The sequence below is a fragment of the Cupriavidus sp. SS-3 genome (assembly GCF_035818815.1).
Lineage (GTDB): Bacteria > Pseudomonadota > Gammaproteobacteria > Burkholderiales > Burkholderiaceae > Cupriavidus > Cupriavidus taiwanensis_C.
Window position 1 is genome coordinate 338,017 of sequence record NZ_JAYLVT010000001.1, and the last position, 110,892, is coordinate 448,908.

The 110,892-nt window shown below is 69.9% G+C and carries 111 protein-coding genes (2 of these 111 cut by a window edge); 48 read left to right on the forward strand and 63 right to left on the reverse strand.

Going from position 1 to position 110,892, the window contains the following annotated elements:
- On the forward strand, positions 1-144 hold the 3' portion of the coding sequence (locus U9J39_RS01480; RefSeq protein WP_115681941.1) for a DUF938 domain-containing protein. 474 nt of this gene lie to the left of the window's left edge; 144 of the gene's 618 nt are visible here — the last part of the coding sequence; the start codon falls outside the window, past its left edge; the stop codon is at positions 142-144.
- Positions 145-184: 40 nt separating this feature from the next.
- On the opposite strand, the gene U9J39_RS01485 is transcribed toward U9J39_RS01480, so the two are convergent.
- Positions 185-949, reverse strand: coding sequence for a sulfite exporter TauE/SafE family protein (locus tag U9J39_RS01485; RefSeq protein ID WP_326346356.1), 765 nt, complete (start codon positions 947-949; stop codon positions 185-187).
- Between the two features lie 187 nt (positions 950-1,136).
- On the opposite strand from U9J39_RS01485, the gene cysK reads away from it, so the two are divergent.
- Positions 1,137-2,054 carry a cysteine synthase A gene (gene cysK / locus U9J39_RS01490; protein WP_326346357.1) on the forward strand — a complete coding sequence of 306 codons (918 nt, stop codon included), beginning with the start codon at positions 1,137-1,139 and terminating at the stop codon, positions 2,052-2,054.
- 83 nt (positions 2,055-2,137) lie between these two features.
- On the opposite strand, the gene U9J39_RS01495 is transcribed toward cysK, so the two are convergent.
- From U9J39_RS01495 to fliF, 10 genes are all read right to left on the reverse strand, one after another.
- Entirely contained in the window at positions 2,138-2,626 is a 489-nt protein-coding gene (locus U9J39_RS01495; RefSeq protein WP_111516584.1) for a GFA family protein, read from the reverse strand.
- Positions 2,627-2,710: 84 nt separating this feature from the next.
- Complete coding sequence (gene alkB, locus U9J39_RS01500; protein ID WP_326346358.1) at positions 2,711-3,373, reverse strand: DNA oxidative demethylase AlkB; 663 nt, start codon at positions 3,371-3,373, stop codon at positions 2,711-2,713.
- A 32-nt stretch (positions 3,374-3,405) separates the two neighbouring features.
- Positions 3,406-3,822, reverse strand: coding sequence for a type II toxin-antitoxin system HicB family antitoxin (locus U9J39_RS01505; RefSeq protein WP_326346359.1), 417 nt, complete (start codon positions 3,820-3,822; stop codon positions 3,406-3,408).
- A gap of 43 nt (positions 3,823-3,865) precedes the next feature.
- Positions 3,866-4,042, reverse strand: coding sequence for a type II toxin-antitoxin system HicA family toxin (locus tag U9J39_RS01510; RefSeq protein ID WP_326346360.1), 177 nt, complete (start codon positions 4,040-4,042; stop codon positions 3,866-3,868).
- Between the two features lie 193 nt (positions 4,043-4,235).
- Positions 4,236-5,675 carry a flagellar hook-length control protein FliK gene (locus U9J39_RS01515; protein ID WP_326346361.1) on the reverse strand — a complete coding sequence of 480 codons (1,440 nt, stop codon included), beginning with the start codon at positions 5,673-5,675 and terminating at the stop codon, positions 4,236-4,238.
- Positions 5,676-5,725: 50 nt separating this feature from the next.
- Positions 5,726-6,184, reverse strand: a complete 459-nt coding sequence (gene fliJ / locus U9J39_RS01520) for a flagellar export protein FliJ (RefSeq protein ID WP_115681934.1) — start codon at positions 6,182-6,184, stop codon at positions 5,726-5,728.
- Positions 6,150-7,628 carry a flagellar protein export ATPase FliI gene (fliI, locus tag U9J39_RS01525; protein WP_116313903.1) on the reverse strand — a complete coding sequence of 493 codons (1,479 nt, stop codon included), beginning with the start codon at positions 7,626-7,628 and terminating at the stop codon, positions 6,150-6,152. The genes fliJ and fliI overlap by 35 nt, the downstream gene beginning before the upstream one ends.
- Positions 7,621-8,433: a flagellar assembly protein FliH gene (gene fliH / locus U9J39_RS01530; protein WP_116313904.1), complete on the reverse strand. Its 813-nt coding sequence runs from the start codon at positions 8,431-8,433 to the stop codon at positions 7,621-7,623. Before fliH ends, fliI begins: the two co-directional genes overlap by 8 nt.
- The gene (gene fliG / locus U9J39_RS01535) at positions 8,420-9,430 is read right to left on the reverse strand and encodes a flagellar motor switch protein FliG (protein WP_062803757.1); all 1,011 of its coding nucleotides are present in this window, start codon (positions 9,428-9,430) and stop codon (positions 8,420-8,422) included. Before fliG ends, fliH begins: the two co-directional genes overlap by 14 nt.
- Positions 9,417-11,138 carry a flagellar basal-body MS-ring/collar protein FliF gene (fliF, locus tag U9J39_RS01540; RefSeq protein WP_116313905.1) on the reverse strand — a complete coding sequence of 574 codons (1,722 nt, stop codon included), beginning with the start codon at positions 11,136-11,138 and terminating at the stop codon, positions 9,417-9,419. The genes fliG and fliF overlap by 14 nt, the downstream gene beginning before the upstream one ends.
- A gap of 435 nt (positions 11,139-11,573) precedes the next feature.
- Here fliF and fliE point away from each other — a divergent pair, with 435 nt between their 5' ends.
- Positions 11,574-11,897: a flagellar hook-basal body complex protein FliE gene (gene fliE / locus U9J39_RS01545; RefSeq protein ID WP_092314531.1), complete on the forward strand. Its 324-nt coding sequence runs from the start codon at positions 11,574-11,576 to the stop codon at positions 11,895-11,897.
- 75 nt (positions 11,898-11,972) lie between these two features.
- On the opposite strand, the gene U9J39_RS01550 is transcribed toward fliE, so the two are convergent.
- The 9 genes from U9J39_RS01550 to U9J39_RS01590 all read right to left on the reverse strand — a co-directional run bounded on the left by U9J39_RS01550 (position 11,973) and on the right by U9J39_RS01590 (position 20,078).
- Positions 11,973-12,266, reverse strand: coding sequence for an EscU/YscU/HrcU family type III secretion system export apparatus switch protein (locus U9J39_RS01550; protein WP_326346362.1), 294 nt, complete (start codon positions 12,264-12,266; stop codon positions 11,973-11,975).
- A complete protein-coding gene (locus U9J39_RS01555) occupies positions 12,263-13,582 on the reverse strand; it encodes a flagellar hook-length control protein FliK (protein WP_326346363.1) in 1,320 nt (439 codons plus the stop codon). The genes U9J39_RS01550 and U9J39_RS01555 overlap by 4 nt, the downstream gene beginning before the upstream one ends.
- Positions 13,583-13,655: 73 nt before the next feature.
- Positions 13,656-14,021 carry a flagellar protein FliT gene (locus U9J39_RS01560; RefSeq protein WP_326346364.1) on the reverse strand — a complete coding sequence of 122 codons (366 nt, stop codon included), beginning with the start codon at positions 14,019-14,021 and terminating at the stop codon, positions 13,656-13,658.
- Position 14,022: 1 nt separating this feature from the next.
- Positions 14,023-14,448, reverse strand: coding sequence for a flagellar export chaperone FliS (fliS, locus tag U9J39_RS01565; RefSeq protein ID WP_326346365.1), 426 nt, complete (start codon positions 14,446-14,448; stop codon positions 14,023-14,025).
- 34 nt (positions 14,449-14,482) lie between these two features.
- Positions 14,483-15,889 (reverse strand): flagellar filament capping protein FliD, encoded by a 1,407-nt coding sequence (gene fliD / locus U9J39_RS01570; protein WP_326346366.1) that lies wholly within the window; start codon positions 15,887-15,889, stop codon positions 14,483-14,485.
- 33 nt (positions 15,890-15,922) lie between these two features.
- The gene (locus U9J39_RS01575) at positions 15,923-16,282 is read right to left on the reverse strand and encodes a flagellar protein FlaG (RefSeq protein ID WP_326346367.1); all 360 of its coding nucleotides are present in this window, start codon (positions 16,280-16,282) and stop codon (positions 15,923-15,925) included.
- 136 nt (positions 16,283-16,418) lie between these two features.
- Positions 16,419-17,729, reverse strand: a complete 1,311-nt coding sequence (locus tag U9J39_RS01580) for a FliC/FljB family flagellin (RefSeq protein ID WP_326346368.1) — start codon at positions 17,727-17,729, stop codon at positions 16,419-16,421.
- Positions 17,730-17,954: 225 nt separating this feature from the next.
- Positions 17,955-18,281, reverse strand: a complete 327-nt coding sequence (locus U9J39_RS01585; protein WP_115714040.1) for an RNA chaperone Hfq — start codon at positions 18,279-18,281, stop codon at positions 17,955-17,957.
- A gap of 840 nt (positions 18,282-19,121) precedes the next feature.
- Positions 19,122-20,078 carry an oxygenase MpaB family protein gene (locus tag U9J39_RS01590; protein ID WP_115714039.1) on the reverse strand — a complete coding sequence of 319 codons (957 nt, stop codon included), beginning with the start codon at positions 20,076-20,078 and terminating at the stop codon, positions 19,122-19,124.
- A 272-nt stretch (positions 20,079-20,350) separates the two neighbouring features.
- Here U9J39_RS01590 and U9J39_RS01595 point away from each other — a divergent pair, with 272 nt between their 5' ends.
- Both U9J39_RS01595 and U9J39_RS01600 read left to right on the forward strand, forming a co-directional pair.
- Entirely contained in the window at positions 20,351-20,575 is a 225-nt protein-coding gene (locus U9J39_RS01595) for a hypothetical protein (RefSeq protein WP_197717968.1), read from the forward strand.
- Between the two features lie 245 nt (positions 20,576-20,820).
- A complete protein-coding gene (locus U9J39_RS01600; RefSeq protein WP_240987768.1) occupies positions 20,821-21,339 on the forward strand; it encodes a BON domain-containing protein in 519 nt (172 codons plus the stop codon).
- Positions 21,340-21,455: 116 nt separating this feature from the next.
- Here the strand turns inward: U9J39_RS01600 and ku are convergent, their stop codons facing one another.
- The 4 genes from ku to ligD form a co-directional block, all read right to left on the reverse strand.
- The gene (ku, locus tag U9J39_RS01605) at positions 21,456-22,511 is read right to left on the reverse strand and encodes a non-homologous end joining protein Ku (protein ID WP_326346369.1); all 1,056 of its coding nucleotides are present in this window, start codon (positions 22,509-22,511) and stop codon (positions 21,456-21,458) included.
- Between the two features lie 215 nt (positions 22,512-22,726).
- On the reverse strand, positions 22,727-24,763 hold the full coding sequence (locus tag U9J39_RS01610) for a hybrid sensor histidine kinase/response regulator (protein ID WP_115714036.1): 2,037 nt from the start codon (positions 24,761-24,763) through the stop codon (positions 22,727-22,729).
- Positions 24,764-25,093: 330 nt separating this feature from the next.
- A complete protein-coding gene (locus U9J39_RS01615) occupies positions 25,094-25,495 on the reverse strand; it encodes a hypothetical protein (protein WP_115681919.1) in 402 nt (133 codons plus the stop codon).
- Positions 25,496-25,622: 127 nt separating this feature from the next.
- Complete coding sequence (ligD, locus tag U9J39_RS01620) at positions 25,623-28,433, reverse strand: DNA ligase D (protein ID WP_326346370.1); 2,811 nt, start codon at positions 28,431-28,433, stop codon at positions 25,623-25,625.
- 290 nt (positions 28,434-28,723) lie between these two features.
- Here ligD and U9J39_RS01625 point away from each other — a divergent pair, with 290 nt between their 5' ends.
- On the forward strand, positions 28,724-29,728 hold the full coding sequence (locus tag U9J39_RS01625) for an SDR family oxidoreductase (protein WP_115714034.1): 1,005 nt from the start codon (positions 28,724-28,726) through the stop codon (positions 29,726-29,728).
- A gap of 248 nt (positions 29,729-29,976) precedes the next feature.
- The gene (locus U9J39_RS01630) at positions 29,977-31,950 is read left to right on the forward strand and encodes a hybrid sensor histidine kinase/response regulator (RefSeq protein WP_326346527.1); all 1,974 of its coding nucleotides are present in this window, start codon (positions 29,977-29,979) and stop codon (positions 31,948-31,950) included.
- Here U9J39_RS01630 and U9J39_RS01635 read toward each other — a convergent pair.
- Complete coding sequence (locus U9J39_RS01635) at positions 31,935-33,005, reverse strand: sigma-54 interaction domain-containing protein (protein WP_115714032.1); 1,071 nt, start codon at positions 33,003-33,005, stop codon at positions 31,935-31,937. The genes U9J39_RS01630 and U9J39_RS01635 overlap by 16 nt on opposite strands.
- Before the next feature lie 383 nt (positions 33,006-33,388).
- Here U9J39_RS01635 and U9J39_RS01640 point away from each other — a divergent pair, with 383 nt between their 5' ends.
- The 5 genes from U9J39_RS01640 to U9J39_RS01660 all read left to right on the forward strand — a co-directional run bounded on the left by U9J39_RS01640 (position 33,389) and on the right by U9J39_RS01660 (position 38,058).
- Entirely contained in the window at positions 33,389-34,789 is a 1,401-nt protein-coding gene (locus tag U9J39_RS01640; protein WP_018005543.1) for a sigma-54-dependent transcriptional regulator, read from the forward strand.
- 159 nt (positions 34,790-34,948) lie between these two features.
- On the forward strand, positions 34,949-35,866 hold the full coding sequence (locus U9J39_RS01645; protein WP_240987769.1) for a sensor histidine kinase: 918 nt from the start codon (positions 34,949-34,951) through the stop codon (positions 35,864-35,866).
- Between the two features lie 217 nt (positions 35,867-36,083).
- The gene (locus U9J39_RS01650; RefSeq protein ID WP_326346371.1) at positions 36,084-36,839 is read left to right on the forward strand and encodes a hypothetical protein; all 756 of its coding nucleotides are present in this window, start codon (positions 36,084-36,086) and stop codon (positions 36,837-36,839) included.
- Between the two features lie 107 nt (positions 36,840-36,946).
- Positions 36,947-37,537, forward strand: a complete 591-nt coding sequence (locus U9J39_RS01655) for a hypothetical protein (RefSeq protein ID WP_116313913.1) — start codon at positions 36,947-36,949, stop codon at positions 37,535-37,537.
- 59 nt (positions 37,538-37,596) lie between these two features.
- The gene (locus tag U9J39_RS01660; RefSeq protein ID WP_018005539.1) at positions 37,597-38,058 is read left to right on the forward strand and encodes a PRC-barrel domain-containing protein; all 462 of its coding nucleotides are present in this window, start codon (positions 37,597-37,599) and stop codon (positions 38,056-38,058) included.
- A 97-nt stretch (positions 38,059-38,155) separates the two neighbouring features.
- On the opposite strand, the gene U9J39_RS01665 is transcribed toward U9J39_RS01660, so the two are convergent.
- Positions 38,156-38,482 carry a BON domain-containing protein gene (locus tag U9J39_RS01665; protein ID WP_326346372.1) on the reverse strand — a complete coding sequence of 109 codons (327 nt, stop codon included), beginning with the start codon at positions 38,480-38,482 and terminating at the stop codon, positions 38,156-38,158.
- Between the two features lie 23 nt (positions 38,483-38,505).
- Positions 38,506-38,973 (reverse strand): CBS domain-containing protein, encoded by a 468-nt coding sequence (locus U9J39_RS01670; protein ID WP_115714028.1) that lies wholly within the window; start codon positions 38,971-38,973, stop codon positions 38,506-38,508.
- Positions 38,974-39,335: 362 nt separating this feature from the next.
- Between U9J39_RS01670 and U9J39_RS01675 the strand changes: the two genes are divergently transcribed.
- The 4 genes from U9J39_RS01675 (at position 39,336) to U9J39_RS01690 (ending at position 43,113) form a co-directional block, all read left to right on the forward strand.
- A complete protein-coding gene (locus U9J39_RS01675) occupies positions 39,336-39,905 on the forward strand; it encodes a low affinity iron permease family protein (RefSeq protein ID WP_326346373.1) in 570 nt (189 codons plus the stop codon).
- A gap of 147 nt (positions 39,906-40,052) precedes the next feature.
- Positions 40,053-41,171: a DUF3182 family protein gene (locus tag U9J39_RS01680; protein WP_198036088.1), complete on the forward strand. Its 1,119-nt coding sequence runs from the start codon at positions 40,053-40,055 to the stop codon at positions 41,169-41,171.
- The gene (locus U9J39_RS01685) at positions 41,158-42,015 is read left to right on the forward strand and encodes an alpha/beta hydrolase family protein (RefSeq protein WP_326346374.1); all 858 of its coding nucleotides are present in this window, start codon (positions 41,158-41,160) and stop codon (positions 42,013-42,015) included. Before U9J39_RS01680 ends, U9J39_RS01685 begins: the two co-directional genes overlap by 14 nt.
- 12 nt (positions 42,016-42,027) lie before the next feature.
- Positions 42,028-43,113 carry a DNA topoisomerase IB gene (locus U9J39_RS01690; RefSeq protein ID WP_326346375.1) on the forward strand — a complete coding sequence of 362 codons (1,086 nt, stop codon included), beginning with the start codon at positions 42,028-42,030 and terminating at the stop codon, positions 43,111-43,113.
- An 18-nt stretch (positions 43,114-43,131) separates the two neighbouring features.
- Here U9J39_RS01690 and U9J39_RS01695 read toward each other — a convergent pair whose 3' ends face one another.
- Together U9J39_RS01695 and U9J39_RS01700 are read right to left on the reverse strand one after the other, a co-directional pair.
- On the reverse strand, positions 43,132-43,806 hold the full coding sequence (locus U9J39_RS01695) for a ParB-like protein (protein ID WP_198036041.1): 675 nt from the start codon (positions 43,804-43,806) through the stop codon (positions 43,132-43,134).
- Between the two features lie 3 nt (positions 43,807-43,809).
- Positions 43,810-45,021, reverse strand: coding sequence for a BON domain-containing protein (locus tag U9J39_RS01700; RefSeq protein ID WP_115714024.1), 1,212 nt, complete (start codon positions 45,019-45,021; stop codon positions 43,810-43,812).
- Between the two features lie 351 nt (positions 45,022-45,372).
- On the opposite strand from U9J39_RS01700, the gene U9J39_RS01705 reads away from it, so the two are divergent.
- From U9J39_RS01705 to U9J39_RS01715, 3 genes are all read left to right on the forward strand, one after another.
- Positions 45,373-46,230: an SDR family oxidoreductase gene (locus U9J39_RS01705; RefSeq protein WP_115714023.1), complete on the forward strand. Its 858-nt coding sequence runs from the start codon at positions 45,373-45,375 to the stop codon at positions 46,228-46,230.
- A gap of 166 nt (positions 46,231-46,396) precedes the next feature.
- Entirely contained in the window at positions 46,397-46,852 is a 456-nt protein-coding gene (locus U9J39_RS01710; RefSeq protein WP_326346376.1) for a hypothetical protein, read from the forward strand.
- Complete coding sequence (locus U9J39_RS01715) at positions 46,836-47,600, forward strand: ParB-like protein (RefSeq protein WP_115714021.1); 765 nt, start codon at positions 46,836-46,838, stop codon at positions 47,598-47,600. Before U9J39_RS01710 ends, U9J39_RS01715 begins: the two co-directional genes overlap by 17 nt.
- Before the next feature lie 90 nt (positions 47,601-47,690).
- On the opposite strand, the gene U9J39_RS01720 is transcribed toward U9J39_RS01715, so the two are convergent.
- The 4 genes from U9J39_RS01720 to U9J39_RS01735 form a co-directional block, all read right to left on the reverse strand.
- Positions 47,691-47,879 (reverse strand): DUF3008 family protein, encoded by a 189-nt coding sequence (locus U9J39_RS01720; RefSeq protein ID WP_012356890.1) that lies wholly within the window; start codon positions 47,877-47,879, stop codon positions 47,691-47,693.
- Between the two features lie 158 nt (positions 47,880-48,037).
- Positions 48,038-48,196: a DUF3309 family protein gene (locus tag U9J39_RS01725; RefSeq protein ID WP_012356889.1), complete on the reverse strand. Its 159-nt coding sequence runs from the start codon at positions 48,194-48,196 to the stop codon at positions 48,038-48,040.
- A 196-nt stretch (positions 48,197-48,392) separates the two neighbouring features.
- Positions 48,393-49,046, reverse strand: a complete 654-nt coding sequence (locus tag U9J39_RS01730; RefSeq protein ID WP_111516618.1) for a response regulator — start codon at positions 49,044-49,046, stop codon at positions 48,393-48,395.
- Positions 49,043-51,073, reverse strand: coding sequence for a type IV pili methyl-accepting chemotaxis transducer N-terminal domain-containing protein (locus tag U9J39_RS01735; protein WP_326346377.1), 2,031 nt, complete (start codon positions 51,071-51,073; stop codon positions 49,043-49,045). The genes U9J39_RS01730 and U9J39_RS01735 overlap by 4 nt, the downstream gene beginning before the upstream one ends.
- Positions 51,074-51,407: 334 nt before the next feature.
- On the opposite strand from U9J39_RS01735, the gene U9J39_RS01740 reads away from it, so the two are divergent.
- Entirely contained in the window at positions 51,408-52,763 is a 1,356-nt protein-coding gene (locus tag U9J39_RS01740) for a hypothetical protein (protein ID WP_326346378.1), read from the forward strand.
- Between the two features lie 97 nt (positions 52,764-52,860).
- Here U9J39_RS01740 and U9J39_RS01745 read toward each other — a convergent pair whose 3' ends face one another.
- The gene (locus U9J39_RS01745; protein WP_115714018.1) at positions 52,861-54,024 is read right to left on the reverse strand and encodes an NAD(P)H-dependent flavin oxidoreductase; all 1,164 of its coding nucleotides are present in this window, start codon (positions 54,022-54,024) and stop codon (positions 52,861-52,863) included.
- A gap of 273 nt (positions 54,025-54,297) precedes the next feature.
- On the opposite strand from U9J39_RS01745, the gene ubiU reads away from it, so the two are divergent.
- From ubiU to ubiT, 3 genes are all read left to right on the forward strand, one after another.
- Positions 54,298-55,356, forward strand: a complete 1,059-nt coding sequence (gene ubiU, locus U9J39_RS01750; protein ID WP_326346379.1) for a ubiquinone anaerobic biosynthesis protein UbiU — start codon at positions 54,298-54,300, stop codon at positions 55,354-55,356.
- Positions 55,357-55,420: 64 nt separating this feature from the next.
- Positions 55,421-56,353: a U32 family peptidase gene (locus U9J39_RS01755; protein WP_116314733.1), complete on the forward strand. Its 933-nt coding sequence runs from the start codon at positions 55,421-55,423 to the stop codon at positions 56,351-56,353.
- Positions 56,350-56,814 (forward strand): ubiquinone anaerobic biosynthesis accessory factor UbiT, encoded by a 465-nt coding sequence (gene ubiT / locus U9J39_RS01760; protein WP_115714017.1) that lies wholly within the window; start codon positions 56,350-56,352, stop codon positions 56,812-56,814. The genes U9J39_RS01755 and ubiT overlap by 4 nt, the downstream gene beginning before the upstream one ends.
- A 7-nt stretch (positions 56,815-56,821) precedes the next feature.
- Here the strand turns inward: ubiT and U9J39_RS01765 are convergent, their stop codons facing one another.
- From U9J39_RS01765 to norR, 3 genes are all read right to left on the reverse strand, one after another.
- A complete protein-coding gene (locus tag U9J39_RS01765; protein WP_115714016.1) occupies positions 56,822-58,408 on the reverse strand; it encodes a histidine kinase N-terminal 7TM domain-containing protein in 1,587 nt (528 codons plus the stop codon).
- Between the two features lie 197 nt (positions 58,409-58,605).
- Positions 58,606-59,034, reverse strand: coding sequence for a polyhydroxyalkanoate granule-associated phasin (locus U9J39_RS01770; protein WP_326346528.1), 429 nt, complete (start codon positions 59,032-59,034; stop codon positions 58,606-58,608).
- A gap of 146 nt (positions 59,035-59,180) precedes the next feature.
- The gene (gene norR, locus U9J39_RS01775; RefSeq protein WP_442784877.1) at positions 59,181-60,746 is read right to left on the reverse strand and encodes a nitric oxide reductase transcriptional regulator NorR; all 1,566 of its coding nucleotides are present in this window, start codon (positions 60,744-60,746) and stop codon (positions 59,181-59,183) included.
- 152 nt (positions 60,747-60,898) lie between these two features.
- Between norR and ytfE the strand changes: the two genes are divergently transcribed.
- Complete coding sequence (gene ytfE / locus U9J39_RS01780) at positions 60,899-61,621, forward strand: iron-sulfur cluster repair protein YtfE (RefSeq protein ID WP_115714014.1); 723 nt, start codon at positions 60,899-60,901, stop codon at positions 61,619-61,621.
- 34 nt (positions 61,622-61,655) lie between these two features.
- Positions 61,656-63,944, forward strand: a complete 2,289-nt coding sequence (locus U9J39_RS01785) for a nitric-oxide reductase large subunit (protein ID WP_116313921.1) — start codon at positions 61,656-61,658, stop codon at positions 63,942-63,944.
- Between the two features lie 78 nt (positions 63,945-64,022).
- Here U9J39_RS01785 and U9J39_RS01790 read toward each other — a convergent pair whose 3' ends face one another.
- Both U9J39_RS01790 and U9J39_RS01795 read right to left on the reverse strand, forming a co-directional pair.
- Positions 64,023-64,679: a DsbA family oxidoreductase gene (locus U9J39_RS01790; protein ID WP_116313922.1), complete on the reverse strand. Its 657-nt coding sequence runs from the start codon at positions 64,677-64,679 to the stop codon at positions 64,023-64,025.
- Positions 64,680-64,822: 143 nt separating this feature from the next.
- Positions 64,823-65,242 carry a hypothetical protein gene (locus U9J39_RS01795; RefSeq protein WP_172581858.1) on the reverse strand — a complete coding sequence of 140 codons (420 nt, stop codon included), beginning with the start codon at positions 65,240-65,242 and terminating at the stop codon, positions 64,823-64,825.
- Positions 65,243-65,415: 173 nt separating this feature from the next.
- On the opposite strand from U9J39_RS01795, the gene U9J39_RS01800 reads away from it, so the two are divergent.
- Positions 65,416-65,796 (forward strand): c-type cytochrome, encoded by a 381-nt coding sequence (locus U9J39_RS01800; protein WP_115681889.1) that lies wholly within the window; start codon positions 65,416-65,418, stop codon positions 65,794-65,796.
- Between the two features lie 26 nt (positions 65,797-65,822).
- Here the strand turns inward: U9J39_RS01800 and soxR are convergent, their stop codons facing one another.
- Positions 65,823-66,305, reverse strand: coding sequence for a redox-sensitive transcriptional activator SoxR (gene soxR, locus U9J39_RS01805; RefSeq protein ID WP_326346380.1), 483 nt, complete (start codon positions 66,303-66,305; stop codon positions 65,823-65,825).
- A gap of 131 nt (positions 66,306-66,436) precedes the next feature.
- On the opposite strand from soxR, the gene U9J39_RS01810 reads away from it, so the two are divergent.
- Positions 66,437-66,943 carry a RidA family protein gene (locus U9J39_RS01810; RefSeq protein WP_240987772.1) on the forward strand — a complete coding sequence of 169 codons (507 nt, stop codon included), beginning with the start codon at positions 66,437-66,439 and terminating at the stop codon, positions 66,941-66,943.
- Between the two features lie 30 nt (positions 66,944-66,973).
- On the opposite strand, the gene U9J39_RS01815 is transcribed toward U9J39_RS01810, so the two are convergent.
- Together U9J39_RS01815 and U9J39_RS01820 are read right to left on the reverse strand one after the other, a co-directional pair.
- The gene (locus U9J39_RS01815; protein WP_115702201.1) at positions 66,974-67,360 is read right to left on the reverse strand and encodes a nuclear transport factor 2 family protein; all 387 of its coding nucleotides are present in this window, start codon (positions 67,358-67,360) and stop codon (positions 66,974-66,976) included.
- A gap of 102 nt (positions 67,361-67,462) precedes the next feature.
- Positions 67,463-68,368 (reverse strand): LysR family transcriptional regulator, encoded by a 906-nt coding sequence (locus U9J39_RS01820; protein ID WP_115714009.1) that lies wholly within the window; start codon positions 68,366-68,368, stop codon positions 67,463-67,465.
- Between the two features lie 87 nt (positions 68,369-68,455).
- Between U9J39_RS01820 and U9J39_RS01825 the strand changes: the two genes are divergently transcribed.
- The gene (locus U9J39_RS01825; protein ID WP_115714008.1) at positions 68,456-69,253 is read left to right on the forward strand and encodes an NAD(P)H-dependent oxidoreductase; all 798 of its coding nucleotides are present in this window, start codon (positions 68,456-68,458) and stop codon (positions 69,251-69,253) included.
- 6 nt (positions 69,254-69,259) lie between these two features.
- On the opposite strand, the gene U9J39_RS01830 is transcribed toward U9J39_RS01825, so the two are convergent.
- The gene (locus U9J39_RS01830) at positions 69,260-70,243 is read right to left on the reverse strand and encodes a Bug family tripartite tricarboxylate transporter substrate binding protein (RefSeq protein ID WP_115714007.1); all 984 of its coding nucleotides are present in this window, start codon (positions 70,241-70,243) and stop codon (positions 69,260-69,262) included.
- 61 nt (positions 70,244-70,304) lie between these two features.
- The gene (locus tag U9J39_RS01835) at positions 70,305-71,771 is read right to left on the reverse strand and encodes an amidase (protein ID WP_116313924.1); all 1,467 of its coding nucleotides are present in this window, start codon (positions 71,769-71,771) and stop codon (positions 70,305-70,307) included.
- A gap of 117 nt (positions 71,772-71,888) precedes the next feature.
- Between U9J39_RS01835 and U9J39_RS01840 the strand changes: the two genes are divergently transcribed.
- Positions 71,889-72,806, forward strand: coding sequence for a LysR substrate-binding domain-containing protein (locus tag U9J39_RS01840; protein ID WP_116313925.1), 918 nt, complete (start codon positions 71,889-71,891; stop codon positions 72,804-72,806).
- Here the strand turns inward: U9J39_RS01840 and xth are convergent.
- From xth to U9J39_RS01875, 7 genes are all read right to left on the reverse strand, one after another.
- Positions 72,803-73,615 carry an exodeoxyribonuclease III gene (xth, locus tag U9J39_RS01845; protein ID WP_115714002.1) on the reverse strand — a complete coding sequence of 271 codons (813 nt, stop codon included), beginning with the start codon at positions 73,613-73,615 and terminating at the stop codon, positions 72,803-72,805. The two genes, U9J39_RS01840 and xth, sit on opposite strands and share 4 nt — an antisense overlap.
- 62 nt (positions 73,616-73,677) lie before the next feature.
- A complete protein-coding gene (locus tag U9J39_RS01850) occupies positions 73,678-74,754 on the reverse strand; it encodes a BON domain-containing protein (protein WP_326346381.1) in 1,077 nt (358 codons plus the stop codon).
- A 297-nt stretch (positions 74,755-75,051) separates the two neighbouring features.
- The gene (locus tag U9J39_RS01855) at positions 75,052-75,579 is read right to left on the reverse strand and encodes an OB-fold putative lipoprotein (protein ID WP_240987773.1); all 528 of its coding nucleotides are present in this window, start codon (positions 75,577-75,579) and stop codon (positions 75,052-75,054) included.
- A 219-nt stretch (positions 75,580-75,798) separates the two neighbouring features.
- Complete coding sequence (locus tag U9J39_RS01860; RefSeq protein ID WP_326346382.1) at positions 75,799-77,181, reverse strand: hypothetical protein; 1,383 nt, start codon at positions 77,179-77,181, stop codon at positions 75,799-75,801.
- A 9-nt stretch (positions 77,182-77,190) separates the two neighbouring features.
- Positions 77,191-78,012 (reverse strand): hypothetical protein, encoded by an 822-nt coding sequence (locus tag U9J39_RS01865; RefSeq protein WP_240987774.1) that lies wholly within the window; start codon positions 78,010-78,012, stop codon positions 77,191-77,193.
- Between the two features lie 65 nt (positions 78,013-78,077).
- A complete protein-coding gene (locus tag U9J39_RS01870; RefSeq protein ID WP_326346383.1) occupies positions 78,078-78,563 on the reverse strand; it encodes a hypothetical protein in 486 nt (161 codons plus the stop codon).
- Positions 78,547-79,269 (reverse strand): penicillin-binding protein activator LpoB, encoded by a 723-nt coding sequence (locus U9J39_RS01875; RefSeq protein ID WP_240987775.1) that lies wholly within the window; start codon positions 79,267-79,269, stop codon positions 78,547-78,549. Before U9J39_RS01875 ends, U9J39_RS01870 begins: the two co-directional genes overlap by 17 nt.
- Positions 79,270-79,590: 321 nt before the next feature.
- Between U9J39_RS01875 and U9J39_RS01880 the strand changes: the two genes are divergently transcribed.
- Together U9J39_RS01880 and U9J39_RS01885 are read left to right on the forward strand one after the other, a co-directional pair.
- Positions 79,591-80,265: a response regulator transcription factor gene (locus U9J39_RS01880; RefSeq protein WP_326346384.1), complete on the forward strand. Its 675-nt coding sequence runs from the start codon at positions 79,591-79,593 to the stop codon at positions 80,263-80,265.
- 37 nt (positions 80,266-80,302) lie between these two features.
- Positions 80,303-82,150: a sensor histidine kinase gene (locus U9J39_RS01885; RefSeq protein WP_326346385.1), complete on the forward strand. Its 1,848-nt coding sequence runs from the start codon at positions 80,303-80,305 to the stop codon at positions 82,148-82,150.
- A 13-nt stretch (positions 82,151-82,163) separates the two neighbouring features.
- On the opposite strand, the gene U9J39_RS01890 is transcribed toward U9J39_RS01885, so the two are convergent.
- Positions 82,164-83,384, reverse strand: a complete 1,221-nt coding sequence (locus tag U9J39_RS01890; RefSeq protein WP_115713995.1) for an MFS transporter — start codon at positions 83,382-83,384, stop codon at positions 82,164-82,166.
- 106 nt (positions 83,385-83,490) lie between these two features.
- On the opposite strand from U9J39_RS01890, the gene U9J39_RS01895 reads away from it, so the two are divergent.
- The 3 genes from U9J39_RS01895 to U9J39_RS01905 all read left to right on the forward strand — a co-directional run bounded on the left by U9J39_RS01895 (position 83,491) and on the right by U9J39_RS01905 (position 88,028).
- Entirely contained in the window at positions 83,491-84,513 is a 1,023-nt protein-coding gene (locus tag U9J39_RS01895; protein WP_115682336.1) for a LysR family transcriptional regulator, read from the forward strand.
- Between the two features lie 108 nt (positions 84,514-84,621).
- Positions 84,622-85,884 carry a phospholipase D-like domain-containing protein gene (locus U9J39_RS01900; RefSeq protein WP_326346386.1) on the forward strand — a complete coding sequence of 421 codons (1,263 nt, stop codon included), beginning with the start codon at positions 84,622-84,624 and terminating at the stop codon, positions 85,882-85,884.
- Positions 85,885-86,075: 191 nt separating this feature from the next.
- Positions 86,076-88,028: a methyl-accepting chemotaxis protein gene (locus tag U9J39_RS01905; protein WP_326346387.1), complete on the forward strand. Its 1,953-nt coding sequence runs from the start codon at positions 86,076-86,078 to the stop codon at positions 88,026-88,028.
- 16 nt (positions 88,029-88,044) lie between these two features.
- Here U9J39_RS01905 and U9J39_RS01910 read toward each other — a convergent pair whose 3' ends face one another.
- A complete protein-coding gene (locus U9J39_RS01910) occupies positions 88,045-88,254 on the reverse strand; it encodes a DUF2905 domain-containing protein (RefSeq protein WP_115682339.1) in 210 nt (69 codons plus the stop codon).
- 442 nt (positions 88,255-88,696) lie between these two features.
- Between U9J39_RS01910 and U9J39_RS01915 the strand changes: the two genes are divergently transcribed.
- Entirely contained in the window at positions 88,697-90,076 is a 1,380-nt protein-coding gene (locus U9J39_RS01915; protein ID WP_115713991.1) for an MFS transporter, read from the forward strand.
- A 15-nt stretch (positions 90,077-90,091) separates the two neighbouring features.
- Here the strand turns inward: U9J39_RS01915 and U9J39_RS01920 are convergent, their stop codons facing one another.
- Positions 90,092-91,045, reverse strand: coding sequence for a LysR substrate-binding domain-containing protein (locus U9J39_RS01920; protein WP_115713990.1), 954 nt, complete (start codon positions 91,043-91,045; stop codon positions 90,092-90,094).
- A gap of 94 nt (positions 91,046-91,139) precedes the next feature.
- Here U9J39_RS01920 and pcaH point away from each other — a divergent pair, with 94 nt between their 5' ends.
- The 4 genes from pcaH (at position 91,140) to pcaDC (ending at position 95,113) form a co-directional block, all read left to right on the forward strand.
- Complete coding sequence (gene pcaH / locus U9J39_RS01925) at positions 91,140-91,841, forward strand: protocatechuate 3,4-dioxygenase subunit beta (RefSeq protein ID WP_115713989.1); 702 nt, start codon at positions 91,140-91,142, stop codon at positions 91,839-91,841.
- Positions 91,842-91,845: 4 nt separating this feature from the next.
- Positions 91,846-92,427: a protocatechuate 3,4-dioxygenase subunit alpha gene (gene pcaG, locus U9J39_RS01930; protein WP_326346388.1), complete on the forward strand. Its 582-nt coding sequence runs from the start codon at positions 91,846-91,848 to the stop codon at positions 92,425-92,427.
- A gap of 94 nt (positions 92,428-92,521) precedes the next feature.
- The gene (locus U9J39_RS01935) at positions 92,522-93,910 is read left to right on the forward strand and encodes a 3-carboxy-cis,cis-muconate cycloisomerase (protein WP_326346389.1); all 1,389 of its coding nucleotides are present in this window, start codon (positions 92,522-92,524) and stop codon (positions 93,908-93,910) included.
- Positions 93,911-93,937: 27 nt separating this feature from the next.
- Positions 93,938-95,113, forward strand: a complete 1,176-nt coding sequence (pcaDC, locus tag U9J39_RS01940; protein WP_326346390.1) for a bifunctional 3-oxoadipate enol-lactonase/4-carboxymuconolactone decarboxylase PcaDC — start codon at positions 93,938-93,940, stop codon at positions 95,111-95,113.
- A 9-nt stretch (positions 95,114-95,122) separates the two neighbouring features.
- On the opposite strand, the gene U9J39_RS01945 is transcribed toward pcaDC, so the two are convergent.
- Positions 95,123-96,010, reverse strand: a complete 888-nt coding sequence (locus U9J39_RS01945) for a helix-turn-helix domain-containing protein (RefSeq protein WP_326346391.1) — start codon at positions 96,008-96,010, stop codon at positions 95,123-95,125.
- Between the two features lie 126 nt (positions 96,011-96,136).
- On the opposite strand from U9J39_RS01945, the gene pobA reads away from it, so the two are divergent.
- Complete coding sequence (pobA, locus tag U9J39_RS01950; protein WP_326346392.1) at positions 96,137-97,306, forward strand: 4-hydroxybenzoate 3-monooxygenase; 1,170 nt, start codon at positions 96,137-96,139, stop codon at positions 97,304-97,306.
- Positions 97,307-97,399: 93 nt separating this feature from the next.
- Here the strand turns inward: pobA and U9J39_RS01955 are convergent, their stop codons facing one another.
- Positions 97,400-98,320 carry a sterol desaturase family protein gene (locus U9J39_RS01955; RefSeq protein ID WP_115713983.1) on the reverse strand — a complete coding sequence of 307 codons (921 nt, stop codon included), beginning with the start codon at positions 98,318-98,320 and terminating at the stop codon, positions 97,400-97,402.
- A gap of 387 nt (positions 98,321-98,707) precedes the next feature.
- Between U9J39_RS01955 and U9J39_RS01960 the strand changes: the two genes are divergently transcribed.
- From U9J39_RS01960 to U9J39_RS01995, 8 genes are all read left to right on the forward strand, one after another.
- Positions 98,708-99,007: an EF-hand domain-containing protein gene (locus tag U9J39_RS01960; protein WP_326346393.1), complete on the forward strand. Its 300-nt coding sequence runs from the start codon at positions 98,708-98,710 to the stop codon at positions 99,005-99,007.
- A 44-nt stretch (positions 99,008-99,051) separates the two neighbouring features.
- On the forward strand, positions 99,052-99,765 hold the full coding sequence (locus U9J39_RS01965; protein ID WP_326346394.1) for a response regulator: 714 nt from the start codon (positions 99,052-99,054) through the stop codon (positions 99,763-99,765).
- Between the two features lie 14 nt (positions 99,766-99,779).
- Entirely contained in the window at positions 99,780-101,111 is a 1,332-nt protein-coding gene (locus U9J39_RS01970) for an ATP-binding protein (protein WP_326346395.1), read from the forward strand.
- A gap of 31 nt (positions 101,112-101,142) precedes the next feature.
- The gene (locus tag U9J39_RS01975) at positions 101,143-101,283 is read left to right on the forward strand and encodes a hypothetical protein (RefSeq protein ID WP_172581857.1); all 141 of its coding nucleotides are present in this window, start codon (positions 101,143-101,145) and stop codon (positions 101,281-101,283) included.
- Between the two features lie 68 nt (positions 101,284-101,351).
- Entirely contained in the window at positions 101,352-102,116 is a 765-nt protein-coding gene (locus tag U9J39_RS01980) for a DUF4410 domain-containing protein (RefSeq protein ID WP_326346396.1), read from the forward strand.
- Between the two features lie 177 nt (positions 102,117-102,293).
- Positions 102,294-103,280 carry a Bug family tripartite tricarboxylate transporter substrate binding protein gene (locus tag U9J39_RS01985; RefSeq protein WP_326346397.1) on the forward strand — a complete coding sequence of 329 codons (987 nt, stop codon included), beginning with the start codon at positions 102,294-102,296 and terminating at the stop codon, positions 103,278-103,280.
- Complete coding sequence (locus tag U9J39_RS01990) at positions 103,273-104,178, forward strand: PhzF family phenazine biosynthesis protein (RefSeq protein WP_326346398.1); 906 nt, start codon at positions 103,273-103,275, stop codon at positions 104,176-104,178. The genes U9J39_RS01985 and U9J39_RS01990 overlap by 8 nt, the downstream gene beginning before the upstream one ends.
- Positions 104,175-104,642, forward strand: a complete 468-nt coding sequence (locus U9J39_RS01995) for a RidA family protein (protein ID WP_116313944.1) — start codon at positions 104,175-104,177, stop codon at positions 104,640-104,642. Before U9J39_RS01990 ends, U9J39_RS01995 begins: the two co-directional genes overlap by 4 nt.
- 29 nt (positions 104,643-104,671) lie before the next feature.
- On the opposite strand, the gene U9J39_RS02000 is transcribed toward U9J39_RS01995, so the two are convergent.
- From U9J39_RS02000 to ahbB (U9J39_RS02030), 7 genes are all read right to left on the reverse strand, one after another.
- Positions 104,672-105,445 (reverse strand): AraC family transcriptional regulator, encoded by a 774-nt coding sequence (locus U9J39_RS02000; RefSeq protein WP_326346399.1) that lies wholly within the window; start codon positions 105,443-105,445, stop codon positions 104,672-104,674.
- 91 nt (positions 105,446-105,536) lie between these two features.
- Positions 105,537-106,334, reverse strand: a complete 798-nt coding sequence (cobA, locus tag U9J39_RS02005; RefSeq protein WP_326346400.1) for a uroporphyrinogen-III C-methyltransferase — start codon at positions 106,332-106,334, stop codon at positions 105,537-105,539.
- A gap of 33 nt (positions 106,335-106,367) precedes the next feature.
- A complete protein-coding gene (locus U9J39_RS02010) occupies positions 106,368-107,867 on the reverse strand; it encodes a cytochrome D1 domain-containing protein (RefSeq protein ID WP_326346401.1) in 1,500 nt (499 codons plus the stop codon).
- Positions 107,864-109,027, reverse strand: coding sequence for a heme d1 biosynthesis radical SAM protein NirJ (gene nirJ, locus U9J39_RS02015; RefSeq protein WP_326346402.1), 1,164 nt, complete (start codon positions 109,025-109,027; stop codon positions 107,864-107,866). Before nirJ ends, U9J39_RS02010 begins: the two co-directional genes overlap by 4 nt.
- Entirely contained in the window at positions 109,027-109,542 is a 516-nt protein-coding gene (ahbB, locus tag U9J39_RS02020; protein WP_326346530.1) for a siroheme decarboxylase subunit beta, read from the reverse strand. The genes nirJ and ahbB (U9J39_RS02020) overlap by 1 nt, the downstream gene beginning before the upstream one ends.
- The gene (locus tag U9J39_RS02025) at positions 109,542-110,024 is read right to left on the reverse strand and encodes an Lrp/AsnC family transcriptional regulator (protein WP_326346531.1); all 483 of its coding nucleotides are present in this window, start codon (positions 110,022-110,024) and stop codon (positions 109,542-109,544) included. Before U9J39_RS02025 ends, ahbB (U9J39_RS02020) begins: the two co-directional genes overlap by 1 nt.
- A gap of 2 nt (positions 110,025-110,026) precedes the next feature.
- Positions 110,027-110,892, reverse strand: the 3' portion of a protein-coding gene (ahbB, locus tag U9J39_RS02030; protein ID WP_326346403.1) for a siroheme decarboxylase subunit beta. 121 nt of this gene lie beyond the right edge of the window; 866 of the gene's 987 nt are visible here — the last part of the coding sequence; its start codon lies off the right edge, out of view; it ends in the stop codon at positions 110,027-110,029.

The following is a 110,892-nucleotide window of genomic DNA, read 5'->3' on the forward strand; positions in this document are numbered from 1 at the left end:
GACGCGCAGCTGCGCGCCACCGACCCCGACTGGGGCGTGCGCGACATGGAGGCCGTGATCGCGCTGGGCGCGGCGCAGGGCCTGCGCTGCGACGAGCCGGTGCCGATGCCGGCCAACAACTTCTGCCTGGTGCTGCGCAAGTAGCGCGCCGCGCGCGGGGTGCGCGGCTCAGGATTCACCGGATTCAGCCGCGCACCAGCATCACCACCGCGGTGGCGATCAGGCACACGGCAAACAATGCGCGCAGGCGGCGCTCGGGCATCCGGTGCGCCAGCGTCACGCCCCACGAGATGGTCAGCATGCCGCCCAGCGACAGCGGAATGCCGCTGGCCCAGTCGACCTGGCCGGCATGGGCATAGGTGGCCAGCGCCACCACCGCGCCAGGCGTCACCAGCGCCAGCGCCAGGCCTTGCGCGGCGGCCTGGCGCAGCCCGAACAGGCCGACCAGCGCCGGCGCGGCGACCACGCCGCCGCCCACGCTGAAGAAGCCGGAGAACAAGCCGCCGACCACGCCCACGAGTGGGATCCAGCGCGCCGGAACCCGCGCCTGCGGCGCCGTCACCGCGCGCCCCGGCAGCAGCCGCCACAGGAAGTACAGCGCCATGCCGATCATGAACAGCGCGAAGATCCGCCGCAGCAATTGCGCGTCCATCGCGGTGGCCGCGCGCGCCGACAGCCAGGTCGCCAGCACCGCGGACAAGCCCAGCACCACCGCCGTGCGCAGCGCAATGTCGGCACGCTTGCGGTATTGCCAGAAGCCGATCAGCACATTGGGCGCGATCATCACCAGCGCGGTGCCCTGCGCGAGCTGCTGGTCCATGCCGAACAGCAGCCCCAGTGCCGGAATCGCGATCAGCCCGCCACCGATGCCGAACAGCCCGCCCACCGCGCCGAGCAAACCACCGAGTCCGAAGATCAATAGGGAGGACAGCAGCAGGTGGTCGGGCATCGATGCAAGGGAGGCAATGCGGGGGATTTCGGGCCGGATTCCAGAGAAAGCGGGGGGCAAGGCGCGGCGGCCTCAATCATACGCGAGCGCCCCCGCCAGCGCTTTGCACTAGAATCGGCAGGTTATTCGATCCTGCGCTGCACGCGCTTGCCAGGCTCGCTGCATCGCAACCGCCACGGAGAACACGATGAAGGTCCAGAACATCCTGCAGACGATCGGCAATACCCCGCATATCCGCATCAACCGGCTGTTCGGCAATGGCCACGAGGTCTGGATCAAGTCCGAACGCAGCAACCCGGGCGCTTCGATCAAGGACCGCATCGCGCTGGCGATGGTGGAAGACGCCGAACGCCGCGGCGTGCTGAAGCCCGGTGGCACCATCATCGAGCCGACCTCGGGCAACACCGGCATCGGCCTGGCGATGGTGGCCGCGGTCAAGGGCTACAGGCTGGTGCTGGTGATGCCGGACAGCATGTCGGTCGAGCGCCGCCGCCTGATGCTGGCCTATGGCGCCACCTTCGACCTGACCCCGCGCGAGAAGGGCATGAAGGGCGCGATCGCGCGCGCCGAGGAACTGGTCGCCGCCACCCCGGGCGCGTGGATGCCGCAGCAGTTCGAGAACCCGGCCAACGCCGACGTGCATGCGCGCACCACCGCGCAGGAAATCCTGAACGATTTCCCCGAGGGGCTCGACGCGCTGATCACCGGCGTCGGCACCGGCGGCCACCTGACCGGCTGCGCGCGGGTGCTGAAGGACAAATGGCCGCAGCTGAAGGTGTTCGGGGTCGAGCCGGTGGCCTCGCCGGTGATCTCCGGCGGCGCACCGGCGCCGCACCCGATCCAGGGCATCGGCGCGGGCTTTATCCCGAAGAACCTCGACACCGCGCTGCTCGACGGCGTGATCCAGGTCGACGCCGAGCCCGCGCGCGAGATGGCACGCCGCTGCGCGCGCGAGGAAGGCATCCTGGTCGGGATCTCGTCGGGCGCCACGCTGGCCGCGATCGCGCAGAAGCTGCCGGAGCTGCCGGCCAACGCGCGCGTGCTGGGCTTCAACTACGACACCGGCGAGCGCTACCTGACGGTTGAGGGTTTCCTGCCGGCCTGAGAGGGGCAACAGCGTTCATGAGCACCCGGCACGGGCGCTCAGGGCGCTTCGTTGATCTGGAAACAGACGCCGCGCGCTGTCATTCAGCGCGACAGCAGGCCGTGCCGCTTGTGCCAGTCGGCCAGCGACTCCTCTGGCCAGGTGTCGCAGCGGACATGGCCCTTGCCGCGCGGCACGTCGACCCACGGCGCGACGGAGTCCAGCGAGGCTTCCACCACCTCGGGCGGGCGCGGCAGCGGCGTGTCGATGGCCGAGGCATGGGGATAGAGCAGCTCGGGCCAGCGCGGATCCCACAGCCACAGCGCGCTGCCGCACTTCACGCAGAAATGCCGCTGCGCCGGCGAGCGCCGCGCGCGCTTGCCGGGCTCGCGCAGCACCGCGTGATAAACGCCCAGGTGCTTGCGCCCGCGCACGCGCAGCGTGGCGGCATCGCCGCCGATGTTGATGGCATAGCCGCCACCGCCCGCCGTCTTGCGGCAGATCGAGCAATGGCAATGCATGTAAGGGCAGGGCGAATCGGACTCGAGCGAGAAGTGGACTGCGCCGCAATGGCAGGAGCCGTCGAGATGCATGGGAGGGACCTTTGCACGGTGGCGTTCGGGACAGTCCATTGACTGTAGAAAACCCCCGCCAAAGTGCCAAGGCCGGTCAGGCGCCTATCGCGCCTTGCGGAACGTCAGGTTGATGCGCAGCGGCCCCAGCAGCGGATGATCGCCATCGGCCAGCGGCGCCACGCCGTGGAACGCCAGCCGCGACGGCCCGCCCCACACCACCACGTCGCCATGCGCCAGCCGTATCCGCTGCGGCTTGTCGGCACGGCGCATGCCGCCGAACAGGAACACCGCCGGCAGCCCCAGCGACACCGAGACGATGGGCGCGGAGAAATCGCGCTCGTCGCGGTCCTGGTGCAGCGACAAGCGGGTGCCCGGCACATAGCGGTTGATCAGGCAGGCATCCGGCGCAAAACCGGCAAAGCCCGCCTGCGCTGCCGCGCTGGCGGCCAGCTCGCGGAAACTCGCGGGCATGTCGGGCCACGCCTGTCCGCTCAGCGGATCGACCGCGTCGTAGCGATAGCCGCGCGCGTCGGAGACCCAGCCGCACGCGCCGCAGTTGGTCATCGCCACCGACATCTTCAGCCCGCCGGGGGTGACCATGTGCCGCCACGGGGCCAGCGCCACGATGGTTTGCACATCGGCGAGCAGGACTTCCGCATTGGCCCGCGCCGCGCCGCGCAGCACGACGGCGCCGTCGGCGAGGGGCTCGGTGGCGGGGGTGGCGGCGCTGTCTTCGGGCAGGTCGTCGAACAGGTCGAACGTCATGGTTGGGAGGGTGCTGCTGTGGCCTGGCGGGTTCAGGCGACCTTCAGTTCCAGCCGCTTGCCCAGCGCCCGGAACGCGGCCTCGATCGTGTCGATCTTGGTCGCATGATCGAGGTTGACGATGCGCTGGACTTCCTGCTTGCGGGTATGCAGGCGGCGTGCCAGCTCCGCCTGCGTAACCCCCTGCGCGATCATCTCGTTGAGCAGCAGCACCTTTGCCGACATGCTTGCCGGCAGCTCGACCAGATGCTGGCCGCGTGCGGCCTTCGACGGCAGCGGCACCGGGCGGCCATCTTCGAAATAGAACTCCATGGCCGTGGCAAGCGCATCGGCGGCCAGCTCCTGGGCCTGCTCGATCGTGGCGCCGCTGGTCAGGGCTTCCGGAATATCGGGAAACGAGACCGCAAAGCCATCGCCGTCGGGGACGATGTTGGCGGGAAAACGCAGCATATTGAAACTCCTTTGGCGACGAGGGCGGGTAAGTCTTGCAGGCTCACGACAGGCCGAGTTGCTTGAGGATCGCCTTGCGCAGCCCCTCGCCGATTTCATGGCTGGGATGCCGCGGCAAGGTCGACTGCCTGCCATTGAGATACACCCGGACATGCTTTGCGCCTTCGCTGAAGGTAGCGCCTTGTTCGGCGAGCCATCGCCGAAATTCACTTTGCTTCACCCGAAACCTCCTGCCGATCCATGGCGTTCAGGGTAAGCAAAAATGTTTACGTATTCTAGCAGCAATACGTCCAATCTTGTTGCAGCAACGTGTCAGAGCTTCCATGCTTGGCTTCTGCTGACATGACAAGGCCGCCTTTGAGGCGGCCTTGCTCTTTCATGCAGGCGCGGTCGAATCCGCGAGGTGGGGGTCTTCACGCAAACGTATCAATCTCCCCCCGCCCAAGCACTCGCGCAGGCCGTGCCGTAGCACTGGATCCCTGGCCCGGCTCAGCCGACGCCACCGCAGCGCCACCAAGGCCAGCCTGTCCACGCCCCTGCCCCGGCGCCTGCTGTTGTTGCCCGTTGCCATTGCCGGCCTGGCTGGCAAAGCCATCGGCGCCGACCGAGGTGTGGCCCAGCTGGATGCCGTTTTCCGACAGCGCGGTGCGCAGGTGCGGCAACGCGGCTTCGACCGCGGCGCGCACGGCCTGGTGGGGCGAGACGAATTGCGCCTGGGCCTGGTCGTTGACCACGTTGAGCACCACCTTCAGCGGCCCGAGGTCGGGCGGGTTCAGCTGCAGTTCGGCGCTGTGCTGGCCTTGCGTGCCCAGGCGGATCATCTGCTGGCCCAGGGCCTGCGGCCACTGGCTGTCGTACAGCGGGGGAGCGACCACGGGCCGGCTGGCGGCAGCCGCGGCAGCGGCTGGCGCGGGTTGGCCGGCCGGCGTGGCGGCAATGGCCGGGGTGCCATCGGGGCTGGCCGCCGCGGTCTCTCCAGCGCGTGCCGTCGCTTGGGCGGCGGCAAATGGGTTGGCTGCGGGCCGGGAATCCGGCGCACTTGTGCCGGCCGCGAGCGGATCGGCGCGATGCTGGCCCAGACTGCTGTCAGGGCGATGCCCCGCTCCGCCCGCGGAAGCGCCAGCGTCCTGACCCGGCAAGTCCGCTTGACGGACCGCCAATGCGTCGCCCGCAACGGCCGGCGTTGCGCCAGTTTTTGCATCAGTGCCGGCGCTGCCGCCGGACTGCATCGCCGCGCGTTGCGAGGCGATGGTCGCCAGCGTGTCGGCGACCGACGGCTGCGCCGGCGATTCGGCGGTGACCGTCTGCAACGGGTCGGGCGATGGGGTGCCGTCAGCAGGGCCTGCGGTGGTGCCGGTGTCGACCTGGGTTTGCGCGGTGGCGTTCGGCACGGTGTTGCTGAGCGCCGCCTGCAAGGCCGCGGCACTGCCGGGGTCGGTCATGCCGGCGACGGCAGCGCCCGCCGCGCCGGCTGGCGTGGCGGCGGGGTTCGCTGGCGCAGCGGCGGGAAGCATCAGCGCCAATGCTGCGGCTGCGGCGGCGGCTGCATCCGGCGGCGTTGCCTCGGCGGCATCTTCCTTGTCCTGATCCTTTTCGCCGGCAGCGGACTTCTTGCCGTTGGCGGCGGCATGCTGCGGCTTGCCGGCGTCCGCCTGTGCGGCAGCCGGCCGCGCAGCGGACTTGTCGCGCGCGACCGTCTCCCTGGCGGCGGGCGCCGGTGCGGCGGCCTTGTGGCTGTCGCGGGCCTGCGAGAGCGCGTCGCGGAAGCCGCTGGCGGCGGTGTCGGCGCTGGCGCGCCGGGCGCCTTCCACCGCGTTGGCGGCGCTGCTGACAATCTGGCTGATATCGATCATGGGGATTCGCTACGGTGTGGCCTGGCGGGCGGTTGCCGCCCAGGCATCGTTCAGGCTTCGCTCAGGCGGCTGGCGGCGGTGCGTGCCAGGCGGGCGGCGTATTCGTCGTTGGCGCGCTGTTCGCGGCGCGCGGCCACCTGTTCCTGCTTCGCTTCCGCGCGTGCGATCAACGTGTCGAACGAGTTCAGGCGGCGCTTCTGGTGCTGCCAGCGGTTGCGGCCGGCCAGCAGGTCGGCCTCGGCCTTGGCCAGGGCCGCGCCCTGCTGGCGGATGGCCTGGTCGAGCGAATCGAGGAAGCGCGAAAAGTCCTGCCAGCGGCTGGAGGTAATGCCCTGCGCCGCCACCACCTGCATGCGCTCGCGGTATTCCTGGCGGTACTGCGTGAGCTGGTTGAGCTGCACCTCTGCCTGCGTGCGCAAGCCCTGCAGCCGGCCGAGCTCGCGCGCGGCGGCATCGGTATCGGTCTGGGCCAGGTCAGCCAGCGTGTTGAGCGGTGAATGCTTGAGCATGTTCACTCCTGTCGAAGAGGCTGTGCAGCGCGGCGATGGCGTCGGCGTAGCCGGCGCGCTCGTGAATGTCCTGCTGCAGGAAGGCTTCCATGCGCGGATGCAGCTGGATCGCCAGGTCCAGCTCCGGATCGTTGCCCGGCACGTAGGCACCCACGCTGATCAGGTCGCGGTTGCGCTGGTAGCGCGACATCAGCTGCTTGAAGCGGCGCACCGAGCCGAACTGTTCGTGCGGGATCAGCGCGGTCATGGCGCGGCTGATCGAGGCCTCGACGTCGATGGCCGGATAGTGGCCGGCTTCGGCCAGGCTGCGCGACAGCACGATATGGCCATCCAGGATGGCGCGCGCCGAATCCGCGATCGGGTCCTGCTGGTCGTCGCCCTCGGTCAGCACGGTGTAGAACGCGGTGATCGAGCCACCGCCCTCGGGGCCGTTGCCGGTGCGCTCCACCAGCGTCGGCAGCTTGGCGAAGACCGACGGCGGATAACCCTTGGTGGCGGGCGGCTCGCCGATCGCCAGCGCAATCTCGCGCTGGGCCATGGCGTAGCGCGTCAGCGAATCCATGATCAGCAGCACGTGCTGGCCCTGGTCGCGGAAATACTCGGCCAGCCGCGTCGCGTAGGCGGCGCCCTGCATGCGCAGCAGCGGCGAGCAGTCGGCCGGCGCGGCCACCACCACCGAGCGGCGCCGGCCCTCCGGCCCCAGGATGTTCTCGATGAACTCCTTCACCTCGCGGCCGCGTTCGCCGATCAGGCCGACCACGATCACGTCGGCGCTGGTGTAGCGCGCCATCATGCCCAGCAGCACGCTCTTGCCCACGCCTGAGCCGGCGAACAGGCCCATGCGCTGGCCGCGGCCGACGGTCAGCATGCCGTTGATGGCGCGCACGCCGGTGTCGAGCACGGTTTCGATCGGGGCCCGCATCAGCGGGTTGATCTGCTCGCCGGCGAGCGGCACTTCCATCGCCGCGGCGAGCGGGCCGAGTCCGTCCAGCGGGCGGCCCGCCGCATCCAGCACGCGGCCCAGCAGGCCCGCGCCGACCGGCAGGCGCTTGGAGCCCGGCTCGCGCGGCGCGCTGGTGCCGGCCGGTTGCGGCGACGGCTCCAGCGGGTAGACGCGCGCGCCCGGCAGCAGCCCGACCACGTCGGACTGCGGCATCAGGTAGAGGCGGTCGGCGCCGAAGCCGACCACTTCGGCCTCCGCGGTGCGCGGGGCGTTGCTGTCGGTGGTGAACTGTCCGGCGGGCAGCTCGATCAGGCAATCGCTGCCCACCGGCAGGCGCAGGCCGACGGCTTCCAGCACCAGGCCCGCGGCGCGCGTCAGGCGGCCGCAGCTGCGCTTGCTGTCGAGCCCGGCGATGCCGGCGGCGGCGCCGTTGAGCGCGCCGATCCAGTGTTGCGCATGGTCGTGCGCGGCGTGGTGGCTGTGCTGCGCGGTCTCAGGCATGCGGCGGCTCCCACGGATCGTCGCGGCCCAGCGCCCGCACCACGCGGGTCCAGCGCGTCGGCAGCGTGGCGTCACGCTCGCCGCTGGCGGCGCTGGCGATGCAGCCGCCGCGCGCCACCGACGCATCGGCGCGTACGCTCCAGCCGGCGGCGGCAAGTTCGCCTTGCAGATGGGTCTCCACCAGCGCCACGTCGTCGGGATGCAGCAGCAGGCTGGGCGATCCGGACAGCGCCGGTTCGCTGGTCAGCAGCTCGCGCACCGCCGGCAGCAGCGCCGCGGGGTCCTGCGCCAGCGTCGTACGCACCAGCTGGCGCGCCACGTCCAGTGCCAGCGACACCAGCGCGTGCGCGACCGCGTCGTCGACATTGCTCAGCGCGCTGCGGAAATTGCCGGCCAGTGCCTGCAGCTGCGCGGCCTCGTTGCGGGCCGCTTCCAGGCCGCGCGCATAGCCTTCGCGATGGCCGTCGCCGTAACCCTGGGTCTGGCCCTGGGTGTAGCCCTGGGCATAGCCTTCCTTGCGCGCGCCCTCGCGCATCGCGTCGAGCGCGGCGAAGTCGATTGGCGGCGGCGCGGGTTCGGCGGGCATCGCGGCCAGGCTCTCGGGCGGCTCGGCATGCCGGGGATCGAGCGAGCCCATCTGCCAGCGCTGCCAGCCGGCGCCGCCGCCGCGCGCGCGGCGCGGCGGCTCGAACGGCGCGAAGCCGCCGGCAGCGGCCGCGCCGTGGCCGCCCGGGGACGGGAGCGGATCGGCGCCCAACCCGCGGCGCCCGGCCCCGCGCTCGGGGTCTGCCTCAGACATAGGCATCGTCGCCTCCGCCGATCTGCACTTCGCCCGCATCCGCCAGGCGCCTTACCACCTGCAGGATGGCCTTCTGCTCGGCCTCGACCTGCGACACGCGCACCGGACCCAGCGCGTCCAGGTCCTCGCGCAGCATCTCGCCGGCGCGGGTGGACATGTTGCGGATGAACTTGTCGCGCAGCTCCTGCGGCGCGCCCTTGAGCGCGACGATGAGCGATTCGGTGGCGATTTCCTTGAGCACGCGCTGGATGCCGCGGTCGTCGACCTCGAGCAGGTTCTCGAACAGGAACATCTCGTCGATGATCTTCTGCGCCAGGTCGCCGTCGTGCAGGCGCACGCCATCGATCACGGCCTCTTCGTGCGCGGTGCTCATCAGGTTGATGATCTCGGCCGCGGTGCGCACGCCGCCCATGCGGCTGCGCTTCAGGCTCTGGCCTGCCAGCAGCTTGGTCAGCACGTCGGTCAGTTCCTGCAGCGCGCCCGGCTGCACGCCGCCGAAGGTGGCAATGCGCAGGATCACGTCGTTGCGCAGGCGGTCGGTGAACAGCCCCAGCACCTCCGACGACTTCTGGCGGTCCAGGTGGATCAGGATGGTGGCGATGATCTGCGGGTGCTCGTCGCGGATCAGCTCGGCGATGGCGGTGGCATCCATCCAGTTCAGCGAGTCGATGCCGCCGCCCGGATCGCGCGACTCCAGGATGTCCTCGATCACCGACTGTGCGCGCTCCTCGCCCAGCGCCTTGTTCAGCACGCTGCGGATAAACGCGCTGGAATCGACGTTCAGCGCCAGGTACTGTTCGGTCTCGGCGCGGAACTCGCCCAGCACCTCTGCCATTTCCTCGCGGGTGACCGAGCTGAGCGTGGCCATGGCCGAGCCCAGCTCCTGCACTTCGCGCTGCGACAGGTGCTTGAACACCTCGGCCGCGGCATCCTCGCCGATCGCCATCATCAGCACCGCGCTCTTCTGCAGGCCGGATTCAGAGATGCCCTTAGCGGTTGTCATTGCTAATCCAGTTCTTGATCACGCTGGCGACCAGGCGGGGGTCGCGCTGGGCGGCGTCGCGCACCAGCGCGAGGTCGCTTTCATACTTCGCGGCAAGCCGCAGGATTTCCGGATTGGCCGGCTCTTCGGGCGGCAGCAGCACCGCCTCGGTCTCGTCCTTGGGCTCCGGCGCCGGCAACGGCGGCGCGGTGTAGCGGCGCAGGATCGGGCGCGCCACCTTGAACCACGCGAACAGCGCCAGCAGTGCCAGCAGCAGGTAGCCGGCCAGGCTCTTGCCCAGTGCAATCATGTCGGGCTGCTTCCACAGCGGCAGTTCGGGCTCGGCCTTCTCGCGCTCGGCGGTGAAGGGGCTGTTGACCACGTTGATGGAGTCGCCGCGATCGGCGGAGAACCCCATCGCTTCCTTGGTCAGGTTCTGGATCTGCGCCAGCAGCGCCGGCGGCAGCGGCTCGGCGACGAGCTTGCCCTTGGCATCGGCCTGCTGGCGGTAGTTGACCACCACCGCCACCGACAACCGGCGCACGCCGCCCGGGGCCTGCTGCACGTGGCGCACCGAGCGGTCCAACTCATAGTTGACGGTGGAATCGCGGCGGTTGCTGCTCGGGCCGCTGGACGCGGCGGCGGTGGCGCCCTGCGCGGCCTGGCCAGCCTGACCCGGCTGTCCGGGCTGGCCCGCGGCCGGTGCACCGGCCTGGCCCGGCGCCTGCCCCGCGCGCGGCGTCTGCGGCGTGGTCACCGGTGCGGCGGCGGCAGCGGGCGGCTGGTTCGACAGCGCGCCGGGCACGCCGCCCGGCGGCGTTGCGCCCTGCTGGGTCGATTCGCTGGTCTGCTGGCTGCGGATCGCGGTGCGGGTCGGGTCCTGGTTGGGCTTGTAGCTCTCGTCGGTGTGCTCGACGATGGAAAAGTCCACGTCGGCGGTCACCTGCGCGCGCACGTTGTCCTTGCCGACGATCGGCGTCAGGATCGCCTCGATGCGCTTCAGGTAGTTCTGCTCCAGCGCCTGCACGTACTTGAGCTGGGTGGCGTCGAGCATGCGCTCGTTGCCGGTGTTCGACAGCAGGTTGCCGTGCTGGTCGACGATCGAGATCGACTTGGGCGTCAGCTCCGGCACGCTCGACGACACCAGGTGGCTGATCGCCGCGACCTGGCCTTCGTCGATGGCGCGCCCCGGATAGAGCTGCAGCACGATCGACGCGGTCGGCTTCTGGCGTTCGCGCACGAACAGCGTCGGCTTGGGGATGGCCAGGTGCACGCGCGCGGACTGCACCGCGGCGATCGACTCGATCGAGCGCGCCAGCTCGCCTTCCAGCCCGCGCTGGTAATTGACCTGTTCGGCAAACTGGCTGATGCCGAACTTCTGGTTGTCCATCAGTTCCATGCCCGCGGTGCCGCTCTTGGGCAGGCCTTGCGAAGCCAGCCGCAGGCGCGTCTCGTGCACCTTCTCGGCCGGCACCATCACGGCGCCGCCGCCTTCGGCGAACTTGTACGGCACGTTCATCTGCTGCAGCGACTGCAGCACCGCGCCGCCGTCGCGCTCGGACAGGTTGCTGTACAGCACCTTGTAGTCCGGGCCGCGCGACCACAGCACGCCCACCGCGATGGCCGCGGCCAGGGCCGCGCCGCCCAGCATCAGCGGCAGCTTCGGGTTGGCCTTGAGGCGCTCCAGCATTTCGGCCGGACGCCCGGGCAGTGCCACTGCCGCGGTCATGCGCGTGCTCCGGATCCGGCGCGGCCAGGCGCGCGACGGCGCCGGCGCTGCGGCTCGCCCTGGTCGTCGGCCCGGCTCGCGGCACGGCTAGCCGTGCGGCTCACATTGCGCTGCAGAGAAAACACGCGTACTCCCGAATGGTGGTTGTCTGTGGATCGGCCGGTCCTTGCGCGAGGCAGGCATGCAGGCAGGGCGCCATGGCCCGCCCTTTTGCGGCACGGTGGCAATGATCGGCCAGACTTGAGCGCGACAATCCGGCGAATAGACCGGGTTTTCCGGCCGATTTCCCTCCATGGGGCGGCGGCCGCGGCGGGTACTCTGCGGAGGCTGAAACTGGCTGCGGGTCCGCCTGACGCGGGCCCGTCGCAGGCCGCAACCGCGCCAGCGGCGCGCCATACGACCAACCGGGCCGGAACGCCGGCCCATGACGACCCCATGACCACTATCTCTTCCATCGAGGGCATGCTGCAGCAACTGCGCGGGATGTCCCAGGTTGCCTCGGGCAACCCCGCCGGCCAGGCCGCGGCGCCGGTTGGCGGCGGCTTCGCCGGCGAGCTGCAGCGCTCGCTCGGCCGCATCAACGCCGCGCAGGAACGCGCCTATGGCCAGGCCGAGGCGTTCGAGCTGGGCAAGCCCGGCGTGGCGCTCAACGACGTGATGATCGACCTGCAGAAGGCCAACGTGTCGTTCCAGACCGGGGTGCAGGTGCGCAACCGGCTGGTGGCGGCTTATCAGGAGATGATGAATATGCCGGTGTAAGGCCAATGCCTTGCCGGGAATGGAAAGCCTCCGGGGCGCGCAAGCGGCCGGGGGCTTTTGCCGTGGGGCCGGCGCTCAGGCCGGGCGCGGCGCGTCGGGATCCAGGCCGGATTCGAGGTGATAGATCCACGCCAGCAGCTCGGCCACTGCGACGTAGAGTTGCGGCGGCACGTGGCTGTCCAGGTCGACCTGCATCAGCAGGTTTACCAGCGTCGGCGAGTCGTGGACGTAGACGCCGGCCTCGCGCGCGCGGGCGATGATGGCTTCGGCGACCACGCCATAGCCCTTGGCGACCACGCGCGGCGCGCGCTCGCTGTGCTGGTACGACAGCGCGATCGCTGCCCCGCGTTCTTGTGCTGCGTCGCTCATTGCGTCCCGCCTTGCGCCAGGCTGTCCTGCGTCTGCACGCTCAGGCGCTGCACCGCGATGCCATGCGCCTCGAGCTGGCTGCGCAGCTGCGGCCGCGCCGCGATGAAGCGCGCCGCCACGTCGGTTTCGGGGGTGGCCACCCGGGCGTCGAGACCGCCAGGGCCTAAGGTCAGCACTGCTTCGACCACGCCCAGGTTAGGCAATTGCAGCCGCAGGCGGCTCGACCACGGCCGCGCGCCTTCGCCATGAGAGGCCGCATCTTCCGCCTCCGCGCGCAGCAGTTCCCATTCCATCGGCACGCCGGGCCAGGCTTCGCCGGCAAAGCGGAACTGCTGCGTGGCGAGCAATTCCAGTTGCTGGCGGACCACGCCTTCGGTGGCGGGATGGATGGCAGGGCCGGCGACCGCCGGCTGCCGGCCGGCATCCGCCGGAGTAGATGGCGTACCGCCATCCGATGCGCGCGCCGGCTGGCTGGCCAGGCTGTCCAGCGCGGCCAGGCGCGCGCCAGCTTCGGCTGTCGATTGGTAGGCCTGCGTGGCCAGCGTTGCCGCCGAGGGGCGCTGCGCGGCCGGTTCGGCGGCGGCGCCGCGGCTGTAGGCGGCCGTGGTCGCGGTGCCTTGCCGTAACGCCTGCTCGGCCGCCGCATGGCTGTGGGCCACGCGCGGATTGCCGGCCGAGGCCAGCGCTTCGGCCAGCACCTGCGAGGCCGGCAGCAGCGGCGGCATGGATGGCCGCGCCGGTTCCGCCCCTGCGCCGCTGCCGGCATAGGCCAGCTGCAGCGGCGGCGTGGCAGCGGCGCCCTGGCCTGCGCCGGGCGTGACAGCGGGCCGCCCCGGCACCGGAACCTGCGCCTGCGGCTCCTGCCGCAGGCTGGCGAGACCACGGGCGCCGGCCACCCACTGCGCCAGATGCGATTCATAGAACAGGCCGCTCTGGCCGACCGCATGGGCCAGCGCCGCGGCGGTGGCCTGCGCCGACGCTGCCGTGGGTGCCGCCGGCAGCAGCGAGGCCGTGCCGCGCACCGGCTGGGCCTCGGCACCGTCCAAGACGGCCAGGATGGCCCGCGCCGCCGCACTCAGCGATTCTTGCGTAGACGCGCCCGGCAGCAGAGCGCCCTGGCCGGCCATGGCATTGGCACCGCTTGCCAGCGCGCTGTGGCGGATGGCCTGGCCGGTGGCGTTCTGGACGTTGGACTCGGTCGCCTCGGCCACCGGCTGCAAGGCCGCGACCTGGTCGACGGCAATGGCGGTGCGCAGGGTCTGGGGGTCGGGGGCCTGACCGGGTGCCAGGCCTGGCGGCAGGTGGATGCCGGTCATACGGGTCGCGTGTATCAGGGACGGCGGGCGGTGCGGCCTGCCGGTGGAAGAGGGGAGCGGCGCCCAGGCCGCCTCAGGTGGTGGCGCCCGACGTGGCCCCTGCCGTCGCACCATAGGCGGCGCTCAGCTCGAACTGCCGGCGCGAGCTGGTCAGCATGTCGCCGAGCCGCTTGAGTTGCGGCAGCGCCAGGTCGCGGATGCGGGCGTCGTAGGTCAGGATGCGGTCCAGCAACTGGTAGCGCCGCATGCGCTCGGCATCGGAGAACGGGGCATCGTGGTCGAGCTGGCGCAGGCGCTCCACCTGGACCAGGTAGGCTTGCTGCAGAGTGGTGACCGTGTCCCAGTCGGCGCCCTGCGCGGCTTCATGCATGCGCGCGGACAGCGCGAGGATGTCCTCGTAGCAGGCCACGATCGGCGAAAACACTGGAGGGAAGGCCATGTCAGTTGTCCTGTAAGGCGGGTTGCCGCTCGGCCCCGGCGGCCGCGTCATCGATCTGCGCCCAGGCCGAGGCCAGGCCTTCCAGCAGCGCGTCGACCTCGCTCAGCAGCGCTGCGTCGCTGCGCAGGTTGGCCAGCATCAGCCGGCGCACCATGTATTCGTACAGCGCTTCGAGGTTGGCAGAGATTTCGCCGCCGGCGTCGTGGTCGAGCACCGCGCGCAGGCCGTTGTCGATGATGTCGATGGCCTTGGAGATGGCATTGCCGCGCTCGGCGATGCTGCCGCCTTCCAGGTGGAACCTGGCCCGCGCGATCGCGGCGCGCGCGCCGTCGTACAGCATGGCGATCAGCTTGTGCGGGCTGGCGCTCATGGCACCGGTCTGGACGCCGACCTGGGCGTAGGCGTTGGCGGATGCGCGGGCGAACATGGCTGGGTTCCTCGTGGCGGTGGGATGTGACGGGTTACTTCTTGATGCTGTTGTTGAGCGCGTTGAACTGCTGCGTCAGGTAGCTGCTGGTGCGGTTCATCTGCGCCACCACCAGGTCCAGCTGTGTGAACTGGGCCTTGTAGCGGTCGATGGTGGCGGTGACGCGGTCCTGTACGCGGTCATAGTCATCCTCCAGGTCCTCCAGCGTCTTGGTGATGCCGTCCTGCGCCACCTTCAGCGCACCATCGGTCTTGCTCAGGCCTTCGATATAGGTGGTGGCGCGCTTGCCGATGCCGCCGTCGCCGGTGGTGCTGGAGAATAGCGACGTGACCCCGCCGAGGTTGTCGTTCAGCGCCTTGCTCAGCTTGGCATCGTCCAGCTTCATCGTGCCGTCCTTGTCGAACGTGATGCCGACGTCGATCAGCGTGATGGTGCCGCCATTGCCGTCGTCCATGGCGCCGCCCAGCATCGAGCGCAGGCCAGACTGGATCGTGCGCAGCGTGCCGTCGCCGGTCAGCGCCGCCGACGTGCCGGCCTTGGTATCGAACGCCGTCAGCGACTTGGCGGTGCTCTGGATGTTGTTGTAGGCAGTGACAAAGGCCTGGACCGCGGCCTTGATTGCCTCGCTGTCACGGGTCACCACCAGCGATGTAGTGCCTGGCTTGACCAGGTTCATGGTCACGCCCTGCGCTGCGTCCACCACGGAATTGCTCTGGCTGACCACGTCGATGCCATTGATCTTGAGCGTCGCGTTGGCCGGCGGAACCTTCTGTTCCATCTTGTTGGCAGCGGGCGCTGCGGCCGGATCGAACGCTACCACGTTGTTCAGGGCAGGGTCGGCAGACGAGACTCGCATGGTGGCTTGCGTTCCGGTCTTGTCCGAGGTCAGCACCAGGCGATAGGGGCTGGCACTGCCGTCATTAACGATGCTGGCGGTCACGCCGATGCCTGCCTTGTTGATGGCATCCCGCATGCCTTCCAGCGAAGAATCCGCGGGGATGGTGACCTTCTTGGTGCTGGTGGCCGCGCCGCCGGTGGCGAGCGCTTCGCCAAAGTCGAAAACGAGCTCGCCTCCACCGATCACCGCCTTCTGGTCTGCAACGTTGCTGCTCACAAGCGATTGGGCCGTGGCCAGCGTGTTGACCGTGATGCTATAGCTGCCCGGTACGGCGTTGGCACCGGTGGAAACGGTCATCACGTCCGTCGTGCCGACGCTGGCCTTTACGGCGCCGAAGGTAGCAGCATCGGAGAGCTTCTTTGCCGCGGCCTGGTAGGCACTCAGCACGCTCTGCACCTGACTGTAGGCCGACAACTTGGTCTGGTAGCTCTTGGCCTGAGCGTTAATGGCGTCAAGCGGTGCCTGCTCGGCCTTCTGCAACTGGTCAAGCAAGTCGCTCAGGTTCAGGTTGGACCCGATGCCAATGGAAGAGATCGTTGCCATGTAATTGTCTCGTCTTCAACTGATGATCAAAGCTCACGCTGCCTGGTTGATGAACAATCCCTGCAGCCTGTCGATGGCGCGGGCGATGCGCAGTACCTCTTCGGTGGGCATCTGCCGGATCAACTCGCCGCTTTCCTTGTCGATCACCTTGGTAATGACACGGTGCGTGGCTTCATCGATCTCAAAGCGCAGGCCGATGGTGGTGGTCTTGAGCGCGTCCACGAGTTCGCCGATCGCGGCGCTTGTTTCCACCCTCTGGGGGACTTCCTCCTGGCTCCTGCCTGCGACCTGATCTTCGCGCTGCGTTGCCTGGCTGGCCATGGTCGCTGTGCTGGCCGGGGCTTCGGCTGGCATCCGGGTGACAATTGCAGTCACGGTCGGGGAAAGGGGCATCGAACGCTCCGTCCGGATTGGTGGGACTCGCTTGCTCTGAGTAACGCTTTGCAGGCAGTCGGACTGCCTGCAAAATGCTCTCGGACAAAAAGGCCGGGCCTTGCGGCCCAGCCTTCTTGGTCTTTCGCCTAGGCGATTAACGCAGCAGCGACAGCACGCCCTGGGTGGTCTGGTTGGCTTGCGCCAGGACCGACGTACCAGCCTGTTGCAGGATGTTCGCGCGGGTCATGTTCGACACTTCCGTTGCGTAGTCCGCGTCCTGGATACGCGAGCGCGACGAGGACAGGTTGGTCACGGTGGTGCCCAGGTTCGAGATGACGGAGTCAAAACGGTTCTGGACGGCACCCAGCGAGCTGCGCAGATCGTCAACTTGCTTCAGTGCGGCGTCGATCTTCTTCAGCGCATTGCCGGTCGGAACGCCGGTGAATTCGGCGGTGGCGGTAGCGCCGCTCAGGTTGATGGTACCGACAGCCACGTTGGCAGTGGGAGTCGCACCGCCGTCAGTGAGCGTACCGACGGGGGCGGCGAAACTCTTACCTTGGACGGTGACGTAGCCGGTGGCGTTCCCATTTGCGTCATTGGCAACGCGGATCAGTTGGTCTTGCAGCGTGACATCGGTGGTGATGCCATTGGCGGAGTCTTGGAATGCAACGTCGGCACCATTGAGCACGACAGCACCCGTGGTACGGTTGACCGAAGCTGCAAAGTAGTCGTCACCAGCCTTTACGACGAACATGCCGCTGTTCGCACCGGCAGCCGTCTTGACTTCGTGGAGCTCCAGATCCGCAGCCGCGAACGCCTTGCCAGTTGCGGTGTTGATCTTGGCAACTTCGCCGGCAGCAAAGCTGACGTTGAGCGAACCCGTGCCAGCCGCAGCGGCAACGGTGGTAACCTTGGGGCCAACATCCAGGGAATTCTTGGCAACCGAAAAGCCGCTCAGACCAAGGGTCGTCTTGTCGATCTGCTTCAGATCGATCGAGATGGTTTCGCCGTCATTGGCGCCAACCTGGACCGACAGTTTGTTGTTGCCGGCCAGAACCTTGACGCCGTTGAAATCCGTTTGTTGCGACGTACGGTCGATTTCCGACAGGCGCTGGTTGATTTCATCCTGAATCGACTTCAGGTCAGACGACGAGTTCGAGCCGGTGGCCGCCTGGACCGACAGTTCACGAATACGTTGCAGGTTATTGTTGATTTCGGTCAGCGCGCCTTCGGTGGTCTGCGCCAGCGAGATGCCGTCGTTGGCATTGCGCTGAGCTTGCGTCAGGCCCCGGATGTTCGAGGTGAAGCGGTTCGCAATCGCTTGACCAGCGGCGTCGTCCTTGGCGCTGTTGATGCGCAGGCCCGACGACAGGCGCTGGATCGCCGTGTTCAGCGACGATTGCGAGGCGTTCATGTTGTTCTGAGTCATCAGAGACAACGAATTGGTGTTAATGACTTGCGCCATGGTACGACTCCTATATGCAAAGTTTTGGGCATTCCGGCTAGTGCCGTAACGTTGGCGGCCTGCTTTGCAGGGCGTAGAGTGCCTCCGTTGCTTGGGTTATCGACCGGGCAAGGCAAAGGTTTAGAGTGATCTCCGCGATAGTTTCGCGGGGTGCCGGCAGGGCGGGGGAGGCGCCGTACCAAGACGGTCGGCAAAGGCGGGAAGGCGTTTGGAAGAGGCGCCGGCCTAGCGGCGCTTGCGCGTGCGCGGAATATAGAGCGGCACGAAATCCGGCGCGGCCGCCGTTTCCGGCGCGACACTTACCACCTCCGGCGCGCCGGCCGGCGTGACCAGGCAGATGGCGCGTTTGTAGACCACGGTGGGCTGGCTGTCGTCTGGCCGCCGGCCGAGCAGCAGCACGAAATCGTCGGCGGCCAGTACCAAGCCGTGCAGCCGGGCGCCGTTGGACAAGTGCACGATCACCGGGGACTGGGTAATGCGGTACGCGGTGAATTGCTGGGACTGCAGTTGCCGTCGGCTGGGTTGCTTGGGCCGGATTTCCTTCTTCTTCACAACGACTCCGGAAGAGCCCGCAAGGGTTCTGGCGGCTGATAACGGTCCGTTGGCCGGCGGCTTGGGGTGCGGCTCGGCCTGGGCGGCGGGGGAAACATCCGCTCTCGGTAACGGCGACCGGACTGGCCGCCTGGATTGCCTCGAGACCCGGCCCGGCATGCAGGCCCCGGATTGTCGTGCAATGGCCGGCGGTTGGCGCTGCCAGAAGAGAAGGGGAATACTTCAGGGGCGAGAGTAACAAAGTTTTACAAGCGTTGACGGACGGCACGCCGCTCGTGGTCTAGAGGCCACGCTCTATTAATTTGTTTGCTTTTGTCCTGCGATTTGAGGTAGCAAGCGGCGCTTATGCGGGCGTGAGACGGCGTGCCCCTGGCCGACAAGCCCAGGCGGGCATTGGGCTGGCAGGAAATTGCCAGCCTCTGCAAGAAGTAACCTGAAAGTGATTTCAGGGCAAAAATGCCAGAAACACGCGAAGGCGCGCGTTCGCGCTAGGGGAATCCCCTGATAGAAGCGGGATTTACACCTCATGTAAGCGCGTTTATATTCGTAACAAGAGCTGTTTGGCTCGAGCAGTCCTGGAAAGCCTACGAGCACCCCGCGCGTGGGCTTCTTTTTTTGCCCGCGTCGTTTGATTCGCGCTCTGCGGCGCTGTGGCCGGACGGTCGAATAACCCGACCGGCCGTTCGGAATGCCGAGCCACATTTAACGCCACTTCACCGGCTCCCGATTCGCTGAAATGCGGGGGAATCTGGCGCTATTTCCGTTTTGCTCTCCAAAATCGTTCGCTGATCGGCCCTGGTCGGCTGCAACGCAAGTCGTTCGCGGGCCTGTCCGGCACCCTCAACCCGTTCGAGCGTCCGCGCCGCGCGCCACGCGCCGCCGGGCCCGGGCCGCCAAGCCGGCGCCAAGCGCCCAGCGCAGTGCCGGTGCCAGCACGTGCATGCCTGCCAGCGCCGCGGAGCGGCGGATCGAAGGCCCGTCCAGGTCCAGCTGGCGGCGTGCCCACGGCGGCAGCAGCGCGATGCCGGCGTCGGTCATGATGCTCACCGCCGGCTGCAGCAGGGGATTGGCCACCGGCATCTTCCTGACCAGACGCACCACTTCGCGGGTACGCTCGCTGGCCATCAGCGCGGGCCGCATGGAGTCGAGATAGGCGTCCACTTCGGCGCGCGAGCGCGGCACCTCGGTCGCGCCAAGCAACTGCGCGATGCTGGCTACCTCGGCGTAATAGCGGTCCTGCTCGGCAGCGCCGAGCGGGCCGACATAGCGCAGGTAGCCCGCCAGGAAGCTAGAGACCTCGGCCACGTGCACCCAGGTCAGCAGCGCGGGGTCTGACGCCGCGTAGGGCCGTCCGTCCGGCGCGATGCCGGACACGCCGGTATGGATGCGCCGCACGCGTTCGATCAGCGCCATCGCGTCGGCGCGGCTGCCATAGGTGGTGCCGGCGATGAACTGCGCGGTGCGGCCCAGGCGCCCCTGCATGTCGGTGCGAAAGCTGGAATGGTCCCATACCCCGGCCAGCGCCAGCGGATGCAGCGTCTGCAGCAGCAGCGCGCTGACGCCGCCGGCCAGCATCGCCGGGAAATCCGCATGCACGCGCCAGCAGACCGCTTCCGGGCCGAACAGGCCGGGGTCGCCGGGCGGGTTGTCATAGTCCAGGCGCAGGCCGGAGTTGCTGCGGGTCAGCGCGCGCACGTGCGCACCTGCCTGCTCCCGCAGTCTCGCGGAGAGCTGATGCAGCGGGCCGCGGCGCTGCGGCGTGGCGCCGCCCGGGGCGGGGTCAGTGACGCTGGACAAGGCTGGAACTGCCTGGAAGGAAAAGATATCGGGTCAGGGCCAGCATACACGCGATGGTGACGCGATGGTGACGGGATGGTGGCAGCATGCGCGCAGCGCGCCGCCGCGCCCGCCACCCGTAAAAAGGGCCGGAGCCCCGTTCAGGGTTCCGGCCTGCCAATCTCCGGCGTATGCCCCTGCGTCAGCACCGCATGTTGCTCACGCACATACCCGGATAGCTGCCTTGTTGTAGCGGCTGGGTGTTACTGCTGGCGTTGTCCGCCTTGTCCGCCTTGTCCACCCTGCTGACCACCCGTCTGCCCGCCCTGGCCGCCTTGCTGGCCGCCGCGCTGGCCGCTTTGCTGGCCAGGCTGCGAGCTGCCGCGGTCCTGCTGCTGCTGTTGGTCCTGCATGCGGTCCTTGTCACCCATCTGCCCGCCGCCTTGTTGTCCAGGTTGCTGCTGGCTGCCGCGTTGACCAGTTTGCGATTGTTCCTGCTGCTTCTGGCCCGATTGTGACTGGCCCGACTGCGATTGACCCGGCTGTTGCTGCTGTCCCATTGCTAGCTCCTTGACGCGGCGAACTGCCGCAGACCTTGCTTCGCAATCGCCATGCCAAGCACGACAGCGCCGCCACGCCGCCTGGGCCGGCGCGATGCGCGCGATGCGCCACGCGTGCGCCGCGGCGCTTTTACAACGCGTGGCCCGTTTTACATAGCATCCGGCGCGGCTGCTGCGGCACCGCCCGGCCCGCCATGGCGGGTATGGAGCTTGCTGAAAAATGCCTTGCCAGTGGCGCCGCGTGCCAGCCCGGCAGCGGCTTGCGCTGGACCGTCAAGGAGAAAGCCATGCGATTTTCCCGAACCACCGCGCGCACCGTGCGCATGGCCTGCGTCGCGGCGCTGGCGGCGGCTGCCGGTAGTGCGCTGGCGCTCGACAAGAGCGGGCTGATCTTCGTTGCGGCCGACGAGGCACCGGTGGCGCCGGTCAACTCGGCACCGGGCATGCCCGGCCGGCCCGACCCGGACACCAGCGCTGTGACCGGGGTCGGCCAGGCCAGGCAAAGCATCGAGGACAGCGCCATCACCACGAAGATCAAGACCCGGCTGCTCGGCACCAAGGACCTCAAGTCCACCGGCATTCAGGTGAAGACGCAACAGGGGGCGGTGGAAGTCAGCGGCACGGTGCCGACCCAGCAACAGCACGACCTGGCGTTGAAAACGATACGCAGCGTCGAGGGGGTGACGTCGGTGAATGACAACTTGAAGGTGTCGACGCGGTGAGGGGGGAGTCTTCTCGGCTGTAAGCGCAGCCGGTGGCATCCCAACGGCCCTCTCCCCCGTCCCGCGCGCGGGACAGGGAAGCACACAAGCAGCACGTTTTAGTCCGCAGAAACGGATCAAGCCGCGCGCTTTCTGCCCGTCGTGCCGGCGCTCTTGCGCGCGGCTGGCGCGTGCGATCCGCTCTTGCCGGCGCGCTTGGTGCCGGCGCTCTTTGAACTCGTACTGCGCGCGCGCTTGGCCGGCGTGGCGCTGGTGCGCTTCGCGGCGGGCTGCTTGCGTGCGGCGGCGTGCCGCGCAGGGGTCTTGCGGCGCGCGGGCTCGGCTTCGGTTTCGGTTTCGGTCTCGGCCTCGTCTTCCTGCCTGCCCTTGCCGCGCTTGCCCAGGCTCTGTCGCAGCAGCGCCACCATGTCGATGACCTTGGCGCCCTGGCGCGGTGCTTCTTCCTCTTCCGCGGGCGGGGTCAACTGGTGGGTCTTGCCGGATTCGATCTTTTGCTCGATGCGCGCCATCAGGTCGTCGCGGTAGGTGTCGCGGTATTGCTCGGGGGCCCAGTCCTCGGTCATGTCTTCGACCAGCTTGGCGGCCATCTCGATCTCGCGCCCGCGCGCGCCGGTGGCCTTGCCGCTGGGCGCCTTGGGCAGGCGCAGTTCCGAGATCGGCAGCACCTCGTCGGCGAAGCGCATGGTGTTCAGCACCAGCGCGTCGTCGTGCACCAGCATCGCCGCCAGGTGCTGGCGCGCGCGCAGCACCACCAGCGCCAGCGCGGCCTTGCCGGTGCGGCGCATGGTTTCGTGCAGCAGCGCATAGCCGCGCTCGCCGCGCTTGTCGGGCTCGAGGTAGTACGGGGTGTCGAAGTAGTACGGCGGAATGCTCTCGGCATCGACAAAGCTGACGATGTCCACGGTCTGCGTGGCCTCGACATTGGCCCGGCGGAAATCTTCGTCGTTGAGCAGCACGTATTCGTCCTTGGCGTACTGGTAGCCCTTGACGATATGCTCCTTGTCGACCGGCTTGCCGGTGCTCTTGTTGATGCGCTGGTAGCCCACCGGGGCCATGTCGCGCACGTCTAGCAGGTCCAGGTCCAGCGATTGGCTGCGCGACGCGGGGCGAAGGACGACGGGGATGTTGACGAGGCCGAAGGCAATGGCGCCTTTCCAGATGATGCGGGACACTTGATCGCTCCTTTGCCACGGGCGCCGGCGCGTTGCGGCGGCGGTGGCGGCATGTCGCCCGGAGGGGGGTCTTCCACGGGTTGGGGCGGGCCGGGCGGCGGCTCCGGCGGCGGGACTTCGGGCTCACGGGGCGGGATGTCGGGATCGGGCGTGGTATGCACGGATAGCTCCTGGTTGAATCCTGGGTGAAGGCTCCGGCCGGCGCGGGCATGGCGCTAGGCGCGCTCCTGGTCGAGCTCATCGAGCAGCCGCGTCAGCGCGTCCAGGTCGGCGGGCTTGACCAGGTGCTGGTCGAATCCCGCGGCCAGCGCGCGGCGGCGGTCCTCGGGCTGGCCGAAGCCGGTCAGCGCGACCAGTTTGGCGCCGCGCAGCTCGGGCAGCGCGCGCAAGCGGCGCACGGTTTCAAAGCCGTCCATGGCCGGCATGCCCAGGTCCAGCAGCACCAGGTCCGGACGCGCGTCGCTGGCGCGCGCCAGCGCGCTGGGGCCGTCGGGCGCGGTCACCACGGTGTGCCCCATGGCCTGCAGCGCCATCGTCATGGCCTCGAGCGCGTCGACGTTGTCGTCCACCACCAGGATGCGGCGCGGCACGCTGCGCCGCGGGCCGGCCTTGCCGGAACCGGGATGCCAGTTCTGCCACGGCTCGACCGGCAGCCTCACGGTGAAGGTGCTGCCCTGGCCGGGGCCGGCGCTGAAGGCGCGGATGGTGCCGCCGTGCAGCTGCACCAGCTTTTGCACCAGTGTCAGGCCGATGCCCGGCCCGTCATGCGGGAAGGCGCTGTGCGGTGCCTCCGTGGGGGCGTCGTTCTCCCTGGCCGGGTCGGGCGGGGCCAGCGGATCGAACAGTTGCCGCTGCAGTGCTGCGGACAGGCCGGTGCCGTTATCGCGCACGCGCACCGTGACTTGCCCGCCGGAGACCGCATCCGGCACGGTCTCCGGCGTGCTCTCGTCGAAGCCGGCTTCGACCGAGATCATGCCGCCGGCGGGGGTGTACGCGGCCGCGTTTTGCAGCAGGTTGCTGAAGATCTGCGTCAGGCGCACCAGGTCGCCGCGTATCGGCAGCGGCTGCTCCGGCAGCGACAGCCGCAGCGTGTGCCGATAGGCGTCGAGCACCGGACGCACGGCTTCCACCGCGGTATTGAGCGCGGTGCGCAGCTCGACCAGGTCTTGCCGCAGCGTGATGCGGCCCTGGTTGAAGCGCGAGATATCGAGCAGCTCGTCGACCAGCCGGGTCAGGTGATGCACCTGCCGGCCGATGATGTCGCGCGCGCGGAACATGTCTTCGCGCGTGGGCGCGAGCTGCTGCAGCAGGTCTGCGGCGCTGCGCAGCGGTGCCAGCGGGTTGCGCAGCTCATGCGCCAGCATCGCCAGGAACTGGTCCTTGCGGCGTTCCTCGTCGCGCAAGGTGCGCCCGGCGCGGTTCTGCAGCGTCACGTCCTGGCAGATCCCGGCAACGCGCAGCGGCTGGCCGACGGCACCGGCCTGCGCGGTGTCGGTGTCGTCGGCGCCGCCACGGCTGCGCATGGGGAAGGCGCGCGCGCGGACTTCGCGCATCTCGCCGCTGGGCAGGGCCACCGCGAATTCGAGGTCCATGCTGCCGTCGCGCAGCATGCTCTCCACGGCGGCTTCCACGTGCGCGCGGTCGGCCGGCGCGACGCGCTGCAGGCACAGGCGCGGGTCGTCCATCAACTGCTCGGCCGAGTGGCCGCAGATGGTCGCCAGCGAGGAACTGGCGAACAGCAGCCGCCGCGTCGACGGATCGAGGATCCACACCACGTCGGCCAGCGATTCGGCGAGCTGGCGGAACATGTCTTCATGCTCGTGCAGGGCGCGCGAGGTGCGGTGGAAGGCGTCTTCGGCGCCGCGCAGGCGCAGCAGCGCCTGGATGCTGGACAGCACTTCCTCGGGTTCGGCGGGCTCGACCAGGTAGCCGTCGGCGCCACAGTTCAGCGCCTCCACGCGCTGCCGCGACTGGGCCAGCCCGGGCGAGGTCAGCAGCACCAGCGTGCGCGCGGTCTGCGGATCTTCTTTCAGCAGGCGGCACACTTCCAGGCCGCTGATATCGGGCAGCCTTGCCGACAGCAGCACCAGCGATGGCGCGTGCTGGCGCACCAGCGACAGCGCCGAATGGCCGGTGACCGCCTCGATCACGGAAAAGCCGCCGCGATGCAGGATGCGGCTCTTGACGTAGCGCGGCCCTTCGCGATCCTCGACGTTCAGGATCAGCGGGGCGCGGTTGGCTTGCGGCTTCATGACTGCACCCTGCGCGGCGCGCCAGTGCGCACCCGCAATGACGGGCAACTCCGCGCGGCCGTGTCGTGTAAAACCGCGCTGGTCTGCGCGCGCCGCGTGTAAGACTTACCACGGTGGCCCGTACTGCCTTTGCAAATCCTGCAATCCCCCATCCCCCAGATCATCGCCGTCCCCTTGTTGATCAACGTGGCCGCGGTGTTTTGCGCGAGCCGTTCCGCTTCGCAGTGGCAAGACGCGTGCCGGCTGGGCAACGTCGCGGACAGCGAGGAGGGCACGGCGCGGCATACCGCCGTCCGGACCGGCGTGACTGACCCGAGAGTGCCGTGCGGGCTAGCGGCGCGCCGCCTCGCCGCTGTGGGCCTCGGCGCTGGGCGAGGTGCCGCCTTGCGGGCCGGTGGAGCGCGGCGCTTCGGCGGCCTTCTGCGGGATCTTGCCCGGCTCGGTCCAGCCCTTGTAATCGGTGCCCTTGCCAAAGCGCGCGGCAATGCGGTCCTGCACCACGGCCAGCGCGTCGGCTTGCTGCTTGGCGGTTTCGGCTTCCTTGGCCTTCTTGGCTTCGGCGGCCTGCTGCTGCTCCGGCGTGGGCGGCGGCAGCTTGGCCTGCACCGGGGCTGCCGCGCAGGACAGCATGGCGCAGGACACCAGCAGCCGGCGCAGGCCGCGGCGGTTGCGCGGGGCCGCGCCGGTGCTGCCGGCGGCGCGCAGGTTCGCGAGAATCTTCAGTGGGGCCATGGTCTGTCTCCGTTGGGTGTTGCCGTCCTGGCGTGATTCGCAACAGGGATATCGCCGGGACACGCTCGTCACCAAGGGGCAAGAAATGTGCCGCCGGCCACGGGCAACGACAGCCCCGGCACAGGGGCTATCCGGCGCGCGCCAGGCGTGCCGCGGCGCGCGTGATGGCCTGCCGGGTGCCGGCGTAGTCCGCCCACGGGTCTGCCGCCTCCAGCGCGTCCAGCCGGGCTTCGACGTTGGCGACGGTCCACTGCGCGGCGCTGGTCAATGTGTCCAGCTCCTCCCACGCCACCGGAATCGATACCCCCAGCCCGGGCCGCGCGCGTGCCGAGAATGCGGCCACCGTGGTCGCGCCCATGCCGTTGCGCAGGTAATCGATGAAAATCTTGCCGACCCGGTTGCGCGCGCCGCTCTTGGCGACGAAGCGCTGCGGCAGCGTCGCGGCCGCATGCAGCACCACGTCGCGCGCGAAATCCTTCAGCTCGTCCCAGCCCGCCCGCGGCGTGACCGGCACCACCACGTGCAGGCCCTTGCCGCCGCTGGTCTTGAGGAAGCTGGCCAGCCCCAGCTCGTCCAGCAGCGCCTTCATCAGCGCGGCCGCTTCCTGCACCTGTGTCCACGGCACGCCTTCGCCGGGGTCGAGGTCGAAGATGATGCGGTTGGGCCGGTCGATGCTGCGCTTGCTCGCGTTCCAGGTATGGAACTCCACCACGTTGAGCTGGGCCGCCGCCACCAGTGCCTCGGCCGAGGCGATCTCCAGCAGGGCGGGATGTCCCGGCCACAGGCCGGGGTCCAGCACGTTGAGGCCGTCCACGCGCAGCGTGTCGCTATGGCGCTGGAAGAACTGCTCGCCACCCACGCCGGATGGCGCGCGCACCATCGCGATCGGGCGTCCGCGCAGGTGCGGCAGCATCAGCGGCGCGGCGCGTTCGTAGTAGCGCACCAGGTCGCCCTTGGTCAGGCCCGAGTCGGCGTCGATCACGCGCTCGGCGTGGCTGATCGAGACCTTGCCGCCCACCGCGGTCTGGCGCTTGGCCGCGCCCGCCTTTGGCCTGGACTCAGGCCTGGCTGCTGGCTTGTCCCGCGTCGTGGCTGCCGCCTTGCCTTTGCCAGCGGGCGCCGCCGGCTGCTCCACCGAGACCGCGCCGGCGGGCTTGTCGGTGCGCAGGCCATGGAACACCGCATGGCGCACGCGGCCTTCGCGGGTCCAGCTGCCGAACGAAACTTCGGCCACCAGCGTGGGCTTGACCCAATGCCCGCGCACGCCGGCCGGCAGCGTGTGGAACGGCGACGCATCGGCACGCAGCGCATCCAGTTGCGCGCGCAGCTCGTCGAGCGTGCGGGTGTCGAAGCCCGTGCCGACATTGCCCGCATAGCGCAACCGTCCGCCGCTGTCGTGCACGCCCAGCAGCAGCGAGCCGATGCCGGTGCGGCTGCCCTTGGGATCGGTGAAGCCCGCCACCACGAATTCCTGGCGCAAGGTGCATTTGAGCTTGATCCACGTATTGCTGCGCGCGCTGACGTAGGCGGAGTCGGCGCGCTTGCCGATCACGCCTTCCAGCTTCATGCGGCACGCCGCGTCCAGCATGTCGCCGGGGCTGGCTTCGAAGTCTTCGCTGAACTGCAGGCGCGGCGAGACGTTGTGCCCGAAGATCCGGCGCAGCAGCGCGCGGCGCTCCACCAGCGCCACCTTGCGCAGGTCATGGCCGGCAAAGTAGGGCAGGTCGAAGACAAAGTACTGGATGGCTTCGGCGCGCGAGGTATCGAAGGCATTCTGCAAGGCCTGGAAATCGGTCTCGCCGTGCTTGCCGAGCACCACGATCTCGCCGTCGAGCCAGCCGTCGGGCAGGCCCAGCGCGCCGACATCGCGCGCCAGCGCGCGCAGCTTGCTGGTCCAGTCATGGCCCTGGCGCGTGAACAGCCGCACGTCCTTGCCGTCGACGCGCGCCAGCAGCCGGTAGCCGTCGAACTTGATCTCGTAGCGCCAGGCCGCGGCGTCGGGCGGCGGTTTCTCGACCAGCGTCGCCAGTTGCGGCGCCAGCGCCAGCGGCAGCGCCGCGCGCGTTGCGCCGGGCGGTGGCTTCAGCGCGCGCATGGCATCGTGCGCGGCCGGTGTAGCCGTTTCGGCCGCGGCTGCCTTGCCGGCGCCGGCGCGCCTGGCCGCGGGCTTGCGCTGGGTGCCGCCCAGCACGCTGTCGGGCAGGGCCTCGACCACGTCGAACTCCGACGCCGGCACCGCGGCGTCGTCGCGTTCCTTGATCAGCAGCCAGGCGTCCTGCTCCTTCTGCCGGCTGCCGTGCATGCGCACCAGGGTCCAGTGCCCGTGCAGCTTTTCGCCGCGCAGCTCGAACTTGAGCTTGCCGCTGCGATAGCCCGCCTCGGGATCGCCCACCGGGACCCAGGTGCCGCGGTCCCAGACGATCACCGTGCCGGCGCCATAGTGCCCGGCGGGAATCACGCCCTCGAAGCCGGCGTAGTCCATCGGATGGTCTTCCACATGGACCGCCATGCGCTTGTCGGCGGGGTCCAGGCTGGGCCCCTTGGGCACGGCCCAGCTCTTCAGCGTGCCGCCCAGCTCCAGACGGAAGTCGTAGTGCAGCCGCCGTGCCGCATGCTTCTGGATCACGAACGACAACGCCGCGGCACGCTTGCGCGCTGCGGCGCGGGCAGCGGCGCCGCTGGGCTCGGGCGTGGCGCCGAAGTCGCGCATGCGGCGGTATTTTTCGAGCGCCGCGGGCGTGACTGGAGCCGGTGCCGCGCCGCGTGCCGCGGGGCGGGCGCTGGCGGCGCGCTTGGTGCCGGGCTTGGTGCCGGGCTTGGTGGCGGGCTTCGCCGAGGTCGTCCTGGCGGGCTTGCTGCCCGTCCTGGCGGCAGGCTTCGCCGCACGCTTGCCAGCGGCGCGCGGTGCGCGCGAGTCCTGCGAAGTGGTCTTGGCCATGGCGGTCGCCGGTTGCGTGGATGCATCCAGCTTAGGCAGCACATGGCCGCGCTGAAATCGGCGCCCGTCCTACATCCTGCACAGAGCAAGCAACCAGGAACGGCGCGGTAGCGGTCATCGCCGCGATGCGCCCCCAGCGCCATGTGGTTCTTACCAGGCGTTGTAAATCTGCCGTGGACGTCATGCCCCGCCGCCGCGGTCACGGCGGGCCCGCGACGGGAACGCTCCTTGCGACTTTCCACCGATACGCCCGGCGCAGGGCCGGGACTCCCCACTGGAGGACGCGGCAGATGAAACCCACCTTGAAGAGAATCAGCTCGCAGGTCATCGTGCTGACCGGCGCCAGCAGCGGCGTTGGGCTGGTCACCGCGCGCAAGGCGGCGCAGCAGGGCGCACGCCTGGTGCTGGTGGCGCGCAGCGAGGGGTCGCTGCACCAGCTGGCGGAAGAATTGCGCGAGCAGGGTACCGAAGTGATCACCGTGGTCGCGGATGTGGGCCGGCACGATGAGATCGGCAAGGTGGCGCATGCCGCGATCGAGCGCTTCGGCGGCTTCGACACCTGGATCAACAACGCCGGCGTGACCATCTTCGGACGCCATTGCGATGTGCCGCTGGAAGACCAGCGGCGGCTGTTCGACACCAACTACTGGGGCACCGTGCATGGCTCGCTGGCGGCCGCGGCACACCTGCGCGAGCATGGCGGCGCCATCATCAACATGGGCAGCGAGGCGGCCGACGGCCCGATGCCGCTGCAGAGCGCCTACTCGGCCTCGCAGCATGCGATCAAGGGCTTCACCGATTCGCTGCGGCTGGAGCTGGAGCAGGAGCAGGCCCCGGTCAGCGTGACGCTGATCAAGCCCGCCGGCCTGGAAACCCCGCTGGCCATGCACGCCAAGAACTTCCTCGACGTCGAGCCGCGCCTGCCGCCGCCGCTGTACGACCCGGCCCTGGCCGCCGACGCGATCCTGTTCGCCGCGGAAAACCCGCGCCGCGAGCTGTTCGTGGGCGCCGCGGCCAAGGCCTTCTCGGCTGCCGCGTACCATGCGCCGCACACCTTCGACCGCTTCATGCGCCGCTTCATGGGCCGCGCCCAGCAGACCCGCCATCCGGCCGGCCCGCTCGAGGACAACGCGCTCTACGGCAGCGGCAGCGGCCTGCAGGAGCGCACCGGCACCCACGCCGCGCTGCATTCCTGCCCGTACACCACCACCGCGCGCTACCCCATGCTGACCACCGCACTGGTGGTCGGGGCCTCGGCCGCGGTCGCGGCGATGGTCCAGCTGCGCCGCCGCTAGCGCCGCTGCGCCGCCCGCCGCCGCAGACGGCATGCGTGCGGCGGCCGCCGTTCTCGGACTCCCCGCAACGCGGCGTGCGTCGCTTGCGCCGCGATATCGGGTGGCGCAAGGGCAGCGAGCGCCTATTATTGACTTGAATGCCCGCGCCTCGCGGGCATTTGGCGCTGTGCCTCTGCGCCGGCCGTGGCTGCACGCTACGCAGGCCAGACCGTCGACAATCCCATCTACCGAATGTGATCATGACCGGGATGCAAGCGGCAACGGAAGTTCGCTCGACCCTCGTGGAATCGTGCGGCGGCTTGGCGCCGGAGGGCGACGCCCTGCATTTGGCGCAACGATATCGCCGCCTGCTTGACGCGGTGGAGGATTGTGCGGTGTTCGAGCTCGACGCGCATGGCGTGATCGTGGCGTGGCCCGAACCGGCACGCCGGCTGTTCGGCTACAGTGCCGCGGAGATCGTAGGCAGTCATGTGTCGCGGCTGCACCGTGCCGAGGACGCCGCCGCGGGCCTGGCGCAGCAATGGCTGGATGCGGCCGCGCGCAGCGGCCAGGCGCGCGACGAAGGCTGGCGCGTGCGCCGCGACGGCAGCCTGCTGCGGGCCAGCTGCGACATGCGCTGCATGGACGCGGCCGACCTGCCCGATGGCGCGGCGGGCACGGGCTTTATCGTGTCGTGCCGCGACACCACCGTGCAGCAGGCCGCCGCCGACCATGCGCGCCTGGCCGCCGACAAGCTGCACCTGCTGGCCGAGAACCTGCCCTGCACCGCGGTCTGCGAACTCTCTCTCGATGGCACCATTCGCAGCTGGAACGCCGGCGCGCACGCGCTTGCCGGCCATACCGCCGAAGAGGCGGCGGGCCGGCCGCTGGCCTGGCTCTATACCCGCCAGGATGCCGCCGCGGGCCGCCCGCAGGCCGCGCTGGAGGCGGCACGGGCCTGCGGCCAATGGGCTGGCGAAGAACGGCTGGCGCGCAAGGACGGCTCGGTAATGCGCTGCGCCACGCGCATGGTGCTGGTGCGCGACGCGGCCGGTTGCCCGGAATGCCTGCTGTGGACCGCGCGCGACCTCAGCGATGCGCTGCGGCTGGAAATGCTCGATGCCGGCAACCGCCGCCTGCAGTCCTTCCTCGCCATCCTCGCCCACGAGCTGCGCAACCCGCTGGCGCCGGTGCGCAATGCCGTCGAAGTGATCGTGCTGACCCCCGACACCGGGCCGCGCGTGCGCCACTGCGCCGAGATCATCGAGCGCCAGCTGCGCCAGGTGGAGCGGCTGGTCAACGACCTGCTCGACGTGGGCCGCGTGACCGCCGGCAAGCTCAAGATGGAGCTGACGCCGACGTCCTATAACGAAGTGGTCGCCACCAGCCTGGAAGCGATCCGTCCCACGCTGGAAGCGTCGGGCCAGCAACTGGTGGTGGCGCTGCCGGAGGTCTCGCCCTTTGTGCGGGCCGATGCCGCGCGGCTCGGGCAGGTGCTGCTGAACCTGCTCAGCAACGCCGCCAAGTACACGCCGCGCGGGGGAACCGTCAGCGTGCAGGTCAGCGTGGAGGCGGAGCGCGTGATCACCGCGGTGTCGGATACCGGCCGCGGGCTGGAACGCGCGGCGCTGGACCGCATCTTCAACCTGTTCACGCAGGAAAGCGATGCCGGCAGCCGCAGCGGGCTGGGCATCGGCCTGGCGCTGGCCAAGGCCATCCTCGAAGCGCATGGCGGCGCGATCCAGGCCGACAGCGCGGGCGCGGGCAAGGGCAGCACCTTCACCGTGATCCTGCCGCGCGCCAGCGCGCGTCCGGCCGAGCCCGCCACGCTGGCGCCGGGCAGGGCGCCGTGCCGGCGCGTGCTGGTGGTCGATGACAATGCCGACTCCGCCGACAGCATGGCCGAACTGCTGACCCTGCTTGGCCACGAGGCCCAGGCGGTGCACAGCGGCCAGCAGGCGGTAGGCGTGGCCGCGGCGTTCCGGCCCGACTGCGTGCTGCTCGATCTGCAGATGCCCGACATGTCCGGCTATGAAGTCCTGGAAGCGCTGCGCGAGGACCTGCGCGGCCGCCCGGTGCGGTTCCTGGCGCTGTCGGGGCGCGGCACCGCCGAGGACCAGCGCCGCAGCCGGCAGGCCGGCTTCGATGCGCACCTGACCAAGCCGCTGTCGATCGAAGCCCTGTCGCGGGCCCTGGCCGAGCCGGTGCCGGCAAGACCCGCGGGGCCTCACAAGGAGCGGTAGGCGTCGAGCCGGTTGTAGAGCGTCTTCAGGCTGATGCCGAGGGCGCGCGCGGCCTGGCGCTTGTCGCCGTCGAAGCGCGCCAGCGTCGCCATGATGATCTCGCGCTGGGTGTCGGCCAGGGTGGTGCCGACGCGCACGTTGACCACGCCGTCGACGGTGGTCGGCCGCGGCGCCTGCGTGGCCAGGTTGGGGTTGCCGATCTCCACCACCTTGTCGGCGAGGATAAAGGCGCGGTAGACCGCGTTCTTCAGCTCGCGCACATTGCCGGGCCAGTCGTAGCGCACCAGGCGGTCCAGCGAGCCTGCCGAGAAGCTCTTGTCGGTGCGCTCCATGGCGTTGTACTCGGCCAGGAAGTGGCGTGCCAGCGGCACGATATCGTCGGGCCGCTCGCGCAGCGGCGGGATATGCAAGGGAAACACCGCCAGCCGGTACAGCAGGTCCTCGCGCAGCTGGCCGCCGCGCACGGCTTCCACCGGGTCGCGGTTGGTGGCCGCGAGGATGCGCACGTCGGTGGCGATCAGCGTATCGCCGCCGACGCGGTGGAAGGTGCGGCCCTCCAGCACCCGCAGCAGCTTGATCTGCATCTCCAGCGGCATCTCGGTGACTTCGTCGAGAAACAGCGTGCCGCCCTGGGCCTGCTCGAAGTAGCCCGCCTTCTGCTCGATGGCGCCGGTAAAGCCGCCCTTTTCATGGCCGAACAGTTCGGATTCGATCAGCGTGGGCTGGATCGCGCCGCAGTTGACGGCAATGAAGGGGCCGTTGCGGCGGGCGCTGCGTTCATGCACCGCGCGCGCCACCACTTCCTTGCCCGAGCCGCTTTCCCCCACGGCCAGCATGGTGACATCGGTGGGCGCCACGCGCTCGATCTGCGCCAGCAGGCGTTGCATTGCGGGCGCGGTGCTTTCCCACAGCAGCGACACCTGCGACGGCACGGCGCGGCGCGGCGCGGGTTCGCTGGCCGGCGCGGTGCCGGCGGCGTGGCCGGCGCCGTGGTTGGCGCCGTGGCTGGAAGAGGCGGCGTTGCTGCGCCGCGAAGTGCTGGCGGTCACTGGCACGGGTTGCTGGCCCGAAATCGGCCGATCGAGGGTTGCAGGTGGCGGGTTGCCGGGAGAAGTTCCTATGCTAGCCTTTGGCGTGGGGGCTTGCCATAGCGGCGCGCACCTGCGCGGCAAGTTCCGACAGCTGTGTCAGACGGACACCGGCAACGACCGTGCCTGCCCAGGCTTAGACTGGCATTACGCAGTGTGGACCCGCCCCCGCGGACCAGAATCCGCAGTCAGGGCCGTGCCCTTCTGTGCCTGCCAAGGCTGCCGTACGCGTCACGCATGAGGCGCGCCGGCGGATTTCCGCTGACCCGGTGCCGGTCGGCGTTGCGGTTGCGGAAGGCAGCGCCCGGGGGTTTGCCTTGAGTTTCCATTAGGTCTCACTGACGGATCGTATGCCCCACATCCTGATTGTCGATGACGACGAAAACGCATGCGCCGCGCTGGCCGAGATCGTAGCCATGGAAGGCTTCACCTCGGCCACCGCCGGCACGCTGCGTGAAGCGCGGCTGCAGATCGGCTGGCGCATGCCGGAAGCCATCGTGGCCGACCTGCGCCTGCCCGACGGCAACGGCATGGAACTGTTCGAGGAGGTCGGCGCTTCCGGCGTCGAGGTGATCCTGACCACCGGCTACGCCAGCGTGGAAAGCGCGGTGGAAGCGCTGCGCGCCGGCGCCACCGATTACCTGGTCAAGCCCATCAACGTCGCGCGCCTGCAGACCGTGCTCAAGCGCCTGGCCACCACCGGCGAGTTGCGCGCCGAGATCCATTCGCTGCGTGGCGAATTGCGCCGCTACGGCCGCTTCGGGCGCCTGATGGGCAGCTCCGAGGTGATGCAGGCGGTCTACGACCAGCTCGCGCGCGTGGCGCCCACCGAGGCTACCGTGCTGCTGATCGGCGAAAGCGGCACCGGCAAGGAGCTGGCCGCGCAGACCGTGCACGAGCTGTCGGCGCGGCGGCGCCAGCCGTTCCTGGCGGTCAACTGCGGCGCGATCTCGCCCACGCTGATCGAAAGCGAGATGTTCGGCCACGAGCGCGGCAGCTTTACCGGGGCAGATCGCCAGCACAAGGGCTATTTCGAGCGCGCCGACGGCGGCACGCTGTTCCTGGACGAAATCACCGAGATGCCCGCCGAGCTGCAGGTCAAGCTGCTGCGGGTGCTCGAGACCGGCACCTTCATGCGGGTCGGCACCAACCGCGAATGCCATGCCGACGTGCGCGTGCTGGCCGCCACCAACCGCAACCCCGAGGAAGCGGTCGCCGACGGCAAGCTGCGCGCCGACCTGTTCCACCGGCTCAATGTCTTCCCGGTGGAGCTGCCGCCGCTGCGCGCGCGCGGCGACGACGTAATCCAGATCGCCAACATGATGCTGGACCAGCTCAATGCCGAACAGGGCGTGCAGCGCCGCTTCGCGCCCAATGTGCTCGACAGCCTGCGCCTGCACGCGTGGCCCGGCAACGTGCGCGAGCTGCGCAACTTCGTGCAGCGCGCCTTCATCATGGCTGACGACGACCTCATCACCGAAGCCCAGGTGCCGCTGCAGGTCGCGGCCACGCAGGCGCCGGGCGCGGCGGTGGTGTCGGTGCCGGTGGGGATGTCGCTGGCCGATGCCGACCGCCAGCTGATCTTCGCCACGCTGGAGCAGTGCGCGGGGGTCAAGAAGCACGCGGCGGAAATCCTCGGCATCAGCCTGAAGACTTTGTACAACCGGCTGGAAGATTATGCCGCCCGTGGCGAATTGCCAGAGTGGTTGCGCGCCTCGCGCAATGACTCGGGTCCGTCCGCAACCGGATGACAGCGTGCGCCATCGCTTGGGACCACGGGGATGGCGGGTGCGCGCGGCGGCCCCGGTGGCGGCATGGGCGCGTGGAGCACGTTTCTTGCTTCCGAGCAGGGCAATGTCTCCGGCCGATCCGGCCTGCCATGTCTACGGGCCGTTGCGGCCGATCCGCACATGACGCAGCTATCTCCGCCGTCCGGCTTGCCGGGCAACTCTGAGCCAGATTCCGCGCAGCCGTCCGACGCGCAGGCGCCGAACGCGCAGGCCGCGGCCGGCAACGGCAGCGTCCAGCCGGTGCGTAGCGTGCGGGAGGTCGGCACGCTGATCGAGCAATCCGCGCATGACCTGCGCTCGTCGCTGAACGCCATCCAGAGCTGGGCCTACGTGCTGGACCGCGCCTTCGATACCACGCCGGCGCCGGCGCAGCGCGCGCTCGACGGCATCCGCTCGGGCATGCAGCAACAGCTGGCGCTGATCGAGGAAATGGAAGAGGGGGTGCGGCTGCTGGCCGACGAGACCCCGCCCCGCTGGCAGCAGCTGGACCTGCGCACGCTGGCGCTGCAGGCAATTGCCGACCGCCGCCATGCGGCCGAGGCGCGCGGCGTGCTGCTGTCGCCGCTGAGCGCGGACGGCTCCGCGATCTGGGCGGAGGCGGCAACCCCCTCGACCGAGCCGGGCGCCGCTCCGGACGCGGCGGATGCCGACGCCTACCGGATCGACGGGGATGCCATGCGGCTGGGGCCGTTGCTGCGGCACCTGCTGGTGCACTGCATCTGGCGCGCCCCCACCGGCGGCGCGGTCAGCATGCACCTGTTCAGCGAGCCCGATTACGTCAAGCTGCGCATCACCGAAAGCCCGCCGCTGGATTCGCAGCGCAGCGCCAGCCGGCTGGCGGCGCTGACCGACTTCTTCGGCCGCCGTCCGCCGCAGGGGGGCGAGCCGCCGTCCCGGCAAAGCAGCGCACTGCTGCTGACGCGGCGCATGGTGGAAATGCACGGCGCCGTGCTGAGCGCGGAGAGCGACGGCTGCGACAGCGACAAGGTCAGCGTCTGCATCGCGGTCCGGTTCCCGCGCCATATGCGCCAGGCCTGAACGCGGCTCCGCCGCCGATATCGATGTAGTTTTTACCCGGCCGGCGCCAACGCTACGCGTACCACTTGCCCGCGGCGCCATCGCGCGGTGGCCGCGCGCCACGGTATGGCTGCGTTCACACGCGCGCCGCAGCGCCTGCCTGCGTGCAAGGCCGCTGACAAATTTCTGGCCCGCCCCTTGCATGGATCAAGCACCCTAAACCAAGGAGGGAACAACCATGCCCAACGCCAGCCGCAAGTCCGCCCAGGCCGAGCAGGTTGCACAGAAGCCGTCCCGGGCGAAGTCCGCGACCGCCACGCGGTCCGCGCAGTCCACCAGGGCCACGCCATCGGCGCGTGCCGGCAGCGCGCCGGCCACCCGCAGCAGCGGCCCGTCCGCGGGCAAGGGCGCAGCCGGCAAGCCGGCCGCGGGCACCCGGCCGCGCGGCAAGGAAGCCAAGACCTACCAGGCCGCCGTCGACGATTCGCTCGAGATGACCTTCCCGGCCAGCGATCCGATCTCGCCCAGCGCTGCCATGCACGCCGAGAAGAAGACGCAGACCGCGCGCGACGACGTCGACTGGAAGCTCAGGGAAGGCAGCCAGGAGCAGCCGGTAGGCGCGAAGCCGGCCGGCCAGCGCAAGGGCGCAGCCGCGGAGCCGGGACGCTCGGCCAAGCCTGCTGCAAAGACGGGGGCGAAGGCGGGCGCGAAGGCGGGTTCGAAGGCGAGCGACATGCCGGGCGCCAAGCCGCCGACCCGGACAGCTGCCAAATCCACGGCCAGGTCCGCAATGACCGGGTCCGCTGCGACCAGGTCGGCGACGGCCAAGCCTGCCGCCAAGTCCGCTGCGAAGCCCGCTAGCAAGCCCGCTACCAAGCCCGCTACCAAGCGCGCAGCCAAGCCTGCCGCAAAGACCGGAGCAGCGGCCGGGGGCAAGGCCGGGGCCAGGACTGCGGCCAAGTCCGCCAAGCCGGGCAAGTCGGCCAAGCGCTGAGGAGCGTGCCTGCCCCCTTTAGTCCACCTTGAGTCCAAGCGCCGCGGCGTGGCTGCCACCAGCACCGCCGCGGTTCCGAACACATCGATGAACGAAAAGGAGCCACCATGTCCGCCATCATCGCTGGCCGCTTCGACAGCTTCGCCACCGCCGAGACCACCGCAAGCCGGCTGCGTGCGCAGGGGTTTGCCGACCAGGACCTGAACCTGTTCTACGTGAACCCGCCCGGGCAGCACGCCGCCTATGCCATCGGCGGCGATCACGCCGCGGACGCCGGCGCGCGCAAGGCGGGCGTGGGCGCCATCAGCGGGGTGCTGATCGGCGCCGCCGTGGGCGCCGCAGTTGGTGCGGCGCTGGTCGCCGCGCTGGGCGCGACGCCACCGCTGTCGATCCTGGTGCTGGTATTCGCGGTCGGGCTGGGTGCCTACCTGGGCTCGCTCGCGGGTGCGCTGGCACTGGCGCGCCATGCCGGGCGCAACCCGCGCACCGGCCAGCCGCCGGTGCGCAATGCCGGGGTCGTGCTGGCCGCGCACCTGACCGGCACAGACACCGCCGCGGCGGACACGGTCGCGACCGTGTTGCGCCAGGGCGGCGCCAAGGATGTCGAGCGCGCCGACGGCGAGTGGGTCGATGGCCGCTGGGCCGACTTCGATCCGCTGGTACCGCCGGTGCCGGCCGACACGCGCGCACGCCGCTAGCGCATCGTGCTACGCATTTCGCCCCAACCCGCTACCCGAGCAGCCAAACGGAGGTATCCATGAATCCAGTCCAACCTGAAACCCCCGGCGCCGAACATCCGCACGGCGCCTCGATCGTCGGCGGCATCGACCGCAATTCCCCGGGACCCGGCCCATTCGTGATGGCGGCCGACACGCTCGAGGGCAACAAGGTGGTTGACCCGGCCGGCGACGATATCGGTACCATCGACCACATCATGATCGACGTGCTCGGCGGCCGCGTCGCCTATGCCGTGCTGGCCATGGGCGGCTTCCTTGGCATTGGCGAAAAGCTGTTCGCGCTGCCGTGGTCCGCGCTGACGCTGGACACGCGGCGCAAGTGCTTCGTGCTCGGCGTCGAGAAGGACCGGCTCAAGGCCGCGCCAGGCTTCGACAAGGACCACTGGCCGACCATGGCCGATTCGCAATGGGCCACCAGCATCCACCAGTACTACGGCATCTCGCCGTACTGGGAAGCCGACCGCTATGACCCTTGGGGTTGATCCCAACTCATCGGGCCGTTAGCCCCTCGTAAACGCCAGGGCGCCGGAGCAAACCTCCGGCGCCTTGTGGTTCAGCCTTGTGGTTCAGCGTTGTCGTTCAGACCTTGTGATTCACCTGCCCGGCCGGCTTGTCGGCCGGGTCGGCGTGCCTGCCGCTGCCGGCGGGCTGTCCCTGCGGCTCGGGCGCGGGCGGCTGCCGCGTCGCCAGCGCGTTATGCACGCCCAGCACGCCGGGACTGACCGCCGCGGCCTTTTCCACGCGCTGCGCGGTGTCTACGTCTTCCACGCAGCCGCGCACGGTCACGCGCCGGTCCGCCACCTCGAGCGTCACGCCGTCAGGAAAGCGGCCATCGAAGGCCGCGGCAATCTGGGCGCGTACGGCCACGCGCAGGGCTTCGTCATCGGCGGAAGGGGTTGCGCTCATCGCGGCTCCTGGTCGATGCGGCTTCAGCGCGCGGGCGCCGAAGGCGTGGAGATCGACGCCAGCGTCTCGCCGGCATCGCGCGTATCGGCACCCTTGCTGGCAAGGTCGCCCAGCGACACGATGCCCACCAGGGCATGGTCGTGATCGAGCACCGGCAGACGCCGCACCTGCGCGGCTTCCATCTTGTGCTGCGCGTCTTCGAGCGATTCGTCTTCGAGGCACCATTGCACTTGCGGCGACATCGCCTCGGCCACGCGCGTGGCCTGCGGCGGCTGGCCGCCGGCGGTGGCGCGCACGGTGATGTCGCGGTCGGTCAGCATGCCGACCAGGCGCCGGCCGTCGCAGACCGGCAGCGAGCCGACATGCAGGTCCGCCATCAGCTGCGCGGCATGCTGGATGGTTTCATCGGGGGTGATATAAGCCGGCTGGCGCGTCATGATGTCGACGACGCGGCGCGGCGCGCGGGGTTGCGTGGCAGGGGACTGGAACATGGCTGGCTCCGTTTGCTTGGGACCGACACCGCGTGCGGATCGGGCCCTGGTCAACAGGGCGGCGTTCCGGCAAACCGGCAGCCACCGGCGCACGGGAGTCGCCGCTTCGTCACGGAATGCGGCGCAAGAAGCGTTCCCGTCGCCCGCGCACGCCCCGCACGCATGAACGCGGTCACGCTGCCGGCAAGATTTATCACCCGATGTAGAAACGAAAGGTGTAGGGCGCGGCAAGTGCTGCGCCCGTTGTAGGACTGCGCCCGCTGCACATTGGCGATGCGCTCCATACAATGAAATCAGCATGCCGCCCAGGCCATCACCAGTCCCGGCGGCCAATCCGGCGACTTATCCGTGGGAGTGCAACGATGCGCAAATCCAGCCCCATCCTGCCCGGCGTTGGCCATCGGCCCGGCGCCGGCAAACGTGCCACCGTGCTGCACCTGTTCGACCGCTTTGCCGGCGGCGCCACGCGCCATGCCGGGTCGCCGACCGCCTTCGTGCTGGCGGTCGGCGTGGTGGTGGCGTGGGCGCTCACCGGCCCAATGTTCGGGTATTCCGAAACCTGGCAGCTGGTCATCAATACCGGCACCACCATCGTCACCTTCCTGATGGTGTTCCTGATCCAGCAGAGCCAGAACAAGGACGCCGTGGCGGTCCACCTGAAGCTCAACGAACTGCTGGCCTCGCACCGCGAGGCCAGCAACATGCTGGTGTCGATCGAAGACCTGGATGAAGACGAACTGCGCCAGCTGGTCAGCTTCTACCGCCAGCTGGCCGAGCTGGCCGACCAGGAAGACGGCATCAAGACCAGCCATTCGCTCGACGAGGCGCGCGAAAACCACGCCGCCAAGCGTCACGCGCGGGCTGCGCGCGAGCATCCGCGCGCCGCGACCGCCGGCGGCACACCCGCAACCCCCGCCTCGGCAGCCTCCTAGCTTGCCGGCCAGCGGCCCCTTGCGCAGGATCCATGCGACCAACCGAAACAGGAGCAGGCCGTGACCGCATCCAGCAACGCAAGCAAGCGAAAACCGGTGCTGCCGGCTGCGGGTCCGGCAGCCGCGCAGCAGAGCAGCCGCCCGGTGATGGCCTACGGCTGCGAGACCCTGGACCGGGCCGACAGCCACCATGGCATGACCCTTGCCAATATTGCCCGCAAGGTGGCCCGGATTGCCGGCCAGCCGTTCGCCGGCGGCTACGCCGGGCCAGCAGCGGGACGGCCCGCGCCGTACCTGGTGCCGGCGCAGACGCTGGTCGGCCACGAACTGGCGGCAAGCCTGGGCGTGCAGGGCGAGGGCGATCTCTTCGGCGGCGTGGTGCCGTATGCGTTCGTCGCCACCAAGGCGATCACGCACGGCCTGGTCGAGCCCGGTGCCGCGGCGCCACGGGGCTGGTCGGAGGCCTTCGTGCGGCGCGTGGTGGGCGCCACGCTGCCGGGCTTTACCGCGTTCAGCCTCGGCGATGCGCGCATCGCGGCGCTGCGGCTGCTGACGCTGGGGCCGGTGCGGCTGAAGGATACCGGCGGTGTCGGCGGGCTGGGCCAGCGCGTGGTCGACGGCGAAGCTGCGCTGGAGGAAGCGCTGGCCGCGCTTGCCCCGGAGCAGGTCGAGCGCGACGGCCTGGTGGTGGAGCGCGACCTGCGCGCGCCGCAGACCTTCAGCGTCGGCAAGGTCGTGCTGGCGGGACTGGAGGCGAGCTATTGCGGCACGCAGGGGCTGACCGAGAACAACCGCGGCCAGAAGGTCTACGGCGGCTCGACCCTGACCGTGGTGCGCGGCGGCTTTGACGCGCTGCTGCAGCATCCGTTCGACGCCCGCATCCTCGCCGCGGTGCGCGCGGCGATGGTGTACCACGAGGCCGCGCTGGCTTGCTATGGCGAAGGCGGCGGCATGGTGCTGTCGCGCTGCAACTACGACGTCGCCTTCGGCGCGCCGGCCGGCGGCGCCAATGACGGGCAGATGCTCGGTGGCGTGCTCGAGCAGTCCTGGCGCGTCGGCGGTGCCACCGGTGCCGAACTGGCAGCGCTGGCGGCGCTGCGCGACGACCCGGGGCGCACGCGCGTGGTGGCGTCGACGCGCGAGGTCTACGGCAACGACGTGCGCGTGCCGGATGACGCCGAGATCTACTACCAGGGCGAAGACCGCCATGTCGGCCCCCTGACCAAATACGCACGACTGGAGCCTGAATCCGATGGCAACGCATGAAGAACTGCTGCAGATCGAAAGCGAAGGCGGCACCATTGCCGGTACCCTGATCAGCCCGGAGACCAAATTGCCGGGTGTGTTGTTCGTGCACGGCTGGGGCGGCAGCCAGCAGCAATACCTGGCGCGCGCGCGCAAGGTGACGGGGCTGGGCTGCGTCTGCCTGACCTTCGACCTGACCGGCCATGCCGGCACGCGCGCGCAATACGAGACCGTCAGCCGCACGCGCAATCTTGCCGACGTGGTGGCGGCCTACGATGTGCTGGTGCGCCAGCCCGAGGTCGACCGCAACGCGATCGCGGTGGTGGGCAGCAGCTATGGCGGCTACCTGGCGGCGCTGCTCAGCAGCCTGCGCCAGGTGCGCTGGCTGGCGTTCCGGGCCCCGGCGCTGTACATGGACACGGGCTGGGACCTGCCCAAGCGCCAGCTGCACCGCGAGCAGGACCTGGTGACCTACCGGCGCAGCATGGTGCCACCCGCCAGCAATCGCGCGCTGCGCGCCTGCACCGCGTTTACCGGCGACGTGCTGGTGATTGAATCCGAGCACGACCAGATCGTGCCCCATGCCGTGGTGATGAGCTATGTCGATTCCTGCATCCATGCCAACTCGCTGACCTACCGCGTGATCAAGGGCGCTGACCATGGCCTGAGCGACGAGGAATTCCAGCGCACCTACAGCAGCATGCTGGTCAACTGGCTGCGTGAAATGGTCACCGTGGCCCGCGCCGGCCCGGTCACCGCCGAGCGCGCGGTGCCACCGGCGCAGCCAAAGCCCGCGCCGCCCGCGCCCGACGCCGGGCTCGAAACCCCGCAGCCCGAGTCGGCCAGCGCGCCGGGCGCCGCCTGAGCTCGCGCGCCCATGGACAGCACGCTGCCCGCCACCGAAGCCTCCGCCGCGCTCGACACGGTGCTGCGCGAAGCGGGGCTGCGCTATGTCGACGACGGCAGCCCGGGCATCACGCGCCGGCGCCACGGCAGCGGCTTCGGTTATACGGGCCCGGACGGCAAGCGCGTGAGCGATGCCGCCACGCTGGCGCGCATCGCGGCACTGGCGATCCCGCCCGCCTATGAGTCGGTGTGGATCTGCCCCGATCCGCGCGGCCACCTGCAGGCCACCGGGCGCGATGCGCGCGGGCGCAAGCAGTACGTCTACCACCCGCAATGGGCCACGCTGCGCGACACCGACAAGTACGCGCGGCTGGCGGCGTTCGGCGCCGCGCTGCCACGCCTGCGCGCGCGCGTGGCGCGCGACCTGCGCCGCAACGGCATGCCGCGCGAAAAGGTGGTGGGCGCGGTGGTGCTGCTGCTCGACGCCACGCTGGTGCGCGTCGGCTCGCCGCGCTACGCGCGCCAGAACCGCACCTACGGCCTGACCACGCTGCGGCGGCGCCACGTGACCGTGCGCGGCAGCCGGCTGCGTTTCCAGTTCACCGGCAAGAGCAGCATCACGCACGACGTCTCGGTCAACGACCCGCGCCTCGCGCGCATCGTGCGCAACTGCGCCGACCTGCCTGGCCAGTGCCTGTTCAAGTACCGTGACAGCGACGGCGAGATCCGCGAAATCGGCTCGGCGGATGTCAACGCCTACCTGCAGGAAGTGACCGGCGGGGACTTTACCGCCAAGGACTTCCGCACCTGGGCCGGCAGCGTGCATGCGCTGGCGATCCTGCGCAAGCTACCGGAAGCGTCCAGCGACACTGCGCGCCGCAAGGCGGTGACCGATGCCATCCGCGAGGTCGCGAACCAGCTGCGCAACACCGTCGCGGTGTGCCGCAAATGCTATGTCCACCCCGACGTCATCGATGCCTACCTGGCCGGCGTGCTGCAGGCGCGCGGCCGCGCGCCCGCCATGACGCGGCTGCGCGCGGACGAGGCGCGGCTGCTGCAATTGCTGGCGGCGGCGCAGTCCCAGCCAGCCAACGGCAAGAAAGGCAATAGCGGTTAATCGTCCGCGGCCCGGCGCTCAGCAACCCAGGGCGCCGATATAGCCAGGCAGGTCCTTGGCCTGGCGCGAGTGCGCCAGTTTGAACGCGCTCGCCACCGCAAAGGCAAAGTGATGCGGCGTGTCGAACGGCCCCGGCACGTGGCGCCGGAAGAAGTCTGCCCAGCGGAAATCTGGGTAGGCGGTCTTGACCTTGCGATAGCCGCCCGCCAGCTGCACGAAGGCCTCCAGGCTGCGGTAGGGGTCGTCGCGCATATCGTGGATGGCCTCGGGAAGTTCGGTCAGGGGCCGCCGGCGGCCATGCTCGTCGTAGGGATGGACCAGGTGATTGGCGACCATGTGGCGCCAGAACGCAGACACGTCCATGTCGCTGAGGTCGGCACGCACGAGGCCGGGCACATGGGTCAGTCCCAGGTCATGCCAGGCGCGCACCCAGTGGTGGTGGTCGACCACATAGAGCATCTGCTCCGGACCGATCACCAGGTGCACGCGGTGCCGGTCCAGGAACGCCGCGCGCGCCTCGGGCGCAATGCGGCGCGTGACGTGGATCTTCTGCGCCACGTGGTAGCCGCCCACCGTGATCTGGGTGGGACGCAGCGCGTCCAGCGGCACCATCAGCTTGCTGTCGGGCGCCAGCTTGCGCGGCGCCCGCCGCGGGGCAGGCGCCGTGTGCGCGGGGGCCTGGCCGGAGGGCAAGGCTCAGCTCTTGTTGAGCGTGCGGTCCGGCGAAGTGCCGCCCGCCGACGCCGTGTCGCTGCTGCCGGTCGAGGTGTCGCCGCCCACCTCGGAGCCTGCCGCCCACGAGCTGCCTTGCTGGCGCTGCACGCGCAGGCGGTTGTCGACCTCGGTGACGCCGAACACCGCATCGGCGATCTCCTCGACCACGTATTTCTCGCGGCGCTCGCTGACGGTGCCGTCCAGCGTCACGACCCCATTAGCTACCTCGACGCTGACTTCGCCGACGTCGATATACGGGTTCATCGCGAGCCGTTCGCACACATCCTCGCGCACGCGCTCGTCAGAGCGCCGGTAGCCCTTGGGGCCGGTGGCGCGGCGGCCGGCATGCTGCCCGCCCTGCGTACCGGAGGCGCTGGCCTGGCCGGCGAACGGCGTGCGGCGGCGGTAGCCGGGGTCGTCCGGGTAGACGCGCTGCCCGCCGCTGAACGACTGGCCGCCACGACCCGAATCGCCAAAGTAGCCGCCGCCGTAGCTGGGCTGTCCGCTCCGCTGGGCGCGGTCGCGTTCGCTGCCTTCCTGCCAGTGCATGGCCCGGCCGCCTTCGCTGCGGCCGCGCTCTGAGCCCCAGCCGCCCTGGCCGCGCTGATTGCGTTCGCTGCGTTCGTCGCGCTCATAGCGCTCGCCGCTGGATTCGCTGCGGCGCCCGCGCGGACCGAAGCGGTCTTCGTCGCGATAGCCGTAGCCCGATTCGCGTTCCTGGCTGCGGTAGCCGCTGTCCTGCTGCGACGGCCGGTAGCCGCCATAGGCGCTGCTATACGGATGGCCGCTGCCGCCGACATCGGCGGCGCCATAGCCGCTCTCGCCCCAGCTGCCGCGGCGCTGGCCGGCGGGCGTGTCCTGCTGATACCACGGGCCGCCGTGGCGCGAGGATTCGCGCTCGCTGCCCATGCTGCGGCCCTGGCCGCGGCTTTCGTTGCGCTGTTCCTGACGGCGCTCGTCGCGATCCTGGTCGCGGCGGCTTTCTTCCCAGCGCTGGCGGCTTTCATAGCCCTGGCCGCCATACTCGCCCCGGCGCGGGCTGCTTTCGCCGCGCCAGTCCTCGCCCCATTCCTGCCCCCAGTCCTCCGAGCCGCGCCCCTCGCTCTCATCGCGCATCCTTTGCTCGGGGCCGCGGTCGCGGCGTTGCGCTTCGGGCCGGCCGCGGCTGCCGCGGTCATTGCGGAAGTTGAACATATCTGCCTCCTGGCGGTGAGGCCCCGCGCGCCGGCACTGCCCGCAGGCATGTGCGGCAGGCGCCGGAAGCCGTTGACGTTTCGGATATGGAGAAGGCCGCAAAATCCGTGCCCCGGCGCGCAGACGAGCCGGCGCAGTGCCGCATACGCGCGCGCTGTAAGGTTTGCCGTGCGATGTAAGGGTTACGGGCAGCACCGCCGGGCCGGCGCTGCCGCGCGTGCCGGCATGCGGGGCCCGCGCCTTGCGCTTTGCGGCATGGAACTTGCGCGCCACCCTGGCATCTTGCATGGCCGCGGCGCGCCGTCACGCCGGCGTCGCATGGCGCGGCCGACCCCGACAGGAGACACTGCCATGTCCACACCCAAGAGCGTCCCGCCCCAGCACCAGTCGCGCCAGCCGGGCCTGGAAGCCCCGATGCGCCCGCAGCCGGACAGCGGCGCGGACGATTATGTCGGCAGCGGCCGGCTCAACGGTCGCGTCGCGCTGGTCACCGGCGGCGACAGCGGCATCGGCCGCGCCATTGCGGTGGCGTTTGCGCGCGAAGGCGCCGATGTCGCCATCGCTTACCTGAACGAACATGCGGACGCACGCGAGACCGTCAACCTGGTCGAGCAGGCCGGCCGCAAATGCCTGGCCATCGCCGGCGACCTCGCCGACTGCGACCACGCCGAGGCGGTCGCGCGGCAGACGCTGCAGCAGTACGGCAAGCTCGACATCCTGGTCAACAATGCCGCCGAGCAGCATCCCAAGGAATCGCTCGAGGAAGTTGATGCCAGCCAGGTCGAGGCCACCTTCCGCACCAACGTGTTTGCGATGTTCCACCTGACGCGCGCGGTGCTGCCCCACCTGAAGGCCGGTGCGTCGATCCTGAACACCACTTCGGTGACCGCCTATCGCGGCAGCAAGCACCTGCTCGACTATTCGGCGACCAAGGGCGCGATCGTGTCGTTCACGCGCTCGCTGGCGCTGCAGGTGGTGGAGCGCGGCATCCGCGTCAACGGCGTGGCTCCGGGCCCGATCTGGACGCCGCTGATTCCGTCCACCTTCAGCCCCGAGGAAGTGGCGCAATTCGGCAAGAAGACACCCATGGGCCGCCCGGGGCAACCGTTCGAGGTCGCCGGGGGCTATGTGTTTCTGGCCTCGGATGCGGCCAGCTATATCACCGGGCAGATCCTGCACATCAATGGCGGCGAGGTCGTGAACGGATGAGCGAGCGGGCTTCCGCCATGCGCGTGCATGTAGTTCGGCGCCGCGTTTGCAAATATTGCATGCAGCGGTCCCTCCGCCTGCCGTGCCGTGCAGATCCTGCGCGGGCGTGGCTCTTGCAATACGGGTGAGATCAGCCTACCGCCATCGGCAATCTCTGGGAGGCATCATGTCATCGATCATCGCGGGACGTTTCGATTCGCTCGCCAGCGCCGAGGATGCCGCGCGCATCCTGTTCGCGCGCGGCTTCTCGGTGTGGGAGGTATCCATCGTGTCAGTGCAGGACCCTGGCAGGGATCAGCAGGACGACGACGACGCCGCGCAGCAGCGGGCCGACAACGTCATGCTGGCCGCGTGCGTCAACAACGGACTGGGTTCGGTGGTCATCGACGTGCTGCGCGAAACCGGCGCCAGCCAGCTCGAGCGCGCGCAGGGCACCTGGGAATGCGGGCAGTGGACCGATTTCGATCCGGCCCGGCACGGAGAGCCGGTGCGCGAGGGCGAGGGCGAATACTGGCCGCGGCCGCTGGCCAGCGACGCCACCGCCGAGGAAAGCACCGGCAACGAAGACCCCGGCAGCGAGCTCGAGCACTTCGTCAACCAGAAACGTGTCGAACACGACTGAACGCCCCGCCGAGCCGGCCCCCGGCGCCGAGCCCCTGTTCGCGCCGGTGGTCGTGCCGCGCTGCCCGCGCGGCAAGGCCGTCGCCGAACTGGCGCGGCTGCGTCCGACGCAGCTGACGCTCGGCTACATCCACGTCCACCACAAGATGGAAGTCACGCAGCGCCACGCCGATCCGGAAAACCGCGAGGTGCTGCAGCGCTTCATGCGCCGGCATCGCATCAAGACCGTGGCGGGGCCGGGCGGAGAGCTTTATATCGTCGACCACCACCACTGGGCGCGCGCGTGGCTGGACCTCGGCTACCAGCTGGCGCCGGTGCGGGTGCTGGCGGATTTCAGCGATCTGGACGGCGCCGCGTTCTGGAAGCGCATGCGCGAACTGGGCCATGTCCATCCCTACGATGAACACGGCAAGCGCCAGGGGCCGAGGGCCTTGCCCTCGACCGTGCGCAGCATGCGCGACGACCCGTACCGCAGCCTGGCCGCCTTTGCCCGCGAAGCGGGCGCGTACCGCAAGCCGGACAGCGCCTACGGCGACTTCTGCTGGGCCGGCTTCCTGCGCAAGCGGGTGGAGCAGGACCTGGACAGCATTGCGGGGTTCGGGCTGGCGCTGGCGGAATCGATCAAGCTTGCACGCAGTCCCCGGGCCAGGCGCCTGCCGGGATATTGCGGCGGACCGCTGGAGGGGAAGACCGGCAAACCGGCGAAGCCGTTGAAGACCGGCAAGGGCAAGAACGGCAGGGCCGGATAGCAACAGGGCGGGCGTGTGCCTGCCCTGTGCTGGTATGCCGCCGCGCCGGCAGCGCGGCCCGGCCTCAGGTGCAAGGCCGTTGCGTACCGGTCAACGTTCCGACTTGTGCTTCGGCATGCCCTTGGTCTTGGTCGAAGCCATCTTGTCGAGTTCCTTCTCGCTCATCGACTTGTACATCGAGCGGGAAGGTCCCTTCAGCGAACCGGCCTTCTTTTCGCCGCGCTTTGCGGAGAGTGCCGCTCCGGCGGCCTGCTGTTGCGCCTTGGATTTTGCTGGCATCTGAGTCTCCTTGCGAAAGGTGAAAAGTTGAAAGGACCGGGCGCACGCTGTCGCGCGTGCCCGCGCTTCGTTATAGGTGCCAGGCGCGGCCGCGACAAGCGCGGCCGGCACGCAACCGGCTTGCGCGCTCCGTGCCGCGGTTCGCTGCCTGCCGGACGCTAGATCCGGCCCAGCACCACCAGCAGCACCACGATCAGGACGATCAGTCCCAGGCCGCCGCTCGGCCAGTAGCCCCAGCCGGAACTGTACGGCCAGGCCGGCAGGGCGCCGATCAGCAGCAGGACGAGGATGATCAGAAGGATGGTGCCGATGCCCATGGCGTGCTCCTTGTTCGTGGATCGGGGAAGCCGCGCGGCTTCCGACTCCGAGGCGGCTCCGCAGAGCCATCCGCTTACCGTTCAGCGTAGAACAAGGGGTGCGGGCATCCCTCCGGGCAGGGACTGATATCGATGTAGGAATCGGACGACGCCCAAGTGCGGGCAAGGCGACCCGCGCGGCCCGCGCGGGCGGTGTTCAGGCCGTGTTCAGCCCGTGTTCCACCGCATAGACCGCTACCTGCACCCGGCTGGCCAGGTTCAGCTTTTTCAGGATGTTCTGCACGTGGATCTTCACCGTGCTTTCGGCCACGCCGAGGTCGCGCGCGATCTCCTTGTTGCTTTCGCCGCGGGCCAGGCCCTGCACGATCTCGCGCTCGCGCGCGGTCAGCCGCGGCGCTTCTTCCTGGCGCGGGGCGGCCACGGGCGCGGGCGCGCGGAACTGGGCCACCAGCTTGGCGGTCATGCTGTCGGAGATCACCGGCTCGCCGGCGGCGGCGCGGCGGATGGCGGCGATCAGCGCCTCGGTCTCGATGTTCTTGATCAGGTAGCCGCGCGCGCCGCCGCGCAGCGCGGCGGCCAGCTCCTCGGCCTCCTCGGACACCGTCAGCACGATCACCGCGGTCTGGGGCAGGTCCTCGACCAGCAGCTGCAGCGCTTCGAGCCCGGACAGGCCCGGCATGTTCAGGTCGAGCAGGATCACGTCGGGGCGGTGCTGCTTGGCGCGCTTGATGCCTTCCACGCCGTCGGCGGCTTCGTCGACGATCTCGAAGTCGGCCTGGCGCTGCAGCAGCGCGCGGATGCCCGAGCGGAACAGGGTGTGGTCGTCGATCAGCAGGATGCGGATGGTCATGGCTGGGTCTCGCTCGGGAGGGGCAGGCGGCTAAGGCTGGTGATGGGGCTGGTGATGGGGCTGGCGCTGCGGTCGCGCCGCGCGGCGCCCTGGCTGCCGACGGGCAGCACCAGTTCGATGCGCACGCCGCTGCCGGGGCTGGCCTGCACGTGCAGCTGTGCCCCCAGCCGCGCGGCGCGCTCGCGCATGATGCTCAGGCCGATATGCGCGTCGGCGCGGGTGGCCAGTTCGTCGGGATCGAAGCCTTCGCCGTCGTCCTGCACCACCAGGCGGAAGTCGCGGCCATGGCTGAGCGCCACCGCCACGTGCGCCGCCATGGCGTGCTTGCGCACGTTGGAAAGCGCCTCCTGCAGGATGAACAGCACCTGCAGCTGCTGCTCGGGCGACAGCGGCCAGGCGCCGCCGCGTTCGTCGATGGCCAGCGTGGCCTCGGTGCGGCATTGCCGGCGAAAGCGCCCGACGGTTTCTTCCACCGCTGGGCGCAGCTCGCCGGTGCCCAGGCGCGAGCGGAAATTGTTGAGCAGCTCGCGCACGTCCTGGTAGCTCTCTTCCACGCCATGGCGCAGCATCGGCACCAGTTCGCGGGTCTCGGCCAGGTCGTCGCGCGCGACCGCGTCGTCCAGCAGCTGGACCTGCAGGTTCAGGTAGTTCAGCCCCTGCGCGATGCTGTCGTGCAGTCCCTGCGCCACCAGGTTGCGCTCTTCCACCACCGCCAGCTGGCGCGCGGTGGCGGACAGGCGCAGGTGTTCCAGCGCCGTGCCCAGGTGCTGCGCCAGCGTCTGCAGCAGTTGCCGGTCCGACGGCGGCAGCTTGCGCGGCGCGCGGAAGTGCAGCGCGAACATGCCGGTGGCGCCGCGCTGGCTTTCGATGCGGAACGCCGCCAGCGACTGGAAGCCGTCGCGGCCGCACGGCGTTTCGTCGGCCGCGCCGGCACGCGCCGCGCCGCGCAGGTCGACGATGGCGATCACGGCCTCGCGCGTGGCATCGCCGCAATGGCAGCCGTTGGCCGAGGCGCAGGAATCGGCCTCGGCCAGCGCCGCCGGCAGGCCCGCGGCGGCCAGCAGGTGCATGCGGCCGTGGCGGCTGTCGAGCACGCGCACGCTGCCGCCATCGGCATCGAACTGGCGCATCACCCGCGCCAGGAAGCCTTGTGCCATGGCTTCGGCGTCGGCTGCCTGGTTGAGGAAGGCGGCCATCTCGTACAGCGTTTCCAGGTCGCGGTTGTGGCGCTCCAGCTCGGCGGTCTTCTGCGCCACGCGCGCTTCGAGGTCGTGGTACAGGCCCTGCAGTTCGCCCGCCATGCGGTTGAAGCCCTCGCTGAGCGTGCCGAACTCGTCGCGGCTTTCCACCGGCAGGCGCAGCGAGAATTCGCGCGCGGCCATGCGCCGCAGACCGTCCTGCAGCCGCAGCACCGGCAGGATGATCCACAGGTAGAGCAGGTAGATCACGGCGACCGTGCCGATGCAGGCCATCAGCGCCAGCGCGGTCTGCGACAGGCGCAGCAGGTCGGTCTTGCGCGCGCTGTCGTGTTCGATCATGACGACCAGGCGGTCGGCCTGCGCGACAAAACCCGGCAGCGCGGCAATGTATGCGGCGGGCGATGCGCCGGCCACGGCCAGCGGTCTTAGCCGCTGTTGCCAGTCATGGGTGACGCGGGTCATCTGCGTATGGATGGCGGGCTCGTCCGGCAGGAACAGCGGCCGCGCCGCGTCGCCTTTCTTCAGCAGCGCCAGGGTGGCGTTGAGCGCCTGCACCTGCGCGGGCAGGTCATTGACGCGGCCCGCGTGCGCCAGCGCCAGCTCGATCGCCACGCGGTTGGCGCGCATGCGCAGGCTGCCGGCATCGTTGATGGCGGCGCCGGCGCCTTCCAGCTTCCAGGACAGCCACAGCGTGCCGGAGATCATGCCCAATACCACCAGCAGCACGGCCAGCGACAGCGAGATGATGCGCGTGGAAAGGCGGTGCCGCAGCGCGGGCAACGCGGATGCCGCCGTGGCGGAGGCGGCAGGAGGATCGGTATCTGACATGGTGGTATCGGGGGCTACCAGGGGTCACGCAAGGAGTCGGAAGTGATTTTCTCCGCGCGACAGGCTGGGCTACCTGCGCCAGATCAAGGAAACCCGGCTTTGGCGCGAATTTGTGCCGGCAGCGGCGCATCGCGTCAGGGCGTGTGGCGCCAGGGCGGTTTCCATCACACCGTGATATGTAAAGCCCGCGCCGGACTTGGCCCCGGTCAAGTCCCTGCACGGCGTTGCGCCCTAGCATCGGGCCTTTTGTCCGGGACTGGAGAGAAGAAGCAATGGCCGTATCCACTTCAATCGGCGCACGCATGCGTCACCGCCGTCACGCCACGGGGCGCGCATGAAAGGCGCGGATCTCGACTACGCGCGCGCGCCGCGGCCTGCGCTGGTGTTCGGGTGCCTGATGCCGGCGCCGTGGCTGGGCGCGGCCGCGGGGCTGCTGCTGGCTGCGGGGCCGGCGACCGGTCTGCCAGATCGCTTCGCGCCGCTGGCGCTGGCGGCGGTGCATGCGCTGGCGCTGGGCATGCTGCTGCCGGTGATGGTCGGGGCGCTGTTCCAGATGATGCCGGTGGTGGCGCGCGTGGACGTTCCCGGTGCCGGGCGGCTGGCGCCGTTGATGGCCGCGACCGGCGCGGCGGTCGCGGCTGCGCTCGGTTTCGGCTTGCTGGGCGGTGAGCCGGCGGCGTTGCGGGTTGCGGCTGCCCTGGGCGCGGTGCTGCTGCTGGCGGGCGCGGCGCTGCTTGCCGCGGGCCGGCGCGTGGCCGCGGTGGACGCCACCACGCGCACGCTGGCCGGCATTGGCGCGCCGCTGATGGTGGCGGTGGTCGCCGGCATCGCGCTGGCGGGCACCTTGGGCGGGCTGTGGCGCGGGCCGGTGGCGCAGGCGCTTGGCCTGCATATGGCGTGGGCACTGGGCGGCTGGCTGGCGGCGCTGGTCAGCGGGGTTGCCGCCACGGTGCTGCCGATGTTCTGGCAGACGCCGCGCGCGCCGGCGGCGCTGGCACGCTGGCTGCCGCTGGGTCATTGGGCGCCGCTGGCGGTGTTCAGCGCCGCGCTGGTGCTGTGGCCACGGGAGCCGGTGCTGGCACGGGCCGCGCTGGTGGTGTGGCTGTCGTTCGTGGCGGTGCTGGGGGCATGCGGGCTCGCCGGCACGCTGCGCGCGCGGCGGTGCCACGATCCGCTGTGGCCGTTGTGGCCGGTGGCATGCGCCAGCATGCTCGGCGCGGCGGTGCTGGGAGCGGCGGCGGTGGTCCTGCCCGCGGCGGCGCTGCCGCTGGCGTGGTGGGCGGGCACGATGGCGCTGGTCGGCGTTGGCGTGCTGCCGGTGACGGCGATGCTGGGCAAGATCGTGCCGTTCCTGGTGTGGCTGCACCTGCGCCGGCTGTTGCCGCCAAGGGCGCGCGTGCCGGCGATGCAGGCGATCATCGCGCCGGGCAGTCAGCGCGGGCAGGCGTGGCTGCTGCTGGCGGCCTACGCGGTGCTGCTGGCGCTGCCGCTGGCGCCGGCGTTGCTGGCCCGCGTCGGCGGGCTGCTGCTGGCGGGGGCCAATGCATGGCTGGGATGGCAATTGCTCGCGGCGCTGCGCTGCATGCGGCGGATGCGCAGGTGTGGAGGGTTGCCGCCGCGTGTTGTGGAGGGGATGGGCGTGCCGCCGGTTTGCTCCCCTCTCCCGCCTGCGGGGGAGGGGCGGGGGTGAGGGCAGGCGGTGGCAATAGCGACAGCCTTTACTTCGTCGATGCTCTCGCCCTCACCCCAACCCTCTCCCGCAAGCGGGAGAGAGAGCACACAAACGGTCAGCCGGCCGCCGGTGTCAGCCCGGCCGGCTTCTCCCCCGTCAGCAGATAGTGCATCAGCTCCGCCACCGGGCGGATGGCCTCGCCGAACGGCAGCGCGCCGCGGCCGCGGAAGAACAGGCCGCGTTCCACGTCGCCGCGTACCGCCTGCGCCAGCTTCAGGTCGATGCAGAACTGGCCGATGCGCGCGATGCCGTCGCGCAGCCCGCAGGCCTGCAGGCAATCGAATCCTTCCAGGCATTCGCGCACGCGGGCGCGGCGCTGCAGGCGCGCTTCGCTCGACAGGTAGCGCTGCAGCCATGGCGTCAGCACCGCGCGCGCGGGCAGGCCGGCCACGCTGGTGAATTCGCGCAGGGTTTCGGGCCGCGCGGTGGCCAGCACTTGCTTGAAGGCCGGATGGGCATCGCATTCCTCGGTCACGGCGAAGGCCGTACCCAGCTGCACCGCGGCGGCGCCTTCGCCCAGCCAGTGACGCACCTTGGCGTGGCTGTCGATGCCGCCCGCCAGGATCAGCGGGATGCTGTCCCAGGCCAGGCCCAGCTGCGCGAACAGTTCGCGGCATTCGCCCAGCACGCGCGAGAACGAGAAGCGGGGCTCGGACAGGTCCTGGATGGTGGCGGCACCCAGGTGGCCGCCGGCGTGCGCCGGGTGTTCGACCACGATGGCGTCGGGCAGCCGGCCCTTCTTCATCCAGCGGCGCAGCACCAGGCCGATGCCGCGCGCCTCGGACAGGATCGGGATCAGCGCCACCCTGGGATGGCCGGCGGTCAGTTCGGGCAGGTCCAGCGGCAGCCCGGCGCCCATGACGATGGCATCGGCGCCGCTTTCGCAGGCTTGCCGCACCAGCGCCGCGTGCGAGCCCACGGCTTTCATCACGTTGACGGCGATCAGGCCGCGGCCCTCGGAGGCGGTGCGCGCGGCGCGGATCTCGCGGTCCAGCGCCTCTAGGTTGGCGGCCTCGATGGCTGGCTTGTCGCGGCTGCCGCGGGTGCGTGCCATCAGGTCGGGGTGGTGGTGGCGCAGGTCGATGCTGGCGATGGTGCCGACGCCGTTCTCGCGCGCGACGGCGCCGGCCAGCCGGTGGGCCGAGATGCCGATGCCCATGCCGCCCTGCACGATCGGCAGCAGGCGACGGCCGCCCAGCTTGAGCCAGGGGTGATTCATAAACGGGTCTCCGGAAGGGGATGGACGCCGGGCCGCACGGCGGCCCCGGCGCGGGGATGACGCGCAAGCGTGGCACAGCGGCACGGGCCCGCGTTTGCCGCAGGTCAAGCGTGGCCGGGTGGCCTGCCATCGGCCTACGCCGACCGGCATAGCCCGTCGCGGCCGGGGTGCCGTTGGCGTGGGTTTGCGCACGGTCAAGCCCCTGCCGCGGGCGCTTGGCTAGCATCGGCCGCTGTCTTCCTTCCCCCGCGCCGCCGCCGGCGCCAGTCCCCGATGACCTGTTCCACCCCCGCCCGATCCGACTCCCCCCCGGCCGCCGCGTGCGCGCCGCGCCGCCCGCAACTGGTTGCGCCCGCCGGCTCGCTGGCGGCGCTGCGCGTGGCCTTGCAGCACGGCGCCGACGCGGTCTACCTGGGCCTGCGCGATGCCACCAACGCGCGCAATTTCGGCGGCCTGAATTTCACCGAGGCCGACATCCGCACCGGCGTGGCCGAAGCCCATGCGCGCGGCGCCGAGGTGCTGTTCGCCATCAACACCTTCGCGCAGATGGGCGCGGTGGCGCAGTGGCACCGCGCCGTCGATGCGGCCGCGGACCTGGGCGCCGATACCGTGATCATGGCCGACGCGGGCCTGATGGGCTATGCCTGCGCGCGCCATCCCGGCTTGCGCCTGCACTTGTCGGTACAGGGCTCGGCCACGCACGCCGATGCCATCGAGCTGATGCGCGAGCGCTTCAATATCCGCCGCGTGGTGCTGCCGCGCGTGCTGTCGCTGGCGCAGATCGGCAAGCTGGCGCGCCAGACCGGCGTCGAGCTGGAGGTGTTCGGCTTCGGCAGCCTGTGCGTGATGGCCGAGGGGCGCTGCCTGCTGTCGTCGTATGCCACCGGCGATTCGCCCAACAACAAGGGGGTGTGCTCGCCCGCGCATGCGGTGCGCTGGACCGAGCAGGACGGCACCATGCAGGCGCGGCTGTCGGGCATCCTGATCGACAGCTACGCGCCCGGCGAGCCGGCCGGCTATCCGACCCTGTGCAAGGGCCGCTTCGAGGTCGAGGGCGAGCGCGGCTACGTGCTGGAGGAGCCCACCAGCCTGAATGCGCTGTCGCTGCTGCCGGCGCTGATCGACATGGGCATTGCCGCGATCAAGATCGAAGGGCGCCAGCGCAGCCCGCGCTATGTCGGCGACGTGGTCGGCGTGCTGCGCGCGGCGATCGACGCCGCCTGCGCCGATCCGGCGCGCTTCGCGCCGCGCCAGGAGTGGCAGGGCACGCTGGGACGCCATGCCGAAGGCGACCAGGTTACGCAGGGCGCCTACGACCGCCCCTGGCGCTGACACCATGTCACCCACCTGCCTGTATCCGGACATGCTGGACATGCCGGCCACGATGGAGCTTTCCATGCCACACACCGCCGCGGCCGCGATGCCGCACGCCGCCGCGATGCCCGGCTTCGGCATCGCCCTCGGTCCGCTGCTGTACTACTGGCCGCGCGAGGCTGTGCTGCAGTTCTATGCGTCGGTCGCCGACGCGCCGGTCGACCGCGTCTACCTGGGCGAAACCGTCTGCACCCGCCGCCATGAAATCCGTCATGCGCAATGGCTGGAGATTGCGCAGATGCTGCGCGATGCCGGCAAGGAAGTGGTGCTGTCCACGCCGGTGCTGGTCGAGTCCGACACCGATATCGCCTGGATGCGGCGCGTGTGCGCGCAGGACGACTACCTGGTCGAGGCCAACGATCCCGGCGCGGTGCGTTGCATGGGCGGGCGGCCCTTCCTCGGCGGCCCGCATCTGAATGCCTACCATGCCGATACGCTGGCGTGGCTCGCCAGCCTGGGCGCGGTGGGCTGTGTCGCGCCGGTGGAAATGGACGGCACCACGCTGGCCGCGCTGGCGGCGGCGCGGCCCGCCGGCATGCAGCTCGAAGCCTTCGTCTGGGGCCGCCTGCCGCTGGCGTTCTCGGCGCGCTGCTTTACCGCGCGCCATCATCGCCTGCGCAAGGACAGCTGCGAATTCCGCTGCATGGACTATCCCGATGGCCTGGTCGCCGCGACCGGCGAAGGGCAGGCGTTCTTCACGCTGAACGGGGTGCAGACGCAGAGCGCCACCTGCCTTGACCTGTGCGCCGAGACGCTGGCGATGGCGCGAATGGGCGTGGGGATGCTGCGCGTCAGCCCGCATTCGTCGGGCACGCTCGCGGTGGTGCAGCAGCTGGCGGCGATCCGCGCCGGGCAACGACCGCCGGCCGCCAGCGGCATCGCGCCGGCCGGTGCCCAGCCATGCAACGGCTACTGGCACGGCCGCGCCGGCATCGCCTGGGAGGCCCCGGCATGAGCGCGCTGCACAAGCTGATGGCGGGCGTGCACCGGCGCCTGCCGGCACGCGCGCGGGCGCTGCCGCTGGTGGCCGCGCTGGAGCTGGCGCGCCGCGCCGGCTGGCTGGAGCCGCCCGCGGCACTGGATGGGCATGCCTTCCTGCTGACGGTGCAGGACCTGGAGCTGGCCGTGCCGTTCCGCTGCGAAGGCGGGCGCTTCCGCGCCGGCAGCACCGACGCCGAGCCCGCGCTGACGCTGCGTGCCTGCGCCGTGGACTACCTGCGCCTGCTGGGCGGCGAGGCCGACACCGACACCCTGTTCTTCCAGCGCCGGCTGGTCATCAGCGGCGACACTGCGCTGGGGCTGGAGGTCAAGTACTGGCTCGATGCGGCGCCGCGGCCGGCGTGGGTCAGCCAGGCCGCGGCGCGGCTGGTGGCGCTGCATGGCGCCACCGCGGGACGGGCCGGCGCCGCATCCTGAGCGCGGCTCAGGCCTCGCCGTCCAGCATGAAGCGGTTGCGCCCGGCGCGCTTGGCGCGATACATCGCGCTGTCGGCGCGGTGCAGCAGCGGCTCCAGCCGCGGCGTTTCGGGCATGGCCCAGACCGCGCCCACGCTGATCGTCACCACCGGCTGCACTGGCGTGCCCTGATGCGCAATGCCCAGGTCGCGCACCGCGGCCACCATGCGGCGCGCCAGCTCGCGGGTTTCGTCGCGGCTCGCGCCGGGCAGCACCGCGGCGAACTCTTCGCCGCCCAGGCGCGCGCAGAACTGCTCGCCGTGCAGCACGCCGCTGAGGGCGCCGGCGATCTGCCGCAGGCAATCGTCGCCGGCCATGTGGCCATGCAGGTCGTTGTATTGCTTGAACTGGTCAACGTCCAGGATCAGCAGCCCCAGCGGCTGGCCGCGCTCGCACGCGCGCGTCACGGCGGCGATCGATTCGCGCTGGAAGTAGCGGCGGTTGCGGATGCCGGTCAGGGCATCGATGTCCAGGTCCGCCTGCACCTGCCACAGCTGCTCTTCGGTCTGGCCCAGCCGCGCGCTCAGCGCCAGCTCGCGCGACTGGAAGCGGCTGATGTCGCGCAGGAACAGCAGGCTGCCCATCTGCCTGCCATCCAGGCGCGCGACGCGTTCGCCGGTCAGCTCGAACGGCGCGCCCGGCGGCACGAAGGGCATGGCAACACTGTCCGCGGCGTGTGCCTCAGCGTTTGCAGGAGAAGGCCGCAGTGCGGTGTCCCAGCCGGCCGGCAGCGGGTCGCCGCGACGCAGCGCCGGCCACAGCTGCGCCGCCGCGGGATTGAATTCGACGATGGTGCCATGGCCGTCGACGATGACGCAGCCTTCGCCGAGCGCATCGAACACGCGCAGCCGCGCGTAGTGGCCGATATCGTCCAGGTGCGTGCGCAGCCCGCAGAACCACACCAGCGCCGCCATCAGCGAAAACGTCGCCGGCGTCAGGTCGCCGCCCAGCGGCCCGGTCCAGCGGTTGAGATAGGCGACATTGGCCACCAGCGGCAGGGCCAGGCCCCCGCCCAGGATGGCGCGCCCGCGGCGCGACAAGGCGCCGTTGGGGACCTCGGCCGTGACCAGGAAATACAGGCTCAGCGCCAGCAGCAGGTACGACCACGCCGCCACCACGGCATAGCCGATGCCATGGTCGAACACTGCGCCGGGCAGCACGCCGGGCGGCATCAGCGTGATGCGCGGCCACACCAGCCCGTGGCGCTCGTTGGTAAAGACCATCACCACCGTGACCACCGCCGCCAGCACCGGCAGCCACAGCCGCGACCAGGGCACCACGTAGCGCGGGCGGCTCAGGTGCACCATCGCCACCAGCCAGCCGATCGGCACCGCGACGATGCCGAGGTACTGGATCTTGGCCCACAGGATGCGCCCCTCCAGGTCGGTCGAGCTGATCTCGAGCAGGCGGCCGCCGCTCCAGGTGGCCGCGCCGGCGGCCAGCACCAGGAAGGCCTGCACGGTCGGATCGTCGCGCCGCGGCCAGGTGGCGATGGCCATGCCGATGCAGGCAACCACGGCGACGGTAAGCAGGAGAACCAGCGAATATGAGGGCATTGAAGGCGGCGCGCGTCTTCGAGACCCGGGCATGGGTGCCGCCGCCCGGCCAGGCGCACGCCGGTTGCATGCGCTCCGCGATCTCGTCAGCCAGCATGATACCGGGCGGCATCGCTGGCTTGGCAGCGGGTGCGCCGATGCAACAGCGGCCGCGCGGCCGCCGCCCGGTCACGCGCCGTGGCGGGATCAGGACCCGCTCAAACCTGCCTCGGGGTTTCCCGCACCAGCCAGAACGGGATGTCGACGACATCCTGCTGCAGGCCCGGCCACTCGAACCCCATGCCCCGCGTCAGCAGGTGGCCCCAGCCGTCGATCCACTTCTGCTGGGCACGGGCATACAGCTCTAGCATGGCCGAGGCGTAATGCAGCGAACCGCCGAGCAGCGGCAGCTCGCTGGCGATCTCGCGCGCGTAGCGGGATTCGGGGTCGGGCTCCATCATCGTGCCCATGGCGTCGAACTGGATGTTCTCGAACAGGTTGCGGGTGAAGTCCAGGTTGAGTTCGGCCATGCGGTGCCAGGTGCCGGCCAGGTCGGCCTGCATGGCCTCGAACTGCGGCAAGCTGGCGTAGACGGTGGGGAAGGGCCAGAACACCGGCGGCCAGAAGATTTGCGTTGCGGTCATCATCACGGGGATTCTCCAGTGGCGGGCCGTGCGCGCAGTGCGCGGCAGTTGCTGCACACGACGATGGCGCCCGGCTTGGGCATCCGGATCAGCTTATGCGGTAATGGCGCGACTTGCCATGCCGCCGCGGCCCCGGAGCCGGGCCGGGTTCACTTGCAACCCAGCCGCCTGGCCAGCTTGTGCAGGTTGCTGGCGTCGATGCCGAGCTGGCGCGCGGCCTGCGCCCAGTTGCCGCCGTGGTCGTGCAGGGCCTGCGCGATGCAGGCACGCTGGGTGTGCTCGACGGCGTCGCGCAGGGTGATGCCCGCGGCCGGCGCCGGCGCGGCGGGCGGGCTGGCCGCGACGGTGCCGGCGTGCGTGGCGGTCGACAACTCCAGGCCGTCGAGGTCGAGCAGTTCCGGCTCCAGCGTCACGATGTCATTGCGGCCCGCGCCGCGGCTGACCGCGCGCAGCGCGGCGCGGCTGATCACGTGTTCCAGCTCGCGCACGTTGCCGGGCCAGCGGTAGTGGCGCAGTGCGTCCTGCGCCCCGCCTGACAGCCGCAGGCTGCGCAGGCCCAGGCGGGCACGGTTCAGCTCCAGGAAGCGCCCCGCCAGCAGCAGCACGTCGTTGCCGCGCTCGCGCAGCGGCGGGATCGGGATCGGGTAGACCGACAGCCGGTGGTACAGGTCGGCGCGGAACGAGCCGTCGCGCACATGCTCGCGCAGGTTGCGGTTGGTGGCGGCGATCACGCGCACGTTGACGCGGCGCGGGCGGTCCGAGCCCAGCCGCTGGATCTCGCCGTTCTGCAGCGTGCGCAGCAGCTTGGCCTGGATCGCCAGCGGCAGTTCGCCCACCTCGTCGAGAAACAGGGTGCCGCCGTCGGCGGCCTCGAAGCGCCCCGGGCGCTCGCCGATGGCGCCGGAGAAGGCGCCGCGCGCATGGCCGAACAGTTCGCTCTCGGCCAGCGACTCGGGCAGCGCGGCGCAGTTGACATGCACCAGCGGCTGCGCGCGCCGGCGCGACTGGCGGTGCAGGCGGTGCGCGAACAGCTCCTTGCCCACGCCGGTCTCGCCCAGCAGCAGCACCGGCAGGTCGGTGTCGGCCACCACTTCCAGTTCATGCAGCAGGTTGGCGATGGCCTCGCTCTGGCCGATGATCTCGGCGCCGATGTCGTGCGGGGCCGCGCCTTCCTCGGCATCGGGCGTGCCGCGCGCGAGCTGCAGCGCGCGGATCTCGCCCTCGAGCCGGGTGGTGCGGATGGCGGCCTCGACGATCACCGTCAGCCGCTGCAATTCGGCCTGGGCCGCGCCGTCGAAGGTGCCGACCGTCAGCGCATCCAGCGTCAGCACGCCCCACGGCTGGCCGTCCACTTCCAGCCGGGTGCCCATGCAGTCATGCACCGGCAGCGGCTCGCCCACATGCTCGTCGATCAGGCCATCGTACGGGTCCGGCAGCATGCTGTCGTGATGGAAGCAGGTCACGCCGCGGCGCGCCAGGATCGCGGCCAGGCGCGGATGCAGGCCCACCGCAAAGCGCCGGCCCAGCGCGTCGCGCACCAGGCCGTCGACGGCCAGCGGGCGGAGGTGGTCTTCCTCCAGCCGCAGCAGCGCCACCGCGCCGCAGCGGAAATGCGTGCGCAACGCGCTGACCAGCCGCTGCAGGCGCACCGCGTGCGGCAGGTCGATGACGAGGTCGGCCAGCAGGTCGGGATACATGGCGGCGGCAGGAATCATGGTGAAAAACACCGTAAAGGGTGGTTTATACCGTGGCAAGTATAAGGTAGTTAATACCCTGTGTTTTCCAAGACGTTGATTACACGGGGTTTTTAACTGGCACGCTGCTCGCGTATGTCTGGCGATCACCACATCCACACGGAGAAACCCCCATGACGTTACAAGACCATTCGCTGGGCCAGCTGGCCCGCCAGATTCCCGGTGCCACCCGCATTTTCCACGACCACGGTCTGGACTTCTGCTGCGGCGGCAAGCACACCCTGCGCGACGCCGCGCAGCAGAAGGGGCTCGATGCCGCCGCCGTGGCCGCCATCGCAGCACAGCTGCAAGCCCTGCAGAACGACGCGGATCCTTCTGCGCAGGACTGGAACAGGGCCGCGCCGCCGGCATTGATCGAGCATATCCTGGTGCGCTTCCACGCCCGCCATCGCGAGCAGTTGCCCGAGCTGATCCGCCTGGCGCGGCGCGTCGAGCAAGTCCACGGCGACCGGCCGGAGTGCCCGCTTGGCCTGGCCGACCACCTGAGCGAGATGCTGGGCGAGCTGGAATCGCACATGCAGAAGGAAGAGCAGGTGCTGTTCCCGATGCTGCTGCGCGGCCTGCATGCCGCCGCGAGCCGCCCGATCGCCGTGATGCGCGCCGAGCACGACGACCACGGCGTGGCCCTGCAGCGGCTGGCCGAGCTGACCGACGACATCACGCTGCCGCGCGCGGCCTGCAATACCTGGCGCGCGCTCTACCTGGGCCTGCGCGCGCTGCGCGAAGACCTGATGGAACACATCCACCTGGAAAACAACGTGCTGTTCGAAACCGCGGCGGCCACCGCTTCCGCCAACCCGCCGGCCAACGGCTGCGGTTGCTCGGCGCACGCCTGAGCCCGCCCGACACCACCCTCAACGACTTCGCATCATGGGTCCCTACCGCAAACTCTGGTTCCTGCTGATCGCCGTGCTGGCGGTCACTTTCTCCCTGCTCGGCTACTATGGCGTCGAGGTGTACCGGCAGGCCCCGCCCATCCCGGCCAAGGTGGTCACGGCCGAGGGCCGCACGCTGTTCAGCGGCGACGACATCCTCGACGGCCAGACCGCATGGCAGTCCGTCGGCGGCATGCAGCTCGGCTCGATCTGGGGCCACGGCGCCTACCAGGCGCCGGACTGGACCGCCGACTGGCTGCACCGCGAACTGACCGCGTGGCTGGAGCTGGCCGCGCGCGACGGCCACGGCCGCTCGTTCGCGCAGCTAGACGCGCCGGCGCAGGCCGCCTTGCGCGAGCAATTGCGCGCCGAGTACCGCGGCAATGCCACCGATGCGGACAGCAACGTGCTGACCGTGTCTAAGCGCCGCGCACAAGCCATCGCCGACACCGCCGCCTACTACGACCAGCTTTTCTCCGACGCGCCGGCGCTGCACACCACGCGCGAGCACTACGCCATGAAGGAGAACACGCTGCCCAGCGCCGAGCGGCGCCAGCAGCTGACGCAGTTCTTCTTCTGGACCGCATGGGTCGCCTCGACCGCGCGCCCCGGGCATGAAGCCACCTACACCAACAACTGGCCGCACGAGCCGCTGATCGGCAACAAGCCGACCAGTGAAAACGTGGTGTGGTCGGTGATCAGCGTGGTGGTGCTGCTGGCCGGCGTGGGCTTCCTGGTGTGGGCGTGGGCCTTCCTGCGCGGCAAGGAAGAGACGCCGCCGCAGGCGCCCGCGCGCGACCCGCTGCTGTCCGTGGCGCTGACCCCGTCGCAACGCGCGCTGGGCAAATACCTGTTCCTGGTGGTGGCGCTGTTCGTGTTCCAGGTGTTCCTGGGCGGCTTCACCGCGCACTACACCGTCGAAGGCCAGAAGTTCTACGGCATCGACGTCTCGCAGTGGTTCCCGTACGCACTGGTGCGCACCTGGCATATCCAGAGCGCGCTGTTCTGGATCGCCACGGGCTTCCTGGCCGCGGGCCTGTTCCTGGCGCCGCTGATCAACGGCGGCAAGGACCCGAAGTTCCAGCGCCTGGGCGTCGATGTCCTGTTCTGGGCGCTGGTGGTCGTGGTAGTGGGCTCGTTCGCCGGCAACTACCTGGCGATCGCGCAGAAGCTGCCGCCGCACCTGAACTTCTGGCTGGGCCACCAGGGCTATGAGTATGTCGACCTGGGCCGGCTGTGGCAGATCGGCAAGTTCGCCGGCATCCTGATCTGGCTGGTGCTGATGATGCGCGGCATCCTGCCGGCGCTGCGCGCGCGCGGCACCGACCGCAACCTGCTGGCGCTGCTGACCTCGTCGGTGGTGGCGATCGGCCTGTTCTATGGCGCGGGCCTGGCCTATGGCGAACGCACCAGCCTGACGGTGATGGAGTACTGGCGCTGGTGGGTGGTGCACCTGTGGGTCGAGGGCTTCTTCGAGGTCTTCGCGACCACGGCGCTGGCCTTCATCTTCTCCACGCTGGGGCTGGTGTCGCGCCCGATGGCCACCGCGGCCAGCCTGGCGTCGGCGTCGCTGTTCATGCTGGGCGGGATTCCCGGGACCTTCCATCACCTGTACTTCGCCGGCACCACCACGCCGGTGATGGCGGTGGGCGCCGCGTTCAGTGCGCTGGAAGTGGTGCCGCTGATCGTGCTGGGCCATGAAGCGTGGGAGAACTGGAGCCTGAAGCGGCGCGCGCCGTGGATGGCCGACCTGAAGTGGCCACTGATGTGCTTTGTCGCGGTGGCGTTCTGGAACATGCTGGGCGCGGGCGTGTTCGGCTTCATGATCAACCCGCCGATCGCGCTGTACTACATCCAGGGCCAGAACACCACGCCAGTCCATGCCCATGCCGCGCTGTTCGGGGTCTATGGCTTCCTGGCGCTCGGTTTCACGCTGCTGGTGCTGCGCTATGTACGGCCGGCTTACCGTCTCAGCCCCACGCTGATGAAGACCGCCTTCTGGGGCCTGAACCTCGGCCTGGTGCTGATGATCGGCACCAGCCTGCTGCCGATCGGCATTATCCAGTTCCTGGCCAGCGTCGAGCATGGCACCTGGTACGCGCGCAGCGAAGCCTTCATGCAGCAGCCCATCCTGCAGACGCTGCGCTGGGTGCGCACCTTCGGCGACGTGGTGTTTATCGTCGGCGCGGTGTCGTTCGCATGGCAGGTGGTGCTGGGGCTGGCCACGCGCAGGCCGCGCGCGGCCGATGCCGTCACCGTGGGGATGAAGCCCGCGGCGCGCTGAACGATTAGTGCGCCGAAAGCAGAGTGGCCCGCCCGGGTTACCGGGCGGGCCACTTGCATTGGCGGGCAAGGCAATAGGCTAGCCTTGCGCCTGCTGCGCTTCGGCTGCAATGTCGCGGATGGCCTGCTCGAAGGCCTCCACCGGCTGGCCGCCGGTCACCAGGTAGCGGTCGTTGAAGATGATCGACGGCACCGACTGGATGCCCATGCGCTGGTATTCCTCGATTTCCGCGCGCACCGCGTCGGCATAGTCGCCGCCCGCCAGCACCTTGCGTGCCGCGGCGGCATCCAGGCCGACGGACTGGGCCGCGTCGACCAGCACGTCATGGTTGCTGGGGTCCTTGCCGTCCGCATGGTAGGCGCGCAGCAGCGCCTGCTTCAGCGGCAGCTGCTTGCCTTCCAGTCCGGCCCAGTGCAGCAGGCGGTGGGCGTCGAAGGTGTTGTAGACATGGGTGCGCGGGCCAAAGGCAAAGCCCACGGCGGCGCCGCGGTCGCGGATCATCGCCTGCGTTTCGGCGATCTGCGCCGGGGTGCGGCCGTACTTGCGGCCGAGATAGTCGACGATGGCTTCGCCCTCGGGGCGCATGCCGGGGTTCAGCTCGAACGGATGCACGACGATCTCGGCGTCGACCGCATCGCCAACGCGCTGCAGCGCCAGTTGCAGCGAAGACAGGCCGATGGCACACCAGGGGCAGGCGATGTCGGAGACGAAGTCGATCTTGAGGGGTTGTGGCATGGCTGCTCCTGGGCATGGCCGGGGCGAGGCCATGGCCCCGGCCCGAATTGGAAATTGCCGACAGGGTAGCGTGACTGGCGAATCCTTGCAGGCGGACGCTTCAGCCGGTGGCCGCGCGCCCGCCCGCCGCGCCATGGCGGGGCTCAGTCCCAGCGGCGTCCGTGGCCGCGGCCGTGGTCGTCGTGGTCGCCATGGCGGTGCCCCCACTCGCGCCCGCGCCATTCGCGGCGGTGGTCGTGGTAGCCGTCGCGGTACCCATCGCGGTAATGGCCGCGGTAGTAGGCGCGACGATAGCCGCGGTCATTGTCGTAGCGCACCGGCACCGGCGCCACCACCACGGGCCGCGGCGCAACCACGACCGGGCGCGGTGCGTAGGCCACGGGAGCGGGCGCATACACTGGCGCCGGCGCATAGACCGGAGCCGGATGGTAGACCGGCGCCGGCTGCGCCACCACCACGCCAGGCACGCCGATGCCGATATCGATATTCACACCGGCGTAAGCACCAGCGCTGGCCACCAGCATTGCACCACCTGCTACCGCCATTGCGATGATTCGTTTCATGGCTGCCTCCCAAGGGGCGTTGGACATGGGCTCACTGTAGGGGCGCGGGCTGTAATATGGGGCGCGCGAAGTGTTGCAAGTGTGACGTGGTGTAACCCCGCGCCTGCGGGGCGCGCGGGCCTTGCCTGTATCATCCCAACCCGTTGTCCAGGCATTTTCCTTCCAAGCTGCTCATGCGCCGTACCGCCGCCACCCTGCTGGCACTGACCGCTTTCACCGCCATTCCCACCGCCGCCATGGCCGCCGCCGATCTCCAGGCCGGCAAGGCGCTGTTTGCCACGCGCTGCGCCTCGTGCCACCACGTCGGGCGCAATGCGCGCGCGGGCTTTGGTCCGCAACTGAACGGAATCTTTGGCCGCACCGCGGGCAGCACGACGGATTTCCAGTATTCGGACGCAATGCGCGCGTCGAAGGTGGTGTGGTCGCATGACACCCTGCGCGCCTTCGTCCGCTCGCCCGGCAAGGTGGTGCCGGGCACGAAGATGCGGTTCTGGGGTTTGGGCGACGATCAGCAGATCACCGATCTGCTGGCCTACCTCGAGACCTTCAAGTAAGCCGGCGCGGCCCTGCCCGCGCAGGCTCACTCCGCAAAATGGGGCCCCGGCCCTTCGCCCGCCAGCGCGTCCTGCGGATTGCGTAATGGACACGCCTTCAGCGACAGGCATCCACAGCCGATGCACCCATCCAGCTGGTCGCGCAATTGCGTGAGCGTGCGAATCCGTTCATCGAGGTCATCGCGCCAGCTGGCGGAGAGCTTGCGCCAGTCCGCCGCCGTGGGTGCGCGGCCGTCGGGCAGCTTTTGCATGGCGTCGGAAATTACCGCCAGCGGCAGCCCCATGCGCTGGGCCACGCGGATCACCGCCAGGCGCCGCAGCACGGCGCGCGCATAGCGGCGCTGGTTGCCGCCGCTGCGGGTGCTGGCGATCAGGCCGCGCGCTTCATAGAAGTGCAGGGCGGACACCGCAATGCCGGTGCGCGCCGAGACTTCACCAACGGAGAGCAGTTCTTCAGAGGGCGCGGGGCGGCGCCGGCGCGGGGAGGGGGGCGGTTGCCTGGAGGCCATGGCAAAGGGAAGTCACCGGAGGAACGCAGGAATGCCCATGCTACCACCATGGCCGCGCTTGACCTTAACCTAACTTGAGGTTTGATACTGGCGGCTCCTCTGTCCGAGACGCCTTCCACAAGCCGATGACAATGACGATGTTTCCCTTCTCGCCTTCATCCCTGCGCTCGCCCGCCATGCCCGCGTTGCCCGCCTTGCCGGTCACGCCGGCGGTGCCCTTCGCGCGCCCCAATGAATCGCTGAGCCTGCTCAACCCCGATGGCCTGTATGACCCGCGGCCCAACGGCTATTCGCACGTGGCCCTGGTCGAAGGCCCGGCACGCATCATCTATGTGTCGGGGCAGGGCGGCGAGGATGCGGCGGGCTGCCTGCCGCTCGATTTTCCGCGCCAGGTGGCGCGCGCCATGCACAACCTGCGCATTGCGCTGCAGGCGGCCGGTGCCGACGTCGGCGACGTGGCCAAGCTTACGGTGCTGGTGGTGGATCATTCGCACGACCGCCTGCGCACCTTCGGCGCGGCGCTGCGCGAGATGTGGGGCGACCGGCCGACGCCGGCCTGCACGCTGATCCCGGTGCCGCGGCTGGCGCTGGACAACATGCTGTTCGAGATCGAAGCGACAGCGGTGTTGCCGGCCTGAGCCGCGGCAGGCCCGGGATGTAGTCCGGACTCAGCGCGCTGCGGCGCTGAAGGTCTTGTTGACGATCTTCCAGACGCCGTCGATCTCGAGCAGCGTCATGTAGTCGGTAAAGGTCACGCCCGGGTATTCCAGCACCACCTTGGCCACGCCGGCGTTGCCGACCACGTCGAACTGCGTGATGAAGCGCTTGCGCTGGGCTTCGTCCGCGGCCGGATGCCCGGGGCAGCGCGCCGTGGCGAATTCCTCGACCGTCAGCGCATGCAGCTTGCCGTCACGGAACGAGACGATGCGTGCGTCGGCGGTGAAGGCCTTGTACATGAACTCGGCCTTGCCGGTGATATGGCCCTGCAGGTAGTCCTCGATCGGCGCGAGCGCGGCCACGTGGCGGGACGTCAGGCCGGTTTCCGAAAACGTCATGATCTCCTCCAAAACTGGGGCGGCAGGGCCTGGCCATGCCGCAACGTTGAAAGCGATGATTGTATTCCAGTTTTGTATGCAAAACAGAGATAAGAAAGACGCTTACACCGATGTGGCGATGTGTTCACGCAGCCAGCGGTGCGCCGGATCGCGATGCACGCGCTCGGGCCACAGCATCGACATCTCGTAGCCCGGCACTTCGACCGGCGGTGCCACAGCGCGCAATGCAGGAGCGCCGCGCACCAGTCGCTCGGGCAGCATCGCCACCAGGTCGGTGCCGGCCAGCGCCGCCGTGACGAACAGGAAGTGCGGTACCGACAGCACCACGCGGCGCTGCATCCCGGCCCGGGCCAGCGCGTCGTCGGTGACGCCATGGAAGCCGCCGCCGTCCGGCGACACGATCACGTGCTCGAGCGCGCAGAACTGCGCCAGCGTGGGCCGCCGCTTCAGGCGCGGATGGCCGGCGCGGCCCACCAGCACATAACGCTCAGTAAACAGCGCGCGCCGGTGCAGCGCCGGTGGCGAGCCTTCGGTGGTGTGGAAGGCCAGGTCGAGTTCGGCACGCTCGGCCTGCCGGGCGATGCGTGTCGGCACCATCTCCACCACGGCCAGCCGCGCGCCGGGCGCGGCCTTGCGCAGCTCTTGCAGCGCCGGCAGCACGATGGTCGATTCGCCATAGTCGGTCGCTGCCACGCGCCAGGTGTGGGTCGACGTGGCGGGATCGAACGGGGTGTCGGCAGAAACAGCCTGCGCCAGTGCGGCCAGCGCTTCGCGCAACGGCTCGCGCAGCGCCTCCGCCCTGGCGGTGGGGCGCATGCCGCGTGGCCCCGGCAACAGCAGCGGATCGCCGAAGTGGTCGCGCAGCCGGGCCAGGTGGACGCTGACCGAAGGCTGCGAAAGATGCAGCCGCTCGGCCGCGCGGGTCACGTTGTGCTCGGACAGCAGCACGTCGAGGGTCAGCAGCAGGTTCAGGTCGAGCCGCCTGAGGCTGGCCGCGGAATTAGTCATGACAATACCTGGAATATCGGATATTCATTTCTAATATACCGGACCACGGCCTATGCTGGCTTCACCAAAACTTGTGAAGCCACCGACATGAAGGTACTGCTGGTCTATGCCCACCCCGAACCGCGCTCGCTCAACGGCGCCATCCGCGACTTTGCGGTGCAGCGCTTGCGCGACGCCGGCCACGAAGTCCAGGTCTCGGACCTGTACGCGATGCAATGGAAGCCGCAGCTCGACGCCTCGGATTCGAAGGTTCCCAAGCCCGACGCGCCGTTCCACCCGTCGCTGGATTCGAAGCATGCGTTCGACAACGGGCTGCAGAGCGATGACATCGCGCGCGAGCAGGACAAGTTGCGCTGGGCCGACGCCGTGATCCTGCAGTTCCCGCTGTGGTGGTTCTCGATGCCGGCCATCCTGAAGGGCTGGGTCGAGCGCGTCTATGCCTATGGCTTTGCCTACGGCGTCGGCGAGCACTCGGACCAGCGCTGGGGCGACCGCTATGGCGAGGGCACGCTCGCCGGCAAGCGCGCGATGCTGATCGTCACCGCCGGCGGCTGGGAATCGCACTACAGCGCACGCGGCATCAACGGCCCGATCGACGACATCCTGTTCCCGATCCACCACGGCATCCTGCACTACCCCGGGTTCGACGTGCTGCCGCCTTACGTGGTTTATCGGACCGGCAAGGTCGATGCGGCGCGCTTTGCACGGATTCGCGAGGAACTGGGCGAGCGGCTGGATGCGCTGGGAACGACCGCGCCGATTCCGTTCCGGCGGCAGAACGGCGGGGACTACCTGATCCCGCAGCTCACGCTGCGCCAAGAGGTGGCGCCGCAAGCCATGGGGTTCGCGGCGCATGTCGATGGCGGGCGCGCCGAGCGCGCGTGAGGCAACTCATTCGGCCCGGATATCCGCCCGCGCCGCTACCGCCCGCATCTCCGGCAATTCCTTCTCCACCCGCGCCTTCACCGCCGCCCCATTGCCATAAGCCGGCGTCAACGCCAGCTCGACCATGCGCGCTTTCGTGGCGGGAGAATTGGCGACGTCGGCCAGTGCCTTTTCCAGCTTCTGCTGCACCGGCGCGGGCAGGCCCGCGGGCGCCATCAGTGCGAACCAGGTGCCCATCTGGAAGCCCGGATAACCGCTTTCGGCGACCGTCGGCACCTGCGGCAGCGCCGGCAGGCGTTGCGGCGACAGCACCGCCACCGGCCGGATCTTGCCGCCCTTGATCAGTGGCAGGGTCGCCACCACGGTATCGACCGCCACCGGCACCTGGCCGCCGGCCAGCGCGGTCAGGCTTGGCGCGCTGCCGTTGAACGGCACGTGGACCATGCGGATGCCGGTGGCGGCCTTGAGCATCTCCGCGCCGAAATGCACCGACGAGCCGGCGCCGAACGAGCCGTAGGAGAACTTGTCCGGGTTGGCCTTGGCCTGTGTCACCAGGTCCTTGAGCGAGGCGATCTGCGTGTCGGGGTTGGCCACCAGCACCAGGCTCATGTCGGCGATCAGGCCCAGCGGGGTGAAGCTCTTGATCGGGTCGTAGCCCAGGTTCTGGCGGATCGCCGGATTCAGCGTCAGCGTGGTGCTGGCCGCCAGCAGCAGCGTGTAGCCGTCGGGCGCGGCCTTGGCCACCTGGGTGGCGCCGATCACGGTGCTGGCGCCGGGCTTGTTCTCGACCACCACCGGCTGGCCGAGTCTTTCGCCGAGGCCGACCGCCAGCAGGCGGCCGAGCACGTCGGTGGCGCCGCCTGCAGCGAACGGCACCACCAGCCGCAGCGGGCGCTCCGGCCACGTTTGCGCGTGGGCGGCGGGCGCGGCGGACAGCGTCGCCAGGGCGGTGGCGCAGGCGAGAAACAGCTTCGGGGGCAATGCAGTCATCGTGGCACTCCAGCGGCAGTTATGGGAATGGGAGGCAAGCGGAATCGATGGGCAGCGGGGCTCAGCCCAGCCAGGGGCTGCGCACGCGCGAGAAGCCGCCGGCCTGGTCGTAGGCATGGCCCAGTTGCAGCACCGCGGCGTCGGCCTGCGCCGGGCCGATGATCTGGATACCGGCGGGCAGCCCCTGCGGGCCGAAGCCGGCGGGCGCGGCCAGCGCCGGCAGCCCGGCCATGGTGGCCGGCACCACCGCCTGCATCCAGCGGTGGTAGGTGTCCATGTCGCGGCCGTCGATGGCGTGCGGCCAGTCCCAGCTGGCGTCGAACGGGAACACCTGCGCGGCCGGCAGCACCAGGTAATCGAAGCGCTCGAACAGCGCGCGCAGCGCCTGGTACCACGCGCTGCGTTCGGCCATGGCCTCGTACAGGCGCGTGCCGGGCAGCGCCAGCCCGCGTTCGATTTCCCAGACCGCCTCGGGCTTTAGCTGTGCGCGCTTGGCGGGGTCGCGGTACAGGGCCGCGTTGGCGCCAGCTACCGAGAAGCTGCGCAAATCGATCCATGCGCGCCACAGGCGTTCCAGGTCGAAGTCGGGCAGCGCCGCGTCGACCACGCAACCGAGCGCACGCAGGTGGGAGAGGGCCTGCACGCAGGTGTCGAGCAGGCCCGCTTCGGTGGGCAGGTGCCCGCCCAGGTCGCCGAGCCAGCCGATGCGCACGCCGGTCCAGTCGCGCTCGGGCGGCAGCGCGAAGCTGCCGGGCGCCTCGGTGCGGCGCGTCAGCGGCAGGCGCGCATCGAAGCCGGCCTGCACCGACAGCAGCAAGGCCAGGTCCGGCACGTTGCGCGCCATTGGTCCGGCCACGCTGAACTGCTGGAAGAACACTTCGTCGCCCGGGCCGTGCGGCACGCAGCCGACCGAGGTGCGCAGCCCATAGACATGGTTGAACGCCGCGGGCGTGCGCAGCGACCCCATCATGTCCGAGCCGTCGGCGACCGGCAGCATGCGCAGCGCCACCGCCACCGCGGCGCCGCCACTGCTGCCGCCGGCGGAGCGGGTGGGGTCGAAGGCATTGCGGGTGGTGCCGTAGACCGGGTTGTAGGTGTGGCCGCCGAGGCCGAATTCCGGCGAGTTGGTGCGCCCGACAAAGATCGCGCCACCGGCACGCATGCGCTCGAAGATCACGGCATCGGCGTCGCTGACCTGGCCGGCGAAAATCGGCGAGCCCTTGGTGGTGACCATGCCAGCGGCCGGGCTGATGTCCTTGGGCGCCTGCGGGAACCCGTGCAGCGGGCCGCGGCTGGTGCCGCGCGCCAGATCGTCGTCCAGCGCGCGAGCCTGCCGGCGCAGCGTGTCGCGGTCCACCATGGCGACGATGGCGTTGACGCGGGGGTTGTGGCGGTCGATCTGGCCGAGGAAGGCATCGAGCACTTCCATGCAGGAGACGTCGCGCGCATGGATGGCGCGCGACAGCGCGACGGCATCGAGGTCGGTGATCGGGTCGGCAGCGGTAGCGGGGGTTTGGGCAGGCGCCATGGCGCGGGGTCTCCGGTGATGTGTGGGGAAAGCATACGAGCGACCCGTGCTTTCCCGCAATCGACGAATTTTTCAAATATCCTTGCGTAAAACGCAAACCGGCCGGAGCCCGCCCCCATGTTGTCGCATCGTCTGCAGGACACCTCGCTGCGCTATTTCCTGGAAGTGGTCCGCAGCGGCTCGCTGACCGAGGCCGCGCAACGGCTCAATGTGACCGTGTCGGCGGTGAGCCGGCAGGTCGCCGCGCTCGAGGCCCTGCTCGGCGTGCCGCTGTTCGATCGCCGCCCGCGCGGCATGGTGGCCAGCGCCGCCGGCGAACTGCTGGCGGCCTACGCACTGCGCGGCGCGCTGGAAGCCGACCGCGTGGTGTCGGAGATCGCCGCGCTGCAGGGCCTGCGCCGCGGCCGGGTGCGGCTGGCCAGTTCCGCCGGGTTTGCGATCGAGTTCCTGCCGCGCATCATCGCCGAGTTCCGCCAGCGCTATCCGGGCCTGCAGTTCCACGTGCGCGTGGCGCCTCCCGCCGATGTCACGGGCATCGTGCTGCACGGCGACGCGGATATCGGCATCACGTACAGCCGCGCCGCCGAGCAGGGCATCCGCATCGCGCACCGGCAGGCCGCGCCGGTGATCGCCATCATGCGTCCCGATCATCCGCTGGCGCGCTTTCGCAGCGTCACGCTGGCGCAGATGCAGCCGTACCCGCTGGCGCTGCCCGAAGGCGACAACACCGTGCGCCAGCTGTTCGACCTGGCTTGCGGCGAGCGCGGCATGGTGTTCGAGCCGGTGCTGGTGACCAACCACTTCGAGACCCTGACCAGCTTCGTGCTGCACGGCGGCGGCCTGTCGATCTCGGGCAGCGTGACCGTGGGCGACCGCTTGCGCCGCGGCGAGCTGCATGCGGCGTCGATCCGCGAACGCGGCATGCGCAGCCGGGCGATCGAACTGCAGACGCTGGCGGGCCGCACGCTGCCCGAGGGCGTGCGTGCCTTCCTGGGCTTTATCCGCGACAAGCTGGTGGCCGAGGCCACGGGCTAGCCCGCGCGCTTGCGCCGCGCCGCCGGGCCCAGCACCACCCACGCCGGCGCATGGTCGCTGGGGTGGTCTTCGCCGCGCACCCAGCGGTCGACGCCGGCGTCGCGCAGCCGCGGCGCCAGTTCGGCGCTCAGCAGCAGGTGGTCGATGCGCAGGCCGGAGTTGGTCTGCCAGTGCCGGCGGAAGTAATCCCAGAAGGTGTAGATCGGCGCGTCGGGATGGTGCTGGCGCAGCGCATCGGTCCAGCCCTGCGCCAGCAGGCGCGCGTAGGCCTCGCGGCTTTCCGGCTGCAGCAGGGCATCCTTGCGCCAGGAGCGCGGGTTGTAGATGTCCTGGTCGGTCGGCACCACGTTGTAGTCACCGGCCAGCACCACCGGGTGGCCGCTGTCGAAGAGTTCCTGCGCATGCGCGATCAGCCGTTCGAACCAGGCGAGCTTGTAGTCGAACTTCGGCCCCGGCTGCGGGTTGCCGTTCGGCAGGTAAAGGCAGCCGATCAGCATGCCTGCGACCGCCGCCTCCAGGTAGCGGCTGTGGCTGTCGTCGGGGTCGCCGGGCAGGCCGCGGCGCACTTCGACCGGCTCCGCGCCGCGCGCCAGGATGGCGACGCCGTTCCAGGACTTCTGGCCGTGCCAGATCGCGCCATAGCCGGCGTCGCGGATCTCGCGCGCCGGAAAGCTCTCGTCGGCGGTCTTCAGTTCCTGCAGGCAGACGATGTCCGGCGCTTCGCGCGCGAGCCAGTCGCACAGCGCCCCCACCCGGCTGCGGATGCCGTTGATGTTGAAGGTGGCGATCTTCAGCGTGGACGCGGGCATGCGGGATGGGCGATGAGGGGATGCAAAAAAAAGCCGGCGGAAGGCTCCGCCGGCTGCTCGCCTTATGCGCGCCAGGTGCTGCCGCTCGGACTGGTGGTGCTGCCGCCGGTGCTGCCGGTGGTGCCGGCCGCACTACCGGCGCTGCTCGTGCTGGCCGCGCTGGCTGCGCTGGTCGCGCTCCTGGCGCCGCCGGACGACTCGCCCGGGCGGTCGCTGTCGCGGCGCACGCGGATGTCGTTGTTGACTTCCTTGACGCCGTAGGTGCCGTCGGCCATGTCCTCGATGTAGTACTTCTGGCCGCGGTCACGCACGCTGCCGGTCAGCGACACCACGCCGTCGTTGACGTCGACGCTGACATCGCTCACGTCGACGCCGCGCGCGTAGCTGAGCCGCTCGCAGATCTGGTCGCGGATGCGTTCGTCGCTGCGCTGGTAGCCGCGCGGGCCGGAGCGGCGTTCGCGCTCGTCGGGCGTGCCGAACAAGTCGCCCACCACTTCACCGATGCGGCGGCCCAGGTTGTAGAGCATGCCGTGCTCGCGGTCGTCGTCGCGATCTTCGTCGGTCTCCCAGCCGCGCCGCTGTGCGTACTGGCGATAGCCCGGACTGTGGCTTTGCACCGTGTAGCGGTGTTCTTCCTCTTCGTCGTCGTCCGGGTCGGTCCAGTAGCGGCGGTCGCTGCGCAGATCGCTGAAGTAGCGCTCGCGGCCCTCGTCGCGTGACGATCCGCGGCCCTCATAGCGTTCGCGCGCCTGATAACGCTCGCGCGGCTCGCGGGCGCGTTCGGCGCTTTGGCGCCATTGCTGTTCCGCGTATTCGTCGTCGCGTTCCCAGGCCTGCGGGTCGCGCCATTCGCCGGCACGTTCCCAGCCGTAGCCGCCGTTCAGGCCGTAGCGCAGGTCGCTGCCGTAGCGCCCCTCGCGGGGATAGTCGGGGTAGCGGCTGGCGCCGTACTGCTCATTGAATTCCCGGGCCGGGCGGGCGGGGCCGCCGTAGCTGGTCTGGCCCGGAGTCATTTGCTGGCGTCGGCGCTGCGCTTGCCAGCGGTCGCGTTCCGATTCCGGCTGCCAGTCATCGTCGTCCCATGCCTGGCGGCGCTCGCGCTGGTCGCGCGCTTCACGCTCATCGTAGTAGTAGCCCATGCTGATTTCCTGACAAGTAAAACGCCATGTGCAGAAACCGGCGCAAAATCGCACCGGCACCGCGGGCGGATATCAGCTTTGGGGCAAGATTCGTACCGTGCGGCCGAATGGCCTCGGAGCCCCGGCAGACGTGAAGCGGGCAGACGGACGTCCGTGCAACGGTTTCAGAGCGTGTAAGGGATGCAGCCTTGGCGGCGGCATGTGGCGTGGCGCGCACGCGGCGGGGCAGGCACAGGGGGCATGGAGCGCGGCGGCCGGTTCATGCCGGCCGCCGGCGCGCGTCCCGCGCGGGGCTGCTTACTTCTTGCTGGTCTTGGTAGATTTCGACTTGGCGCCGGTGGCGGCCTTCGACGGGGCCGCCGTGCTGGCGGCTGCCGTACTTGCCGGCGCCGCTTCGATCTTCGACTTGGCGAAGGCGAAATAGCATTCCTTGTTGCTGCTGTTGTACGACTCGGAATCGCTGGTCGCCAGCACGCCGGTCACGTTGATCTTGTCCCCGGTCTGAAGGTTGCTGATCTTCTTCTGGTTGACCAGCATCGCATCGCGCATCAGCGCCTTGCCGGTGCACTGCGGATTGACCGAATCCTTGAAGTAGACCGCGATGGTGTCGTTGGTGATGCTCAGGCCGTCCACCTTGGTGATGCGCGAGACCGTGCCCGACACCAGGATCGCCTGCGCGTCCCACTTCTTCTTCGCCGTGATTTCGTTCTTCTTCCAGTCGGCCCAGATGTCGCCCAGCGAAGCCGGCTTGGGGTCGGCCAGCATGCGGAAGTCGCCGCTGAGCACGTCGCCGGTGCCGTCGAGCACGCCGTTGATGGAGGACATTGCGCCATCCATTGACTCACAACCGGCCAGCAACCCGGCCAGGACCAGCCCTGCCATCAGTTTTCCCGTCTGCATTTTGCTTCTTCTCCAGGTCCGCCAGCTCTATCGGCTGACGCCGGGGCATTGTATGCGTACATCTTGCAAAATCCAACAGAACTGCCAAAAGCGCCGCAACGGTCGAGAAACTGAGGCCGGCATCCCCCGAACGGGTCTGGAATGTTACGGCTCGAACGGCAGCACCAGCAGCTCGTTGCGCAGCACGGCGTTGGCGCGTTCGCGCCCGGACTCGACCGGTTCGGCCGGCCACGGCGCAGGGTTGGCCACGCCGCCGTGCTCGCCATCGAAGGCGGAATGCTCGCGGCCCCAGGCCAGCGAGCAGTCGCCCTGGCGGCCCTGCAGCAGCGCCGCGCGCGGCTTGCCGCCGGCGGCGAAGCTGAACTGCACCGCCGGCTGGGCCAGCGGGGCGGCCAGCGCCTCGATATAGATGGTCTTGGGCAAGGACGCCCAGTAACGGGTATCGGCCTCGGCATTGGCCGCGCCGGACAGTGCCCCGGCGGCGAGGCTGAGCAGCGAGCCGGCCGCCCCGGCGGCGCCCAGGCCCTGTGCCAGGCTGGCGTTGCCGCTGCTGGCTCCTGACACCGCCGCCTGCGCCAGGCCCGACGACAACGCCCCGGCGGCGTCCGCCAGCGTGGCGGTGTTTTCCTTGAACACCGCCTTGCCGTCCAGGATGCCCTGGATTGGCCGCCCACCACGGGTCAGCGCGACCCGGTCCAGGCTGGCGGCGGTGCCCGCGGCCAGCGGCTTCACCTGCGCGCCGTAGCCGATCCTTGGCGCGCCCGGGGCCGCGCCTTGCGGCAGGAAGCCGAGCAGGCTCCTGGTCTCGCCGAGCGTGACCTTCTCCGGCCCGAGGCCGGCCTCGAACAGGCTCAGGTGCCGCGGCAGCGCGCCACGGGTTTGCGCGTAGAACGGCTCGGCCGCACCGGCCGCACGGGCTGCCAGTTCGGCCGCGCGCGCGGGGTCGCCGGCGCATTGCGAGGCCCATGCCGCCAGCCATGCCATCAGCGCAAAGCTGCCGTGGCCGCCGTCAGGCTGTTCGTATTGCCCGAAGGCGTTCTGGATATCGGCCTGCAGGAAGGCGGCGCGGGCGTTCTGGTAGTCGCCGGCGTGCGCGTAGAGCAGGCCGCGGTAGTAGAACGTCATGGCGCGTTCGTACGGCTCGCCCTTCCAGTCCTTGACGCTCTCGGCGGACCACAGCGAGCGCGCCTGCCGGGCATGGGGGTCGTCGGCATAGACGCGCAGGATGCGTGCCGCGGCCATGTCGAAGGCGCGCTCGGCCAGGCGCGGCCGGCCGGCCTCGATCGCGGCCAGGCCGAGCAGGTCGAGGTTGAGCACCGCATTCCATTCGCCCTCCATGTACAGCGTATGCAGGATGCGCTGGAGCTCGGCGGGCTTGTCGGCGACAAAGCGGTCCGCCTCGGCCGCGAGGCGCTTCTCGTCGCTGCCGAACCAGGCCGCCGCGCCGGACAGTGGCGCGGCCAGCGCCAGCGCCAACAGCGCCGCGCCGGCGCGCCGCCATGCCGCGGCCGTGTCGCGAAACCGCACCGCTGCTCCTTACTGCTGCCGCGCCAGCGGCGCCGCGGTTTCGCGCAGATCGGCCAGTTCCGCTTCGCCCGGCAACTGGTAGCGCACGTGCATGGTGAAGCCGACGGCCTGGCCGGGCTCCAGCACCAGCCGCTGGAAGCTGAACTTCTGCACCTGGTCCAGGCGTTCATGGCGCATCGGCACCGCTTCGTCGGAGCGCGAATAGTTGTCCATGGCCAGCGTCACCAGCGACAGGAACGGCAGTCCGCCCAGCACGCCCTTGACCATGGTCTGGTCGGTGTACTTGTTGGCGCTGCCGAGCTTCACCAGGTCCAGCTCGGCGGGCAGCAGGTCATAGACCGTCAGGTCGCCGCGGAAGGCCTTGTCGCCGCGGTTGAAGGCGAGGAAGTGGATGGTGCGGTTGAACTCGTCCGGGTCCTTGCTGTGCAGGTCCAGCAGGATCTCGCGGCGGATGAAGTCGCCGCGGTGCAGTTCGCCCTTGATGAATTCGATGCGCGGCGCGTCCTTGCGGTTGACCGTGAGCTGCTGGCGCCTGACCTCGGCCTGCGTCACCATGCCGTCTTCATACAGGGTGTAGACCAGCGGGGTCGAGGCCACCACGACCTTGTTGTTGCCCGGCGAAACGGCGACGGTATCGCCCACGTTCAGGCCCGCCAGGTCAGCCTTGCCGGCCACGTCGGCGCGCACCACGGGCGCGCTGTCGCCGCCGGTGCGGGTGGATTTGAGCGCCATCGGCGGCGCGGCGCAGCCGGCGGCCAGGAGGGTGGCAAGGAGGGCGGCCAGCGGCGTGGCGAGCGAAGCAAAGCGTGGCATGAAGTGGGCAACGGTCATGGCTGGGGCATGAAAAAGGCGTTAGAGGATGTCTGTGCTGCTGGCCCGGCGGCGGCCAGGGGCGGTCACGGCCGCGCGGGCCCGGGCAGGACCGGATAGTGCTGTCCCGGCCGGTAGGGCTGCTGCGCGCGCTGGGCGTCGAGGATTTCCAGTGCGGCCGGCACCGAACCGGCCATGACGGCATGCTCGGCGTAGTCGACCTGCGTGCGGGGCGGCAGCACCAGCGTGTGCCAGGCGCTGGGCGGCTCAGCCGCTGTGGCCGGCTGCGTCGCGCGAAAGCGCGTGCGCACCAGCAACGCGACGTCGAATTCGGTGCAGTTGTGCAGGGCGGCGTGGACCGCGCTCAGCCCGCTGGCGTTAGGCGCGGTGCCGGCTTCAGGCACCGCCACCATGGCGGCAAGCTCCGGCGACAGGAACGAGACCGGCAGGGCCGGGCGCGCGCGCTGCTGCTGCCACGGCGTGCAGCCGGTATGGGCGGGCGGCGTGGCGGCGCAGGCGGCCAGCAGCGATGCCGCGGCGAGCGCGCCGCAGCGGCTAGCGATAGACCACATCGTCTGCCGCGGCGCGCTGGAATGCATAGATGTTGCTCCAGACCAGTTCGCCGGTTTCCACCTCGACCAGTTCGAACGAGATCTGCATATAGCGCTGCACCATGCCGGTGGTGGCGCTGCGGCTGTCGAGCGAACCGATCCGGCCCGACAGGCTGTAGTCGGCGCCCAGGCGCGCGCGGGCCAGCCCCAGCGTGCCGGCGTCGGTGGCGCCGCTGCGCTTGGCCTGGCGTTCGCGCTCGACCAGCGCGGTCTGCGTGCTGACAAACTGGATGCGCGCCTGCGCGGCGCGGTTCAGGCTGACGCGCAGCCGGTCCACGATCAGCTGGCGGTCCAGCGGCTGCGCGCTGTCGTTGACGAAGTTGGCGCCGTCCAGGGCAATGCGCGGGCGCTTGCCGTCGCGGCCGGGCGCGAAGCGCGGCTGCGCCAGGATGTCGCGCATCATCTGGTCGGCCATGGCGACGATGTCGTGGCCCTCCAGGCCCACGCCGGACACCGCGCCCTTGCGGCCGGGGTCCAGTTCCATGGCGGACACGCCGGCGGCGTTCGGCGCGGTGGCAAGGCATCCCGCCAGCAGCGCCACCAGCCCGCATGCCGCCATCCCGCCAGCCAGCCGCAGCGCGGCCGTTGGCGGGATGGCGCGCGCGGCTTTCCCCTCTGCTTCCCCGATTTCCCGTGCCGCCGGTGTGCCGGCTGTCTTGTCTGTCACGGTCATGCTCCCCGTATTCCCGTCATGTCTTTGTTGCCCGCGCTGCCGGCCGTCATCCGGACGGGCGGGGCTGTTTTGCCGCGATCATAGGAGCAGCCCCGGCGCGCCGCCTCCCCTGAATATGGGATGGGCAACACCGTGCGGCCGTGCGATGGGTACGGGCGGCGGCGTTTACCCTGAACGGGCCCGCCGGGCCGTCCGCGCGCGGGCGGGATATGTCAGAATCCGCCGTCGTGCCGGCGCAACTTGCCCAACCAGCGCACCGCGCGGCAACACAGAGGGGCAGGGGCTCGCATCGCGGCGTGGCTCGGGAATACAGGCATGGCAAGCACAACAAGAGTCCTCATCGTCGAAGACGACCCCCTGGCGCTGCGCCGGCTGGTGCAGGCCGTCGACCTGCATGCGGCGGATGCCGTGGTGGCGGCCTGCGCCTCCACCGTGGCGGAGGCGCAGGCGTGGCTGGCGCAGCACCAGCCCGACGTGCTGCTGTGCGACCTCGGCCTGCCCGACGGCAGCGGCATCGACGTGATCCGCAACGCGCGCGAGCGCTATCGCGCCTGCGACTGCATGGTCGTGACGGTGTTCGGCGACGACCAGCATGTGCTGGCCAGCATCGAGGCCGGCGCCATCGGCTACCTGCTCAAGGACGAAACCACCGACCGCATCGCCGCCTCGATCGGCGAACTGCGCGCGGGCGGCTCGCCGATGAGCCCGCTGATCGCGCGGCAGGTGGTGAACCGGCTGCGCGGCGCGCCGCCGGAGGCAGTGGCGCGCGATGCCGCGGCCCCTGTCGCGGTAGTGCTGTCGGTGCGCGAGAACGAGATCCTGGACCTGATCTCGCGCGGCTATACCTACGCCGAAACCGCGCGCTACCTGGGGCTGAGCGTGCATACCGTGCAATCGCACATCAAGAACATCTACGGCAAGCTGGCGGTGCGATCGCGCGGCGAGGCCGTGTTCGAGGCGGCCAAGCTCGGCCTGCTCAAGTCCCTGTAAGCGCGCCATGCCGTCCTGGCCGCCATCCGTGCGCACCATGCTTGCCCTGCTGCTGGCGTGGGCCAGCCTGCTGCTGCCCGGCATGGCGGCGGCGCAAACGATGGTGCTGGCCGAGGCCACGCGCGCGGCCACGCTCGCCGACGGCACCGTGCTGCCGGCGCGCGCGCTGACGCTGCCCGACTACTGGGACCGGGTGATGCCGGGCAAGTCCGGCACCGTGGTCTACGAACTGCGCTTCGACCGCAACTGGCCCGCGGCGGCGCCCGGCGGACTGTTCGTACCGTGGGCCGGCGGCAGCTACGAGGTACGCCTCAACGGCGTGCTGATCGCCGCCGGCGGACGCCTGGACGCGCCGGCGTCGGCGCTGGCCAAGCGCCCGTATTACGTGGCGGTGCCGCCCGAGCTGGCCAACACGCACGGCAACCTGCTGCGCATCACCGTGGCCGCGCGCGCCTATGCGCGCTCGGGCCTGCTGCCGGTGACGGTGGGCCCGGCCGCCGAGGTGCGCGCGCAGTATGAGCGGGCCTTCCTGCTGCGCGTGGTCGGCCCGCTGATCGCGGCGGTGCTCAGCGTCGTGCTGGGCGGGCTGGCGCTGCTGATCTGGTGGCGCCAGCGCGATCCGCTGTTCGGCCTGTACGGGCTGGCCGAAGTTGCCTGGAGCGTTCGCCTGCTCGACTACTTCGTCGATGACCTTGCCATCCCGGCGGAAGTGCGCGGCTATGTCGTCGCTGCCGCGCGCGAGGTGTTCCTGGGCGCCATCGCCAGGTTCTGCCTGCTGGTGATCCGGGTGCCGTGGCGCTGGCTGCATCGCACCCTCAACGCTTACCTGTGGCTGGCGCTGCCGGTGCTTGCGCCGCTGGCCGCCATCTCCAGCCATCCGCTGGTGTTTCCGCTGAGCTGGCTGGTCAAGGTCGGCATCATCCTGACCGTGGCCGGCGCGATGGTGTGGGGCGCGCTGCGCCGGCCCAGCCGCGAGGCGACGCTGCTGGCCGTCACCGTGGGCGTGTCGGCGGTGCTGTTCCTGGCGGACTGGATCAAGGTCTGGCTGACCGGCGACTATTACTGGGTCCATTCGATGACCCGCTATGTTTCGGTGCCGTTCAGCGTGGTGATGGCGTGGATGCTGGTGGAACGCTACACCAGCGCGGTACAGAGCCTGCAGAACGCCAACCAGGTGCTGACCGAGCGCGTCGCGCAGCGCGAGGCGCAGCTGCGCGCGGCCTTTGCGCGCACGCAGAAGATTGCCGCCGAAGAAACCGCGCTGCGCGAACGCGGGCGCATCCTGCGCGACATGCACGACGGCCTGGGCAGCCAGCTGGTCACGACCTTGTCGATGCTGGAGTCGGGCAAGGCCAGCGGCCCGGAGGTGGCGACGCAGGTGCGGCATGCGCTGGATTCGCTGAAGCTCTCGATCGATGCGATGCAGGACACCGGCGGCGACCTGGCGGCGGTGCTGGGCAACCTGCGCTACCGGCTGGGGCCGCGCATCGCCGATGCCGGGCTGGAGATCCGCTGGGAGGTCGAACGCCTGCCGGTGCTGCCGCATTTCTCCGCGCGCAAGGTGCAGGAGCTGCAATACCTGCTGCTGGAAGGCATCACCAACGTGCTGCAGCACGCTGCGGCGCGCACGCTGACCGTGACCGCCCAGGCGGACACGCAGGCGATCCGCATCACGCTGGCCGACGACGGCCGCGGTTTCGATGCCGAGGCCACGCGCGGCGGGCGCGGGCTGCGCAATATGCAGGTGCGCGCCGCGGCGATCGGCGGCCGCCTGCAGATCCGCTCGGCGCCCGGCGGCACGGCGCTGACGGTGGAGGTGCCGCTGGCGCCGGCGCAGGGCGATGAGGCGGGCACGCCCGGCGAAGGGGCCGCGCCCGCGGCATAGGGCCGGTTCCGGCTTACTGCGCCGCGCCCTTCGGCAGCAGCCGCACCGCCAGCGCAGCCAGGGCAGCGGCGGTGGCCAGCGCGGCCACGCCGGTCCAGCCGAAGCGCGCCAGCGCCAGGCTGCCGAGCGCCGCGCCGGCGGCCATGCCGGTGAACATGCAGACGAACAGCACCGCATTGAGGCGGCTGCGCGCGCCCGGGTCGATGCCATAGACGATGGTCTGGTGCGCGACCAGCGCCACCTGCACCCCCAGGTCGAAGCCGATGGCGCTGGCGCCGATCAGCCACAGCTGCGCCTGCGGCGGCACCAGCGGGGTCAGCAGCATGGCGGCAAACGACAGCGCCGCCAGCGCCGCGCCCGCGCGGGTCACCCGTTCCGGGCCGCCGCGGTCGGCCAGGCGGCCGGCCAGCGGCGCGCCGAGCGCGCCGGCGGCCCCGGCCAGGCCGAACGCGCCGGCGGCCTCGCTGCCCAGGTGGAAGGGCGCGCCATGCAGCATCACCGCCAGCGTCGACCAGAACGCGCTGAAGCCCACCGCAAGCAGCCCCTGCGCCAGTGCCGCGCGGCGCAGCGCGCCATGCTGCCGCCACAGTGCTGCCAGCGAGGCCAGCAGGGCGCGGTACGGCAGCGTCGTGGCCGGGGCAAAGCGCGGCAGCTGGCGCCGCGCCACCAGCGCGACCGCGGCGATGCTGGCCGCCGCCAGCATGAACATCGTGCGCCAGCCGAAGTGCGCGGCGACGAAGCCACTGACCACCCGCGACAGCAGGATGCCCAGCAGCAGCCCCGTCATCACGGTGCCGACCACCTTGCCGCGCTGCGCGGCCGGCGCCAGCGCGGCGGCCGCCGGCACGATGTCCTGCGCCAGCGTGGCGGACAGGCCCACCACCAGGCTCGACACCAGCAGCATGCCGATGCCCGGCGCCAGGCCCGCCAGCAGCAGCGCGCCGACCAGCGCCACCGCCTTGGCCACGATGATATGGCGGCGGTCATAGCGGTCGCCCAGCGGCGCCAGCAGCAGGATGCCCAGCGCATAGCCGAGCTGCGTCAGGGTGGGGATGGCACCGGCGGTGGCATCGCTGGCGTGCAGGTCCGGGGCCATCACGCCGAGCATGGGCTGGCTGTAGTACAGCGACGCCACCGCCAGGCCGGCGCCGGTGGCGAGCAGCAGGACCAGGCGGCCAGGCACAGCCGGGCTGGCCAGCGTGGCGGCGGGCGAGGTTGCGGGAACAGGGGACATGGCGGGTTTGCGCGGTTCGCAAAAGGGTTGGGATGGCCCGAAGTGTTGTCCACGCGCGCCGATTCTGGTAGACGTGCGGGATGAACAATGGCTATACGAGACGCGTATGAAAGGCCAGCCAGCCACCAACCCGAGCGCCGCCCCTGCCGCCGCCATCCGCGGTGCGCCCGGCGCTGACCGCATCGACCTGATGCAGACCTTCGTGCGCATCGTCGAGGCCGGCAGCCTGTCGCTGGCCGCCGCGCAGCTGCAGACCACCCAGCCCACCATCAGCCGGCGCCTGCAGACGCTGGAGCGGCTGCTGGGCGTGCGCCTGCTGCAGCGGTCCACCCATGCGATGAAGCTGACCGAAGACGGCGCGCGCTGCTACGAGCGCGCGCGCGAACTGGTGGCCGACTGGGCCCGCTTCGAAGCCGACGTGCGCGGCGTCGGCCACGCCCCCAGCGGCACGCTGCGCGTGGTGGTGCCGCACGCGTTCGGGCAGGAGGTGCTGGTGGGCCCCCTGGCGGACTACCTGCGGCAATATCCGCAGGTCGCGGTCGAATGGCTGCTGCACGACCGGACTCCGGATTTCATCGCCGAGGCCATCGATTGCGCGATCCACGTGGGCGAGGTGCATGAACCCGGCCTGGTCGCCGTGCGCCTGGCGGAAGTGCCGCGCGCGGTCATCGCCGCGCCGTCGCTGTTCGACGGCAAGCCGCTGCCGCGCCGGCCGCAGGACCTGGAAGGCCTGCCCTGGCTGGCGCTGCGCACGTTCTACCGCAACGAGATCGTGCTGCAGAACCTGCAGACCGAGGCGCGCCAGGGCCTGTCGTTCGCGCCGCGCATGAGCACGGACAGCCTGTACGCGCTGCATGCGGCAGCCCGGCTGGGACTGGGCGTTGCCGTGGGCTCGTCGTGGATCTTTGCCGACGACATCGCCAGCGGCCGGCTGTTGCACCTGCTGCCGCAATGGCAGGCCGATCCTCTGCCGATCTACCTGGTCTATCCGCATGCGCGCTTCTATCCGGCCAAGCTGCGCCTGTTCGCCGACGCCATGCGGCAGGCCATTCCGACCGCCGGCATGGTCGAACGCAGGCGCGTGCCACGCGGGCGCGGCGCGGGCCGGATGCCACAAGCGCGCCGATAACGCCTATCCTGTATCGGCCACTACATCCGCCGCGGGCAACCCCGCGCCCCACATCATGGTGCCTGCGTGATCCGCCGCGTCTTTCCCAGGTTTCGGACAAGGGGCCGCATGTTCGCGTTTGCCGCCGCCATCGTGTTGCTTGCCCTGGCGGGCATCGTCGCCTACAACCTGGTCGGCGGCGAGAAGCGCATCGAGCGCCGCCTCGACCGCCTCTACAGCCTGGAAGACCCGCAGTTCGCGCGCGAGCTGGGCGTGTTGCTGGGCCCGCCGGTGGTCGACGGCAACCGCTACCGCGTGCTCAGGAACGGCGACGAGATCTTCCCGGCGATGCTGGGTGCGATCCGCGCCGCGCAGAAGACCATCAACTTCGAGTCGTATATCTACTGGTCGGGCGATATCGGCCATGATTTCGCACAGGCACTGGCCGAGCGCGCCAGGGCCGGCGTCAGCGTCAAGGTGCTGCTGGACGCGGTCGGCAGTTCCAAGATCGACAAGGGCGCGCTCGACCTGATGACCCGTGCCGGCGTGGATGTGCGGCGCTACCATCCGGTGCGCTGGTACACCATCGGCAAGCTCAACAACCGCACCCACCGCAAGGTGCTGGTGGTCGACGGCCGCATCGGCTTTACAGGCGGCGTCGGCATCGCGCCGGAGTGGACCGGCCATGCGCAGGACCCCGGGCACTGGCGCGATACGCATTTCGAGGTGGAAGGCCCGGTGGTCGGCCAGATGCAGTCAGTGTTCCTGGACAACTGGATCAAGGTCAGCGGCGCGGTGCCGCACGGCTCCGACTACTTTCCCGAGCTGGCGCCGGTCGGCAATGGGCGGGCGCAGATGTTCAGCAGCTCGCCGACGGGCGGCAGCGAGAGCATGGCGCTGATGTACCACCTGGCGATCACCGCCGCGGCGCGCACCATCGATTTGTCCGCGGCATATTTCGTTCCCGACGCGCTCACCGAGAAGGCATTGCTGGCGGCGCTGGCAAGAGGTGTCCGGGTGCGGGTGATCGTGCCGGGCGAGCATATCGACTCGGAAACCGTGCGCTCCGCGTCGCGGGCGCGCTGGGGCGAACTGCTGAAGGCCGGCGCGCTGATCGCCGAGTACGCGCCGACCATGTACCACTGCAAGGTGCTGATCGTCGACGACCTGCTGGTCTCGGTGGGGTCCACCAACTTCGACAACCGTTCGTTCCGCCTCAATGACGAGGCCACGCTCAACATCCTTGACGCGACGTTTGCCGCGCAGCAGACGCGGATCTTCGAGGAAGACCTGAAGCTGTCGCGGGCGATGACCTATGAGGCGTGGCGCAACCGTCCATGGCGGGAACGGCTGCGCGACCGCCTGGCCTCGCTGATCGGCGCACAGCTGTAATCCGACCGGCGATGCCCGAAAAAAAACCGCCCGCCAACAGGGCGGCATGCCCCGGTTCGGCGCGCGTTCTGCCCAACTTCAGCGCTTTGGTCGCACCGCATTTGCGCATGGTCAAAAACCCGGACATCTGCGCTTCAGCACCGCCAAACCGGGCCGATAGCAGGGGAAACCCAGCCCCTCCGAGACCATCGATGCCCCCCTTCTTCCTTCCCGCCGAACGCCTGATGGCGCGCCTGAATATCCGCCGCAAGCTGGCCTTGATTGCCGTGCTGTTCCTGGTGCCCCTGGTCGGCGCGATGTCCGTGGCGCTGCGCGATGCGGCGCAAGCGCGCCGCACCACCAGCCAGGAAATCCGCGGGCTGGCAGTGGTCGCGCACGCGCTCGACTTCATGCGCGAGGTCCAGGTCCGGCGTGGCGCCGCGCATGCGGTGCTGTCCGGCAATGCCGCCTTCCGCGCCACCTTCGACAAGGCCGATCGGCAGGCAGCGGCCAGCCTTGCCGCACTGGCGCGCAGCATTGCACAGAATCCCGGCTTTGCGCTCGCCCCAGGCTTGGGCCAGCTGGAGCAGGACTGGCAGCAATTGCGCGGCCCTGGGCTGGACACCGCGGCGAAGCCGCTGTTCGAGCGCCACAGCGCGCTGGTGCGGCAGACGCAGGCGTATATCGCCGACGTGGCCGAGCGCTCGCAACTGGCGCTGGACAGCGAGACCGGCTCGTACTACCTGGTCAGCCTGCTGACGGGACCGCTGCCGCAACTGGCAGAACAGAGCGCGCTGGCACGCGGCCGCGGCGCCGGCATCATCGCGCAGGGTGGCTATGCCGATGCCGTGCAGCAGGCGGGACTGGGTGCGCTGGCCGAACAGATCCGCGCAGGGCTGGACACGATACGGCGCGATATCGCTCGCGTCGGCAAGGCCGCGCCCGCTTACCGTACGCGCATCGATGCCGCGCTGGCACGGCTGGAGGCGATGGACCGCTTCCATCGCACGCTGCAGGTGCGCATGCTGGGCGCGGCCGGCATCGACATCGAGGCCAGGGCCTATTTCGACGAAGCCACCGCCGCCATCGAAGGCGTGGCGGAAGCCAGCCGCGAATTCGCCGCAATCGCCAGCGAGATGCTGGCACAGCGTGCCGCGGCGCAGGCCCGGCAGACCGCGTGGCTGGCCGGCATTGCGCTGGTAACGGTGGCCGCCGCGTTCTACCTGTTCATCGGCTTCAGCCGCGGCATGCGTGCCGACGTAAGCGAGGTCGCCGCGATGGTCGCGCGCATCAATGCGGGCGACCTGACCGCGCGCCTCGCGGTGAACGGGCGCGACGAGCTGAGCGAGATCAAGCGGCACCTGCTTTCGTTGGCGGCTGGCTGGCGCACGCTGATCGGCGACACCAAGGCCGGCGCGCACAACGTGCTGGCCGCGGCGGCCGATATCGCGCAGGGCAATATCGACCTGTCGCAGCGCACCGAGCAGCAGGCGTCGTCGCTGGAGCAGACCGCGGCCAGCATGGAGCAGCTGACCGCCACCGTCCAGCAGAACGCCGGCAATGCCGCGCAGGCCAGCGCGCTGGCGCGCGAGGCGTCTGCCGCGGCGCGCGCCGGCGGCGACGCGGTCGGCCGCATGCAGCAGACCATGCAGGCGATCGACGCCGACTCGAGGCGCATCGCCGACATCATCGCGGTGATCGACGGCATTGCCTTCCAGACCAATATCCTGGCGCTGAACGCGGCGGTGGAAGCGGCGCGCGCCGGCGAGGCCGGCCGCGGCTTTGCGGTGGTGGCCAGCGAAGTGCGCGGGCTGGCGCAGCGCACCGGCGCCTCGGCCAAGGAGATCCGCATGCTGATCTCGCAATCCGGCGAGCGCGTGGCCGCGGGCAACACGCTGGCGCTGGACGTTGCCGGGACCATGGCCGGCACCGTCGCCGCTATCGGCCGGGTCACGGCGATGATGGATGAGATCAGCCAGGCCTCGCGCGAGCAGAGCAGCGGCATCGGCCAGGTCAACCAGGCGGTGGCGCAGATGGACCAGGTCACGCAGCAGAACGCGGCGCTGGTGGAGCAGGCCGCGGCCGCGGCGCAGTCATTGCAGGAGCAGGCGCTGCAGATGCAGCGGGCGGTGGCGGTGTTCCGCACCGAGGCGCAGGCGGACTGATGCCGTTGGCGCGGGCTTAGCGCCGCAGCAGCCAGATCACCACCGAAACCACCACCGACACCAGGATGCAGGTCGTGATCGGCAGGTAGAAGCTGAAGCCGTCGCGGACGATGTGGATATCGCCGGGCAGGCGGCCCAGGCGGTCGAACGGCAATTTGGCGAGCCAGGGCCAGGCGGCGCCGGCGGCAAGCAGCACGGCGCCCAGGATGAGTAACAGGCGTTGCATCGGGATGGGAGATGGTGAGGCCAACTTGAGCATTTGACCGGCGGATGGACGCGTTGATTCCGGCCTGCTGGGGGCGCCAGGTTCCTGACTTCACGGATTCCCGGAATGTAAATTGAAGGCTGGCGCTTTCGATATGAAATTTCCTTATTCATCAGTCGGGGTCAGGTGGAAAATTTCTCGACCATAGGAATCTATGGAAGAAAACATCTTCTGATTGTTCTGAGAGTTGATTTAGGGCTGGATAAGGCGGGAACTACTGGTGAATCCTTGCGCCCCAATCCGACTGCTTTTGCCGGGTTAACGCCAATTCTTGGCCCCGATCCCCGTTGCCTAAGATGCGTTCAGTTAGAGAACGTTAGTTCGCTATTAGAACAAGTTCCTGGCGTTGGTCGTGCCTGCTTGCAGGCGCACTGCGCGATTTCCAAGGCAGACGGAGACAACAGTGCCTCAATCCCTCCCATCCAAGGCTGGCGTCGCGGACGTCCAGGCCCTGATCGACGGACAGCGATTCACTGGCTACCAGTGGCTCATTCTTGTGCTGTGCTTCCTGGTGGTTGCTGTCGACGGTTTCGATACCGCCGCCATCGGGTATATCGCGCCGGCGCTGGTGCAGGACTGGGGGATCGAGAAATCGGCCCTCGGGCCCGTCATGAGCGCGGCGCTGTTCGGCCTGGCTTTCGGCGCGATCTTTGCCGGTCCGCTGGCCGACCGCATCGGCCGCAAGAAGGTGCTGGTGCTGTCGGTTTTCTTCTTTGGCGCCTGCAGCCTGGCCACGGCCTACGCGCCCACGCTGGGCTGGCTGACGGTGCTGCGCTTCCTGACCGGCCTGGGCCTGGGTGCCGCCATGCCCAATGCCGTGACGCTCACCGCCGAGTTCGCGCCGCAACGCCGCCGGGCGGTGCTGGTCAACACCATGTTCTGCGGCTTTCCGCTCGGCTCCGCCGCCGGCGGCTTTGTCGCCGCCGCGATGATCCCGCACTTCGGCTGGCACAGCGTGCTGCTGCTCGGCGGCATCGTGCCGCTTGCGCTCGCGCTGCTGCTGGTGGTGCTGCTGCCTGAGTCGGTGCGCTACATGGTGGTGCGCAACTATCCCGCCGACCAGATCCGCCAGCTGCTGCGGCGCGTGACCGGCGCGGACCTGGGGGCAGCGAATGCCTTCATCGTCGGCGAGCAGGCGCCCGCGACCCGGTCCGCCATTGGCACGGTGCTGGCGCCGGGCTATCGCCTGGGTTCGGCGATGCTGTGGTGCACCTACTTCATGGGCCTGGTCATCTTCTACCTGCTGACGAGCTGGATGCCCACGCTGATGAAGGACGCCGGCTTCTCGATCCAGCACGCGTCATTCCTGACGGCGCTGTTCCCGCTCGGCGGCGGCATCGGCACCATCGCGGCCGGCTGGTTCATGGACCGTTTCAATCCGAACAAGGTGATCGCCATCACCTACGCCGCCACCGGCGTGCTGATCTACGCCGTGGGCCAGGGCACCGGCAGCCAGGTGCTGCTAGGCGTGCTGATCTTCCTCGCCGGCACCGCGATGAACGGGGCGCAGTCGTCGATGCCGTCGCTGGCGGCGGCGTTCTACCCGACGCAGGGCCGGGCCACCGGGGTGGCGTGGATGCTGGGCATCGGCCGCTTCGGTGGCATCACCGGGGCGTTGCTCGGTGCCGAACTGCTGCGCCTGCATCTGGGCTTCGACACCATCTTTACGCTGCTCGCCGTGCCGGCATTCCTGGCCGCCGGTGCGCTCGTGATCAAGCATGTCAGCGGCAGCCGTGCGACAAGTGCGGATGCCGCCGGCAGCGCAGGCGTGGCCGCTCACTGAGACCTCACTGACCTCTCACTCAGCGGCAAGCGGCCTGGCCGCGGCGCGGATGCAGTCGGCCAGCGCTTCGGCCATCGGGCTGAGCGTGCGGTCGCCGTGCCGCAGCAGGCCGATCGGTTCCTCGGTGCCCTGCGTATCGAGCGGCAGCAAAACCAGCTCATCCTCGGCCACCGCGCGCCGCGCGGCGGACAGGGGCGCCGCCCACACGCAGTCGCTGTGGCGGGCCAGCAGCCGTCCGAGGTAGGCATCCGACGTTTCCACGCATCCGCCTGGCAGGGGCAGGCCGTGGCGGGCCAGCAGGCTTTCGGTGTTGTGGCGGGGGATCGAGCCCGCGGCGGGGATCACCAGCGGCCATGCCAGCACGTCGAGCAAGGTCGGCCGCGAGACGGCGGCAAGCGGATGCGCGGGGCGTACCGCCAGGGCCAGCGAGTCGGGCCCCAGCGATTCGAACCACAGGCTTTCCATGGCAACCGGGTCATCCATGCGGCCAATGACCAGGTCCAGCACATCGGCCTTGAGCTGGTCGATCAGGCTGCGGTTCATGCCGGTCTGGACGGCAAGCCCGACCTCGGGGTGCGCGGCACGGAAGCGCAGCAAGGCATCGGTCAGCACTGCCGGCACCACGCTGGGCAGCGCCCCCAGCCGGATGCGCTCCCGGGGCTGCGCCTGCTCGCCGGCCATGCTGTCGGCCGCCGCATCGATATCCGCAAGGATGCGCAGCGCGTGACGCAGGAAGCGCGTGCCGGCGGTGGTCAGTTCCGTGCCCGCACGCTGGCGCACCAGCAGGCGGGTGCCGGTCAGCTCCTCCAGTTCGCTCAGGGTCTTGGACACGGCTGGCTGTGTCAGCCCGAGGCGGTCGGCGGCGCGGCCCAGGTGCTGCGTCTGCGACACCGCCACGAAGCAGTAGAGATGCCGCAGCCGAACGCGGTTGCGGAAGATTTCAAGCGCGGGCCGGGCGGTGGCTTTCATGCGGGAAAGTTATCGTAATTCTCAGAAAACTTAATTTACATGACTTTATGTGTTGCCTAAAGTCCTGTCACGCCAACCACAAGGAGACTGCGCAATGACCCGTCTAGCCCAATATCGCCGTCCCTACTGGGACACCCAGCCCGAATACCGCTTCGACCCCTACGCTTCCACGCAGAAGCGCTCGCCCGGCCAGCCGCTGATTGCGCTGCCGCAGTCGCTGTCCGAAGTGACCGGTCCCACCTTCGGCGCCGAATTCGTCCGCGAAGGCGATAACGACCTCACCGCCGGCAACGGTGGGGAGGCTATCGGCGAGCGCATCCTGGTGACCGGCCGCGTGCTGGACGAGAATGGCCGGCCGGTGCCGAACGCGCTGATCGAGGTGTGGCAGGCCAACGCAGCCGGCCGCTACGTGCACAAGCGCGACCAGCATGACGCGCCGCTGGACCCGCATTTCTCCGGCGAGGGCCGCACCGTCACCGACGCCAACGGGCACTACCGGTTCAAGACCATCAGGCCCGGCGCCTATCCCTGGCGCAACCACCACAACGCCTGGCGGCCGCAGCATATCCACTTCTCTCTGTTCGGCAATGCCTACGCCACGCGGCTGGTGACGCAGATGTACTTCCCCGGCGATCCGCTGTTGCCGTTCGACCCGATCTTCAACTGCGTGCCGGACGAGAAGGCACGCGACCGGCTCATCGCCAGTCTCGACTGGGAGACTACCCAGCCCGAATACGCGCTCGGCTACCGTTTCGATATCGTGCTGCGTGGCCGCGATGCCACGCCGATGGAGTAAGACCATGCTTTACGCCACCGCATCCCAGACCGTCGGCCCCTACCTCCATATCGGCCTGAGCGGACTGAACTGCGCCGACCTGACCGCCAGCGCCCCGGACCTGGCCGGCCAGCGCATCGTGATCGAAGGCCGCGTCACCGACGGCAACGGCGAGCCCGTGCCGGACGGCATGGTCGAGATCTGGCAGGCCAATCCCGCCGGTCGCTACCGCCACGCCGAAGACACGCGCGAACTGCCGCTGGTGCCCGGCTTTACCGGCTTCGGCCGCGTGCCGACCGAGGCCGACGGGTCGTTCCGCTTCGTCACCGTCAAGCCGGGCGCCGTGCCCGGGGCCGACGGCCGGCCGCAGGCGCCGCACATCATGGTGTCGGTGTTCATGCGCGGGCTGGTCAAGCACGTTGCCACGCGCATGTACTTCCCGGACGAGACCGCGGCCAATGCGGCGGATCCAGTGCTGGCGCTGGTGCCGGCCGAGCGGCGCGGCACGCTCGTTGGCCTCGATTCCGGCAACGATGCCGGCAACGGCACGCTGCGCTGGAACATCGTGCTGCAAGGTCCGGACGAGACGGTGTTCTTCGATATCTGACACGCCGCGCCGGCGGGCAGGCATCTCCCGGCCGCCGGCGACAGACGCATAATCAGGTGGTCGTCATCGCCACGACCCCCTACCGATCGCCCCCATGCCAACCGTCACGCGTCTTACCGATCCCATGTTCGGCAGCCCCGCGGTGCTGGACATCTTCTCCGACGCCGGCACCGTGCAGCGCATGCTTGCCGTCGAGGCCGCGCTCGCGCGTGCCGAAGCGCAATGCGGCGTGATCCCGGCCGCTGCCGCGACCGTCATCACCGAAGTCTGCAGCCACGTCGGCGCCATCGACCGCGAAGCGCTGGCGCAGGCCGCGGTCGCTGCCGGCAATCTGGCCATTCCGTTTGTCAAACAGCTGACCGCCGCCGTGGCCGAGCGCGATGCCGATGCAGCGCGCTTCGTGCACTGGGGCGCCACCAGCCAGGACATCATCGACACCGCGCTGGTCCTCCAGGTCGCGGACGCGCTGCGCGCGCTCGATGCCGACCTGGTACGCCTGGGCGAAGCCTGCGCCGTGCTGGCCAGCGCGCATCGCGCCACGCCGATGGTGGCGCGCACCTGGCTGCAGCATGCACTGCCAACCACCTTTGGCTGCAAGGCCGCCGGCTGGCTCGACGCGCTGCGCCGCGACCTCGCCCGCCTTGGTGCAGCGCGCGCGCAGGCCCGCGCGCTGCAGTTCGGCGGCGCCGCGGGCACGCTCGCGAGCCTGGGCGACGCCGCGCCCGGCGTGACCGCCGCACTGGCCCGCGAACTCGGCCTGGTCGCGCCCGTGCTGCCGTGGCATGCGCATCGCGACCGCATGGTCGAAGTTGCCACCACGCTCGGCATGCTGACCGGCACGCTCGGCAAGATGGCACGCGACATCTCGCTGCTGATGCAGACCGAGGTGGCGGAAGTGGCCGAGCCCGCCGGGCCCGGCCGTGGCGGTTCTAGCACCATGCCGCACAAGCGCAATCCGGTGGGTTGCGCGGCGGTGCTGACGGCATCGGTGCGCGTGCCGCCGCTGGTGGCCACCATGCTGTCAGGCATGGTGCAGGAACACGAGCGTGCGCTGGGCGGCTGGCAGGCGGAATGGGACACGCTGCCGCAGATCGTCGCGCTGGCCGCGGGTGCGCTGCGCCAGATGGGCGAGGTGGTGGCGGGGCTGCAGGTCGATGCGGCGCGCATGCGCAGCAATCTCGATCTCACGCATGGGTTGATTCTCGGCGAGGCCGCGATGCTGGAACTCGGAGGCAGGATCGGCCGGCTGCAAGCGCACCACGTGGTGGAGAGCGCCTCGCGCCGCGCCGTGGCCGACGGCACCAGCCTGCGCGATGCGCTGGCCCGCACGCTGCAGGAAGAACCGGCCCATGCGGGCTTGCTCGACGACACCACGCTTGACCGACTTGCCAATCCTGGCAACTATGCGGGCCAGTCATCGGCTTTCGCGGATGCGGCGGTGCAGGCGTGGCAATCCGCGCTTGCCGAACGTGCCGCACGGTAACTCGCCAAGGATTCTCAGGAGACTGCATTGCCCTATCTCGATCACGCCGGTGCCCGGCTCTTCTACACCGTCGACGGCCCCGAGGCCGCGCCGGCCATCATCTTCTCCAACTCGCTCGGCACCGACCACACCATGTGGGAGCCACAGGCCGCCGCGCTGGCCGGGCGCTGTCGCGTGGTGCGCTACGACACGCGCGGCCACGGCCGCTCGACCGCGCCGGGCGATGCCTTCACGGTTGAACAGCTCGGTCAGGACGTAATCGCCATCCTGGACGCATTGCGGATTGACCAAGCGGTGTTCTGCGGCCTGTCATTGGGCGGCCTGACCGGGATGTGGCTCGGCATCCATGCGCCCGAGCGCTTCTGCCGCATCGTGCTGGCCAATACCGCGGCAAAAATCGGCAACGCCGAGGGATGGAACACGCGCATCGACACCGTGCTGCGCGACGGCATGGCCGGGATGGTCGCGCCATCGATCGAACGTTGGTTCACGCCGGGGTTTGCCGCCACCTCGGACCGCGCGCTGGATGGCCTGCGCGGCGTGCTGGCACGACTCGATCCGCGCGGCTATGCGGCCAGCTGCGCGGCGGTGCGCGACGCCGACTTCCGCGAGACGGTGTCGTCGATCACGGTGCCGGTGCTGGTCATCGCCGGCAGCCAGGACCCGTCGACCACCGCGCAAGAGGGCCGCGCGCTGGCCGATGCGATTCCCGGTGCGCGCTTCGTCGAACTGCCTGCCGCGCATATTTCCAGCTTCGAGCAGCCAGGCCGCTTCACCGCTGCACTGGTGGACTTCGTGCAAGGCCGCCTGCCCGTGACCGACGATCACGCGCGCTACGAGGCCGGACTCTCGGTGCGGCGCGAGGTACTCGGCAGCGCGCACGTCGATCGCTCGCTGGCGCGGCTGACGCCGCTCAACGAAGAATTCCAGCACCTCATCACGCGCTACGCCTGGGGCGAGATCTGGACGCGCGAGGGCCTGCCGCGCCACACCCGCAGCCTGCTGACCATCGCCATGATGGTGGCGCTGAACCGCACGGATGAACTGAAGCTGCATCTGCGCGCTGCCGCCAACAATGGCGTCACGCGCGACCAGATCAAGGAAGTGCTGCTGCAGACCGCGATCTATTGCGGTGTGCCGGCGGCGAATTCGGCCTTCCACCTGGCCGAGGAAATCTTCGCCGCGATGGACCAGCCGGACTGATCGGATCGATCAGCGCACGGCGAACGCCGGCAGCCGCGCCCGTCCCGACTGCCGGAACTCCGTGGGCGCCTGCCCCACCAGCCGGGCGAAGAAGCGCGAGAAGTACGCCGCGTCGGAGAACCCGAGCGACAGCGCGATGTGCTTGATCTCCAGGTCGCTGAAGAGCAGGTCGCGCTGCGCTTCGGCGAGCACGCGCGCGTGGAGCATCTGCAGCGCGGACTGCCCCGAGGCGTGGCGGCACACGCGGTTGAGCTGCGTGGACGTGATCCCGATCGCGCCGGCGTAGTGGCCAATCTCCTTCTGCTCGCGATAGTCGGATTCCAGCAGTTGCTGGAAGTGCTGGAAATGCCGCGCCGGACGGCTGCTGCTGCGCGCGGCGGCCGGCTGATCGGCATTGGCCAGCCGCGCGATACCGATCAGCACCAAAGTCAGCAGCGCCGACAGCGACGCCCCGCGCCAGGCGGACACGGCTTCCATCTCCCCCCGAAACAGCGCCAGCGAACTCGCCAGCACGTGGCCGCGCCGCACGCGGTCATGGCGCGGGTGTTCGAACAGCGGCAGCGCATCCGGCACACCCGCCAGCAGCGTGCGCAGGTGGCTGTCGGTCATGGTGACGACCATGCCGTCAGTGTCCGGCGTAAACACGAAGCCGTGGATATGCCGCGGCGGCATCGTCACCAGTGAGCCGCTGCGCAGCGGCTCGCGGCGCTCTTCGAGCAGGGCTTCGCCGCCACCCGCATGGATGTACAGAATTTGCAGGAAGCGCTCATGCCGGTGAGGCTTGATCTCCCACCCGTGCAGGCGGCTGCGCGCGGCGATGGATTCGAAATGCAGCTGGTCGGACAGCGGCTCGGTTGAATTCACGCCGTACAGGGAGTAGGTCGGGACAGGTTTCACGGGGGCGTCAGTGTTTACCAGCAATGTTCCGATTGTCCTGTCGTTGGTTCCGTCTGTCCATTCCGTAGCCGGTGTGCGGCCACTATCGTTAGCGCCATCAGATCGATATGCACAAGGAGACAAGACATGCGCACCCAGGTCGCCATCATCGGCGCCGGCCCCGCCGGCCTGTTGCTCGGGCAGCTGCTCGCCAGGGCGGGCATCGACAACGTGATCGTCGAGCAACGCAGTCCGGAATACGTGCTGGGGCGCATCCGCGCCGGCATCCTCGAGAGCGTGACCGTCGATGCGCTGAAGCGCGCGGGCGTGGCGGCGCGGCTGCAGGAGGAAGGGCTGGTGCACGACGGCATCGAGCTGTCGTTCGATGGCCAGCGGCATCGCATCGACCTGCACGCGCTGGTCGGCCGCAGCGTGACCGTCTACGGCCAGACCGAGGTCACGCGCGACCTGATGGCGGCACGGCAGGAAGCGGGCATCACCACGGTCTATGACGCGCAGGATGTCAGCCTGCATGACTTCGACAGCGCAAGGCCGGTGGTCCGTTACCGCAAGGACGGCGTGACGCACGAGATCCACTGTGACTACATCGCCGGCTGCGACGGCTTCCATGGTGTCAGCCGCCAGAGCGTGCCGTGTGCCGCCACGCAACTGTTCGAGCGCGTCTATCCGTTCGGCTGGCTTGGCATCCTCTCGGACACACCGCCGGTGACGGACGAGCTGATCTACGCCAGCCACGAACGCGGCTTTGCGCTGTGCAGCATGCGCTCGCGCACGCGCAGCCGCTACTACGTACAGGTGCCGTCGAGCGAGCGTGTGGAGGACTGGTCCGATGAGCGCTTCTGGGACGAACTGCGCCGCCGCCTCGATCCGCAGTCGGCGCAGTCGCTGGTGACGGGCCCGAGCATCGAGAAAAGCATCGCGCCGCTGCGCAGCTTTGTGTGCGAGCCGATGCGCTTCGGCAACCTGTTCCTGGCCGGCGATGCCGCGCATATCGTGCCGCCCACCGGCGCCAAGGGGCTGAACCTGGCCGCCAGCGACGTGCTGACCCTGGCCGACGGACTGATCGCCGCCTGCCGGCATGACGACAAGCGCGAGCTGGATGCCTATTCGGCGCGTTGCCTGCGCCGCATCTGGAAGGCCGAGCGCTTTTCATGGTGGCTGACTTCGCTGATGCATCGCTTCCCGGATGCGGATCCGTTCTCGTTGCGCATGCAGCGGGCCGAGCTCGATTACCTGGTGGGGTCGGACGCGGCGTGCCGGGCGTTGGCGGAGAACTATGTGGGGTTGCCTTACTGACAGTGAGGAACGCAAACCGGCGGCGCGCGCGCGTTGTCGAAAGCAAAAAAGCGCGGCATTTGCCGCGCCTTTCAACCCTGCATCCGGCAGGTATTACCTGACCTCCGCCGCAACCGCCACCGCACGCTCAGCCTGCGCCTGCAGCCGCAGACCCTCGGTGGTCTCTCCCGAGCCATCCGGCGTCCAACCGGGAGGCATCACCAGATAGCCAATCGCATTCCGCACGCTGCCAGCGTTGGCCATGTCCTTGCCCAGTCCGACCCAGTGTTCGAACTGGTTGACCAGCGGGTTGTGCGTGGTGGTCGGGTGGACCAGGCCGTAGCGGCACGGCTCTTCCGCGCGCTCTTCCACATAGGTGCCGAACAGGCGGTCGAAGATGATCAGCACGCCGCCGAAGTTGGCATCGAGGTAGTCGATGTTCGAAGCATGGTGCACGCGGTGCGCCGAGGGGGTGTTGAACACGTATTCGAGCCAGCCCAGCTTCGGGATCCAGGTGGTATGCAGCCAGAACTGATACAGCAGGTTCAGGCTCACCGTGGCCAGCACCACTTCAGGACGAACACCCAGCAAGACCAGCGGCGCGAAGAAGATGGCGGTGCCCGTGACCTTGCCGGTCCAGCCAAGGCGATAGGCGGTGCCCAGCGTCAGTTCGTTCGGCGAGTGGTGCACCGCGTGCGTCGCCCAGAAGAAGCGGATACGGTGCGAGGCGCGGTGGTACCAGTAGTAGCAGAACTCTTGTCCGAGGAAGAGCAGCAGCACGGCCAGCGCGCTGTTGATCTCGACCGTGAAGAGGCGATGTTGCCAGGCCAACGCAAACACGGGAGCGGCCAGCGACAGGGGCAGCAGCGCCAGCAGTTTGCGACCAGCCAGGTCGGCCAGCGACAGCGTGACTTCATGCCAGGGATAGGCCTTGCCCTGGCGATTCGCCTTGCGTGCCAGGAAGAAGGCTTCGACCAGAGAGATCGTCACAACAAGCGCCGTGACATAGAGCGTGAATTTTCCGAGGTTGTGCATGTCGGGGTCCAGTGTGGTGAGGTGGGACGCCTGCTTGCGGGGGCTGCTTGCTGCGTCGGTGAGGCAAAGGTAGTGGCTGGACCCGAGCGGCGCCATCCGGCAATTATTTCGCCGTATGTCATGCCCGCTGGCGGTGTAACACCGCGACATTCTTTCCACCGCGAAATGCCGCGGTCGCTTTCCTATAGTTCGGCCGTCGCCGCGACATGTTGCGCGGCATGAACCGAACCAGAAGGACCTGCCATGACGAAATGCCTCAGCAGTCTCGCCGCCTCCCTGCGCCTGCCCCGGCGGCACGTTCAACAGCGGACATAGCGGCGCCTGCGGTGGCGGCAGCTGCACCTTTACCAATTGCCGGCAAGGCCGGCCGTCCCAGCGGAGTCCATCATGAAGAAGATGATTGCAGTGCTTATGTTGTGTATTGTTTCTGCAGGCGCGCATGCACAAAGTGCCGAGATGCCGGCGGCGGGTGCCGGTGGAGCGCGGGCCGAGCGGGCGCTGCAGCAGCTGCAGGAGCGTTTCGCCAGCGCGAACACCACGCGGGATGGCAAGCTGACCCGCGAGCAGGCGCAGGCCGGCATGCCGATGGTCGCGAGCCACTTCGACCAGATCGACACGCAGCGGCTGGGCTACGTGACGCTGCCGCAGATCGAGGCGTTCATGCAGCAGATGATGATGTCGCGCTGAAGCCGGAGTTCGGACTGCACGCCGGCATCGCCGGGAGACCCGTGATGGAACAGGTGAACAGGATTGTCGTGCTCGACGACGAAGCCGAGCTGCGCAACATGCTGCAGCGCTTCCTGACCGGGCACGGCTTCCGCGTGCGCGCGGTGGCCGATGGCAAGCAGCTCGACAAGTACCTGCAGCGCGAGCCGCACGACCTGCTGGTGCTCGACCTGATGATGGAGCCCGAGGACGGCCTCACCATCTGCAAGCGCCTGCGGGCGGAGGGCCATACGCTGCCGATCCTGATGCTGACGGCCAGGGGCGACCCGATGGACCGCGTGGCGGGGCTGGAAACGGGTGCCGACGACTACCTCGCCAAGCCCTTCGTGCCGGACGAGCTGGTGGCGCGCATCCGCGCGCTGCTGCGCCGGCAGAAGATGTCGGCCGGCGACCCTACCGTGACCACGCAGCGGCTGCGCTTTGGCGATTTCACCTTCGATGTCGGCAAGCAGACGCTGCTGCGCGGCGGCGAGCCGGTCGAAGTGCATTCGGCGCAAATGCTGCTGCTGCACGCGCTGGGCTCGTCGCCGAACCGCGCGGTCAGCCGCGAGAACCTGCTGGCGCGGGCGCGCGGGCGCGACCATGACGCGCTCGACCGCAGCATCGACGTGCAGATCCTGCGGCTGCGCCAGATCATCGAAGACGACCCGTCCAAGCCGCGCTTTATCAAGACCGTGTGGGGCGTCGGCTACATGCTGGTCGCCGGCGTGGATTCGTGACGCGGTCGTCGCCCATGCTCAGTCGCCTGCTGCCGCGCTCGCTGCTGGCGCGCAATATCCTGCTGCTGGTGGCGTTGGTGGCCATCACCCAGGCCTGTTCGCTGACGGTGCTGATGCATTACGTGCAGCGCCCGCGCATCGAGCGCGCCGCCATCGTCTTTGCCGACTACGTGCGCACGCTCGACCGCGTGGTGGCGGCAATGCCGCTTGACCCCAGCGGCGTTGCGGCAACGCGCATGGGGGCGCAGGCGCAAGAGCCCGAGCACGCCGCCGCGAAACCCGCGACCGACCTGCGGCACCTGCTGCGCACCTGGCAACGCGATGTCTTCATGGAGGCGCTGCGGCGCCACCTGCCCGCCGACATGCCGGTGCGATGGCAGGCCGGCGAGGCCGAGCAACTCTGGATCCGCATGCATGTGGGGGGCGAGCCGCGCTGGATCGGCCTGCCGATCAGCGAGGACGTGCGCGCCGGCGGCATCGCCACGGCGCTGGCGCTGTCGACCGCGCTGGCGCTGCTGGCGGCGTTGACGGGCTACCTGATCCAGCGCCACCTGAACCGCCCGCTGCAGGACCTCGCGCGGGCCGCGCGGGAGATCTGCGCGGGCTCGACACCGCCGCCGCTGCCGACCGACGGCCCGACCGAGATCGCCCAGGTCAGCGGTGCCTTCAACCAGATGACGCAAGCCTTGCAGCAGGCCGAGCAGACCCGGGCGCTGATGCTGGCCGGTGTCTCGCACGACATCCGCACGCCACTGACCAAGCTGCGCCTGGCGATGGCCATGTCGATCCCGCGCGGCGCCGACGACGCCTTCGTGGCCTCGGCCGAGGGCTACCTGGACCACATCGAGACCATCCTGCAGCAGTTCATGGACTACGCCGGCAGCGGCGAGAAAGAGCAGCCGCAGCCCGGCGACGTCAACGCGCTGGTGTCGCAGCTCGCCGCCGATTTCGCCGGCCTGGGCCATGAATTCGAGTTGTCGCTGGCGGAACTGCCGCCGGTTCCCTATCGCCCGGTCAGCCTGATGCGGCTGCTGATGAACCTGATGCAGAACGCTGTCGTCTATGGAAAGTCGGGCTTCAGCGTGCGCACGTGGTGCGATGCGGCGTGTGCCTACGTGGCGGTCGGCGATCGCGGCACCGGCATCGCCGCGCATGAGCTGGAGCAGCTCAAGGCGCCCTTCAGCCGTGGTGCCAACGCGCGCGGCCATGCTGGCGGCACGGGGCTCGGGCTGGCCATCGTCGAACGCATTGCGCGGCTGCACGGCGGCTCGCTGCAGTTCCGCCCGCGCGATGGCGGCGGGCTTGAAGCGGTGCTGGCGCTGCCGCTGCACGCCCCGGTGGCGTAGCGCCGCACGCCTCGTGTCCCAGGGCCGTGACATGGCGCGAAATAATTCCCGCGTGGCGCTGCGCGTGGGTTTTTCCCATACTTCCGTCACCGCGCTGCCGAACGGCAACACACTCGGCAACACCGAAGCAGGCAGCGCGGCAAGAAGCGCCCGATGGTTTGCGATCCGCTGATGCAACGATGTCGGTGACAGCTTTTACAGACCACTGACGGCACCACTCGCCAACCCAAGGGAACCGATATGCGCAACGCTCTCCAGACCATCGCCAGGCAAACCAGGCGCCTGACCATCGCTGCACTCGCCGCCACCACCGTGCTGGGCGCCGGCTGCGCCAACGCCGGTGTCACCGGCATCAACCAGATGGGCCTGATGCAGGCCGTGCACGCCGACGTGATCTACGTCCACGCGTTCGATGCCGATGCCGGGCAGGTGAAGCTTGACGGCGGCCTGGCGCAGCAGGTCAGGAGGATGGCCACCGGCGGTTCGCCGGCGAGCGCGCAAGGCCAGGCCGCCGCCGAAGCGCGCGAGCAGGTCGCCAACGAGATCGTGCGCGAACTGCGCGGCATGGGCCTGAACGCGGTGCGTTCCGATGCGCCGGCGCCGGCGGGTGCGAACGCGCTGGTGGTCGAGGGCGACTTCCGCAAGATCGATGAAGGCAGCGGCCGCCGCCGCCTGCTGATCGGCCTGGGTGCGGGCAAGAGCGAAGTCGGCGCCCACGTGCGCATCTCGTACAAGCCCGCCAACGGCGCCCCGGTCCCGCTGCAGAGCTTTGCAGCCAGCGCGGATTCTGGCCATGTCCCGGGCGTGGCGGAAACCGCCGGCATCGGTGCCGCGGCCGGGCATGTGGCGATGGCGGCAGCCGCCGGCGCCGGCGTGCACGGCGCCACGGAAATGACGCAAGACTCGGTCTGTGCCGATGCGACCCGGCTGGGCCACACGATTGCCAGCCAGGTCGCAGCCGCGAGCACCGAAGAAGGCTGGCTGGCTGCCGCGGCGGCCCGCTAAAGCCCAGGTTTGCTCCCCTTTTCCACTAATGGGAGAGGGAAGCAAACACTGGCGCGGCGCCATGGTGGGACGGCGATTGCCGTTGTCCGATTTCGGATCAAGGCCTGTCGGCTGCCGGTTTGGCCGCTGGATGCGCCATCCCTAGACTCAAGCCGTTCGAGTCCAGGAGAACGCGCCATGGCAACCCTGCCACCTTTCCTTCCCCATCTATCCGCCTGCCTGCTCGGGGTGCTTTGTCTGGCCCCGGCCGGCGCTGCCTTCGCACAGGACTGGCCCGCCAAGCCGGTCACGCTGGTGGTACCGTTTCCGGCCGGCGGCGGCACCGACCTGCTGGTCCGCACCATCCAGCCCCGGCTGCAGGCGGCGCTCGGCCAGCCCGTGGTGATCGACAACCGCAGCGGCGCGGGCGGCACCATCGGCGCTACGTTCGTGGCGCGTGCCGCGCCGGACGGCTACGTGGTGGGCGTGGCGACCACCAGCACGCATGCGGTCAGCGCCAGCGTCTATCCCAGGTTGCCGTACAAGCCCGTCGCCGACTTTGCCTACGCTGGCTTTATCGGCACGTCGCCCTATGTGCTCGCGGTCAATCGCGCACTGCAGGCACCTGACGTGAAGACGCTGCTCGACCGGCTGCGCCACGACAAGCCTGCGCAGCACAGCTTTGCCTCGGTCGGCGTGGGCACGGTATCGCACCTGATCGGTGTGCAGTTCCAGGCGTTGTCCAGGGTGCCGCTGACGCATGTGCCGTATCGCGGCGCGGCGCCCGCTTATACCGACCTCATCGGTGGCCAGGTACAGCTGATGTTCGACAACCCCGCGGGACTCGTGCCGTACCTCCGCGCCGGCAAGCTGGTTGCCGTCGCGACGACCGCGCCGACGCCGCTGCTGCCCAACGTGCCGACCTTCGCCAGCCAGGGCGTGCCGGGCTTTGCGCAACAGCTCTGGTATGGACTGGCGTTTCCGCGCGGGACGCCGGCGCCGATCGTTGCGCGCATGAACCAGGCGCTCAACCAGGTGCTGGCGGACAAGGACATCATCCGCGAACTCGCCGACAAGGGCGTGACGGTGCGCCCGGGCACGCCTGCAGAGATGCTCGCCGCCGTGCAGCACGACTTGTCTTACTGGGGCGGAATTGCCCGGTCCGTGGGAGCGACGCTTGAATAAGCCACAGCTACAGACCCTGCCCGCGCGCGGCCGCGCGGCGCTGATCGACGTGTTCGTGCGGGGCCCCGGCGGCGGCAACCCGGTACCGCTGGTGGCCGATGCGCAAGGCATGTCCGAGACGGACATGCAGCAGGTCGCGGCGCGGCACGGCCATGAGTCCGCCTTTGTGCTGCCGCCTTCGTCCGATGGCGCGGACCTGCGCCTGCGCTTCTTCGTGCCGCGGCACGAGATGGAGATGTGCGGCCATGCCACGGTGGGCGCGTTGTGGGCGCTGCGCCAATGGGGCCGCTGGACCACGCCGGCCGCGCGCGTCGAGACGCTGAGCGGCATCGTGACGGCGCGCTGGGACGACGCGGCGCAGCGGGTGTGGATTTCGCAGCCGCCGGTGCAGGCAAGCACGCTGGATCCGGCCCGGCGCAGGGCGGTCGCCGCGGTGCTGGGCCTGCCTGGCGATGGCGCCGGCCATGCCATGACCAATGCCTGCACCAGCCGCGTCAAGACGCTGGTGGCGATGCCGGATGTGGCCACGCTGTCCGCGCTGCGGCCGGACTTCGCACGGATGGCGGAGTTGTGCGATGCGATCGGGTCCACCGGCTTGTACCCGTATGCGGATGCGGCACCAGAAGAACCGGCGCCGCCGCCGGCCACGCGGGCGGTGCATGCACGGCAGTTTCCGCGCGCTTCCGGCTACCCGGAAGACGCCGCCACCGGAATTGCCGCCGCCGCGCTGTGGGGACACCTTGCCGGCAATTCCCGCGGTGTCGCGCCGGTGCTCGCGGTACGGCAGGGCGAAACCATGGGCCGCCCGTCGGAAATCCTGGTGGCACCGCGCGTCGCGGCCGACGGCACGGCGCAGGGCTGCTGGCTCACCGGCGCGGTCCAATGGAGCCAGCCATGAGCGCCACGACGCCGGAAGCCCGGCTCGCCGCCGCGGGCTTTGCGCTGCCGAACGCGCCCGTACCGCGCGGCAGCTACGCGCCCGCCTGCGTAAGCGACGGCCGCGTCAGCATCAGCGGCCAGACCCCGCGGCGTGACGGCATTGCGATGGCGGGGTGCTGCACCACCGACGCCGATATCCCGGCCGCTCGCCTTGCCGCCGAGGTGGCGATGCTGAATGCGCTGGCCGCGCTGCGCGCAGCCGCCGGTGGCCAGCTGGCGGCAGTGCGGCAGGTCACGCGGTTGCGCGGGTTCGTGCGTGCGCATGGCGATTTCACCCGGCATTCGCTGGTGGTGGACAGTGCCTCGGCGCTGCTGGCACTGGCTTTCCCCGATCAGGCGCTGCCGGCCCGCACCGCGGTGGGGGTGGCAAGCCTGCCGGACCGTGCCTGGATCGAGATCGAACTGGAGGCCTGCCTGGCGTGAATGGCAGGCAATGCCCCCGGCCAGTGTGCTCAGTCCGCCGGCGGCACCTCGCGCAGCAGGCGCGCCAGGTGGCCGCTGCTGGCAAAGCCAAGGCGCTCGCTGACGCGCGACAGCGGCAACCCTGCGGCCAGCAGGCTGCGCGCATGCGCCGCGAGCACGCGCCGGCGGACCGCGACCGGGCTGGCACCAAACTCGAGCTGGCAGGCGCGCTGCAGCTGCCGCGCCGAGACGCCCAGGGTACAGGCCGCGGCATCGATCGACGGCAGCGCCTGGTCGCGCTCCAGCGCCGCGCTGAAGCATCGCACCAGCCTGAGCGCGAGCGAGGCCGGCTCCTGCGGCAGCGCCAGCGGCGGGCTGGCCATGACCTGGCCGACGATGGCGCGCACCAGCAGGTCCGCGCTGGCAGGCGCAAGCCCGGGCGTCAGCAGCGCTTCGAGCATCGCCAGCGCAGCGCCGTCGAGCCGCAGCGCGCCGTAGGGCGCGGCGCCGCGCAGCCTGTCAGGGGGCAGGTAGAGTTCGCCGTGATGCTGGCGGCCGGCTTCCGCGGCGGTGAAATGGCGCGTCGACGCCGGCAGCAGCACCGCGCCGCCGCGGACCAGCGTGGCCGCGACCGGGCCGGGCTGCAGCGTGTCGGGCAAGCTTTCCCACACGCTGCGCAGCCGGCCGGCGCGCGTCCACAGCAGCATGCTGCAGTCATGCGTATGCCATTCGCGCCGGAATCCGGCGTGGCGGCTTTCATGCAAGGCAAAGCCACGCTCGGCGGTCAGGTGCAGCTTGGGGGAGTGATGTGTCAGGGCAGCCACTTTCGGCGATTGCGGGGCGCTTGCGTGTGGTTAGGGCGTGCCGAAGATGGTGCCATATCCCGGGCGGGACGGGGAGTCCCGCCCGCGACGGCTACGGCGTGGCGGACGAGGCCGACGAGGCCGACGAGGGCGACGAGGCCGACGAAAGGGCCATCGACTGCGGCATCGCCTCTGCCACCACGCCGCCCACCAGCACCACCGCCGGGCTGGCCATCCCGGCGGCCAATGCATCGGCCAGCGTTTGGACCGTGCCGGCCCAGCAGCGCTCGTCCGCGCCGCCCGCATGCATCACCACCGCGGCCGGCATGTCGGCGCGCATGCCGGCCGCCAGCAGCCCGTCGCGGATCGCCCCGAGCCGGCTCATGCCCATGTAGATGACCAGCGTGGTGCCGCCGCGCACCAGCGCGTCCCAGTCCGGCGAGCCGTGTTCGCTGGTGTGCCCGGTGACGAAGGTCACGCCGTGGCAGTGGGCTCGGTGGGTCAGCGCGATGCCCAGCGCCTGCGCCGCCGCCACGCCGCTGCTGATGCCGTTGACCACTTCCACCGGCACGCCGTGCGCGCGCAGGAAGGCGGCTTCTTCGCCGCCGCGGCCGAACAGCAGCGGATCGCCGCCCTTGACGCGCGCCACGGTGCGGCCGGCCAGCGCATGCTGCAACGTCAGCTGCTGGATGCGCGCCTGGGTGACGGAGCAGCGGCCGCCACGCTTGCCGACCCACTCGACATGCGTGCCGGGCCGGGCATAGCAGGACATCTCCGGCGAGACCAGGTCGTCGACCAGCCACACGTCGGCGCAGGCGAGTGCGCGCACCGCGCGTACCGTGACCAGGTCGGGGCTGCCCGGCCCGGCGCCGACCAGCCAGACTTTGCCGGGCTTGAGGGGTGAGTTCATGCGTAGGACTCCTGCGCGCGCGGCGGCATGGCGTCAATGACTGGTGCCGGCCGAACGCGTGGTCTTGTTGAAGACGTTGTACTTGCCGATGGGCTTGTCCATCGGGATGCGCTTCACCTCCTGCAGCGTGGCGGCGTCGTAGACCACGATCGCGCCGTCGCGCTCCATCAGGCTGACCAGCGCATAGCGCCCGTCGCGCGTGAATTCCACATGCGCGGCGGTGCGGCCCGGGCTGGGCGTGACGCTGCCGGCGACCTGCAGGGTCTGCTTGTCGATCACCTGCAGCGTGTCGCGCCGCGGGCTCATCATGGCGTCGGCCCACGCGTAGCGGCTGTTCTCGTGACTGCGCAGGAAGAAGCCGGGGCCGTGGGTCGGAATGGTGGCGACAGTGTGCCAGTCCTGCATGTCGATCACCGGGATGCGGCCCTGCCCGAGGTCGGGCGACGCCATCACTTGATGGCCGTCCCGTTCCCACGTGATGCCGCTGCCGAGATGAGGCATGCCGCCGAGCGCCAGCGAGGCCACCTTGCGGCCCTGGTCGAGGTCGATCACCTGCCCGCCGCCGCCGCGCGACGCGCCGAGGATGTGGCGGTAAGGCTGGTCGAAGAAGAAGTCGTCGAGCACATCGTCCAGCACGATCGCACGCGGCGCCAGCGACGCCAGTGGCTTGCCGGCGGCGTCGGCATAGGGGATCTCCCAGACCTCGGCGATGTCCTTCAGCGCCGCGATAAAGCTGTGGCGCGGCGCCGCGTCGTAGACCGCTGATACCCGCGAAACGTCGCCACCGCGGCCCTTGACGTCGATCACCCGCGCCAGCGACAGGTCGTCGGCGCGCAGCAGCACCAGCGTGCGCGGCAGGGTATTGCCGGCCAGCACCCAGCGCCCGTCGTCGCTGACGGCAACGTTGCGCGTATTGATGCCGACGCGAATCTCGGCGACATAGGCCAGGTTCCACAGGTCGTACTTGCTGACCCAGCCGTCGCGGCTTGCCATGTAGACATAGCGGCCATCGCGGCTGAACTTCGGGCCGCCGTGCAAGGCGAAGCGCGTGGCAAAGCGATGGATCGGTGCCAGCCGGTCGCCGTCGAGCACGGTCATGTGATGGCTGCCTGCCTCGACCACCACGAACAGGTTCTGCGGATCGGCGCTGTACACGGGACGCGCCGGCAGGGTTCCGGGTGCATGCATGACCACGTGGCTGGCGCGGATCGCGTCGGCGCTCCATTGCGGCGCGGCGGCGGGCGCGGTGCGCAGCCAGCGCGCCAGCGCCTGCAGCTCGGGCGCCGCCAGCGTGGCGCCGAAGGCCGGCATCTGCGTCGCGGCGCGGCCGTCGCGCAGCACGGCGTCGAGTTCGCCGGTGCGCAGGCGCTCCAGGCTTTCGGGCAGCAGCGCCGGGCCCATGGCGCCGAGGCGGTCGGCGCCATGGCAGGCGGCGCAGTGCTGGCCGTAGAGTGCGGCCGGGTCGGCGGCGGCTGCGGCTGGCGCGAGGCAGGCGAGCGCCAGCACGGCCAGCCATCGGATCAGCGCTGTCATGCCGCGACCTCCGCGCCTGGTGCGTGCGCGATCTCGGCATCGCTCAGGTAGCAGCCCGGGTCTTCGGCCCACGGGTTGCCCGTCAGCGCAAAGGCGCGCACGCGCGTATTGCCGTTGCAGATGGCGCGGTGCGCGCAGCCCGCGCAGCGTCCCTGCAGCGGACGCGGCGAGCTGGCCAGGCCCGCCATCAGCGGATCGGCGCGGTCGGCCCAGATTGCGGCGAACGGCCGCTGGCGCACATTGCCCAGCGTCACGTGCCACCACATCGTATCGGGATGGACGTTGCCGAGGTTGTCGATATTGGCCACGCCGACGCCGGTGGCGTTGCCGCCCCAGCGCTCCAGCCGCTGGCGCATGTCGGCGACACGCTGCGGAAAGCGGCGGGCGATCCAGTACAGCAGGTACACGCCGTCGGCATCGTTGTTGCCGGTGACGAAGTCGCCCGCATGTCCCTGGCGCGCGCGCTGCCAGACGTAGTCGAACAGCCAGTCCAGCGCGGCGCGGGTGCGGGCATGGCGTGCGTCGTCGGCGCGGTGGCTGCGCGCGCGGCCGGCATAGTTGAAGTGCGACAGGTAGAACTTGTCGATGCCCTCGCGCTCGGCCAGCGCCACCAGCTCGGGCAGCTGTGCCGCGTTGGCTTCGGTCAGCGTCATGCGCACGCCCACGCGCAGCCCTGCCGCGCGCGCCGTGCGCAGGCCCGCCAGTGCCTGCGCGAAGGCGCCGTCGCTGCGGCGGAAGCGGTCGTGCGTGGCGGGCAGGCCGTCCAGGCTGACGCCGACATAGTCGAACCCCGCCGCAGCCAGCCGCGCGGCGTGGCCGGCATCGAGCAGCGTGCCGTTGGACGACAGCGAAAGGTGGAAGCCGAGCGCGCGCGCATGCGCGGCGATGTCATACAGGTCCGGCCGCAGCAGCGGCTCGCCGCCGGACAGGATCAGTGCGGGCACGCGTGCGTCGTGCAATTGCTGCAGCACGCGCAGCGCCTCGGCGGTACCCAGCTCGCCCTTGAAGTCGGTATCGGCCGAGGTGGCATAGCAATGCCGGCAGTTGAGGTTGCAGCGGCGGATCAGGTTCCAGATCACGACCGGCCCGGCGGCCTTGCGGGCAGGCGGGACCGGCCCGGCATCGCGCAGGGCTTCCATGAAACGGGACAGGCGGAACATCAGCGTGGCTCCTGTGGGGCAGCGCCGGCCGGCGGCAGGCGCAGGCCGGTTTTCTTCAGGATGCGGGTGGACCACAGCACGTCATGCGCGCGGCAGGCGTCGCGCAGCAGTGCCGCGATGCGGTCGATCAGTGGCGCCGCGTCGGCGCGCGTGTGCGCGTGGACCATCGCGAACAGGTTGTAGGGCCAGTGCGGCAGGCGGCGCGGGCGCAGGTAGCAGTGGCTGACGAAGGGCAGCGCGCCCACGCGTTCGCCGAGCGCATGCGCGCGGGCATCGTCCACGTCCCACACCGTCATGCCATTGGCGCGCCAGCCCAGCCGGTAGTGATTGGGCACCGCGCCGATGCGGCGCAGCATGCCGCGCGTCTGCATCGCCGCCAGCCGGGCGATGACTTCGGCTTCGTCGAGGCCCAGCATGGCGGCGACCGCTGCGAACGGCGCCGGCTCCAGCGGCAGGCCGGCCTGGGTGGCGCGGATCAGGGCAAGGTCGATGGCATCGTGGGCGTCGGCGGACATCATGCGGGAAGGTAGAGGTTGACGAAAAACTCGCGCTCCTTGGGAAACGGCAGGATCTCGACGCCCGCCGCGGCGGCGATGCGCGCGAGCGCCGGGGCCACGTCGTCGGCCCGCGCGACCGCCAGCACGAACCACAGGTTCAGGTGGTGGGTGCGCTGGTAGTGGTGCGCGACCTCGGGGAACGCATTGATCGCGGCGGCCACCGCGTCGAGCCGCTGTTCCGGCGCGTGGCAGGCGCACAGCACGAAGCGGCCGCCCGCGCGCTCGATCTGGTAGAGCGGGCCGAAGCGCGTCAGCACGCCGTGGTCGAGCAGCCGGCGCAGCCGCGCCAGCAGTTCATCCTCCGCGATGCCAAGCGAGGCGGCGGCTTCGGCATAGGGTCGCGGCACCAGCGGCAGGCCCCGCTGCAGCGCGTTGATGATGCGGCGGTCGGTGGCGTCGATGGTGTCGGGAAGCAACGCAGCAGAGGCATCGGCTGTCATGCTCACGCCGCCTCCTGCGTGGCGTAGCGCGTGCCGCGCTGCTTGTAGCAATGCGTGCCGACCAGGACCGTGCCGGGCACCTGCTCCAGGCCGGCGGCGGCCCGGACCTGGGCCAGCGCGGTCTGCAGGTCCGGCGCGCTGCGGGCGTGGATCATCGCAAACAGGTTGTAGGTCCAGTCCGGCAGCCGCCGCGCGCGGCGGTAGCACAGGGTCACGCGCGGCTGCCGCGCCAGCCGCATGCCGACGGCGTCGACGCGGCCGTCGGGCACGTCCCACACGCACATGGCGTTGTGGCGGTAGCCAAAGCGCCCGTGGCGCAGCACCACCCCCAGGCGCCGGATCACGCCTTGCGCCGACCATTGCGCCAGCCGCTCGAGCACCTGCGGCACGGCCAGGCGCGCCTGCCTGGCCAGCGCATGAAAGGGGCGCGGTGTCAGCGGCAGGCCCGCTTCCAGCGCGGCGACCAGGCGCCAGTCATCGTCGTCCAGCGCCACCGCGGCTGCGGGCACCGCCAGCGCGGACCGGCGCGGGCGGGCGCCGTGCTGGCGTGCCAGCGGAAAACCCAGGTCGATGTGGTACTCGCGCGCCATCGGCAGGTCCAGCGGCGGCAGGCCGGTGAGGTTGCCGATCGACGCCAGCGTGGCATCGAGCATGCCGCGCTCGCGCGCGCCCGCGACAAACCACAGGTTGTACCGATGGCCGCTGCGCGCGTAGTTGTGGCTGACCGCCGCGCAGGCGCTGACGCGCGCCGCCACGCGGTCCAGCTGCGCCGGCGGCACCGACAAGGCGCCCAGCGTGCTGACGCCGATCACGTTCGGCGCGAACACCGCGCCGACGCGGCTGATGCGCCCGCTGCCGAGATCGCGCG

Coding starts and splice junctions, on each gene's coding strand:
- U9J39_RS01485 (WP_326346356.1), bottom strand. CDS start 949: ATGCCCGACCACCTGCTGCTGTCCTCCCTATTGATCTTCGGACTCGGT.
- cysK (WP_326346357.1), top strand. CDS start 1,137: ATGAAGGTCCAGAACATCCTGCAGACGATCGGCAATACCCCGCATATC.
- U9J39_RS01495 (WP_111516584.1), bottom strand. CDS start 2,626: ATGCATCTCGACGGCTCCTGCCATTGCGGCGCAGTCCACTTCTCGCTC.
- alkB (WP_326346358.1), bottom strand. CDS start 3,373: ATGACGTTCGACCTGTTCGACGACCTGCCCGAAGACAGCGCCGCCACC.
- U9J39_RS01505 (WP_326346359.1), bottom strand. CDS start 3,822: ATGCTGCGTTTTCCCGCCAACATCGTCCCCGACGGCGATGGCTTTGCG.
- U9J39_RS01515 (WP_326346361.1), bottom strand. CDS start 5,675: ATGATCGATATCAGCCAGATTGTCAGCAGCGCCGCCAACGCGGTGGAA.
- fliJ (WP_115681934.1), bottom strand. CDS start 6,184: ATGCTCAAGCATTCACCGCTCAACACGCTGGCTGACCTGGCCCAGACC.
- fliI (WP_116313903.1), bottom strand. CDS start 7,628: ATGCCTGAGACCGCGCAGCACAGCCACCACGCCGCGCACGACCATGCG.
- fliH (WP_116313904.1), bottom strand. CDS start 8,433: ATGCCTATGTCTGAGGCAGACCCCGAGCGCGGGGCCGGGCGCCGCGGG.
- fliG (WP_062803757.1), bottom strand. CDS start 9,430: ATGACAACCGCTAAGGGCATCTCTGAATCCGGCCTGCAGAAGAGCGCG.
- fliF (WP_116313905.1), bottom strand. CDS start 11,138: ATGACCGCGGCAGTGGCACTGCCCGGGCGTCCGGCCGAAATGCTGGAG.
- fliE (WP_092314531.1), top strand. CDS start 11,574: ATGACCACTATCTCTTCCATCGAGGGCATGCTGCAGCAACTGCGCGGG.
- U9J39_RS01550 (WP_326346362.1), bottom strand. CDS start 12,266: ATGAGCGACGCAGCACAAGAACGCGGGGCAGCGATCGCGCTGTCGTAC.
- U9J39_RS01555 (WP_326346363.1), bottom strand. CDS start 13,582: ATGACCGGCATCCACCTGCCGCCAGGCCTGGCACCCGGTCAGGCCCCC.
- U9J39_RS01560 (WP_326346364.1), bottom strand. CDS start 14,021: ATGGCCTTCCCTCCAGTGTTTTCGCCGATCGTGGCCTGCTACGAGGAC.
- fliS (WP_326346365.1), bottom strand. CDS start 14,448: ATGTTCGCCCGCGCATCCGCCAACGCCTACGCCCAGGTCGGCGTCCAG.
- fliD (WP_326346366.1), bottom strand. CDS start 15,889: ATGGCAACGATCTCTTCCATTGGCATCGGGTCCAACCTGAACCTGAGC.
- U9J39_RS01575 (WP_326346367.1), bottom strand. CDS start 16,282: ATGCCCCTTTCCCCGACCGTGACTGCAATTGTCACCCGGATGCCAGCC.
- U9J39_RS01580 (WP_326346368.1), bottom strand. CDS start 17,729: ATGGCGCAAGTCATTAACACCAATTCGTTGTCTCTGATGACTCAGAAC.
- U9J39_RS01600 (WP_240987768.1), top strand. CDS start 20,821: ATGGAGCTTGCTGAAAAATGCCTTGCCAGTGGCGCCGCGTGCCAGCCC.
- U9J39_RS01610 (WP_115714036.1), bottom strand. CDS start 24,763: ATGAAGCCGCAAGCCAACCGCGCCCCGCTGATCCTGAACGTCGAGGAT.
- U9J39_RS01615 (WP_115681919.1), bottom strand. CDS start 25,495: ATGGCCCCACTGAAGATTCTCGCGAACCTGCGCGCCGCCGGCAGCACC.
- ligD (WP_326346370.1), bottom strand. CDS start 28,433: ATGGCCAAGACCACTTCGCAGGACTCGCGCGCACCGCGCGCCGCTGGC.
- U9J39_RS01625 (WP_115714034.1), top strand. CDS start 28,724: ATGAAACCCACCTTGAAGAGAATCAGCTCGCAGGTCATCGTGCTGACC.
- U9J39_RS01630 (WP_326346527.1), top strand. CDS start 29,977: ATGCAAGCGGCAACGGAAGTTCGCTCGACCCTCGTGGAATCGTGCGGC.
- U9J39_RS01640 (WP_018005543.1), top strand. CDS start 33,389: ATGCCCCACATCCTGATTGTCGATGACGACGAAAACGCATGCGCCGCG.
- U9J39_RS01645 (WP_240987769.1), top strand. CDS start 34,949: ATGACGCAGCTATCTCCGCCGTCCGGCTTGCCGGGCAACTCTGAGCCA.
- U9J39_RS01650 (WP_326346371.1), top strand. CDS start 36,084: ATGCCCAACGCCAGCCGCAAGTCCGCCCAGGCCGAGCAGGTTGCACAG.
- U9J39_RS01655 (WP_116313913.1), top strand. CDS start 36,947: ATGTCCGCCATCATCGCTGGCCGCTTCGACAGCTTCGCCACCGCCGAG.
- U9J39_RS01660 (WP_018005539.1), top strand. CDS start 37,597: ATGAATCCAGTCCAACCTGAAACCCCCGGCGCCGAACATCCGCACGGC.
- U9J39_RS01665 (WP_326346372.1), bottom strand. CDS start 38,482: ATGAGCGCAACCCCTTCCGCCGATGACGAAGCCCTGCGCGTGGCCGTA.
- U9J39_RS01670 (WP_115714028.1), bottom strand. CDS start 38,973: ATGTTCCAGTCCCCTGCCACGCAACCCCGCGCGCCGCGCCGCGTCGTC.
- U9J39_RS01675 (WP_326346373.1), top strand. CDS start 39,336: ATGCGCAAATCCAGCCCCATCCTGCCCGGCGTTGGCCATCGGCCCGGC.
- U9J39_RS01680 (WP_198036088.1), top strand. CDS start 40,053: ATGGCCTACGGCTGCGAGACCCTGGACCGGGCCGACAGCCACCATGGC.
- U9J39_RS01685 (WP_326346374.1), top strand. CDS start 41,158: ATGGCAACGCATGAAGAACTGCTGCAGATCGAAAGCGAAGGCGGCACC.
- U9J39_RS01690 (WP_326346375.1), top strand. CDS start 42,028: ATGGACAGCACGCTGCCCGCCACCGAAGCCTCCGCCGCGCTCGACACG.
- U9J39_RS01700 (WP_115714024.1), bottom strand. CDS start 45,021: ATGTTCAACTTCCGCAATGACCGCGGCAGCCGCGGCCGGCCCGAAGCG.
- U9J39_RS01705 (WP_115714023.1), top strand. CDS start 45,373: ATGTCCACACCCAAGAGCGTCCCGCCCCAGCACCAGTCGCGCCAGCCG.
- U9J39_RS01710 (WP_326346376.1), top strand. CDS start 46,397: ATGTCATCGATCATCGCGGGACGTTTCGATTCGCTCGCCAGCGCCGAG.
- U9J39_RS01720 (WP_012356890.1), bottom strand. CDS start 47,879: ATGCCAGCAAAATCCAAGGCGCAACAGCAGGCCGCCGGAGCGGCACTC.
- U9J39_RS01725 (WP_012356889.1), bottom strand. CDS start 48,196: ATGGGCATCGGCACCATCCTTCTGATCATCCTCGTCCTGCTGCTGATC.
- U9J39_RS01730 (WP_111516618.1), bottom strand. CDS start 49,046: ATGACCATCCGCATCCTGCTGATCGACGACCACACCCTGTTCCGCTCG.
- U9J39_RS01735 (WP_326346377.1), bottom strand. CDS start 51,073: ATGTCAGATACCGATCCTCCTGCCGCCTCCGCCACGGCGGCATCCGCG.
- U9J39_RS01740 (WP_326346378.1), top strand. CDS start 51,408: ATGAAAGGCGCGGATCTCGACTACGCGCGCGCGCCGCGGCCTGCGCTG.
- U9J39_RS01745 (WP_115714018.1), bottom strand. CDS start 54,024: ATGAATCACCCCTGGCTCAAGCTGGGCGGCCGTCGCCTGCTGCCGATC.
- ubiU (WP_326346379.1), top strand. CDS start 54,298: ATGACCTGTTCCACCCCCGCCCGATCCGACTCCCCCCCGGCCGCCGCG.
- U9J39_RS01755 (WP_116314733.1), top strand. CDS start 55,421: ATGCCACACACCGCCGCGGCCGCGATGCCGCACGCCGCCGCGATGCCC.
- ubiT (WP_115714017.1), top strand. CDS start 56,350: ATGAGCGCGCTGCACAAGCTGATGGCGGGCGTGCACCGGCGCCTGCCG.
- U9J39_RS01765 (WP_115714016.1), bottom strand. CDS start 58,408: ATGCCCTCATATTCGCTGGTTCTCCTGCTTACCGTCGCCGTGGTTGCC.
- U9J39_RS01770 (WP_326346528.1), bottom strand. CDS start 59,034: ATGATGACCGCAACGCAAATCTTCTGGCCGCCGGTGTTCTGGCCCTTC.
- norR (WP_442784877.1), bottom strand. CDS start 60,746: ATGATTCCTGCCGCCGCCATGTATCCCGACCTGCTGGCCGACCTCGTC.
- ytfE (WP_115714014.1), top strand. CDS start 60,899: ATGACGTTACAAGACCATTCGCTGGGCCAGCTGGCCCGCCAGATTCCC.
- U9J39_RS01785 (WP_116313921.1), top strand. CDS start 61,656: ATGGGTCCCTACCGCAAACTCTGGTTCCTGCTGATCGCCGTGCTGGCG.
- U9J39_RS01790 (WP_116313922.1), bottom strand. CDS start 64,679: ATGCCACAACCCCTCAAGATCGACTTCGTCTCCGACATCGCCTGCCCC.
- U9J39_RS01795 (WP_172581858.1), bottom strand. CDS start 65,242: ATGAAACGAATCATCGCAATGGCGGTAGCAGGTGGTGCAATGCTGGTG.
- U9J39_RS01800 (WP_115681889.1), top strand. CDS start 65,416: ATGCGCCGTACCGCCGCCACCCTGCTGGCACTGACCGCTTTCACCGCC.
- soxR (WP_326346380.1), bottom strand. CDS start 66,305: ATGGCCTCCAGGCAACCGCCCCCCTCCCCGCGCCGGCGCCGCCCCGCG.
- U9J39_RS01810 (WP_240987772.1), top strand. CDS start 66,437: ATGACGATGTTTCCCTTCTCGCCTTCATCCCTGCGCTCGCCCGCCATG.
- U9J39_RS01815 (WP_115702201.1), bottom strand. CDS start 67,360: ATGACGTTTTCGGAAACCGGCCTGACGTCCCGCCACGTGGCCGCGCTC.
- U9J39_RS01820 (WP_115714009.1), bottom strand. CDS start 68,368: ATGACTAATTCCGCGGCCAGCCTCAGGCGGCTCGACCTGAACCTGCTG.
- U9J39_RS01825 (WP_115714008.1), top strand. CDS start 68,456: ATGAAGGTACTGCTGGTCTATGCCCACCCCGAACCGCGCTCGCTCAAC.
- U9J39_RS01830 (WP_115714007.1), bottom strand. CDS start 70,243: ATGACTGCATTGCCCCCGAAGCTGTTTCTCGCCTGCGCCACCGCCCTG.
- U9J39_RS01835 (WP_116313924.1), bottom strand. CDS start 71,771: ATGGCGCCTGCCCAAACCCCCGCTACCGCTGCCGACCCGATCACCGAC.
- U9J39_RS01840 (WP_116313925.1), top strand. CDS start 71,889: ATGTTGTCGCATCGTCTGCAGGACACCTCGCTGCGCTATTTCCTGGAA.
- xth (WP_115714002.1), bottom strand. CDS start 73,615: ATGCCCGCGTCCACGCTGAAGATCGCCACCTTCAACATCAACGGCATC.
- U9J39_RS01850 (WP_326346381.1), bottom strand. CDS start 74,754: ATGGGCTACTACTACGATGAGCGTGAAGCGCGCGACCAGCGCGAGCGC.
- U9J39_RS01855 (WP_240987773.1), bottom strand. CDS start 75,579: ATGTCCTCCATCAACGGCGTGCTCGACGGCACCGGCGACGTGCTCAGC.
- U9J39_RS01865 (WP_240987774.1), bottom strand. CDS start 78,012: ATGACCGTTGCCCACTTCATGCCACGCTTTGCTTCGCTCGCCACGCCG.
- U9J39_RS01870 (WP_326346383.1), bottom strand. CDS start 78,563: ATGTGGTCTATCGCTAGCCGCTGCGGCGCGCTCGCCGCGGCATCGCTG.
- U9J39_RS01880 (WP_326346384.1), top strand. CDS start 79,591: ATGGCAAGCACAACAAGAGTCCTCATCGTCGAAGACGACCCCCTGGCG.
- U9J39_RS01885 (WP_326346385.1), top strand. CDS start 80,303: ATGCTTGCCCTGCTGCTGGCGTGGGCCAGCCTGCTGCTGCCCGGCATG.
- U9J39_RS01890 (WP_115713995.1), bottom strand. CDS start 83,384: ATGTCCCCTGTTCCCGCAACCTCGCCCGCCGCCACGCTGGCCAGCCCG.
- U9J39_RS01895 (WP_115682336.1), top strand. CDS start 83,491: ATGAAAGGCCAGCCAGCCACCAACCCGAGCGCCGCCCCTGCCGCCGCC.
- U9J39_RS01900 (WP_326346386.1), top strand. CDS start 84,622: ATGTTCGCGTTTGCCGCCGCCATCGTGTTGCTTGCCCTGGCGGGCATC.
- U9J39_RS01905 (WP_326346387.1), top strand. CDS start 86,076: ATGCCCCCCTTCTTCCTTCCCGCCGAACGCCTGATGGCGCGCCTGAAT.
- U9J39_RS01910 (WP_115682339.1), bottom strand. CDS start 88,254: ATGCAACGCCTGTTACTCATCCTGGGCGCCGTGCTGCTTGCCGCCGGC.
- U9J39_RS01920 (WP_115713990.1), bottom strand. CDS start 91,045: ATGAAAGCCACCGCCCGGCCCGCGCTTGAAATCTTCCGCAACCGCGTT.
- pcaH (WP_115713989.1), top strand. CDS start 91,140: ATGACCCGTCTAGCCCAATATCGCCGTCCCTACTGGGACACCCAGCCC.
- pcaG (WP_326346388.1), top strand. CDS start 91,846: ATGCTTTACGCCACCGCATCCCAGACCGTCGGCCCCTACCTCCATATC.
- U9J39_RS01935 (WP_326346389.1), top strand. CDS start 92,522: ATGCCAACCGTCACGCGTCTTACCGATCCCATGTTCGGCAGCCCCGCG.
- pobA (WP_326346392.1), top strand. CDS start 96,137: ATGCGCACCCAGGTCGCCATCATCGGCGCCGGCCCCGCCGGCCTGTTG.
- U9J39_RS01955 (WP_115713983.1), bottom strand. CDS start 98,320: ATGCACAACCTCGGAAAATTCACGCTCTATGTCACGGCGCTTGTTGTG.
- U9J39_RS01960 (WP_326346393.1), top strand. CDS start 98,708: ATGAAGAAGATGATTGCAGTGCTTATGTTGTGTATTGTTTCTGCAGGC.
- U9J39_RS01965 (WP_326346394.1), top strand. CDS start 99,052: ATGGAACAGGTGAACAGGATTGTCGTGCTCGACGACGAAGCCGAGCTG.
- U9J39_RS01970 (WP_326346395.1), top strand. CDS start 99,780: ATGCTCAGTCGCCTGCTGCCGCGCTCGCTGCTGGCGCGCAATATCCTG.
- U9J39_RS01975 (WP_172581857.1), top strand. CDS start 101,143: ATGGCGCGAAATAATTCCCGCGTGGCGCTGCGCGTGGGTTTTTCCCAT.
- U9J39_RS01980 (WP_326346396.1), top strand. CDS start 101,352: ATGCGCAACGCTCTCCAGACCATCGCCAGGCAAACCAGGCGCCTGACC.
- U9J39_RS01985 (WP_326346397.1), top strand. CDS start 102,294: ATGGCAACCCTGCCACCTTTCCTTCCCCATCTATCCGCCTGCCTGCTC.
- U9J39_RS01995 (WP_116313944.1), top strand. CDS start 104,175: ATGAGCGCCACGACGCCGGAAGCCCGGCTCGCCGCCGCGGGCTTTGCG.
- cobA (WP_326346400.1), bottom strand. CDS start 106,334: ATGAACTCACCCCTCAAGCCCGGCAAAGTCTGGCTGGTCGGCGCCGGG.
- U9J39_RS02010 (WP_326346401.1), bottom strand. CDS start 107,867: ATGACAGCGCTGATCCGATGGCTGGCCGTGCTGGCGCTCGCCTGCCTC.
- nirJ (WP_326346402.1), bottom strand. CDS start 109,027: ATGTTCCGCCTGTCCCGTTTCATGGAAGCCCTGCGCGATGCCGGGCCG.
- ahbB (WP_326346530.1), bottom strand. CDS start 109,542: ATGTCCGCCGACGCCCACGATGCCATCGACCTTGCCCTGATCCGCGCC.
- U9J39_RS02025 (WP_326346531.1), bottom strand. CDS start 110,024: ATGACAGCCGATGCCTCTGCTGCGTTGCTTCCCGACACCATCGACGCC.